A 104,323-nucleotide genomic window follows, 5' to 3' on the forward strand; every position below is an offset into this window, starting at 1 on the left:
TTCGCGGTGTTCGCGGCTCAGTGTCAGGAAGCGGAAGCCCACCCAGGCCTGGCCGGGCGCATGGGTCTGTTCGCTCCACAGCAGGTGCGCGCCCACATCGAGCACGCGCGGCTGGCCGTGCGGCCCGGGAATGGCGAACTGCAGCTGGTACAGGGCATCCTCGTGCATCGGCACGGAGGCCAGCATCAGCATGCCGGTTTCGGAGACGTTGCCGAGGCGGCCGATAATGGTCTCGGCCATGCAGTCGGTGACCGGCACCAGCTCGGCCACCTGGCGGCGGGGCGCGCGTCGCGTGTCGGGGGTATTCATGCCGATGCCTCCGGAGTGCCGGCGCCTGCCAGCGAGCGCAGGGTGCGCAGGGTGGCCTGCCAGGCGCGGTCGATAAGCCGGCCCTTGTCTTCGGTGACGATGCGCGCCTGGCCGTGCGCCATCAGGCGGGCAAGGGCGTCGAGCGAGTGCTCGCCGGCCTTCTGCCCACGCGGCGTGACGAACAATGCGTTGTCGGTGACCAGGCTGTACCAGGACAGGCGCTGGCGGCGCACGTCACCTTGCTGGTTGGTGGTGAACTCGAACCAGGTGCCGAACGGCAGCGTGCGCAGCTGGCGGTAGCAGTCTTCCTCGGCCGTGCTGCGCGCCAGCGGTGCGACCTTGCGCGGGTCGGCGCTGTCGGCCTGTTCGCCGAGGCGGGTGCGCGCTTTCAGGCGCGCGGTCAGTTCGGTCCGCGACGTGCTGTCGTCCTCGCCACCGGGCGTGGACAGCCGACGGGCGATCGCGGCGGCCTCGTCCTGGTGGTACCCCACCTGCAGCAGCGCGGCTTCGACCTGCTCACCCAGCGCGGTGTCGCTGTCCGCAGCGCCCGGCGGCTGGCAGGTGATGGCGGCGATGCGGGCTGTTTCCTCCTGGCGCTGCTGCCACTGTGGCGACTCCTCGCCGTGGCGCAGCAGGGTCAGGGTCAGGGTGTCCGACCAGGCCTGCTTGAGCAGGGACTGCACGAAGCGCGGCGGCGCGGCCTGCGCGCACAGCTGCTCGATGCTGGCGCTGGCCTGCTGCTTGGCCGATTCCAGGCGCTCTTTGCCGCGTGCCGCCTCCACGTGCCGGCGTTCGGCCAGTTCGGCCTTGTGCGCCAGTGCGCGGAAATGCTGCTGGATGTCGTCGTTGGCAGCGTCGAATACCGCCGTATCGCCCTTGTAGTTCTGTACCACCTGGTCGACGGCGTGGCTGAGCTTGGCCACCAGCTGCGGATCGACATCCTCCTCGCCCAGCCAGGTGGCCCCTGCTTCGGCCACGGCATTGAGCAGTTCGCGGGCCGGGTGCTGGTCGCGCACGAAGAAGGCGGGGTCGGACAGCGCTGCGCGCGCCACCGGCACCTGCAGACGGGTCAGCAGGTCGGCGGCGGCCGCGTCATGGCGGACTTCGCGCTGGATCTGCCCGTAGAGCATGTCCAGCAGGTCGAAGGTGTCGTTGTCCTTGATGGTCAGCGCCGCCTGCGGCCCGTGGTCGGCGCGTACCTGGGCCAGCAGCGCGTTGTGCAGGTCGGCCATGCTGCGGCGGGTGCCCGCCGCGTGTGCGGTCTGGCCCTGCAGGCGTGCCAGGGTGGCCTGCAGGGCCTCGTCCGGAATCGGAACGGCGGTGCTGGCTGGCGCCGGTTGCGCGGGAAGCTGGGAGGCGGAACCGGGCGCACCCGCCGTGGCCGGTCCGCCCGGCGTCGCGGCACCGCCGCCGTCCGCAGGTGCTGCCCCGGCGTTGGCCTGGCGCGCGGCGCCCAGCAACTGGTGCAGGGCCGCCATCGCCGGTGCCGTGAGATCCGGACCGGCCGCACCGGTGCCAGCGGATGCCGGTACCGCCGCACCGGCCCCCGCGGCGGTCATCGGTGCGAGCGTGGCGTTCTGCAGCGAACGTGGCAGGGCCGCCATCGCTTCGCTGGTCATGGCCGCCCAGGCACCGGCGGGCGTGGCACCGCCCCAGCCGGTCAGCGGCCGCGCGCCGGTGCCGCCGGCACGGGCGGGCGATCCACGCTCGGCGCCGGTGACGATGCGGCGGGTGGTCGCCGAACGGGCCAGATACGGGGTATAGACCAGGCCGGGGAGCACGCCTTCGTGGCCGAGCAGGATGTTGGCGCGCTCCAGCAGCTCGCCGAGACGCTCGATCAGCTGGCGGTCGAACACACGGAACAACGCCAGCTGGGTCTCCAGCCCCAGCGAGAACTGTTCGCCCAGCTCGCGCGCGATCCGGCACAGCACGTACGGGCCGAAGGGCAGATCTTCCACGTCGAACGCCGGGCCGGCCGCGAGGACGCCGAAGCGCTGGCCCAGCAGCTGCAGCGCGCTGGCCGACCGCAGGGCTTCGCGCCGGGTGATGTCGGCCAGCACGATATCGCGGTCGATGTCGGTATCGGTGACCAGGGTGAGGGTATTGGCCGACACCGGCGTGGCGGCGGCCACCGGGCGGTGTGCCTGTCGCGGCTGGCGCAGCTGCGCCAGCGCGTCGGCCAGGGCGGCCAGGAAGCGCGGCGCGAACAGGGCGTTCACCTCGTGCAGCTGCCGCGCCTGGGCGTAGATGTCGGCCTGGATCTGGCTGTTGCGTGCGCGTTCCGCATCGCGGAACAACTCACGCTCCAGCTCGACGATGGTCAGCTTGAGCGGGTTGCTCAGCGTCTGTACCGCCTGCGCGTGCAGGGCGGCCAGCAGCCGGCGCACGCGCGGCGGCGCATCGACGCTGGCAAAGCGCGCGCTGTCGGCCTGAAACGATGAAGGTGCGGACGCAGACATCCGTGGTGGTTCCGGCTCCCCTGAGTACCCGGAATCTAACGGTTTCCCCGGTTTGCCGCCACATGGTGCGTGAAGGCGCCCCGGCCGCGGGCCGCCACGGAGCCGGGTGCTGCCCGGCTGCGTTCCGTGTGGTCCATGCCACCTGCAACAAACCGGGAAGAACCCGGCGTCAGGGGAGGAACAGTTCGACGACGTCGTTGGTGAAGCGCCGGCCCAGTTCGGTGGGCTGCGCATGGTCGCCTGTCATGGTCATCCACCCGCGCGCTACTGCAGTCTGCAACGGTGCGGCTATCTGTGCCCGCGCCAACCCGGTGCGCGATTCGAAATCGCGCAGGCCAAACCCTTCGTGCAGGCGCAACAGGTTGAGCATGTATTCGAAGGGCAGGCGGTCGGCATCGATGATGTCGTCGCCGCCGATCGATGCGGCCGTGCCGGCGGTCTCCATGAACGTCTGCGGATGCTTGTGCTTCCAGCGGCGCAGCACGTTCTGCCCGGCGCCGCTGCTGATCTTGCCGTGCGCGCCGGCGCCGATGCCCAGGTAATCGCCGAAACGCCAGTAGTTCAGGTTGTGCGCACTCTGCCGTCCCGGCCGCGCATAGGCGCTGACCTCGTAATGCGCATAGCCGGCGTCGGCCAGCAGACGCTGACAGTGCTCCTGGATGTCCCACGCCGAATCCTCGTCCGGGATGCCCTGCGGCGGCCGGGCGAAGAACACCGTATTGGGCTCCAGGGTGAGCTGGTAATGCGACAGATGCGTGGGCTGCAGCGCGAACGCGCGTTCCAGGTCGTGCTCGGCCTGGCCCAGAGTCTGCTGCGGCAACGCGTACATCAGGTCGATGTTGAAGTTGTCGTAGCCGGCGTCCTGCGCCAGCTTGACCGCGCGCTCGGCCTCGCCGCTGTCGTGGATGCGGCCCAGGCGCTTGAGCGCCTCGTCGTTGAAGGTCTGGATGCCGAAGCTGATGCGGTTCACGCCGGCCGCGCGGTAGCGGTCGAAACGGCCGTGCTCGGCGGTGCCCGGATTGGTTTCCAGGGTGACTTCCAGATTCGGTGCGAAGCGCAGCCGCGCAGCCGCTGCCTGCAGGAAGCGGTCGATCGCGTCCGGTGGAAACAGGCTGGGCGTGCCGCCACCGAAGAACACGCTGTTGACCACCCGGCCCCAGACCAGTGGCAGGTCCTGGTCCAGGTCGCGGATCAGCGCATCGATATAGGCGTCGAACGGCAGTTCGCCCTTGGCCGCATGCGAGTTGAAATCGCAGTACGGACATTTGCGCACGCACCAGGGCAGGTGCACGTACAGCGACAGCGGCGGCGGGACCAGCCGCGCCTCATGATCGTGATCGTGGTCGTGGTCGGTGCAGGCTTCGCCGGGGAGGTGATTGCAGGGGGTGTTCATGGACGTTGCCGTGCGGCGTGGCTCGGGGAGAGGGCGCCGTTGTCAGGCGCCAGTTCGCGGGGAAGGGAGAGCTCGGGCTGGGCGGCGTGCACCGCAGCGGCGATGGCGCGGAACAGTGCCAGCGCACCCCCGTCGGCCACGTGCGTGTTCATCACCCGCACATGCTGCCACTGCCGGTGTGGAGCGGGGCGCAGGGCCACGCCCAGTTCGCTGACCACCGACTGGGTGCTGTGTTGCCAGTTGCCATAGTGCAGCGCGGCCACCTCACGGACATGGAAGCGCCGCGTGCGGAAGCCATTGAGCACGCTTTTGACCTCGATATGGCCATCGGTCCCGATGACCACGCGTTGCCGGCTCATTACCGCGAACAGGACGCCGAGCAGGAGCCACATGCTGCCGACCAGGCCGAACAGGAAGCCCCACGGGGTCCGATGCGCCGGGTCGCTGCTGTCCGATCCGAGCAGGGACGTACCGCCCATCACGACCAGGACGCCCAGCATCAGCAGGGCGAGCAGCACCTGGAAGCTGCGTCCGTTCGCATGGAACTCGCGGCGCGCCCCGTCGCTCATGCGCTGGCGAGGAATCCGCGCAGCCTGGCCAGTGCGATGGCCCGATGGCTGATGGCGTTCTTCTGTGCCGGGTCCATCTCCGCCGCGGTCAGGCCGCGGACCGGGTCCAGGAACACCGGGTTGTAACCAAACCCGTTGCTGCCGCGTGGCGCATCGATGATGGTTCCTTCCCAGCTGCCTTCGCAGATCACGGGTTGCGGGTCGTTGGCGTGGCGCAGCAGTACGATCACCGCGTAGAAGCGCGCGGTACGGCGTTCGGCCGGTACATCGCGCATCGCCTCGAGCAGCTTGGCGTTGTTGGCGGCATCGTTGGTCGGGCTGCCGGCATAGCGCGCGCTGTACAGGCCGGGCGCGCCATCCAGCGCGTCCACGATCAGGCCGGAGTCGTCGGCCAGGGCCGGCAGGCCGGTGCTGGCGCACGCATGGCGGGCCTTGATCAGCGCGTTCTCGACGAAGGTCAGGCCGGTTTCGGGCACATCCTCCACGCCCAGCTCGCCCTGCGCCACGATCTGCAGCGGCAGGTCGCCGAGCATGGCCTGCAGTTCCTTCAGCTTGCCGGCGTTGCCGCTGGCCAGTACCAGTGTCTTCATTTCGGCTCCAGCAGGTCCCAGGTGTTGCCGTACAGGTCGGCGAACACCGCGACGGTGGCGTAGGCCTCTTCGCGCGGGGGTTCGAGGAACACCACGCCCTGCGCGGTCATGGCGGCATGATCGCGGTGGAAGTCATCGGTGTTCAGGAAGAAACCGACGCGGCCCCCGGTCTGGTTGCCGATGCGTGCGCGCTGCTCGTCATTGCTGGCGCGGGCCAGCAGCAGGGCGGCGGCGCTGCCGTCGGTCGGGCCGACCACCACCCAGCGCTTGTCGCCCTGGTCGATGTCGTCGATCAGGGTGAAGCCGAGCTTGCCGGTGTACCAGGCAATGGCCTCATCGTAATCGGCCACCACCAGCGTGGTCAGGGCGATGCGCCGGTTCATGCCGACGCCAGGGCGGCCTGCTGTGCCGCGAACAGCGCCTGGATGCCCGTCTCGGCCAGTGCCAGCAGCGCGTCCAGTTCGTCGCGGCGGAAGGCATGGCCTTCGGCGGTGCCCTGCAGCTCGATGAAGCCGCCACCGTCGTTCATCACCACGTTCATGTCGGTATCGCAGTCACTGTCCTCGGCGTAGTCCAGGTCCAGCACCGGGGTGCCGCGGTAGACGCCGACGGAGACCGCCGCGACCGCGCCGACGATCGGGTTGCGCTTGATGTCGCCGCGCTTGAGCAGGAAGTTCACCGCGTCCACCAGGGCCACGTAGGCGCCGGTGATGGCCGCGGTACGGGTGCCGCCGTCGGCCTGCAGCACGTCGCAGTCCAGGGTGATGGTGCGTTCGCCGAGCGCGCCGCGGTCGATGCAGGCGCGCAGGGTGCGGCCGATCAGGCGCTGGATCTCCAGCGTGCGGCCGCCCTGCTTGCCACGGGCGGCTTCGCGGTCGTTACGGGTGTGGGTCGAACGCGGCAGCATGCCGTACTCGGCCGTCACCCAGCCCTCGCCCTTGCCGCGCAGGAAACCCGGCACGCGGTTTTCCACGCTGGCGGTGCACAGCACGCGGGTCTCACCGAAGCTGACCAGCACCGAGCCTTCGGCATGGCGGGTGAAGGCGCGCTCGATGCGCACTTCGCGCAGCTGGTCGGCCTGGCGGCCACTGGGACGGGGATCGGACATGCTTGGCTTCCGGGTAGGACGGGGGATGCGGAACCGCGCCCGGGCCGGAGACCGGCGGGCGAGGAGGCCGTGAGAAGACCGCTAGGGTACCATTTGCACTTTGAGAGCACCGGAAACCCGCATGATTCGAAGCATGACCGCCTATGCCGGCGGCGAGCGCGCCACCCGCTGGGGCACGCTGGCCTGTGAGCTGCGCTCGGTCAACCACCGGTTCCTGGAGGTGGGCGTGCGCCTGCCTGAAGAACTGCGTGCGTTGGAACCGCAGCTGCGCGAGCGCGTCGCTTCCCGTTGCAGCCGCGGCAAGATCGACCTGGTGGTGCGCCTGCGTGCCCCGGAGGTCACCGGTGCGCTGGTGGTCAACGACGCGCTGCTGGCCCAGCTGGGCGAGCTGTCCCGGCGCCTGGCGCCCGGGTTCCCCAGCCTGCAGGTCAGCTTCACCGAACTGCTGCAGGTGCCGGGCGTGATGCAGGGCGAAGCGGTCGATGCCGCGGCCCTGCAGGCCGAGGCGCTGGCGCTGCTGGATACCGCGCTGGACGGCTTCGTGGCCGCGCGTGAGCGTGAAGGCGACAAGCTGGCCACGGCCATCCAGGAGCGCGTGGACGGCGTGGAGCGCATCGCCGCCGAGGTCACCACGCTGATTCCGCTGATCCGCGAGGGCCAGCGCGCCAAGCTGTCGGCCCGCCTGGCCGATCTGCCGCATCCGGTCGATCCTGGTCGCGCCGAGCAGGAACTGGTGCTGTGGCTGCAGAAGCTGGACGTGGACGAGGAGCTGGACCGCCTCGGCAGCCATATCGTGGAGATCCGCCGCGTGCTGACGCAGCGCGAGCCGGTCGGCCGCCGCCTGGACTTCCTGCTGCAGGAGTTCAACCGCGAAGCCAATACGCTGGGCTCCAAGTCCGTGGACAGCCGCACGTCCAACGCGGCTGTCGAACTGAAGGTGCTGATCGACCAGATCCGCGAACAGGTGCAGAACATCGAATGAGCAGCCAGCCCACGCAGACCGCCGAGCCCGCACGCGGCACCCTGTACATCGTGGCCGCGCCCTCCGGGGCCGGCAAGAGCAGCATCGTCAATGCCACCCTGGCGCGCGACCCGCAGATCGCCCTGTCGATCTCGTTCACCTCGCGTGCGACCCGCCCCGGCGAGATCAACGGCGAGCACTACCACTTTGTCAGTGCCGCGGAGTTCGAGCGCATGATCGCCGCCGGCGATTTCTTCGAACATGCCTGGGTGCACGGCGACTGGAAGGGCACTGCCCGGCAGTCGGTGGAACCGCAGCTGGCCGCCGGCCAGGACGTGCTGCTGGAGATCGACTGGCAGGGCGCCCAGCAGGTGCGCCAGCTGGTGCCCGGTACGGTCACGGTATTCATCCTGCCGCCGTCCCGGCAGGCCCTGGAAGACCGCATGCGCAAGCGTGGGCAGGACAGCGAGGCGGTGATCGCCCAGCGCCTGGCGGCCGCACGCGAGGAAATGCTGCATTTCAATGACTTCGACTACGTGATCGTCAACGAGGTGTTCGAGACCGCCGTGGACGAGCTGTGTGCCATCTTCACCGCCAGCCGGCTGCGGCGGGAGGCCCAGAAGGTCCGCCATGCGGGCCTGATTCAGGCCCTCCTGACCCAGGATGCGGCCACAACTGACTGATTCACAAGGGGCGGGTAGCGGGTTGGCTTGATTTTGTCCAGCCCCCGCCGGTACAATCCGTCCCCTTTCCCTCATTCGATTGAGCAGCCCTCGCCGGCTGCCGGGAGCCCGCATGGCCCGCATCACCGTAGAAGATTGTCTGGAAGTCGTGAACAACCGTTTCGAGCTGGTCATGATGGCGTCCAAGCGCGCCCGTCAGCTGGCCAATGGCGTCCAGGCCACCCTGGACAACAGCGAAACCGACGACAAGCCGACCGTGCTGGCGCTGCGCGAGATTGCCGCCCGCAAGATCGACAACGCCCTGATCGACGAAGTCGAGAAGGCCGAGCGCGAGCGTGCCGAGCGTGAAGCACTGGAATGGGCTGCTGCCGAAGTCGTTGCCGACGAAGACATGTCCAAGAACGACGACTGATCGCCCGCGCGATGCATCGTTGTTGCCCCAGACAGCCCGCCCTTGGCGGGCTGTCTGCATGTGAGGGGCAGGGTTCGGCCATGACGCAATAATTTGCCGTTATCACGTGGCTGGAATAGTCTTCTGACCATGAATCCAGGCCCCACTGCCAAGGTCGCCTCGCCCCCCGGCGCGGCCGTACCCGACTATGTCCTCCAGCTCGAACGCGCGGCGCACTACCTGCCGCCGGAGCAGTTGCCGTTGCTGCGCCGCGCCTGGGAAGTGGGGGCCTCGGCGCACGCCGGCCAGACCCGTAAATCCGGTGAGCCCTACATCACCCATCCGGTGGCGGTGGCGCAGGTGCTGGCCGAGCTGGGCCTGGACGTGGAAGCGCTGATCGCCGCGATCCTGCATGACACCATCGAAGATACCCCGCTGACCCGCGAGGAACTGGCCGCCGAATTCGGCGAGGCCGTGGCCGAACTGGTGGATGGTGTCACCAAGCTGGACAAGCTGAAGTTCCGCGACCGCCAGGAAGCGGCCGCCGAGAGCTTCCGCAAGATGCTGCTGGCGATGTCGCGCGACCTGCGCGTGATCATGATCAAGCTGGCCGACCGCCTGCACAACATGCGCACGCTGGGCGCGCAGAGCCGCGAAGCGCGTGGCCGCATCGCGCGCGAGACACTGGAGATCTACGCCCCGATCGCACAGCGCCTGGGCATGAGCCTGGTCAAGAGCGAGCTGCAGAACCTGGGTTTCAAGGCGCTGTATCCGTGGCGCCATGCCATCCTGGAAAAGCACATCCGCAGCCAGCCGGTGGTCCGCCGCGAGGCGATGGCGCAGGTGGAAGTGCAGCTGAGCCAGCGCCTGGCCAAGGAAGGGCTGGAGCACCGCCTGGTCAGCCGCATCAAGACCCCGTGGAGCATCTACAACAAGATGCGCGACGAGAACAAATCCTTCGACCAGGTGATGGACGTGTTCGGCTTCCGCCTGGTGGTGCGCGGCGTGCCGCAGTGCTATCACGCGCTGGGCGCGGTGCACGCCACCTTCAAACCGCTGGACGGGCGCTTCCGCGACTTCATCGCGATCCCCAAGGCCAACGGCTATCAGTCGCTGCACACGGTGCTGTTCGGGCCGTATGGTTCGCCGATCGAGGTGCAGATCCGCACCGAGGAAATGGATCTGATCGCCGAGCGCGGCGTGGCCGCGCACTGGACCTACAAGTTCGGCGGTGACTCGCCCAACAGCGCGCAGAGCCGTGCGCATGCATGGATCGTGGAGCTGATCGATTCGCAGCGTGCCGCCGGTTCCTCGCTGGAGTTCCTCGACAACGTGAAGGTGGACCTGTTCCCGGACGAGGTGTACCTGTTCACCCCGAAGGGCAAGATCCTGGCCTTGCCGCGCAACTCCACCGCCCTCGATTTCGCCTATGCCGTGCACACCGACGTGGGCAACATGGCGGTGGCCTCGCGCGTGGACAAGAAGCTGGTTCCCCTGCGCACCAAGCTGGTCAGCGGCCAGACCGTGGAGGTGATCACCGCACGTTCGGCCACGCCCAAGCCGCAGTGGCTGGAGTTCGTGGTCAGTTCCAAGGCGCGTACCGCGATCCGCCACCAGCTCAAACAGCTCGAACACGAAGACGCCGTGCAGCTGGGCCATCGCATGCTGGACCGCGCACTGGAGGCGATGGACAGCTCGCTGGAGCGGCTGCCCAAGGGCCGCCTCGATGCCTTCCTGGCCGAGCACCGCTATCCGCGCCTGGAGGCATTGCTGGCCGAAGTGGCGCTGGGCAACTGGATGCCCAACCAGGCCGCGCAGGCGCTGATGGCCTATGCCGAGCTGCGCGGCGGCGCGCATTCCCGGCATTCGCAGGAGAAGATCCTGATCAACGGCAGCGAGCGCGGTGTGGTCACCTTCGCCAACTGCTGCCAGCCGATCCCGGGCGACGACATCATGGGCTACCACACCGCCGGCAAGGGCATCGTGGTCCACCGCATGGACTGTCCGAACCTGGCCGAGCTGCGCAAGTCGCCCGAACGCTGGGTGCCGATCGGCTGGGACACCACGGTGTCCGGCGACTACGACACCTCGCTGGTGGTCGAGGTCGAGAACGGGACCGGCGTGCTGGCGCAGCTGGCCGCCGCGATCGCCCAGAGCCATTCCAACATCGAGCGGGTGGACTACCTGGACCGCGACTTCAACGCGGCCGTGCTGTGCTTCAACGTGCAGGTGCGCGACCGCAACCACCTGGCCGAAGTGATGCGGCGCCTGCGCCGCCTGTCGGTCGTGCAGTCGGTGCGCCGCCAGTAACGCGAACCCGGGGTCGGATGCCTCTCCAACGGAGAGGGCTCTGACCCCCGCGACATCACGCGACGTGTTTGCGCCAGTAGGCATGCAGCGCGCCGATATCCCCAGCGGTCAGCAACGGCATCGCCGCCTTGATCTGCGCCAGCGGCCACTCCCACCAGGCCATTTCCAGCAACCGCGCGATGTCCTCCGCTTCGAACCGGCTGCGCAGCACCTTGGCCGGGTTGCCACCCACGATGGCGTAGGGCGCTACGTCACGGGTCACCAGTGCCCGGCTACCGATCACGGCACCATCGCCAATGCGCAGTCCCGGCAGGATCATCGCCTCGGCGCCGATCCACACATCGTTGCCGATCACGGTGTCACCGGCCGGCCTGAAGGCGTCATTGGCCGCGGCAAAGGCCGACTCTTCCTGCATGTAGAAGAACGGAAACGTCGATGCCCAATCGTGCCGGTGGCCTTGGTTGCCAGCCATGATGAAGCTGACGCCACTTCCGATCGAGCAGAAGCTGCCGATGATCAGCTTGTCCACGTCGTCGCGATCAGGCAGCAGGTAGCGCGCGCAGTCGTCGAAGCCGTGCCCGTGGTAATAGCCGGAGTAGTAGCTGTAGCGGCCGACGAGGATGTTGGGGTTGGTGACCATTTCGGTCAGCAGCTTGCCCTTGAAGGGGGAGTCGAACACGTTTGCCATGGCTTGGTCCCACAGGAATCAGCAGCCAGTCTACGGATGCGCCCGGCCCGGAGGCCATGAGTGGATGGTGCACCGGTAGCGCCGGGCCATGCCCGGCGAGCGCGCAGCGCGGCATGAACCAAACGTCGCCGGGCATGGCCCGGCGCTACCGGGTTGGTACAATCACCGCTCTGTTTTCCCAAGTACCGGAGCGACCATGTCCCGCCAGATCATCAACACCGAAAAGGCGCCTGCCGCCATCGGCCCTTACTCGCAGGCCGTGCGCGCCGGCAACACCGTGTACTTCTCCGGCCAGATCCCGCTGGATCCGGCGACCGGCGACATCGTCGGTGCCGGTGATGTCGAAGCCCAGGCGCGCCGCGCGTTCGACAACCTCAAGGCCGTGGCGGAAGCTGCCGGCGGCTCGCTGGACCAGGTCGTGCGCCTTGGCCTGTACCTGACCGACCTGGGCGAGTTCGCCAAGGTCAACGCTGTCATGCAGGACTACTTCCAGGCCCCGTTCCCGGCCCGTTCCACCATCGAAGTGTCCGGCCTGCCGAAGGGCGCCAACTTCGAGGTCGACGCGGTGATGGTCATCGACTGACCCCCACGTGGCACGCAAGTCGGCGGTCACCCCGGCCCTGACGCCTTCCGGCGACGCCTCCCTGGCGATGCTGGCCGGTGTCGGCCCGGCCGTGGCCGCCAAGCTGGCGGCGCGCGGCCTGTCCTCGCTGCAGGACCTGTGGCTGCATCTGCCGCTGCGCTATGAAGACCGCACCCGGCTGACCACCATCGCCCAGCTCCAGCCCGGCATGGCCGCGCAGGTGGAGGGCCGGGTCAGCGCGGTGGAGCGCGGGTTCCGCGGGCGACCGATGCTGAAGGTGGCCATCGAGGACGACTCGTACGGCACGCTGCTGCTGCGCTTTTTCCACTTCCGCGCCCAGCAGGTGGCGCAGTTCGCGGTGGGCGCGCGGGTGCGCTGCTATGGCACGGCCAAACCGGGCCAGCTTGGCCTGGAGATCGTGCATCCCAGTTACCGCGTGCTGGGCAGCCACGAGGATGACGAACTGGGTGACCGCCTCGACCCGGTCTATCCGGCCGTCGAGGGCGTCGGGCCGGCCACGATGCGCCGGTTCATCGGGCTGGCACTGGATCGCCTGCCCGACGAGGCCGCGCTGGAACTGCTCCCGCCCGACTGGTTGTCCGGGCTGGGGCTGCCGTCACTGCGCGCCGCGCTGCTGACCGTGCACCGTCCCCCGCCGGATGCGGACCTGGCTGCGTTGGCCGCCGGCCGCCACCCGGCGCAACGTCGACTGGCCATCGAGGAACTGCTGGCGCACCACCTCAGTCTGCGCCGCCAGCGCATGGCGCTGCAGGCGCACCACGCCCCCTCGCTGCGCGGGCAGGGTGCCCTGGTCGAGCGGCTGCGCGAGAGCCTGCCGTTCCGGCTGACCGGTGCGCAGCAGCGCGTGTACGAGCAGATCCGCAAGGACCTGGCCAAGGCGCATCCGATGCTGCGGCTGGTGCAGGGCGACGTCGGCTCGGGCAAGACCGTGGTCGCGGCGATGGCGGCGATGCTGGCGGTGGAGCGGGGCAAGCAGGTGGCGCTGGCTGCGCCGACCGAACTGCTCGCCGAGCAGCATCTGAACAACCTGCGCGGCTGGCTCGACCCCCTGGGCGTGCGCACGGCCTGGCTGGCCGGCAAGGTCACGGGCAAGGCGCGCGCCAAGGTGCTGGCCGAAGTGGCCTCGGGCGAGGCGCAGGTCGTGGTCGGCACCCATGCGCTGATGCAGGACAGCGTGGTGTTCAAGGATCTGGCGCTGGCCATCGTCGACGAGCAGCACCGCTTCGGCGTGCATCAGCGGCTGGCACTGCGCGACAAGGGCGCCGACGGGCGCAGCGTGCCGCATCAGCTGGTGATGACCGCCACGCCGATTCCGCGCACGCTGGCGATGTCCGAGTACGCGGACCTGGATGTCTCGGCGATCGACGAGCTGCCGCCGGGGCGAACGCCGGTGCAGACCGTCGCGCTCAACAACGACCGGCGCCCGGACCTGATCCAGCGCATCGCGGTGGCCTGTGCCGAAGGGCAGCAGGTGTACTGGGTGTGCACGCTGATCGAAGAGAGCGAGGAGCTCGATGCCACGCCTGCACAGGCCACGTTCGAATCGCTGCAGGCGCTGCTGCCGGGCGTGCGCGTGGGGCTGGTGCACGGGCGGCTGAAGGCCAGCGAAAAACTGGCCACGATGGTTGCGTTCAAGGCCGGTGAGATCGACCTGCTGGTGGCCACCACGGTCATCGAGGTCGGCGTGGACGTTCCCAATGCATCGTTGATGATCATCGAAAACGCCGAGCGGCTCGGCCTGGCGCAGCTGCACCAGCTGCGCGGGCGGGTCGGGCGCGGATCGGCAGTGTCGCGTTGCGTGCTGCTGTACCAGGCGCCGCTGTCGAACATGGCGCGTGCGCGGCTGGAGACCATGCGCCAGACCAACGATGGCTTCCTGATCGCCGAGAAGGACCTGGAGCTGCGCGGCCCCGGTGAACTGCTCGGCACCCGGCAGACCGGTCTGGCCGCGTTCCGCATGGCCGACCTGGCGCGAGACGCCGACCTGCTGCCCGGCGTGCACGCACTGGCCGAGCGCCTGCTCGCCGAAGCGCCTGCGGTGGCCGACACCGTGGTGCGGCGCTGGATCGGCTCGGCGGTGCGCTACGCGGCGGCCTGACAGGGCATCAGCCCCCGCCTTGTATTTGTCATGACAGGGTGCGAAAGTCCCTTGCCGATTATCAAGACGGCAAAGATGACCAAGAAGATTCCGCTGCTGATCGACACCGATCCGGGTGTCGACGACGCCCTGGCCCTGTTGATGGCCTTCGCCGATGAACGCCACGCGATCGTTGGCCTGACCATCGCCGCCGGCAATGTCGGCCTGGACCACACGGTCCGCAATGCCCTGAAACTGTGCGAAGTGGCTGGCCGCGACGATGTGCCGGTGTTCGCCGGTTGCGCCGACCCGCTGCTGCACCCCTCGGTGGATGCCGCCCACGTGCATGGCGCCGATGGCTTCGGCGACGTCAACCTGCCGCCCGCTGCCCGCACCGCCGAGGCCGAGCATGCCGCGCTGGCGATCCTGCGTCTGTCGCACCAGTACGCCGGTGAGCTGTTCCTGGTCGCGCTGGGCCCGCTGACCAACGTGGCGCTGGCGCTGAAGCTCGACCCCACCTTGCCGCAGCGCGTGAAGCGCTTCCTGGTGATGGGCGGGGCGGTGACCTGCCACGGCAACATCACCCCGGCTGCCGAGTTCAACATCGCCTTCGATCCGGAAGCGGCGCACGTGGTGTTCACCGGCTTCCCGCAGATCGAAGTGGCGGACTGGGAAGCCACCGTGGCCCACGGCCTGCTGCACAAGGACGTCGAGCAATGGCTGGCCGCCGACAGCGACAAGGCGCGCTTCTACGAACTGATCTCGCGCCAGACCCGCCTGTGGTCCGAAGACAGCCGCGGCGAGCGCTGGTTTGCGGCCGACGCCCTGGCGATGGCCTGGGCGCTGCAGCCGGAGGGGGCGATCCGGGTTGAATCGCGTCCGTTGAACGTGGAACTGGCCGGTGTCCACAGTCGGGGTGCTACCATTGTCGACTGGAACCGCCAGACGGGGCAGCCGGACAATACCCAGCTGCTGATGGCCTACGACCAGGGGCGCTTTGAAGCCCAGGTCCGGGCCGCCCTCGGGGTCCGGTAAGGCCGCCACGGCAGGCCTGTTCATGTAGCGGAGGTCCCGGCTTGCCCTGGAAGGGCGCCGGGACTATAATGCCGCGCTTACGTTTTTCATATTCTCTACGGTGTGTCCATGAAGGCCGATATCCATCCGAACTACCGTGACGTCGTTTTTCAGGACGTTACCTCTGATTTCAAGATCCTGACCCGCTCCACCATGGCGACGAAAGAAACCGTGCAGTGGGAAGACGGCAAGGAGTACCCGCTCGTCAAGATCGAAATCTCGTCCGCTTCGCACCCGTTCTACACGGGCAAGCACAAGGTGATCGACACCAGCGGCCGTATCGACAAGTTCCAGAAGCGTTTCGGCAAGCCGGCTCCGGCTGCTGCTGCCGAATAAGCGGTCCACGCTGCTGCATGAAAACAACGGTCGCCAGGCGGCCGTTGTTTTTTTTTGCCTGTTTGAACCCTGCTGGCGAATGAACGGCAGTTCATAAATTGTTGCTGCAGCAGCAACGCAGTGTCCATGCCGGTCGGCCCGGCAGCCGCGAATGCCTGCTGGAGCGGGGCGCGCACGCCCTGCGTCTACGACTTCCGTCCTAGGGCGTGGCAAATGGTGCTGTGCGATAATGACGTGATCCACAGCAGAGGCTGTGGACTTCCTTCACGTGCCTGCCCCATGCGCTTGGGTGGGCGCCTTCCCCTGAGGAGCGCACACAGTGTCCGATCTTGATCAGGTCACGCTCAACGCCGGCGATACGTCGGTTGTTCTGCCGGTCATCAAACCCACGCTTGGCAACGATTGCGTCGATATCTCCAAGCTGACCAAGGAAACCGGTCTCTTCACCTACGACTCCGGCTACACCGCCACCGCCAGCTGCAAGTCCGCCATCACCTACATTGACGGCGACAAGGGCGTGCTGCTGTATCGCGGCTACCCCATCGAGCAGCTCTCGGAAAAGTCCAGCTACGTCGAAGTGGTCTACCTGCTGATCAACGGCGAGCGTCCGGACGCCGCGCAGCTGAAGGCCTTCACCGATGAGCTGGCCGCCGAGGCCAACGTCGATGCGTCGATCAACACGCTGATCGCCAGCTTCGCCAAGGATGCCCACCCGATGGCCATCCTGGCGGCCGCAATCGCGCAGCTGTCGGGCATCTACCACGCGTCGCTGGACCTGTCCGACGCGGCACAGCGCCGCCAGGCCGCCGTGCGCCTGATCGCCAAGGTGCCGACGCTGTCCGCGCTGATCTACCGCCACGGCAAGGGCCTGCCGGCCAACACGCCGGACACCTCGCTGGATTACGTCAGCCGCTTCCTGAAGCAGACCTTCGAGTCCGCCGATGGCCAGTACGACCTGAACCCGGACGTGGTCAAGGCGCTGGACCTGCTGGTCATCCTGCATGCCGACCACGTGCAGAACGCCTCGACCTCGACCGTGCGCCTGGTCGGTTCGACCGGTGCCAACCCGTACGCTTCGGTAGCTGCCGGCGTCACCGCGCTGTGGGGTCCGGCCCACGGCGGTGCCAACGAAGCCGTGCTGAAGATGCTGGAAGAGATCGGCTCGGCCGACAACGTCGAAAGCGCTGTGCTCAAGGCCAAGGACAAGACCTCCGGCTTCCGCCTGATGGGCTTCGGCCACCGCGTGTACAAGAACTTCGACCCGCGCGCCAAGGTCATCGGTGAAATGACCGGCAAGGTGCTCAAGCAGCTTGGCGTGCAGGACCCGCTGCTCGACGTGGCCGTCAAGCTGGAGCAGGCCGCGCTGCAGGACGACTACTTCGTCGCCCGCAAGCTGTACCCGAACGTCGACTTCTACAGCGGCATCATCTACAAGGCGCTGCAGATCCCGACCGAAATGTTCACCGTCATGTTCGCCCTCGGCCGCACCTCCGGCTGGGTTGCGCATTGGCTGGAGCAGCAGGTTGATCCGGAAATGAAGATCGGCCGTCCGCGCCAGGTCTACACCGGCCACGACGTGCGCGACTACCAGGGCTGATCGCCCCGACGTTGCAACGCAGAAAACGCCTCCGCAAGGAGGCGTTTTTTTTTGCGCGTCGCGCGCTGGGCTGCGATGCCCGTGCCGACGCATGCTCCGCGCGTCGGCCTGCGGCCGTCACCTCCGCCTTCGTTTCCATCCACACGGGCATCGCGATTTACGTGTCGAGACCCCTGGCGTTTCACCGCTCCGTCCCGTTGATGTCGGGTGTCGACGTGCATTCGCGTCGCCAAGGGTCGCATGCGTCCCGACATTATCGTCGTGCGTCGTGGCAGAGAACATCGAACGCCCAGGTCATGGCGGATTCCGCCTGCGCAGGTGGGGCAATCGCGCCTGCGCGATGTCGTGTTCGACAGTCTGGAAAAACAGGCTTTTTTGCGTAGGAATGATAGTCGTGCATGACGACGCTGTGGTGAAAACCCCGCGTAGGAATTGGCGTGATTCGCGCGTCGCGTGCGCGCTGTCGCAGATGCACGGATTATCCATTCGTTTTAAGAATCGTTGCATGTCCAAATCACATTTCATTGACTAACGTGACCGCGCTGCTGGTACGCCCCGTTCGTACCGCAGTGCTTCCACTACGGAGGCTCCTTAAACCATCAGAGAGAGAAACCATGTCGCATATCTTCAAGAAGGCCGCGCTGGCCGTGGCACTCGTCGGCGCTTCGCTGTCGGCAAACGCTGCAGTGGAAGCCAACATCACCGTGTGGGCCAACGTCGATCCGACTCTGTCCCTGCTCAAGGCCGATGGCACCGCGCTGCCCGACGCGGTGCAGCTGGTCTACCGCGCCGGTGGTGCTGGCCTGGCCCCGTGGAGCGAGGATGTGCGCATCTTCAGCAACGACACCGAGAAGGACGTCACCGTGCGTCTGGCCGCCGACGCGGTACTGCGTCCCGATCTGGCGGCCCCCGGTGCCCAGAATGTCGACCTGGCGGTGAGCCTCAACGGTCGCGAGCTGGATACCACCGCCATCGACTTCGCCGCCGCCGACCTGTTCGAGAGCGCGATTCCGGGCGCTTCGATCGCCATGCCGCTGCGCGTGCAGCAGAAGACCTCCGGTGAAATCAGCCACGCCGGTCTGTACAGCGGCACCGTGGCACTCGTCGTCGCCCAGAGCGCCGGCACCCTGTAACTCCTCCTACCGTGCCGGCCCGTGCGCGGGCCGGCCGGCTATCGGTTGCACCTACCCTCATGTCGATATCTGCACCCGCCCTGACCCGGCTGGCGATCGCGCTCGCCCTGACGCTGGCCGTACCGGCCGTGCAGGCGCGGCCAGTGCCGGCCGGCTTTGAAGATCTCGCCACCGGCCAGGCCGAGCGCGTCGAGGTACGCCTGTTCGGGCGCTCGGCCGGCCTGTGGTCGGCATGGGTCACGCTGGACACCGTGCAACTGGACCAGCCAGTGCAGGTGCTCAATGCACTGGGCCTGGCGGCCGACGCGCAGGAAGCGCTGCGGGCCGCGCTGGCGGCCCCCTTGCCGCGCAACAGCCACCTGGCCTGCCCGTACGGCCAGCCCAATCCGGGCTGCGGCTGGATCGACAGCCCCGGCGACCCCGCGCAGGTGCGCGCCATTTTCGATGAAGGCGAGGGCGTGCTGATGCTCTTCCCGGCACGCCAGTGGCTGCCGCAGCAGACGGCCGCGCCGTCGCCGTTCCACCAGGTCAGCGAGCAGGCGCAGAACGCACTGCTGCACCAGCAGACCATCAACCTCAGCGGTGGCGACGGCTACCAGGCGCTGAACATGCAGGGCAGCGGCGCGCTTGGCGTGCTGCGCAACGGACATATCGGCGGCAGTTGGAACTCCAGCCGCCAGGCGCGCCAGGGTGCCGATACGCACGACCGCTTCCACCTGGACGATCTCTACTACCGCCACGACCTGGCGCAGCGTCATTACCTGCAGCTGGGACGCATGGACCGGCGCAACCTGTCCAGCCAGCAGGGCGGCACCTTCAGCTTCGGCATGCTGCCGCTGGACCGTTTCGAAGGCCTGCGCGTGGGCACCACACAGGCCTATGTGGATGCCGACGCCAGCATCGCGTCCACGCCGCTGACCGTGCTGCTCGGTCGCGACGCGCGCGTGGATGCGTTCGACGGCGACCGCCTGCTGCAGACCTTCTATCTCCAGGCCGGCGTCAACGACCTGGACACCCGCCGCTTTCCCGCCGGCACCTACATCGTCACCCTGCGGATCTACGAAGACGGCCGTTTCGTGCGTAGCGAAGAGGCGCCGTTCAGCCGCGGTGGCGACTGGTCCGACCGCAGCGTGCAGTGGTTCGTACAGGGCGGACGGCGGCGGGCGCACAGCGCGCGCGAGCGCGACGCCGCGCCCTCGGATACCGCCCTGCAGGCGGGGCTGCGCGTGCCGTTCACGCGCAACTACGGCATGACGCTCGGCGTCGCCCGCGTGGCCGATACCGGCTACGGCGAACTTCGCCTGGAAGGCCGCCAGCGGCTGGGCGATCATGATCTGCAGGCGATGGTCAGCGCGATCAGCGGTGGCGACGGAAGTCACGGCATGCAGCAGCAGCTGAGCTATCGCCACGTCGCCTCGTGGAACCTCTACCGCCAGCGCCTGCGCGGCGGTGCCTGCGGCGGCAGTACCCCACTGCAGCGCGATCGTTTCGGCTGCACCGATTCGCTCAGCGCCTCGGTATCGATACCCTTGTTCGGCGGCAGCCTGTATCTGGGCCACACGCGACGCCGCAGCCACTCCCCGGAGTGGACGCTGCCCGACGGCAGCGACGAGGCCTGGAACGGTCTGCCGCCCGGGCTGCTGCCGCCGCCCGTGCCCACGCTGCGCCCGGCGCAGACGGCGCGCAGCGTACAGGCCAGCTACAGCCACACCCGGCAGTGGCGCGGCCTGGCCTTGGGCAGCCGCCTGGGCGTGTGGCAGCAGGACAACGATACCGGCAACGGGCTTGGCGCCCACCGCGATCGAGGTGTGTATCTGAACCTGACCGTGGCGCGGCTGCGGCGGATCGAGAACGGCAGTCTGCAGCAGCGCGTGGCGCTGGACATGCGGCGGCCGGCACACGGCGAGACGGACCACCGCCTGGGTCTGTCGCAGTCGCTGCGCCAGGAGCATGACGGCGTCGCACGCGAGCTGAGCGGTGAACTGAGCGGACGCACTGAGGACCGCTACAACGCGCTGGTGAGCGCACGCCTCGACAACGCGATGGGGCAGACCGGCGCCGCCGTGTCGTACTACCGGCAACCCGGCGGCGGCGAGATGTCCTACAGCGTCAATCATTCCTCCGGCGTGGCGCTGTCCGCCCAGGGCTTGTTCTGGGGCGGTGCGTACGGTGCCGATGCCGGCGTGGCGGTCAGCGTGGACAACGCGCTGGACCTGGATCTGCGCGGCGCTGCTGCCGAGGTACGTGCCGGCAACAATCGCCGCCAGACCCTCGGCTTCGGCCAGCGCCGCCTGCTGCCGCTGGGCGGCTACCAGCGCCACCGTGTGGATGTGCAGGACCTCAGTGCGCACGACAGTGAGGTTGCCGTGCGCGTGGCACGGCTGGGCGCGGCGCAGCATGCGTTCCTGCCGCCGGGCAAGGTGATCGCCCTGCCGATCGGGCTGGAGGTGACCTATACCTTCATCGGCAACGCGCGCGACATCGCCGGCGCGCCGCTGGACGGCGCCCGCATTCTCAACGCGCCGGTGCCGTCGCTGGGCAGCGATGGCGGCTTCATCGCCGAGTTCCCGCAGCGCGAACCGGTGCTCTACCTGCTGCAGGCCGAGCGCCTGCTGCAGTGCCCGCTGACCGTGCGCGAACGCCGCAGCGTGGTGCTGCTGGTTGGCGACGTGCAGTGCGAGCCGCTGGCGCTGGAGCGCCTGCCGGCGCCGATCCGCTACCAGGCCCGCGTGCAGCGGCTGTTGAACGAACTGGCCCCGGTGGCACGCCGGACCGACGGCAATGCGATGGGAGAGGTGCGATGAGAACGTGGCTGCTGGCGACGGCATTGGTGTGGGGTCTGTTGGCCAGCGCGGCGGTGCATGCGCAGCGCCCGCCACTGACTACCCCGGCAACCGGCGTGATCACCACCGAGGTGGCGCGCAGCTTCGACCGGTCGGCGCCGGAGGCGCTGGAACTCTGGGCGCCGCGCACGGTACTGGGATACGGCGAAGTGGATCTGAACTACGGAAAGATCCATCTCACATGTGGGTCGGATCCTGCGCTCGGGCGGTGTCCCACGCGGGATACGGGTGAGCCGTCGTCCAGAAGCACGATTCCCGTTCAGTTCCGCGATCAACGCAGCGGTCAGCGCATCGACGTCAACGTCACCGGCTGGCTGGAGCGTGTGGAGTGGCAACGCTATTGCAGCGTCGACTATTGGGATCACCAGGAGTATCCGCTCTGGACTTCATTCAACAGCGACTGCCTGATACCGCCCGGCGGCACCGCAGCAGCACTGGTTGTGCAGGCGGAGGACCTGCACAACCTGGTCGCAGGTCGCTGGCTCGCTGAGCTTCATCTTGACCTTCGCATCGATCCGGACGGTCCGGTCATTGCCACCCACGTCTTCAAGTTCGATCTGACCATCACCGACCGCGACCGGGTCATGATCTACCTGCCCGAGTTCGGTCTGGCCCCGCCGCTGGTCGGCCTCCAGCTCGACTATCGCCCGGTGCCGTACCCGGCCACGATCGGCGGTACCACGGTGCTGGACATGTGCCTGTACGACGGCATGGGTTCGCAGAGCGAATACCTGGGCATCACCGCACGCGACATGGGCCCGGCCGCCCCCGGCCGCCCGGACACGCAGTACTCGGTCTGGCACCGCGACGGCGGCCGTGACCCGCACGATCGCGTGGACTACCAGCTCACGCTCGCCCACAACGGGCAGCGCATCGCGCTGCGCAACAACGATGAAGTGCTGCTGCGCGGTATCGACACCGCCGAACTGCGCCTGGTGATGCTGCCCGACATGAACCAGTGGGTGTACTGCGTGCCCACCCCGCTGACCCTCGACACGCCCCGGGTACCCGCCGCCGACAAGCGCGAAGGCTACTACGAGGGCCGGCTCACGCTCGAGATGCGCCTGCCCACCACCCGCCTGTGATACCCCGACTGGAACCCCGTCCGATGACCAAGACCTGCCTTGCCGGCGTGCTTCTGCTCGCCCTGCTGCCCGCCACCCCGGCGCTGGCCAACCTCAACGTCCACCCGATGCGCGTGCATGCCGAAGCCGGCAAGACCGCCACCGTGCGCGTGCATTCGCAATCGCCGCAGCCGCAGTACGTGCAGGCCACGGTGAAACGCATCCTGCATCCGGCGACCGAAGACGAGCAGGAAGTCGACGAAGCCATCGGCAGCGCCACGGTGATGGCGGTCACCCCGGGCAAGTTCGGCCTCGCCGGCGGCGGCAACCGCCTGGTGCGGATCATTCCGCTGCAGCCGGTCCAGGAGGAAACCGCGTTCCGCGTGTATTTCGAAGGCGTGCGCGGTTCCTACGACAGCGAGCCGGCAGTGCAGGTCCAGGGCACTGGCGCCACCTTGGGTGTGAGCCTGGTCTGGGGAGTGCTGGTCAACGTGCTGCCTGCAGATGGGCGCGTGGAGATGCAGCTGGAAGGCGACCGCCTGGTCAACCGCGGCACGTTGCGACTGGGCGTCAATCATGTCCAGGACTGCGATGCCAGCGGCGTCTGCACGTCCCACGAGGTCAAACGCAGCCTCTACCCGGGCGCGGCAATGACCCTGCCGTTCGTGCCGCGCCCCGGTGGGCGCGTGGAGATCGACTACCGGCTCAGCCATGCCGGCTACCGCGACCACCACCAGACCCTGTTGCCCTGAGCGCCGCGGCATCGCGCCGCGCCGCCTGCATCCCGTTTTCCAACCACGGAGTCTTTGATGAACCGTATCTACCGTTTGATCTGGAACACAACGCTGCGATGCTGGGCGGTGGCCAGCGAGCACACCCGCTCGCGCGGCAAGCCGGCCTCGGCCACGCGCGTGCTGGGCGCAGCCCTGTGCGTGGCACTGGCCGGGCCGGCACTGGCTGCCGACGCGGTGCCAGATCCGGACACCCCGCCAGCGGCTGTGGAGGAGGAGGCGCAGCCGCCGTCGCCGACCGGTGCCGGTGCGCAGCTGCCGATGGCGCGCGGTGCCACTGATACAGGCCCTGCAATGGCGCGCGGCGCCGGGGCGACCAGCTACCAGAATGTGCTGATCGGGGGTGGCACGACGACCAACAGCACCAAGGGCGTGGCCATCGGCGTCGGTTCCGCCACCAACTTCGATGGCGTGGGCATCGGTCTGAATGCCAGGGGCAATGCCGGCGGCGTGGCGATCGGTATCGACGCGGCGACGTCATCCGGGTCGGGTGGCACGGCGATCGGTCGCAATGCGCGCTCGGCGGCCGGCGGCGGCACCGGTGCGGTGGCCATCGGCATGAACAGCTACGTGGGCGCGTATGGAAACAGCGCCATCGCCATCGGCAACAGCGCCCGTGCGGAGGGCAACAATGCCACCGCGTTGGGCAATGGAGCACAGGCGTCGGGGGGCACGTCGATTGCCGTGGGCAACAATGCCAAGGCACCGGCCAACGGTGCGATCGTGATCGGTGACGGCGGCAACCTGGCCAATGCCAATGCGCACCACGCCATTGTCATCGGCACCGGTGCGCGGTCGGGTGGCTACGACGCAGGCATCGCGATCGGCCAGAACGCGGTGACCGATGGGCGCGGCAAGGCAGTGGCGCTGGGCGCCAACGCCAATGCCAGTCACGGCAATTCGGTGGCGTTGGGTGCGGGATCGGTCACCACCGCAAATCACCAGATCTCGGTGGGCGATGCCACCACCCAGCGAAAGATCGTCAACGTGGCCGATGCCACATTGGGCACCACCAGTACCGACGCGGTGACGGGCAAGCAGCTGCACGCCACCAACCAGAACGTCACCACGGCGACCAACACCGCCAACAGCGCGCGTACCACCGCCAACGATGCACTGGCCAAGGCCAATGCGGCCAGCGGCCTGATCAGCCAGACCGCCGCCAACGGCAACCTCCGCCTCGGTGGCAGCAACACCGGCACCGCGCTGGACGTGCGCAACCAGTCCAATGCCAACCGGCGCATCACCGGCGTAGCCGATGGCGCCTTGAGCACCGGCAGTACCGAAGCGGTAACGGGCAGGCAGCTGTACGCCACCAACCAGAACGTCACCACGGCGACCAACACCGCCAACAGCGCGCGTACCACCGCCAACGACGCACTGGCCAAGGCCAATGCGGCCAGCGGCCTGATCAGCCAGACCGCTGCCAACGGCAACGTCCGCCTCGGCGGCAACAACACCGGCAGCGCACTCGATGTGCGCAACCAGTCCAATGCCAACCGCCGCATCACCGGCGTGGCCGATGGCGCCCTGAGCACCAGCAGTACCGACGCGGTAACGGGCAGGCAGCTGCACGCCACCAACCAGAGTGTGGCCGGTGTTGCCACCACGGCCAACGCTGCCAAGACCCAGGCCGATGCGCTCGCGGTCAGCCTGGCAGCGGCGACCCTCAAGCTCGGCATCGATGCGGCTGCCAGTGGCGATGGGGCCGTGGCGCTGGGCAGGCAGGCGCGATCCGAAGGCGGCGTCGGCAACCTCGCTGTCGGCAACGGCGCGCAGAGCTTCAATACCGGCAGCGTGGCACTGGGTGACGATGCACGCGCCGGGGTCGACGCCAACGGCGCACGCGTGTCCACCTTCAATGGTGGCGTGGCCATCGGCTCGAAGGCGCGCAGTGGCAACGGCGCCGTCGCCAGCGGTCTGCGCGCCGCAGCGGTCGGCGACCGCGCGATCGCGATCGGCAATGACGCCGTGGCGGACAGCACCCACGCGTCGGCACTGGGCTTTGGCGCACAGGCAACGGCAGCCCAATCGACGGCACTCGGGCGGGGGAGCGTCGCCAGCGCGCAATTGACAACGGCCGTTGGCAATCTCTCGACCGCATCGGCCAGAAGCGCTACCGCGATCGGCGACCGCGCTGCCGCCAATCATGAAGGGTCGGTGGCGCTCGGCAACGGTTCAACCACCCAGGACGCGAATCAGGTGTCGGTCGGCAACGCGTCGCTCCAGCGCCGCATCGTCAACGTGGGCGACGGTACCTTGAGCACCACCAGCAGCGAAGCGGTCACCGGCCGGCAGCTGCATGCCACCAATCAGAGTGTGAGCGCGGTGACGACCCTGGCCAACACTGCGCACAGCATCGCCAACGACGCACAGACCAAGGCCAACGCGCTGGGGGGGCTGCTCAGCCAGAGCGCCGGCAATGGCGATGTCCGCGTGGGTGCCAGCAACACCGGCGGTGCGGTGGACATGCGCAACCAATCCAACGCCAGTCGGCGGGTGACCGGCGTGGCCGATGCGGCACTCGGCACCGGCAGCACCGATGCCGTCAGCGGCCGGCAGCTGCATGCCACCAACCAGAATGTCGCCACAGTGACGGCCACGGCCGCCACGCTCGGTGGGCTGGTCGGCCAGGCCGCGGCCAACGGCAATGTACGCCTGGGCGCGCAGAACACCGGCACCACGCTGGACGTGCGCAACCAGGCCAACGCCAACCGGCGCATCAGTGGTTTGGCCGATGGTGTGGTGAGTGCCAGCAGTGCCGACGCGGTAAGCGGGCGTCAGCTCAACACCACCAACCAGAATGTGACGGCGGCAACCACGCTGGCCAATACCGCGCACACCGTCGCCAACAGCGCGCAGACCACGGCCAATGACGCGCAGTCCAAGGCCAATGTGCTGGGCGGCCTGCTCAGCCAGGCAGCCGCCGATGGCGATATGCGTCTGGGAGCCGGCAACAGCGGCGGCGTGCTGGATGCGCGCAACCAGAACAACCAGGCACGCCGCATCCGTGGCGTGGCCGAGGGTGTGCTGAACGCCACCAGCGACGAGGCCGTCAGCGGCCGCCAGCTGTTCGCCAGCAACGCGCAGATCGCGCGCAACCGCGAGGATATCGACAGTCTGCGCAGCGATTTCGCCGACTTCGATCCGGATCTCAGCGATGTCGTGCGCTTCGACGAGGAGGGCAATGTGAGTCTCGACGGCGGACGTCTGATCGCGCTTGCCGAAGGCGACCTGAGTGCCGGCAGCCGTGAGGCCGTCACGGGCGGACAGTTGTTCGTGACCAATGAGCGGGTGTCGGTGCTGGAGGAGGCCAACAAGTACGCGGTGGTGGGGTACGACGAATGGAGCGAGGCCGCACAGGCCGGGCTTCTGGCTACGGCGATGGGCAGTGACACAAAAGCGATGGCAGAAGGCGCCACTGCGATTGGCAGCTTTGCGCAGGCAAGAGCCAAGAACTCGGTTTCCCTCGGGCGTGCCGCATTGGTACATGAAGGCGCCGATGATGGGTTTGCACTGGGGGCGCGTTCCCAGGTCCACGTGCGCAATGGCGTTGCGCTTGGCGGTTCAAGTCAGGTCCTGCCTGGTGCTGACAACAGTGTCGCGTTGGGGCATGGATCGCTCGCAGACGGTGCCAATCAGGTGTCACTTGGCCATGTGAACCTCAAACGTCGCGTCACCAACGCAGCCAACGGTATCCAAGGCAGTGACCTCACCACCGTCAACCAGCTCGCTGGCGTGGTCAACGCGCTCGGCGGCGGCGCCCGATTTGCTGCAGACGGCAGCGTGATCGCCCCGTCGTACAGCGTGCAGGGCGTGGCGCACGGCACTGTCGGTGAAGCGCTGGGCGCGCTGGATGCCGAGGTGACCGGCACGCAGCACGGCCTCGATGCGGTGGGCGAACGCCTGCACGCGCTGGACCAGGCCCGTGCGTCAGCCGATGCCACCGCCGTCCGCTTCGACGCCGACCGCAGTGCGGTCGATTTTGGCGGCGCCCGTCTGGTCAATGTGGGGGACGGCGATATCAGCTTCGCAGGAAGCCGCGAAGCGGTGACCGGCGGTCAGTTGTTTGTGACCAATGAGCGGATTTCCGGATTGGAGGAAAACAACCGGTATGTCGTGGTTGGGTACGATGAGCTCAGCAATCCAGCTCAAGCGGGTCTTCTGGCCATTGCAATGGGAAGCGATACCCTCGCAGTGGCTGAGGGTGCCACTGCAATCGGTAGCTTCGCCCAAGCGTGGGGCAAGAATTCCGTATCGCTGGGACGTGCTGCATGGGTCCACGAGGGTGCGGAGAATGGCTTTGCCCTAGGTGCGCGTTCGCAAGTCCAGGTCCTCGAAGGCGTCGCACTTGGAGCATCCGCAGTGGTTGAAGCGGGGGCAAGCAATGGTGTTGCGCTCGGTGCGTGGTCGGTTGCAAAGGGGGCCAATGAGGTCTCGTTGGGTCATGGCACACTCAAAAGGCGTAACCAATGCCGCCAACGGCCGCGATGCCAGCGACCTCACCACCGTCTCCCAGCTCCGCAGCGCCTTCGCGGCCTTCGACGGCGACATGCGCATGGATGCCGAGGGCAACATCATCGCGCCGGAGTTCCACGTGCAGGGCCAGCGGCAGGCCACGGTCGGCGATGCGCTGAAGTCGCTCGACGGCGCGGTGGTCGACACGCGCCGGGATCTGGCCAGCATCGATGCGCGCTTCGAGCGCCTGTTCGACGACGGCGGCCTCCGCAGTGACGGAAGCGGCCAGCTGCGGCTGGCCGGGGAACACGGCAGGGTGCTGGGCAACGTGGCCAACGGCATGATCGCGCCGGGCAGCCGTGATGCGGTCAACGGCGGGCAGCTGCATGCGGTGCAGGAGCAGATCAACGGCCGCATCGACGGCCTGCAGTCGCAGATCGACGGTCCGACGGCGGCTGACAACCGGCAGGCGTCGGTGGACGACACCGCGACGGGCGAGGCACCGGCCGATCCGCAGGTACCGCAGACGCCGGCCAAGGATGCGCCGGCCGTGGCCTCGGCCGACGTGCCCAAGCCGGGCCCGAAGGCCGATGATCCGCTGCCGGCGGTGGACTCGCGTGCGGTGGATGAGGCAGTCAACCAGGCCAACGCGTATACCGATCAGGCGATGGCCGGCGTGGATCGCAAGCTGGACCGCATGGACAAGCGCCTGAACCGGATGGCCGCGATGGGCAGCGCGCAGGCGGCGATGGCGATGAACACCGCCGGCCTGCAGACCTACAACCGCCTGGGTGCAGGTGTGGGCCATGCCGAAGGCGAGTCGGCGCTGGCAGTGGGTTACCAGCGCGTGCTCAACGAGCGCGGCTCGGCCACCTTCAGCCTCAACGGTGCGTTCACCAACAGCGGTGAACGCACACTTGGCGTGGGCTTCGGCGTGGGTTGGTAAGTCCTGCAGCAGGGGCGGCGCCGTCCGGCCGCCCGGTTGATCAACGCCCCGTGCGGTTCGCCGCACGGGGCGTTTTCGTTTGCGCGTCACCGGTCTCGGCGGGCGCTCAGGCGCCGCCGAGGTAACTGTCGATCTCGTCCTGGCTGAGCAGATCGCGCAGCTGGGCCTGCGAGGCGCGGCGCATCGGCTTCTCGTCGATGGCCGACAGCGGCGGCTGCCGCAGCGCGTCGTAGGGCAGCACCGCGATGTCGAAGGTCAGGTCTTCGGCGCTGAACACCCACACCGGCACGTCGAGGCTGCGCTCGCGGTCCAGCCGCAGCCGTCGCATGCGCGATTCGGCCGGGATGCCGTGTTCCTCCAGAAAGCGTTGCACCGCGTCGGCATCGTCGCTGTGGACCTGCACCTGCACGGGGCTGTTGGTGTCGGCGGTGCCATCCAACACCGGGCCGCACAGACGCGGCGCGAACGCGTGCAGGAAGTCCATCGCGCGCAACGCGGCTTCGCGGCGCTGGCGCAGCTGGGTGCCGTGGTCGGCCCCGGCGAACAGGCGCTGGTATTGGCGCAGCGCATCCTCGATCTCGGCGTTGCGTGGCAACGACGCGTCGTCGTGGATGTCCAGCCGTGCGGCGGCCTTGAGCTTGGCCTGATGGTAGTCGCGGATGCCGCCCTCGGCCATCAGGCGGGCGGCTTCATGGGCAAGCCGGTGGCGGCGCTCGCGGGTCTGGGTGGCTGCATGCTGACGGGCTCGATGCATGACCGTGCTCCTGGGCGACCTGCACGCGACTGTACACCCGCGATGTGACAACGGGGTAGGCAGCGGCAACAGGGACTCCCGGGGCCTGCTGCGGCCCCGGGCATCGCGGTGGATCAGAAGATGTCGAACGCGGCGTCGTCGGCCTGCGGTGCATGGGTGTCGAAGCTGTATTCCTCGATCTTGTCCATGTCCTCGACCTTGACCCACTCGGTGGCGCCGTTGAGCGTGGCCTGGACCATGCCGGACGGCGGCTCGTTCTGTGCGATCGGGGTGTCCTTCAGCGCGGCGCGCATGTACTCGATCCAGATCGGCAGGGCGGCGCGGCCACCGTACTCGCGGTAGCCCAGCGAGCGGAAGTCATCGCGGCCCACCCACACGGTGGTCGCATACGGGCCGCCGAAACCGGAGAACCACGCATCGCGGTGATCATTGGTGGATCCGGTCTTGCCACCGACATCCTCCCGGCCCAGTACCTTGGCCGCCGTGCCGGTGCCGCGCTGGACCACGTCACGCATCATCGAGACCAGCTGGTAAGCGGTCCGCGCATCGATGGCGCGCGGGGCAACCTTGGCATCCGGGTTGGCCGGGCGCGGTGCCTCGGCCACGGCCTGCTGCGGCTTGGCCGGGGCGGCGTTCGGGGCCGGCGCGGCGCCGAAGTTGAAGCCGTCCACGATCTGGCTGGCCGGCGCACCGCCGCTGGTGCCGGCGCAGTCGCGGCAGGCCAGGGCGGGGTTTTCCTTGAACACCACGTTGCCGTCGCGGTCGGTGACCTGGTCGATCAGCCAGGTGTCCACGCGCGAGCCGCCGTTGGCGAACACGGCATAGCCGCGGGCCACCGACAGCGGGGTCAGCGAGGCGGTACCCAGCGACATCGACAGGTTCGGCGGCAGCTCGGCTTCGGCAAAGCCGAACTCGCTGATGTACTTGCGCGCGTAATCCACCCCCATGCCGTCGAGCAGGCGTACCGAGACCAGGTTGCGCGACTGCACCAGCGCTTCGCGCAGGCGCATCGGGCCACGGAAGCCGCCGCCGTCGTTCTGCGGCGACCAGGTCTTGCCGCGGCGGTCACGGAACACGACCGGCGCGTCGAGCACGATCGAGGCCGGGTTGAAGCCCTTGTCGAACGCGGCGGCATAGATGAAGGGCTTGAAGCTGGACCCGGGCTGGCGACGGGCCTGGGTGGCGCGGTTGAAGCTGTTGCCGGAGAAGCTGAATCCGCCGACCAGTGCCTTCAGCGCACCACTTTCGGCATCCAGCGAGACCAGCGCGGACTGGCCGCGGGGGACCTGGTCCAGCAGCCACTCGCCGTCCTTCGCCCCAGGCCGCACGCGCACGATGTCGCCGCGCTGGACCAGCTTGGCCGGCGTTTTGCCGGTCCACTTGGCGGCCGAGGCCGGCAGCACGATCTCGCGGCGGTTGGCCAGCACCACCGTGGCGCTGCCATCGGCGGCCGTGCCGGCCACGATGGCCGGCAGCAGGACCGACTGCACCGGGATCCTGCGCACGTGTTCGGCCAGGGCTGCGGCATCGTCGCCGGCACCGAGCTCGATATGCTTCTCCGGCGCACGCCAGCCGTGACGGTGGTCGTAGGCGAACAGCCCATCGCGCACCGAGATGTTGGCGGCGGTCTGCAGGTCGGAATTGATCGTGGTGGTGACGTGGTAGCCCTTGTTGACCGCGTCGCCGCCGAAGCGGGCGATCATTTCCTGGCGCACCAGTTCGGCGACATAGGGGGCCTCGACCTGCACCGGCGGCTCGTGCGCGCTGGCGTGCATCGGCACCGCCTTGGCGGCATCGGCCTCGGCCTGGGTGATGAAGCCCAGCGTGGCCATGCGCTGCAGCACGTAATAGTCGCGACGCTCACGGGCGCGCTCGGGGTTGCTCAGCGGGTTGCCGCTGGAGGGGAACTTGGGGATGCCGGCCAGCGAGGCCATTTCATCCAGGTCCAGTTCGGCCAGCGTCTTGCCGTAATAGAACTCGGCCGCAGCGGCCACGCCGTAGGCGCGGTTGCCGAAGAAACTCTTGTTCAGGTACAGCTCGAAGATCTCGTCCTTGCTCAGCTCCTGCTCGATCTTGCGCGCCAGCAGGATCTCCGAGATCTTGCGGGTGTAGCTGTACTCCGAGCTGAGGAAGAACTGGCGGGCGACCTGCTGGGTGATGGTGGACCCGCCGGGCACGCGCTTGTCGTTGGTGGTGGCCAGCAGCCACACCGCGCGGGCGATGCCCTTGTAGTCCACGCCGCCATGCTCGTAGAAGCGGGCGTCCTCGGTGGCCAGGAAGGCCTGCTTCAAGCGTAGCGGGACGTCCTTCATCTCGACGGGGCGGCGGCGGGTCTCGCCGAACACGGCCATCAGTTTGCCATCGCTGGCATACACATACATGGGTTCCTGGAGCTCGATGTCGCGCAGGGTCTGCACGTCGGGGAGCTTGGAGGACACGGCGTAGTAGAGGCCGCCGGCAACCGCCGCGCCAATCAATGCCAGAACCAGGAACGCCACCAGCATCCAGCGCAGCCAACGGCGTAAGCGTGTCATCAGGACAGATTCCGATTGCGAATTTCGTGGTCGCAGAGTATAGATTACGCAAGGGAACGGCTGGGGTTGTTCCCGGGGAGCGCAATTCGTTCACCGTCTGGGGATGCGTGAAACGTGCCGTAGTGCTCGTTTCACAGCGTGGCGGTTGCGGTTTGCAAAAAAAACGTTATTAATGCGCGGGCGCAGGTTATGCGTCCAAGTGCCCGTCGGCAGGGGAGAAACCGTGGGGCTTATCCCAAAGAGCCAGTCGCCGCTTATTGGCGTCGACATCAGTTCGACTGCGGTAAAGCTGTTGCAGCTTTCACGCAGTGGCAATCGTTTTCGCGTGGAACATTACGCCGTGGAACCACTTCCGCCGAATGCGGTGGTGGAAAAGAACATCGTCGAGGTCGAAGCGGTCGGGGAGGCCATTCGACGCGCGGTGAACCGATCGGGGACCAAGGCCCGGCATGCCGCCGCCGCCGTGGCGGGCTCGGCGGTGATCACCAAGCTGATTCCGATGCCGGCCGACCTGGATGAGAACGACATGGAAGCCCAGGTCGAGCTCGAGGCGGTCAACTACATCCCGTACCCGATCGAGGAAGTGAATCTCGATTTCGAAGTGCTGGGCCCGATTCCCAACAACCCGGAAATGGTCCAGGTGCTGTTGGCGGCGTCGCGGTCGGAAAACGTCGAGCTGCGCCAGTCGGCGCTGGAGCTGGGCGGGCTGACCGCGCGGGTGATGGACGTGGAGGCCTTCGCGGTCGAGAACGCCTTCGCCCTGGTCGCCAGCGAGCTGCCGGTGGCCAGTGACGGCGTCGTGGCGCTGGTGGACATCGGTGCCACCATGACCACGCTCAACGTCCTGCGCGGCGGGCGCAGCCTGTACAGCCGCGAACAGGTGTTCGGCGGCAAGCAGCTCACCGACGAAGTGATGCGCCGCTACGGCCTCACCTACGAGGAAGCCGGCCTGGCCAAGCGTCAGGGCGGGTTGCCGGAAAGCTACGAGATGGAAGTGCTGGAGCCGTTCAAGGAAGCCACGGTCCAGCAGATCAGCCGCCTGCTGCAGTTCTTCTATGCCGGCAGCGAGTTCAACCGCGTCGACCACATCGTGCTGGCCGGCGGATGCGCGGCGCTGGCTGGTCTGCCGGAGATGGTGGAAGAACAGCTGGGCGTGGCCACCATCGTGGCCAACCCGCTGGCACAGATGACGCTGGGCCCGAAGGTGCAGGCGCACGCGCTTGCCCAGGATGCCCCGGCGCTGATGATCGCCACGGGTCTGGCCCTGAGGAGCTTCGACTGATGGCACGCATCAATCTATTGCCCTGGCGCGCCGAACGGCGCAAGCAACGCCAGCGCGACTTCTACACCATGCTGGGTTTTGCCGCCATTGGCGGCATGCTGCTGTCGTTGCTGATCTGGTTCTACTACGACCGTCAGGTCAGCGGGCAGGGGGATCGCAATACTTTCCTGCAGGCCGAGATCGAGAAGGTCAAGGAACAGAACAAGGAGATCGAGCGCCTGGATCGCCAGAAGGACCGCCTGCTGGCGCGGAAGAAGGTGATCGAGGAGCTGCAGGCCAAGCGCTCGCAGATGGTGCACCTGTTCGATGCGCTGGTCCGGACCATCCCCGACGGCGTGGTGCTCACCGCGCTGAAGCAGGAAGGCGACATCCTCACCCTGGAAGGCCGCACGCAGTCCAATGCGCGTGTCAGCGCCTACATGCGCAATCTGGAAAGCTCGGGCTGGATGACCAATCCGGAGCTGTCGATCATCGAGGCCAAGGCGCCGGACAAGGAAAAGGAAGGCGCACCGTCCGTCGGCCCGGTTGCGGACATCAAGGCATTGCCCTACATGTTCGTGGTCAAGGTCACGCTGCCGGCGCAGACCGATCCGAACGCGGCGGTGCCTGCGGTCCCGGGCGCCCCTGACCCGGCGGTCGATCCGGCCGCGCCGCCCGTTGCGCCGCTGTCGCCGGCCCCGACGCCTGCTGCCGGCACGCCGGCGGCTGCACCGGCGGGCGCGCCTGCTGCCGCGCCGGCAGCGCCTGCGTCGACCCCGGCCGATGCCGCGACCCCGGCCAAGCCGTCCGGCAGCCGCATCGCGCCGCCCGCCCCACACGCACAACCGGCTGCGCCGTCCCCGGCACAGAAGGGGGCCGCATGAGCCAGAAAGTCAATCTGAAAGAGCTGGACTTCAACAACATCGGCAATTGGCCGCAGAAGGCCAAGGTGGTGTTCTGCGCGCTGCTGGCGCTGTTCATCGTGATCATGGCGTGGTTCGTCCTGATCAGCGGCAAGCGCGAGGAACTGGGAACGCTGGAGCAGCGCGAGTCCGAGCTGCGTGCCGAGTTCGAGAAGGAGCAGGGCCGCGCGGTGAACCTGGAGCCGCTCAAGCAGCAGCTGACCCAGATGGAGCAGGTGCTGCAGCAGATGCTGCGCCAGTTGCCGAGCAAGACCGAGATGCCGGACCTGATCATCGACATCTCGCAGACCGCGCTGTCCAGCGGCCTGTCCAACGAGCTGTTCCAGCCCGGAGCGGAGGCACCCAAGGAGTTCTACGCCGAGAAGCCGATCGCACTGCGCATGGTGGGCAGCTACCACCAGTTCGGCGCCTTCGTCAGCGGCGTGGCCTCGTTGCCGCGCGTGGTCATCCTGACCATGCACGACATCAACCTGAAGCCCAAGGACCCCAAGACCGGCATCACCGCCCGCAGCGGTGCGCTGGAGCTGTCCGGTACGGTCAAGACTTACCGTTACCTGGATGACGTGGAGATGGAAGCCCAGGAAAAGGCCGCCACCGAAAAAGACAAGGCAGCCAAGGCCGGAGGCAAGCGATGAGCCTGGGGACGACCGCACGGGTCTGCGTGGTATTGCTGGCGGTGTTGCTGGGGGGCTGCGCACGCGGCGTGACCAGCACGCCGGGCGATGCGCCGAACCTGGAAAAGTGGGTGGCCGATGTGCGCGCCCGGCCGGCACCGCCGCTGGAGCCGCTGCCGGTGATGCAGCAGTTTGAAACGTTCGAGTACTCCGCGCAGGGGATGCGCGATCCGTTCACCGATGCCTGGACCAATCCACAGGGCGGATCGGGCCTGCGTCCGGATCCGAACCGCCGCAAGGAGCCGCTGGAAGCGTTCCCGCTGGACAGCCTGGACATGGTCGGTTCGATCGGTCGCGATGGCGGGCTCGTCGCGCTGGTGATGGCCCCGGACAAGGTCACCTATCGGGTGCGTCCGGGCGTGTATCTGGGGCAGAGCGACGGACGGGTGACCGGGGTCTACGAGGACCGGATCGAACTGATTGAACTTGTGCCCGATGGTGCAGGCGGCTGGCTGGAACGGCCGGCAACGCTCGCACTTGAAGATCAATGATTGCTTACGGGGATAGCACGATGACCTTTTCCAATGCCATGCGGCTGCGTCCGGTCCGGCGCCAGAAGCGTATCCACCTGTGCGCGCTGGGAGTCGCGCTCATGGTGGCCAATGGCACGCTGATGGCGGCCACGCCAGCCGGCACCACGGCCCCGGTCGCAGCGGCAACACCCGCAGCGGCCACCGCACCGGCGTCGCTGTCGGTATCCAAGATCGATTTCAAGCGCGGCGACGATGGCGCCGGCCGCCTGATCCTGCAGTTCGACGGGCAGGGAGCGAATCCGGACCTGCGCAGCCAGGGCAACAGCGTCGTGATCGACGTTGGCAACGCACGCCTGCCTGAGAACCTGCAGAAGCCGATCAATGTGACCGACTTCGCCACGCCGGTGCAGCGCATCGATGCCAAACCCTACGGTGGCGGCACCCAGCTGGTGCTCAACACCAACACCGCCTTCGAGTCGCTGGCGTACCAGAGCGGCAACGAGTACGTGGTCGAGATCAGCCCGCGCCAGGCACTGCCGGCCACCGGTGCGATCACTGCCACCACGGTGACCCAGGCCGCCGCGGCCGTGGGCCAGCGCGGGTACAGTGGCAAGCCGGTGACCTTCAACTTCCAGGACGTGCCGGTACGCACCGTGCTGCAGTTGATCGCCGAGGAGTCCAACCTCAATGTGGTTGCCTCCGACAGCGTCGAAGGCAACGTCACCCTGCGCCTGATCAACGTGCCGTGGGACCAGGCGCTGGACATCGTGCTGCGTGCCAAGGGGCTGGACAAGCGCCGTGATGGCGGGGTGATCTGGGTCGCGCCGCAGCCGGAGCTGGCCAAGTTCGAGCAGGACAAGGAAGACGCGCGGATCGCGATCGAGAACCGCGAAGACCTGATCACCGATTACATCCAGATCAACTACCACAACGCCGCCCAGATCTTCAAAGCACTGACCGAAGCCAAGGGCATCGGCGGCGGTGGTGGCAGTGGTAGTGGTAGTGGCAGCGGCACCAGCGGTCAGGAAGACAGCGGTTTCCTGTCCTCGCGCGGCCGTATCGTGGCCGACGAGCGCACCAATACGCTGATGATCAGCGACATTCCGAAGAAGGTCGCGCGCATGCGCGAGCTCATCAATGTCATCGATCGCCCGGTGGACCAGGTGTTGATCGAAAGCCGCATCGTGATCGCCACCGACACCTTCGCGCGCGAGCTGGGCGCCAAGTTCGGCATCACCGGCAACCGCGACAACGTGTTCTTCGGCGGCCAGACCGAGACCAATCACGAGAACATCACCAATCAGGCCACCAACAACTACGACTACAACAAGGCGGTCAACGAGTGGATCGCCGGCGGCCGGACCGGTGCCGTGCCGGTGCGTGCCCCGGACAAGATCAGCACCGGGCTGCTGAACTGGAACTCGGCCGTGGCCGCGGCCAGCAACCCCGGTTCGCTGGCGCTGTCCATCCTCAATGCGGGCTACCTGCTGGACGTCGAACTGTCGGCGATGCAGCAGGAAGAGCGCGGCGAAGTGATCTCCAACCCCCGCGTGGTCACCACCAACCAGCGCGAGGCGCTGATCAAGCAGGGCAAGGAAATCGGCTACGTGACCATCAGCGGTGGTGGCATCGGTGGTGCGGCCCAGGCCAACGTGCAGTTCAAGGAAGTGGTGCTTGAGCTGAAGGTCACCCCGACCATCACCAACGACAACCGCGTGTTCCTGAACATGGCCGTCAAGAAGGACGAAGTCGAGCGCTACATCCGCCTGGAAGGCTACGGCGAAGTGCCGACCATCAACCGTCGCGAGGTCAACACTGCGGTGCTGGTGGAGGACGGCCAGACCGTGGTGATCGGTGGTGTGTACGAGTTCACCGACCGCAACAGCATCAACAAGGTGCCGTTCCTGGGCGATGTGCCGTTCCTGGGCAACCTGTTCAAGAAGCGTAGCCGCAACAAGGACAAGGCCGAACTGCTGGTGTTCGTGACCCCCAAGGTCCTGCGCGTGGCCAAGACCAACTGAGGTCTGCCGCACGTCCGGTGAAGAGGGCCGCCCCGCGCGGCCCTTTTTGCGTTCAGCCAATCTTGATGCGTTGGCACCGCCTGGCCTGCCATCATGGCAAGGGAACCTGACGCCTCTTGCGTGGGTCATACGGATGCCATGAATCTGCCCCCTCCCATGCCCGAGTTCGACACCCTTCCTTCCCCGCCCGATGCAGACGGTGATCGCCTGCATGCGGCATTCACCGCGTTGCGCGATGCGCTGTCGGCCGAGATCGTCGGCCAGCGTGCGCTGGTCGAGCGGCTGCTGGTCGCCCTGCTGGCCGATGGCCACCTGCTGGTCGAAGGCGCCCCGGGGCTGGCCAAGACCACCGCGATCCGTGCCCTGGCATCGCGGCTGGAGGCCGGTTTCTCGCGGGTGCAGTTCACCCCGGACCTGCTGCCGGCGGATCTGACCGGCACCGAGATCTGGCGCCCGCAGGAAGGGCGCTTCGAGTTCGTCCCGGGGCCGATCTTCCATCCGATCCTCCTGGCCGACGAGATCAACCGCGCGCCGGCGAAGGTGCAGTCCGCCCTGCTCGAGGCGATGGGCGAACGCCAGGTGACGGTGGGCCGCCACACGTACCCGCTGCCGTCGTTGTTCCTGGTGATGGCCACGCAGAATCCGATCGAACAGGAGGGCACCTTCCCGTTGCCCGAAGCGCAGCTGGACCGCTTCCTGATGCACGTGCGGATCGGCTACCCGGACTCCGACGCGGAGGCCGAGATCCTGCGCCTGGCCCGCGAGCGCGCCCGCGAAGCGCTCACCGTCCCGGCGGCAGCTCCCTCGCGGATGCCGCTGGAGGATGTATTCGCCGCACGCCGGGCGGTGCTGTCGCTGCACATGGCGCCGGCGCTGGAGCGCTACCTGATCGAACTGGTGCTGGCCTCCCGCGACGCGGCCCGCTACGACCCGGCGCTGGCCCGGCGCATCGCCTGGGGAGCCAGTCCGCGCGGCTCGATCGCCCTGGAGCGCTGCGCGCGCGCGCGCGCCTGGCTGGCAGGCCGCGATTTCGTCACCCCCGAGGACGTGCGCAGTGTGGCCCCGGATGTGCTGCGCCACCGCGTGCTGCCCAGTTACGAGGCAACGGCCGAAGGCTGGGATGGCGATCGTCTGGTCGCCGAGCTGCTGGCCCGCGTGCCGGCACCGTGAGCCGATGAAGGACGCCGCCGTGGACACCCTGGCCCCGGTCCTGGACGGGGACGGCGTGAAGCCGACCTTGCCCGAACTGGTGGCCCTGCGTCGCAGCGCCCATCGTCTGCGTCCGCCGCGACGCGGTCTCCTGGGTCATGCCGGGCAGGCACCGTCGCCCGCACGCGGGCGTGGTATGGAGTACGCCGAATCGCGCGAGTATGTGCCGGGCGATGACGCCCGCCACATCGACTGGCGGGTGACCGCGCGCAGTGGCCGGGCCCACACCAAGCTGTTCCAGGCCGAGCGCGAGCGCTTGACCCTGCTGGTGGCCGATACCGACCCGGTGCTTTATTTCGGGACGCGGGTCCGCTTCAAGTCGGTGCAGGCCGCACGCGTCGGTGCGGTGGCGGCGTGGTTCGCGCAGCGCCAGGGAGACCGCCTGGCCGCCGTGCGCGGCAGCCTGCGCGAAGCGCCCATCGCCCCGGCCGGCGGTACGCGCGGGGTACTGCGTGTGCTGGATGCCTTGACCCGCTGGTACGCGCAGCCGCCCGCCGACGATGCCGGCCTGGACCGCGCGCTGGAACAGGCGAGCCGCCTGCTGCGCCCCGGTGCGCGGGTGGTGGTGCTGGCCGATCCGGGCCGGGCCGCCCGGATCGGCGTGTCGCGCTGGACGGCGCTGTCGCTGCATCACGAGGTGGTGCTGGTTCTGCTCGTCGACCCGCTGGAGCTCGCCCCGCCGCCGTCACCGCTGTCCTTCGTTGCCGGCGGGCAGCGGGTGGCGCTGGACCTGGGCAGTGACGCGGTGCGAGCACGCTGGCTGGCGCAGTTCGTGGCGCCCCTGGATGCCCTGCGCGAGGCCTTGTCGGCGCGGCGCATCCAGGTGCATGTGGTGGCCACCGACGATCCCAGCGACAGCTGGCTCGGTGTGGTGCCGTCGGCGGTGGTGGCATGAGCACGGGCGGTGCGCTGCCGCTGCGCGATGTGCATCTGCCGCCGTTCCCGCCGCTATGGCCGCTGCCGCTCGGCTGGTGGCTGGTACTGGGGACGGTGGCCGTGGTCCTGGCCGGATGCTGGGCGTGGCGCGCGCAGCGGCGTCGGCGCCGCCAGCGGTGGCTGACCCTGTTCGACACGCGGCTGGCCGACGCCGATGGCCCGGCTGCCGAGGTCGCCGCCATCGCCGAACTGCTGCGCCGTGCCGCCCGCCATCGCCAGCCCGGGGCCGAGCTGCTGGACGGTGCGGCGTGGCTGGCGTTTCTCGACCCGCCCGGCAGCCGCGCCTTCTCCGGCGCAGCCGGAACACTGCTGCTGGACGGTATGTACCGTGCGCAGGTCGACCCGACCGAGGTGGCGACGTTGCGCGCGCTGGCGCGCGAGCGTTTCCTGGATCTGATGGTGGGCGGGCGATGATCGCCACCGCCGCTCTGCCCACGTGGCTGTCCTGGTTGTCGTGGACCGACCTGCTGGCCTGGCCCTGGCTGCTGCTCGCCCTGCCATTGCCACTGTTGATGCGGTGGTGGCCGATGCGCGCGCAGGACGGTGCCGCGCTGCGCGTGCCGTATGCCGTCGATACGTTGCAGGCGCTTGCCGGCACGGCCGGCGGACACCGTCCCGGCGTGGGGCGGGTGCTGCTGTGGCTGGCATGGGCGTGCCTGTGCGTGGCCGCCGCGCGGCCGCAGCAACTGGGTGAGGCGTTTACACCGCCGCACCAGGGACGGCAGATGATGCTCGCAGTGGATGTCTCCGGCAGCATGGGCGAGCCGGATATGCGACTGGGCAGCCAGGTCGTGCCGCGCCTGACCGCGGCCAAGGCGGTGCTGGCCGACTTCCTCGACCGTCGTGTCGGCGACCGGGTGGGGCTGCTGATCTTCGGCGATCGTGCCTTTACGCTCACCCCGCTGACCACCGACCTGACCAGCGTGCGCGAACAGCTCGATGGCAGTGTGGTCGGCCTGGCCGGGCGCGAAACCGCGATCGGCGATGCCATCGCCCTGTCGGTCAAACGCTTGCGCGAACAGCCGCAGGGACAGCGCGTGCTGATCCTGCTGACCGATGGCGTGAGCAATGCCGGTGTGCTGCAGCCGCTGCGGGCAGCCGAACTGGCCCAGGCCGAGGGGGTGCGGGTATACACCGTGGCCTTCGGCGGCGATGGCGGGCTGAGGGTGTTTGGCATGCAGATCGCCACCGGCGACGATCCGGTCGACGAAGCGACCCTGCAGAAGATCGCCGCGCTCACCGGGGGCCGTTCATTCCGTGCGCGCAACACCGATGAACTGGCCGGCATCTACGCCGAGCTGGAGCGCCTGGAGCCGGTCACTTCCGCAGGTCCGGCCGTGCGTCCGCGCATCGAACGGTATGCCTGGCCGCTGGCGCTGGCGTTGCTGCTGGCCGGGCTGGCCTGGTTGCTGCCAAGGCGGTGGGCATGACCATGATCGACTGGAACGCGCTGCACTTTCTGCGCCCCGCTGTGCTGTGGGCGCTGTTGGCGCTGCCGGTGATCGCCGCACTGTGGGCGTGGCGCCGGCGGCGGCGCAGCGGCTGGCAGCAGGCGGTCGACGCACACCTGCTGCCGCACCTGCTGGTGGCGGGGGGGCGGGGAGGGCGCGCCGGCCTGATACTGCTGCTGTGTGGCGTGGTCCTGGCGGTGCTGGCGCTGGCGGGGCCCTCATGGCGGCAGGTGTCGCAGCCACTGTGGCAGAGCCCGTCACCGCTGGTGCTGGCGCTGGACCTGTCCTCGCGCATCACCGCCACCGATCTGCCGCCGTCGCGGCTGCTGCAGGCGCGCGCCAAACTGGCCACGCTCCTGCGCGAGCGGCAGGGAGGCGAGGTGGCGTTGCTGGCGTACGCCGATGATGCCTTCACCGTGGCGCCGTTGACCGCAGACATGGCCAATATCGCGCTGTACCTCGATGCGCTGGGCCCGGACGTGATGCCTCGCGATGGGCAGCGCGCCGATCGCGCGATCGAGGCGGCGGTCAAGCTGCTGCAGCAGTCCGGTGCGCGCGGCGGTGACATTCTTCTGCTCACCGACCAGGCCGACGCGGACGCGATGCGTGCGGCGGCCTCGGCGTCGGCACAGGGCATCCATGTGTCGGTGCTGGGCCTGGGAACCGCCGCGGGGGCGGCCTACCGTGCCGACAACGGGCAGATCGCCCAAGCGCGCCTGGATGCCGCCTCGCTGCGCGCGGTGGCCGGGGCGGGCGGCGGTGCGTACGCGGCCGTTGCCAGCGACGATGGCGACCTGCGATCGCTGCGCGTGCTGACTCCGCGCGCCGGTGCCGGCGACAGCCGCGAAGGTCAGGGGCGTGCCTGGCGCGACGAAGGCTTCTGGCTGCTGCCGCCGTTGCTGCTGATCGCGCTGCTGGCGTTCCGCCGCCGCGCCCTGCTGGGCCTGGTGCTGGTCTGCGCCAGCCTGCCGATGGCACTGCCGTCCACCGCGCACGCGGCCGAGGGGCGGGGCACGCTGTGGAAGCGCCCCGACCAGGTGCAGCAGGCACAGATCGCCGCCGGCGTGGACGCCTACCGGCGGGGCGACTTCAGTGCCGCCCAGGCGCAGTTCGAGGGCGTGGACACCGACGCAGGCTGGTACAACCTCGGCAATGCGCTCGCCCGCCAGGGGCAGTACGACGCAGCGATCGACGCTTACGACCGCGCACTGGCCAAGCATCCCGGCATGCCCGATGCGGTGGCCAACCGTGCCGCGGTGGATGCCGCGCGCAAGCGCAGGCCACCGCCGTCCTCGTCGTCGGACCCGGGCAAACCGCAGCCCGGACAAGGCAAGCCCTCGCCCGGCCAGGGGCAGCCGCAGGAGGCGGACGGGAAACCCGGCAAGCCGGATCCCGGCGCGCGCTCCCAGGCGGGCAAGGCAAACACATCGGCCGATCCTCGCAATGCCGATCCGGCGGCGCAGCAGCAGGCCGATGCGGCTCAGCGCGAGCGCATGCGCCAGGCGCTGCAGCGCCAGCCGCCGCCCGGCGACGGCCCACAGGGCGATGCCCGCGCAGGTGCCCAGACGGCTGAACAGCGCGAGCAGCGGCAGGCCGTGGAGGCGTGGATGCGGCGCGTGCCGGACGACCCGGGCGCATTGCTGCGTGCCAAGTTCCAGCTGGAAAACGAACGCAGGAAACAGGAAGGACGATGAGAGCCGATTCCCCCACGCACCGCGCGCTGCGCACGGTCCTGGCCCTGCTGCTGTGCATCGGTTTCGGCGCGCAGGCGCAGCAGCCCCGGGCCTGGCTGGACCGCGACCGCATCGACGAGGGCGGCACGGTCACGCTCAACATCCAGTCCGACCAGGCCGGTGCGGTGCCCGACTACGCGCCGTTGCGTGCCGACTTCGACCTCGGCAGCCAGACCAGCAGCCGCCAGGTGCAGTGGAGCAACGGCGACATGACCTCGCGGACGCTGCATGGCATCGCGCTGACGCCCCGCCGTGCCGGCACTCTGACCCTTCCGCCGCTGCGGGTCGGCAGCGGGCTCACACCGCCGCTGACCCTGCAGGTCGCCGCGGTTGCCGGTGCCACCGATCCAGGCGCGGCGCGCGGCAACGCGGCGGTGTTCCTGGAAACCGAGGTCGATGACACCACGCCCTACGTCCAGCAGAGTGTCGGGGTGGTGGTGCGGCTGTACTACGCCTCGCAGCTGGTGTCCGGCGAGCTGGTCCTCGATACCCCCGAAGGCGCCTCGCTGCAGCGCGTTGGCGAGGACCGCAGCCTGGTGCGCGACGTCAACGGCCGTCGCTACAACCTGGTCGAGCGCCGCTTTCTGCTGATCCCCGAGCGCAGCGGGCCGCTGGCGCTGGCCGGTGCGCGTTTCGACGGGCGCAGTGCAGGGGGCTTCTTCGACGACATGTTCGGCGGCGACGGGCGTCTGCGGGCGCGGGCGCCGGACCGCACCCTCCAGGTGCAGGCACAGCCGGACGCGGCGCCGCAGCCGTGGCTGCCGCTGCACGACCTGCGCCTGCGCTACACCGCCGCCCCGGAAGCCGGGCGGGCCGGTGAAGCGGCCACGGTGGTGGTCGAGGCGACCGCGCTGGGTGCTACCCGCGCACAGTTCCCCGAGCTGCCGGTCCCCGATGTGGGCCCCACCGCCCAGGTCTTCGCCGAGCCGCCGCAGTACGACGAAACGTTCAGCGGCACCACGCCGCAGCTGAAGCTGACGCGGCGCTACGCGATCGTGCCCCGCCAGCCGGGCGCGCTGACGGTGCCTGGCCTGAAAATGGCCTGGTGGGATGTGAAGGCCGGGCAGGCGCGTACCGCAACCGTGCCCGACCTGACCCTGCAGGTCGGCGCAGGGAGCGGCGCGGCCGCCGCACCGGCCCCGATCGCGCTGGACACCCTGTCGCCGCTGCCCGGCACCCCCGCCGGCGCGTCCACCGCCGTGCCGATCCAGCCGGTGCAGGCGGCGGGCAGGCCGTGGGGCTGGATCGCCGCGGCCGCCGGCTTTGCCGCACTGTGGCTGGTCACGCTGGCCATCGCGCTCGGCCTGGGCTGGCGCCGGCGCCGGGGTGCACCGGTGGCTCCCCGCCACCTGGCCGGGTCGCCCGAGGTCGCCAGGCCGTCGTTGGCCGCGCTGCGCCAGGCAATGGATGTGCAGGGCCTGGACGAGGTCGTGGCGGTGCTGGCCGGCATGGCCGGCGTGCAGACCCTGGAGCAGGTGCTGGAGCAGCTGGAAAGCCCCGATCAACGCGCCGCCCTCGTCCAGATGCAGCGTGCGCGCTGGGGGGGGCAGGGCGGCGATGTGGCCGCAGCCCGCCAGGCCCTGCGCCGCGTGTTCCATGACGGACCGCACTGGCGACCGGTGGATGCGCCGGAAAACAATGGCCTGGCACCGCTCTACCCGTCGGCGCGGTGAGGCATCCCGATGCCGGCCGGGCCGGCTTTGCTAAGCTGATTCACTATTTTCAGAGGAAAGCCGTTCGATGACTGAGGCCGCAAAGACCAGGCAGACGCTGCCATTGCACTGGAAAATGGGCATTGGCTTCGGCATCGGCCTGGTGCTGGGCCTGATCGTGCACGCCCTGGCGCCGGTCGTTCCGGGCATGGGTGACGTGGCGAGGGTGGTGATGGCCTGGGTCACCACGCCCCTGTCCAGCCTGTTCCTCAACCTGATCTTCATGCTGATCGTGCCGCTGATCTTCTCGGCGCTGATCATGGGCGTGTCGGAGATGGGCGATATCCGCGCGCTGGGCCGGATCGGCTGGAAAACGCTGGCCTATACGGTGGTGCTGTCGGGCATCGCGGTGGGCATCGGCCTGGTGCTGGTCAACGTGCTCAAGCCCGGCGCCGGCGTGGACCCGCAGGTCGCCGCGCAGATGCTGTCGGAGAACGCCGAGCGCAGCAGGGAGATCGTCGCCGGCATCCATGAAACGCCCAAGGGCATGGACATGCTGCTGTCGATCGTGCCGAGCAATGTGCTCCAGGCCGCCTCCGACAACGGTGCCATCCTGTCGCTGATGTTCTTCGCGCTGATGTTCGGCATCGGCATGGTTCTCAGCGACGACGACAAGGTTGCCCCGCTGCGCCGCGCCATCGAAGGCGTGTTTGAAGTCTCGATGACGCTGATCAACCTGGTCATCCGCTTGGCGCCCTACGCAGTGGCCTGTTTCATGTTCAACCTGGCCACGTTGTTCGGGCTGGAGTTGATCGTGCGCCTCGGTGCCTACGTGGGCGTGGTGGTGCTGGCGCTGGGTCTGCACATGGTCGTGACGTACGGGACGGCGGTGTGGCTGTCGGGCCGCTCGCCGCTGTCGTTCTTCCGCGATACGCAGGAAGCGACGGTGATGGCCTTCTCCACGGCCTCCAGCAATGCCACTCTGCCGACCGCGCTGCGCGTGGCCGACCAGATGGGCCTGCCGCAGCGGGTATCGCGCTTCGTGCTGACCGTTGGCGCCACGGCCAACCAGAACGGCACCGCGCTGTTCGAAGGCGTGACGGTGATCTTCCTGGCCCAGTTCTTCGGCGTGGACCTGACCATCGGCCAGCAGATCATGGTCATGGCGGTGTGCATCCTGGGCGGTATCGGGACCGCCGGCGTCCCGTCGGGCTCGCTGCCGGTGGTGGCGATGATCTGCGCGATGGTGGGGGTCAATCCGCTGGGCATCGGCCTGATCCTCGGCGTGAACCACTTCCTGGACATGTGCCGCACCGCGCTGAACGTCACCGGCGATCTGGCCTTGACCACGCTGGTGGCCAAGGGCGAGACCGAGGAACCGCCGCCGGCGACGGCGGGACGCGTCACCGGCGATTGAACCGCCGCCAGTCACGATGGGATACTCCACCGGCGCATGGAAGGCGCCGGGATCGGCGCCGTGCGGAAAGGAGCCGAAATGAGGATTTCGCATCTGCTGGCCACTGGCCTGGCCCTGCTGGCGTTCGACGCCAGGGCTGACACCCGGACCTGTGAGACCCACGCCAGTACCACCGGCAGTTTTGCTGCCGGTCGCCAGTTCTTCACCTGGGACGTGGTGCCCGACGTTGCGCCGGCCGAAGCCCTGCGGCGGATCCAGGCCGAGGGCCTCAAGTCCGGCCTGAAGGTGGGCCGGCTGGACCCCGAGCTGGGCTCGGTGACCCTGGAACAGACCGCCCCGCTGGCCGACCGCCAGGTGACCCTGCCGGTGAACGTGCTGGTGGAAGGCGAGGGGGACGGCGCCCGCATCACCGTCAGCAAGACCCTGCCCGCCGGTTATGCCACGCGCGAGGACCTGCAGCGCAGGGCCATGTGCGCGTTCATCGACGCCGCGCGTGGCTGAGGGCGCAGTCCGGGCGTGACCCGGACTGACCCCACCGGTCGTCTGTGGGACAATGGGCAGCCCGCAGCTCCGCGGGAGCCTCCTGATCCCACAGAACCATGACGCAGCCTACCCGCCGCCAGTTGGCCAACGCCATCCGCTTCCTTGCCGCTGATGCGGTCGAAACCGCCAAGTCCGGCCATCCCGGCATGCCGATGGGCATGGCCGATATCGCCGAAGTGCTCTGGAACGATTATCTCCGTCACAACCCGAACAACCCCAAGTGGTTCAACCGCGACCGCTTCGTGTTGTCCAACGGCCACGGCTCGATGCTGCAGTACGCGCTGCTGCACCTGAGCGGCTACGACCTGCCGATCGAGCAGCTCAAGCAGTTCCGCCAGCTCGGCAGCAAGACCGCCGGCCACCCGGAACGCCACGAAACCCCCGGCGTGGAGACCACCACCGGTCCGCTCGGCCAGGGTCTGGCCAACGCGGTGGGCTTCGCGCTCGCAGAGAAGCTGCTGGCACAGCGCTACAACCGTCCCGAACACGAGATCGTCGACCACCGCACCTGGGTGTTCCTGGGCGATGGCTGCCTGATGGAAGGTGTGTCCCACGAAGCCGCCTCGCTGGCCGGTACCTGGGGCCTGGGCAAGCTGGTCTGCTTCTGGGATGACAACCACATCTCCATCGATGGCAACACCGAAGGCTGGTTCACCGACAACACCCCCGAGCGTTTCGAGGCCTATGGCTGGAACGTGGTGCGCGGCGTCGATGGCCACGATCCGGACAGCATCAAGTCGGCCATTGACGAGGCCCTGTCGCAGTTCGACAAGCCGACCCTGATCTGCTGCCGCACCACCATCGGGTTTGGCTCGCCGGGCAAGGCGGGCAAGGAATCCAGCCACGGCGCGCCGCTGGGCAAGGACGAGCTGGAAGCCACCCGCAAGCAGCTGGGCTGGAACTACGGTCCGTTCGAGATTCCGGAAGAGATCTACGCCGGCTGGCGTGCCGGCGGTACCGGCACCCTGCGCCAGGCCGAGTGGGAACTGCAGTTCGACAAGTACGCCGCGCAGTTCCCGGCCGAAGCCGAGGAGCTGATCCGTCGCTCGCACGGTGAACTGCCGGCCGATTTCATCGCCAAGGCCGACGCCTACATCGCCCAGGTCCAGGCCGACGGTCAGACCATCGCTTCGCGCAAGGCTTCGCAGCTGGCGATCGAAGCGTTCGCGCCGCTGCTGCCGGAACTGGTCGGCGGTTCGGCCGATCTGGCCCACTCCAACCTGACCCTGTGGAAGGCGAGCAAGTCGGTCGCCACCGACGACCCGAACGCCAACTATGTGTATTACGGCGTGCGCGAGTTCGGCATGACCGCCATCGCCAATGGTCTGGCCCTGCATGGCGGGTTCATTCCGTTCGATGCCACCTTCCTGGTGTTCAGCGACTACGCCCGCAACGGCGTGCGCATGAGCGCGCTGATCCCGGCGCACGCGATCCACGTGTACACGCATGATTCGATCGGCCTCGGCGAAGATGGCCCGACCCACCAGCCGGTGGAGCACCTGGCCTCGCTGCGCTACATCCCGAACAACGATGTGTGGCGTCCGTGCGATGCGGTCGAGTCGGCGGTCAGCTGGAAGTCGGCGATCACCCGTACCGACGGTCCGAGCTGCCTGGTGTTCAGCCGCCAGAACCTGCCGCACCAGCCGCGCAGCGACGCGCAGGTTGCGCAGATCGCGCGCGGTGGTTACGTGCTGGCCGACGCCGAAGGCGGCGTGCCGGACGTGATCCTGATCGGTACCGGTTCGGAAGTGGGCCTGGCCGTGGCGGCCAAGGCGGAACTGGATGCCGCCGGCATCAAGACCCGCGTGGTGTCGATGCCGTCCACCGACGTGTTCGAGCGCCAGGATGCCGCCTACCGCGAATCCGTGCTGCCCAACGCCGTGCGCAAGCGCGTGGCGGTGGAGGCCGGCGTCACCGGTTTCTGGCGCCAGTACGTGGGCCTGGACGGTGCGGTGATCGGTATCGACACCTTTGGTGCCTCGGCCCCGGCCGATGCGCTGTACAAGCACTTCGGCATCACCACCGAGGCGGTGGTGGCCGCGGCCAAGGCGCAGCTGGCCAACTGATCGCCGTCGGGTGATCCCGTGAACGCCGAGCCCTGCTCGGCGGCTGCAAACGGAAGGCCGGGCATTGCCCGGCCTTCTGCGTTTCTCCCGGCGTACCGGGCAGGTGAGCAGCGCCTACGCGGTACGCGCCAGTCCCAACCGCACCAACCGTGCTTCGATCCGTTCGCCGATGTCCTTCGGCGCCTCCAGCCCCATGCGCTGCAGATACACCGCGTCGCCGTCACCGGCCGGCTGCATGATCGCCGCCAGGACCGTGCGAAGCTTGGCCGCGCGCGTCTGCGTGTTCTGTTTCAGCCAGCCCAGCGCCTTGACCAGGTGCTGCTCGACCTCGGTGAAGTCGCTGCCCAGCGGGTAGTCCGGCAGCAGTCCGGACTGGCGGAACGGCGCCAGTGCCGCGCTGACCGCCGTGGCGGAATTGCGCTGCCAGGCCGGCGGTGCGGCAAATCCCGCAGCCAGCTTCTTCGCGGCTTTGGCCTGGTCCAGCAGTGCCGCCTGGAAGCGTGCATCGGTGATGCCCGCCATCGCGATCACGCAGTCCTCGTCGGTCATGTTGCGCAGGTCGGCAATGCCGTACTCATTGATGTAGAGGTCGCGCAGATGCCGCGGGATAGTGGTGTGGCCGTAGTTCCAGCGCACGTTCGACTGCAGCACGCCCTTGTCCTCGCGCGTGGCCCGGAAGATCAGCGCACTGCGCGCGCCGGGCAGGGCATGGGCCATCGCCACGAAGTTGTACTGCCCGCCCACGCCGGAGACCACGCGTCCGTCTTCCAGCGCATCGGAGACGGCCGCGCCCAATGCGGTGGCCATCATGCAGGAGTTGAAGAAGCGCGCATCGCGGCGTTGCATCCGCTCCAGCGTCTCATCGCCGCCGTAGAGCTGGTTGATCTCGCTGATCCGACGCATGCCGATCGCACGACGTTCGTCATCGGGCAGGTCGCGCAGCCACTCGTAGAACTCCGGCGAGCCCAGGTAGAAGGCGCCGTGCAGGTACTCGCCTTCGGCGTCGAGAGTGGCGTAATCGGTGGTCCAGGCGGTGCCATTCTCGATCCGCTGCAGCAGGGCCAGATCGTCGTGCACCTTGCGCCGGATCACCCCGGTCTGGACCAGCCGGCGGAAGCCTTCGTTGAGCATCTCACTGCAGCCGTACAGGCCGATCTCGAACGGCTCCAGCCCGCCGGAGGCGAGCACGCTCGGGTGCGTGGCCAGGTCGGGATCGAGCGCCTGCAGGATCTGCCGATAGCGCGCGTTGTCGGTGTGCCGCAGTACCAGCGCGTGGCTCAGCGCATCGGCCAGGGTCCCGATGCCGATCTGCAGGGTGCCACCGTCGCGCACCAGTGCACTGGCATACAGGCCGATGGCGTAGTCGGCATCGCCGACCGGTTGACGCGGCAGGCCGAACAGATCCGGATATGGCCCGGGCGGCGTGATCACCAGATCGAAGAACGACACATCCACCGTGGCCGAGCCGGCCAGGTAGGGCAGTTGCGGATCGATCTCGGCGATCATCAGCGGGCGCGGCAGCCCGCGCGCGACCATTGCATCCAGGGTGTCCTGGGTGATGTCGTTGTTGCACGACAGCGACAGGCGCCGGTCGTTCGCACGCATCGCCACCTTCTGCACGATCGCATGCGGCGCGCGCTGCGCCACCGCATCGGCGGCGTGGGTGTAGTTGAGGCTGGTGTAGCTGCGCTGCGCCTGCGACGAGCCCAGCATCGCGCCTGACTGCATGTAGAACTCCTCCACCTGCACATGGTCGGGCAGGCGGTCGCGCGCCATCGCATCGGCATAGGCCAGGCGCGGGAAACCGGCGCCGAAGTGGCGCTCGGCAAACGGTCCCATGAAGCGCGCTTCCAGCCCGGCACCGCCGCGTGGCGGGTTCAACGACAGTGCGGTGTACAACTGCAGCGGCCGCGAGGCATCGTTCTCCACGCGCGCATACAGGGCATTGAGCAGGCGGTGCGGCTTGCCCAGCGCCAGCGGGGCACCCACGCGAAGGGGGCCGTCGACCCGCTGCAGCAGCCAGTCGACGGCGGCGTCCAGGTCGGTCAGGTGTTCGGTCATGCGGCGCGTTCCTGCGAAATCATGCGGGCCATTACAGCATTTCGGGGTTGAACAGACGGCGACGGGAGACCTCGGCGCCGGAGACCATGAACTGCCCATCGCCGCGGTAGTGCACGGTGCGCGGCAGTTTCGGCGAGCGCGCGACGTGCGCCTTGACCACCTCCCAGATGAAGAGGCCATGCCGGCTGATCTGGCTGCGGTCGACCAGCCGGCACTCGAAGCTGGCGTGGCATTGCGCGATCAGCGGGGCGGCCACCACGCTGCCGGGCACGGCATCCAGGCCGAAGTGCGCGAACTTGTCGATGTCCGCGCCGCTGCTGTTGCCGATTCCCACGACCGTATCGAGCAGTGCGGCAGTGGGCACATTGATGACGCATTCGCCGCTGCGGCGGATCAGCCCGAAGCTGTGGTTGCCGCTGGAGATCATGGTCGCCAGCCGTGACGGGGTGAATTCCAGAACCATGTGCCAGCCCATCGTCATGATGTCGCGCTGGCCTTTCCACGCCGAACTGACCAGCACCACCGGCCCGGGTTCGAGGAAGCGCCGCACCTCGGCGACGGGGAAGTCCACTTTCCGATAGCGTCTCATCGGCGGCTCCACGGGGAATCGCCCGATGCTGGCAGCGTGCGCATGAACCGGTTGTCGAAGGGCTTGACACCGGATTCGATTACGGGCGTAATCGGTTTGTCGATTACGGATGTAAATGATGAGCCAGATCAGCGAAGCCGAAGCCGTGGTAATGGACGTGTTGTGGCGCAACCATCCGCTGGGCGCCGACGAGGTGGTGGCCGCCCTGGCCGATCGCGACTGGGCCGAGCCCACCATCAAGACGCTGCTCAATCGCCTGCTGACCAAGGGGGCCATCAGTGCCAGCCGCGACGGCCGCCGCTATCGCTACTCGCCCGTGCTGCAGCGGCAGGCGTGGGTGGCCGAGCAGAGCGAGGGCTTTCTCGGGCGTGTGTTCGACGGGCGCGTGGCGCCGCTGGTGGCGCACTTCAGCCAGCGTGGCGAGCTGAGCGCGCAGGACATCGCCGACCTCAGGAAGCTGATCCAGGAGCTGGACCATGACTGAGCTGCTCAACGCACTGTTGCAGGCCAGCGTGTGGCTGTCGGTGGCCGTGCTGGTGCTGGCCGCGATACGGCCGGTGCTGCTGAGGCTGGGCGGCGCGGCGCTGGCGTACCGCGGCTGGTGGCTGCTGCCGATGCTGCTGGTGGTGCCGTACCTGCCGTTGCCGAACCTCCCGATCACCGGGTCCGCGCCGGTGAAGGGGGTGGCGGCCGCGCTGCGCGCACCGGATATGTCCGCCGATACGCCGGTGTGGCCATTGCTGCTGTTTGCCGCGTGGCTGGCCGGTGCGCTGGCGATGGCCACGGCCAGCTGGCGTGCGCAGCGCCGCTTCGAACGGGCGCTCGGCCGCCTGCAGCCGCGTGTCGATGGCAGCTGGCAGGCGCAGGGCGATCCCGGTCTGCCGGCGCTGGTGGGCCTGTGGCGGCCGCGCGTGGTGGTCGGCCCGGATTTCGAACAGCGCTTCAGCCCTGCCGAACAGGACCTGATCCTGCGCCACGAACACAGCCACCGGCGGCATGGCGATCCGTGGGCCAATGCGGCGCTGGCGGTACTGCGCTGCGTGTTCTGGTTCCATCCGCTGCTGCCGTGGACCGTGCGCCGCCTGCTGCGCGACCAGGAACTGGCCTGCGACGCGCGCACGGTCGATCCGCATCCGGCCCTGCGCCGTCTTTATGCCAACGCGCTGTTGAAGGCGCAGTTGGCCCACCCGGTTGCGCCGATGGCATGCCACTGGCGCAGCCAACCCATGTTGAAGGAGCGTATTGCCATGCTGAAGCAGCACAAACGGAAGGCGTTGCCGTGGTTGTCCGGGCAGGTACTGGTGGTGGGGTTGTGCGTGGGGCTTGGCGGGATCGCATGGGCCGGGCAGGGTACCGGTGCCGCACCAGTGCAGGTGAATGCCAAGCCGAAGGAGATGGCAGCGCCGCAGTATCCGCGCAGCGCATTCGAACAGGGCGTGTCGGGCGAGGTGCTGCTGCGCGTGGAAGTGGATGCGCAGGGCAGAACCGGCGACATCCGGGTGTTGACGTCGACGCCGGCCGGCGTGTTCGATGCGGCCTCCATCGCCGCGGCGAAGCAGTGGACCTTCGAACCGGCGCTCCGGGACGGCAAGGCGGTTGCCACGGCGCTGAAGATACCGATGTCGTTCAAGCTCGACGACACCGGCCCTGGCCAATGAGGCATGCCCTGGCACCGCTGCTGGTGTCGGTGCTGGTGACCGGCGGCTGCGCCGGTCACGACCAGCTCACCACCGTCGATACCCGCAGGGAAAACGTGGATCATCAGCGGCTGAACGTGGACGGCGCCGACGGGGGTGCCGGGCAGGTGCAGCCGTACACGCTGAAGGCAAGCGAAGGCTACCGCATGCCGCAGCTCTATGCCGCGCCCGATCCGGTGGTCGGCGACCGCGATCCGCGCCGCGCACTCGCGCCGACCACGATCTGCCTGCAGGTGGTGGTGGATGCCGAGGGCCGGGTGGAACGCAGCCTGCCGCTGACCGATCGCGAGTCGTGCAATGCCGCCACCGCGGCAGAGAACACGCCCCTGCTGGACGCCGCGCAGGCGGCGGTGGCGCAGTGGCGCTACTCGCCCGCAGCGGTGTGCCACTATCCCGCCGGCCAGGTGCCGAGTGATCGGGGCGATTGCACAGGGGCCGAGCGCATCGAGCCGGTGCCGGTCAGCCTGCTCTACGCGTTCACCTTCGAGATCGTGAACGGACAGCACACGGTTCGCCGCCAGCGTCGTTGAGCGCCGGTGGCGGCAGGGCTCAGGTGGCGCGTTGCGGGCCGCCCTGCAGGTTCGCCTTCACTGACGGATGCATCAGCTTCGGCTCGGCCAGCGTCGCATCGCGGGCCTGTCGTGTGGCGACGAACTCGGCCAGGCTGACATTGTCACGCAGGTGGATGTTGCGCGCGCGCTGGTCGCCGATGGTGGTTTCATTGGCGACCTCGCGCCCACCCGGGCCGTAGTCGTGGCAGATGAACACGCGGGTGGCATCGGGCAGGGCGAGCAGCCGCTGGATGGAACAGTACAACTGGGCGGCGTCGCCGCCCGGGAAATCACAGCGTGCCGTGCCGCCATCGGGCATGAACAGCGAATCGCCGGTGAACAGCGCATCGCCGATGCGGTAGGCCACGCTGTCGCTGGTATGGCCCGGCACCGCGATGACCTCGGCGGCGATGTCACCGAGCGCGAAGCGCTCGCCATCGGCGAACAGATGGTCGAACTGCGAGCCGTCGGTCGGCACGTCCAGTGCATAGCGTGGGGCGAACGTTCGCTGCACCTGCACGATGCCCTGGCCCATCGCCAGCGTGGCCTGTGGCCAATGCGGTTTGAGCCAGCGGCCGGCGCTGATGTGGTCGGCATGGGCGTGGGTTTCCAACAGCCAGCGCACCTGCAGGCCGTGCTCGCGCACATGTGCAAGCAGCGGCTGCAGCGGCCCGGCACCGAGCGCGTCGGTGTCCGGATCGTAATCCAGCACCGGATCGATCACGGCGGCCTGCCGCGTCGCCGGGTCGTGCACCACGTAGCTGAAGGTGTGGCTGTCCGGATGGAAGAAGCTGGCGACGTGCGGTGTCATGGGGGTGCCTCAGCGTTTGCCCAACGTGTCATTGAGCAGCACGGCCAGGCGCTCGCCGGCCAGGCGCAGCTCACGCTCGGCGACCGGGCGGTAGGTCGCGGCATACGACGTGGGAAGCGTACGCCTGTCCGGGTAAACGCCGGGTGCAATGGCGATGCGGCAGCTGGCTTGGGCCCATTGCACGGCGTCGCGGTCGATCTTCGAGCGCTTGTCCACCTTCGGCGCGGGCAGTGCCATCAGGCGCGCCAGATACTGGTCATCGTCCAGCTTCAGCGCATTGAGCATGCCGCTGTCCCACAGCGAGTGCAGGTTGGTACCACGGTTGTTGAACTGCACCTGGAAGTCGTTGCCGCCCTTGTCGTGCCCGTAGCCGGCATGCATCGGCTGATGGATGTCGCCGGCGAAATGCACAACGAATTTCAGCGCCTGCGCGCGCTCGGCATCGGGACGGGTGCGGTCGGCAAGGATGGCGGTCTGCGCCTTCAGTGCCTCGACCACGCAGTTGCCGCCCTTGCAGTGCTTCTGCACGGCGTAGCGGCAATCGTCTTCACCGATGTTGACGTAGTGCCAGCGCGCCGAACGGCGGCCCAGGCCGGGGTCTTTGGCGCGCAGTTCATCGGCCCAGGGGGCGATGGCGTGCAGGGTCGGGTCGGGCTCGCCGGCCAGCAGACGGTCGACCTGCGCCTTGGCCTGCGGGGTGAGGCGGACTTCGGCGACGCGGGCGACAAGGCGATGGCCTTGTGCGCCCCAGGCGAGGGCATCGGTGGAAACGGCGGTGAGGGCCAGCGCGAGGGCGGCGGCCGGAAGCAGGGAGGCGATGTTCATCGGCTGCATTCTAGCGGGCGCGTCCACCGCCGGGTTTGCCCGGATCTGGCCGGCCGGCCGTCAGGGCGGGTAGGCTGGGCGCTGGCCAACCACGGGAGCGGCAGCGGTGCAGAAGGTCCTGGGCTTGATCGGTGGCATGAGCTGGGAAAGCTCGGCGCACTACTACCGGATGATCAACGAGCAGGTGCGCGACGCCCAGGGCGGAATGCATTCGGCGCGCCTGCTGATGTGGTCGTTCGATTTTGCCGACATCGAGGCGCTGCAGCGGGCCGGTGACTGGGCCGCGGCGACCCGCGCGATGGTCGACGTGGCGCGTCGTCTGGAAGCGGCAGGTGCGACCGCCATCGTGATCTGCACCAACACCATGCACCTCATGGCCGATGCGGTACAGGCGGCCATCGGCGTGCCGCTGCTGCATATCGCCGATCCGGTGGGCGCGCTGATCCAGGCGGCGGGCCTGCAGCGGGTTGGGCTGCTCGGCACCGCGTTCACGATGGAGCAGGACTTCTATCGCGTACGGCTGGCCGAACGCTTCGGTCTGGAGGTGCTTGTGCCCGAGGCGGACGACCGCGCCGTGGTCCACCGGATCATTTACGACGAGCTGGTACAGGGCCGGGTCCTGCCGGCATCGCGCGACGCCTATCGTGGGGTGATGCAGCGGCTGGTGGAGCGGGGCGCGCAGGCCATCATCCTGGGCTGTACCGAAATCATGCTGCTGGTCACCGACGAGGACGCCACGGTGCCACTGTTCGACACCGCCGCGCTGCACGCGCAGGCGGCAGGGCGTCACCTGCTGGACTGACGGGGGCTGCGGGGCTGCCGCGCTGGACGGCAGCCGGGTAGAACCCGGCTCTACGGGGCTGCGGCGACGGGGGAACCCGGCAGATAAAAAAATCCCCGGCCGGAGCCGGGGAAAGCGCTTTGCTGCGAGGGGTGTTGCGCGGTGGGGTTCCGATCCGCCGATCAGAACTTGAATACGTAGGACACGCCGTAGGCCAGCGGGTCGATGTTGACGGTGCCGATCTTCTCGCCATCGAGCTTGACCCCGGTGTCGATGTCGATCCAGCGCACATCCACACGCAGCGAGCCCTTGTCGCTGACCGCGAAGTCCACGCCGGCGTGCGCGGCCAGGCCCCAGGAGTCGTCCAGCTTCAGCGAGCTGCCGGCCAGCGCGCCGCCGGTTTCCTCGCTGAAGAAGGTGGTGTAGTTCAGGCCGGCGCCGACGAACGGCGAGACCTTGCCCTTGCTGTTGAAGTGGTACTGCAGCGAGACCACCGGCGGCAGGTGCTTGGTGCTGCCCACGCGGCCCAGGCCGGCGATGTTGATGTCGTGCTTGAACGGCAGCGCGGCCAGCACCTCGATGCCCAGGTTGTCGGCGATGAAGTATTCGCCGGTGATGGTCGGCTTGATGTCGTTGTCGACGTCGACCTTCAGCGTTCCGCCGGCCAGTGCGCCGTTGTTCGACTTCGGGGCGACCTGGTGCACGCCGGCACCGATCGTCCAGTCGCCCTTGGACTGGGCCATTGCGGGGGCGGCGGCCAGCGCCAGGGCGGCGGCCAGGCTGGACAGCAGGAGGGGGGCGGTCTTGCGCATGAGGGTGTCTCGTTGCGGGGTGGAATGGAGTGGGGCCAGTGTTCCCCTCCGTGCCCGCCGGCGCCTTGATTCTGATCAATCCCCGGTTCGCGGTGTGTAACCGTTTACCTCCGGCCGGGGCCGGAAACGGGCCGGTCCGGCCCTGCTAGAATGACGGCCCCTTACCATCGGCGCCGCACCGTCGCGGCTGCAGGAGCTTGTGAACATGGCAATCAAGGTTGGCATCAATGGTTTCGGTCGCATCGGGCGCAACGTGCTGCGCTCGGCCGTGCTGAACTTCGGCAATGACATCGAAATCGTCGCCATCAACGATCTGCTCGAGCCGGACTACCTGGCTTACATGCTGAAATACGACTCCGTGCATGGCCGCTTCAAGGCCGACGTGGCCGTGTCCGGCGGCGACCTGCTGGTCAACGGCAAGAAGATCCGCCTGACCCAGGAACGCGACCCGTCCAACCTGAAGTGGGACGAGGTGGGCGTGGACGTGGTCATCGAATCGACCGGCCTGTTCCTGACCAAGGACACCGCGCAGAAGCACATCGATGCCGGCGCGAAGAAGGTGATCATGTCGGCGCCGTCGAAGGACGACACCCCGATGTTCGTGTTCGGCGTCAACGACAAGACCTACGCCGGCCAGGCCATCGTCTCCAATGCTTCGTGCACCACCAACTGCCTGGCCCCGCTGGCCAAGGTGATCAACGACAAGTGGGGCATCAAGCGCGGCCTGATGACCACCGTGCATGCGGCCACCGCCACCCAGAAGACCGTCGACGGCCCGTCCAACAAGGACTGGCGCGGCGGCCGCGGCATCCTGGAGAACATCATTCCGTCCTCCACCGGTGCAGCCAAGGCCGTGGGCGTGGTGATTCCCGAGCTGAACAAGAAGCTCACCGGCATGAGCTTCCGCGTGCCGACCTCGGACGTGTCGGTGGTTGACCTGACCGTCGAGCTGGAAAAGGAAGCCACCTACGCCGAGATCTGCGCCGAAGTGAAGGCACAGAGCGAAGGCGCGCTGAAGGGCGTGCTGGGCTACACCGAAGACAAGGTCGTGGCGACCGACTTCCGCGGCGAGACCCACACCTCGGTGTTCGACGCCGACGCCGGCATCGCGCTGGACGGCACCTTCGTCAAGCTGGTGTCCTGGTACGACAACGAGTGGGGCTACTCCAACAAGTGCCTGGAAATGGCCAAGGTCGTGGCCGCGAAGTAATCGCGCCGCGCCTTCCCGCTGTACCCACGAACCCCGGCACTGCCGGGGTTCGTGCGTTTGGGAACCGCATCGCGCTGCCCGCCGCCGCGATCCATTAGCATGGCCGCGTACCGTGGATGCGCGTCCAGGCGCGCGGCCGCGGCTTTGCCGATAAGGATCTGATGGAATGGAAGCTCTGATTGTCCTGCTGGGACTGGCGGTGCTGCTGGTGCCCGTGCTGCTGGTGGTCGCGCTGGTGATGATCGCCGGGCTGCGCCGGCGCGTGGCCGCGCTGGAAGCCGCTCAGGCCGATGCCCAGGCACGTTCTGCAGCGCCGGAGATTGCCGTGCCGGCGCCCGTTGCGGCGCCCGTTGCCCCGCCGCGTGGGGTCGAACCGGTGCGGGTCGAGCGGCCGTCGGCCGTCGCAGCCCCGCCACCGCCGCAGGTCGCCGCGCCGCCGCCGTTGCCGCAGGCGGCGGCCCCGGTGTCCACGCCATCCCCCGTCCGCCCGGTCGAGCCGGAGCCCCACGAGCATCGGCCGGACCTGGCCGAACGTGCGCTGGCGGCGGTCAAACGCTGGTTCACCGAAGGCAACGTGCCGGTCAAGATCGGCATGCTGGTGCTGCTGGCCGGCGTGGCCGCGCTGCTCAAGTACGTCAGCGACCAGGGCTGGCTGGATCCGCCGATCGAGATGCGCCTGGCCGGCATCGCCGTCGGCGCACTCGCCGGCCTGGTGTTCGGCTGGCTGCAGCGCGACCGTCGGCGGCTGTTCGCGCTGGCCCTGCAGGGCGGGGCGATCGGCATCCTGCTGCTGACGATCTTCGCCGCGTTCAAACGCTACGACCTGATCGATCCGCTGCCGGCGTTCGTCATGAGCGTGCTGCTGATCGCCGGCATGGGTGTGCTGGCGGTGGTGCAGAACTCGCGCACATTGGCGGTCCTGGGCATCCTGGCCGGGTTCATGGCGCCGATCTGGCTGTCCACCGGCAGCGGCAACCACGTTGCGCTGTTCTCCTACTATGCCGTGCTCAACACGGCCATCCTGGCGATCGCCTGGTGGCGGCCGTGGCGCGCGCTGAACCTGCTTGGCTTCGCGTTCACCTTCGGCATCGGGACCGCCTGGGGCGTGCTGCAGTACGCGCCGGACAAGTTCGTCAGCACCGAGCCGTTCCTGCTGCTGTTCTTCGCGTTCTACCTGGCCATCCCGATCCTGTATGCCCGCCGGCAACCGGCGGAGAAGCGTGATCTGGTCGATGGCAGCCTGGTGTTCGGCACGCCGCTGATCGCCTTCTCGCTGCAGGCCGGCATGCTGCACGACAACCGTCTGGCCTTGGCGCTGTGCGCGCTCGGGCTGGCGGCCGTCTATGCGGGCCTGGCGTGGGCGTTGATCCGGCGCCCGCGCTACGCCGCGCTCGGCCAGTCGCATGCGGTGCTGGCGGTGGGCTTTGCCACCCTGGCGGTGCCGCTGGCCCTGTCCGCACGCGCCACGGCCAGCGTTTTCGCGCTGGAGGGCGCCGCGCTGGCGTGGCTGGGCCTGCGCCAGCAGCGCTGGTTGCCGCAGATTGCCGGGGCACTGCTGCAGCTCGGCGCCGCGTTCGGCTTCGTGGTCGGCGCCGATTACTGGCACCTCGACGCCACCGCGATCGCCAATCCCACCTTCATGAGCGGCCTGCTGCTGGCGCTGGCCGGGTTCGCGTCTGCCTTCAGCTACCGGCGCGCCGGCCACGATGCGCCGGCCATCGTCTATTACCTGTGGGGCCTGCTGTGGTGGCTCGGCAGTGCGAGCCACGAGATCGTCCGCTTCGTTGCCCATGACAGCCGTCCGGACGCGCTGCTGGTTGCCGTTGCGGTGACCGCATGGGGGGCCGCCGAGGCGCACCGGCGCGGGCCGGCACGTGCGCTGGTGCTGACCACGCTGGCGATGCTGCTGGCCGCCTTCCCGCTGGCGCTGTGGCAGGCGGCGGTGCACGACCAGCCGTTCGCCGGCCACGGTGCCTGGGCCTGGGCGGCGTTCGCGCTGCTCGGCGTACGCGGGCTGTGGTGCCTGCGTGGCGCGCAGGACCGCACTGCGCTGGCCGCCCAGTTCGTGTGGTGGATGCTGTGGCCCAGCGTGCTGACCCTGCTGGCCGGCTGGCTGGCCGACCGCTTCGCCCTGGCTCCGGGCTGGACTGCCGCACTGGCGATGCTGCCCTGGCTGGTGGTGGTGGCCATGTCGTTGCAGCGCTGGCGCTGGCTGTCGCTGCCACTGGGCGAGCGCTTCGACGTTGCGCGTCCGGCGTTGCAGGGCACCTGGTTCGGTGTGTTGGCGCTGGGATGGGGGGTGAGCGTGTGGCTGGCTGGCGACCCGCGTCCGCTGCCGTGGCTGCCGCTGCTCAATCCGATGGAGCTGGCTCAGATGGCCGTGCTGGTGCTGCTGGCGCGCTGGGTGTGGTCACCGGCCGCCCCGGCGGGCGCTGCCGGCTGGCGCGTGCCGCTGCTGGCGATCGCCGGCTTCATCCTGCTGACCAGCACGACGCTGCACACCGTCCATCACTGGGGCGCGGTGCCGTGGAACCGGGCGCTGTGGTCGTCGACCCTGGCCCAGACCAGCCTGACCGTGGTCTGGAGCGTGCTCGGTGTCATCAGCTGGGTCTGGGGGTCGCGGCGCGGCCAGCGCCTGCTGTGGCTGGTGGGCGCGGTGCTGATGGGCGTGGTGCTGGCCAAGCTGGTCCTGATCGATCGCCAGCACCTGGGCAACCTGCTTGGCATCGCCTCGTTCATCGCCTACGGCCTGCTGTGCACGGTCGTGGGTTACCTGGCACCGGCGCCGCCGCGTGCGCCGGAATCCACCGTGGAGCCGCAGCCGTGAACCTCGTCGCCCGTCTGATTGCCGCATTCTCCGTTGCCCTGGCCGCGCCGGCTGTTTCGGCGGCCGATGCCCGCCAGGACTACCGCGAGCAGTGGCCACTGCAGCTGTCCTCGCCGCAGGCCGGTGCCTACCGGCTGATGCTGGGCGAGGCGCAGTACCGCAGCGCGGTCTCGCCGCGGCTGGCCGACGTGCAGGTGTTCAACGCGCAGGGACAGGCGCTGCCCTCGGCGCTGCTGTCGGCCGACCAGCCGCTGGCGCAGGCCGCGCAATGGCAGTCCCTGCCGTGGTTCCCGCTGCCGGCCCGTGCCGGCGGTGCGGGCGACGACCTGCAACTGCTCACCGAGCGCAACACCGACGGCAGTGTGCGCCGGGTCGAGGCACGGCTGGGCCGCAGTGTCGGCACCGCCGATCCCGGCGGCTGGCTGGTCGACGCCAGCGCGCTGCGCAGCAGCGTGCAGGCGCTGCGGCTGGACTGGCAGGCATCGGCGGCGCTGCAGGTGCGCGTGCGCGTGGACGCCAGTGACGATCTGCGTGACTGGCAGCGGGTGGCCGATGAGGTGCCGCTGGTCGACCTGCAGCATGATGGCCGTCGCCTGCAGCAACGCCGGATCGAAATCGGCCGCCAGGCGAAGTATTTCCGCATTCTGCCGGTAGCCGGCGATGCGCTTCCCGCGCTGTCGGCAGTGCAGGCCGAGCGCGTGCCGCCCGCACAGGCGATCCAGTGGCAGTGGCGTTCGCTGACCGGCACTGCCGGCACGCGGGGCGAGTTCGAGTACACGCTGGACGGCCGCTTCCCGGTTGCCCAGGCCGACATCGCCACCGCCGACAACAGCGTGGTGCAGTGGACGCTGCTCAGCCGCGATGATCCGGGTCAGCCGTGGCAGGTGCGTGCCGGCCCGTGGGTGGCCTACCAGTTGCAGGACACCGCCGCGCGCCGGCAATCGCAGGCCCAGTCGCTGGCGGTTGCCACGCGCGACCGTTACTGGAAGCTGGCGGCATCGCAGGGCCAGGGGGGCGTCGCCCCGACGCTGAAGCTGGGCTACCAGCCCGAGGCGCTGGTCTTCCTCAGCCAGGGCGAGCCGCCGTTCAGCGTTGCCGCCGGCAGCGTGCGTGCCGCGCGCATCGATGCACCTGTCGGCACGGTGATCGCGCAGCTGCGCGAGCAGCAGGGCGCCCAGTGGCAGCCCGCGCTGGCGACGGTGCAGGGGCCGGCGCAGCCGCTTGGCGGTGATGCAGCGGTGCAGCCGGTGCGTGACTGGAAGCGCTGGCTGCTGTGGGGCCTGCTGGTGCTCGGTGTGCTGGTGGTGGGTGGGTTTGCGGTGAGCCTGTTGCGGCAGACGCCGCGGTAGGTGACGACCCCTCGTCGTCACCTGCCGGCCATGTGCCGAAGCGGGTCATCTACAATGGGCGTCTGCGTCGTACGCGGCGCCCTTTCCCTTTCCGCCAAAGAGTTGCCCATGTCCATCGTTCGCATGACCGACCTCGACCTTTCCGGCAAGCGCGTGCTGATCCGCCAGGACCTCAACGTACCGATCGAAAACGGCCGCATCACGTCCGAGCAGCGCATCAGCGCATCGCTGCCGACGTTGAAGCTGGCCCTGGAGAAGGGCGCGGCGGTGATGGTGACCTCGCATCTGGGGCGCCCCACCGAAGGCGTGTGGAGCGACGCCGATTCGCTGGCACCGGTGGCGCTGCGTCTGTCGCAGCTGCTGGGCCGCGAGGTGCCGCTGGTGCGCGACTGGGTCGACGGTGTCGACGTTGCGCCAGGCTCGATCGTGCTGCTGGAAAACTGCCGCATGAATGTCGGCGAAGGCAAGGACGATGAAGCGCTGTCGCGCAAGTACGCAGCGCTGTGCGACGTGTTCGTTATGGATGCGTTCGGCACCGCGCACCGTGCGCAGGCCTCCACCCACGGCGTGATCCGCTTTGCCCCGGTGGCCGCCGGTGGCCCGCTGCTGATGGCCGAACTGGACGCGCTGGCCAAAGCGCTGCTCGCGCCGGCCCAGCCGCTGCTGGCGATCGTGGCCGGCAGCAAGGTCAGCACCAAGCTGGAACTGCTGGCCAACCTGGTCGGCAAGGTCGACCAGCTGATCGTGGGCGGCGGCATCGCCAACACCTTCATCGCCGCCGCCGGCCATGCCGTGGGCAAGTCGCTGTACGAGCCGGACCTGCTCGACACCGCCCGCAGGATCGTGGCCGATGCCAAGGCGCGCGGTGCCGAGATCCCGCTGCCTACCGACGTGGTGGTGGCCAAGCAGTTCCTGCCGGACGCCGAAGCGACGGTCAAGGCGGTCACCGACGTGGCCGAGGACGATCTGATCCTGGACATCGGCCCGGACACCGCCCAGCACTACGCCGGGCTGATCGCCAAGGCGGGCACCGTGGTCTGGAACGGCCCGGTCGGCGTGTTCGAGTTCGAGGCGTTCAGCCACGGTACGCAGGCGCTGGCGCAGGCGATCGCCGCATCGTCGGCGTTCTCCATTGCCGGTGGTGGCGATACGCTGGCCGCGGTCGACAAGTACGACATCGCTGACCAGGTGAGCTACATCTCCACCGGTGGCGGCGCGTTCCTGGAGTTCCTGGAAGGCAAGACCCTGCCGGCGGTGGCCGCGCTCGAGGCCCGCGGCCAGTGATCGACCACGATCGGGGCGTGACCACCGTGGGCCGTCCCGCCGTTGAAGCACGTGCAACGCTCTTCTTCGACCTAGACGGTACGTTGATCGACTCGGCCGTGGGCATCACCCGTTGCGTGGCGCATGCGCTCACCGCGTTGGACCGGCCGGTGCCGCCGGAGGAGGAACTCCGGCGCTGGATCGGACCGTCGCTGCGCACCAGCTTCGCGCCGCTGTTCGATGATCCGGCACAGGTGGAGCAGGCGGTGGCGTTCTATCGCGAGCGCTTCGAGGTGCTCGGCTGGGAAGAACACGTGGTCTACCCGCAGATCGGCCAGGTCGTGCAGGCACTGCACGAGCGGGGCCACCGGCTGGCGATCGTCACCGCCAAGAACGAGCCGCATGCACGCCGCATCATCGAGCACCTGCCATTTGGGGGCTGCTTCGAGGATGTGATCGGCGCGACCCTGGACGGCAGCCGCAGCGAGAAGCCGCAGCTGGTGGCCGAGGCGCTCCGGCGTCTGTCACGGGTGCCGGAGCAGTGCTGGATGATCGGCGACCGGCGCATGGATATCGCCGGCGCGCGTCATCACGCGATGCGCAATATCGGTGTGTTGTGGGGATTCGGCGGTGCCGATGAGCTGCGCGATGCAGGCGCGCAGCACATCGCGGCCTCGCCGGAGGCCCTGTTGTCGTTGATCGATTGAGGGCGGCGGCGGCGTTCCGTACGCCGCCGCATGTCGAGCGAAGAGTCAACAGGGTCAGGCGTTGGCGTCCTGCTGACGCGGCGGGATGTCCGCCCTGTCATCCTGCGCTGTCTGCAGGACATCGGACAAAGCCAGCTACGACAAGGCTGTAAACGTATTCATGGGACGTGAAGGGTGTGCTAATTTCGACCCTTTCCCGGGAGCCCATTTACCATGATTGAGCGTCAGCGCCGCACCAAGATCCTTGCCACCCTCGGACCGGCGACCGACCCGCCGGGCGTGCTGGAGGATCTCTTCCGCGCCGGCGTGAACGTGGTCCGCCTCAACTTCAGTCACGGCGACCCGTCCGGCCAGGCCAAGCGCGCCGCCGACGTGCGCGCCGCCGCGCAGCGGGTGGGCGTGGAAGTGGGCATTCTGGCCGACCTGCCGGGCCCGAAGATCCGCATCGAGCGTTTCGCTGAAGGCAAGATCCATCTCAAAGCGGGCGACCGCTTCGACCTGGTCGCCTCGCCGAACGCACCGGCCGGCGACAGCACCCAGGTGGGCGTGAGCTACCTCGGCCTGCCGCAGGACGTGGTGGCCGGTGACGTGCTGCTGCTCGACGATGGTCTGATGCAGCTGCAGGTGCTGGAAGTGCAGGGCGAGCGCATCATCAACACGGTCCTCAATGACGGCGTGCTCTCCGACCGCAAGGGCCTGAACAAGCAGGGCGGTGGCCTGTCGCTGGGCGCGCTGACCGAGCGCGACAAGGAACTGATCGGCATCGTGGCCAAGATCGGCGTGGACTTCATCGCGGTGTCGTTCTGCCGCAATGCGCAGGACATGAACGATGCGCGCGCGATCGCCGAATCGCACGGCTGCTACGCCGCACTGGTGTCCAAGATCGAGCGCACCGAAGCCATCGAGAACCTGGAAGAGATTGTCGACGCCAGCGACGTGGTGATGGTGGCGCGTGGCGATCTTGGCGTGGAAATCGGCGACGCCGAACTGCCGGGCCTGCAGAAGAAGATCATCAAGGCCTCGCTGGCGCAGAACAAGGTGGTGATCACCGCCACCCAGATGCTGCAGTCGATGGTGGAAAGCCCGATCCCCACCCGCGCCGAAGTGCTGGACGTGGCCAACTCGGTCATCGACGGTACCGATGCGGTGATGCTGTCGGCTGAAACCGCCGCCGGTGCGTACCCGGTGAAGGCCGTGGAAGCGATGGCGCGCATCTGCCTCGGTGCCGAACGCCAGTTCCAGACCGAGACCGACTTCGGCGCCTCGCCGCGCAACCTGGAACGTGCCGATCAGGCCATCGCAATGGCGACGATGTTCCTGTCCCAGCACGTCGGCGTGCGCGCGATCGTGGCGATGACCGAATCCGGCGGCACTGCCCGCTACCTGTCGCGCTTCCGTGCCTCGGCACCGGTGTTCGCGGTGACCCGCCATGATGGCGCCCGTCGCCAGATGGCGCTGATGCGCGATGTGTTCCCGATCAACTTTGACAGCCGCGGCTTCACCCCGCGCGAAGCGGCGCGCGGCAGCATCCGCCTGCTGGTGGAAGCCAACCTGCTGCAGGCCGGCGACCGCGTGGTGTTCACCAGTGGTGAGCACATGGAAACCCACGGTGCGACCAACACCCTGCGCCTGCTGGAAGTGGGCGAAGACGGCCGCGCGAGCGGCCTCGGCGACCTGTAACGGGTCCGCGCCTGCGCGCTGGTGCACCCCGGTCTGCACGGCAGACCGGGGGCCCGGCGGCCGCACGCGTCCGCCGCCACGCGGCCACCCCCGACGCCCGGACGCGTCCCGGCCACATCACGCCGCATCGGGGCCTGCGCGTCTGAAAGCGTTTCCAGATTCCGTGGACGGCCAGTTCACGGAAGGCGGGGGCTATAATTGCGGTTTTCCCGCACCCGCCACAGGAAATACATGAGCATCGAACAGCTGGCCGAAACCGCCCAGGCCATGGTCGCCCCGGGCAAGGGCATCATCGCGATCGACGAATCCACCGGTACCATCGCCAAGCGCTTCGCCAGCGTGGGCATCGAGAACACCGAGGAGAACCGTCGCGCCTACCGCGAGCTGCTGCTCACCACGCCGAAGCTCAACGAGCATATTTCCGGCGCGATCCTGTACGACGAAACCATCCGCCAGTCCACCAAGGACGGCGTGCCGTTCGCCAAGTACATGGCCGACCACGGCATGATTCCGGGCATCAAGGTCGACAAGGGTGCCCACCCGCTGGCCGGCTGCCCGGGTGAGATGGTCACCGAAGGCCTGGACGGCCTGCGTGAGCGTCTGCAGGAGTACTACAAGCTGGGCGCGCGCTTCGCCAAGTGGCGTGCAGTGATCAACATCGGCGAGAGCATTCCGTCGGGCACCTGCATCGAGTCCAATGCGCACGCGCTGGCCCGTTATGCAGCCCTGTGCCAGGAATGCGGCCTGGTGCCGATGGTGGAGCCGGAAGTGATCATGGACGGCGACCACGACATCGAAACCTGCTACGAAGTCACCGAAGCCACGCTGCGTTCGCTGTTCGACGCGCTGTACCAGCAGAACGTGCTGCTGGAAGGCACCATTCTGAAGGCGTCGATGGTCATCTCGGGCAAGGGCTGCGATGAGCAGGCCGACGTCGAGGAAGTGGCCGAGTCGACCGTGATGTGCCTCAAGAGCACCGTGCCGGCGATCCTGCCGGGCGTGGTGTTCCTGTCCGGTGGCCAGAGCGACGAGCAGTCGACCGCGCATCTGAATGCGATGAACCAGATGGGCAACCTGCCGTGGCCGCTGAGCTTCTCCTACGGTCGTGCCATGCAGCAGGCCGCGCTGAAGCTGTGGGCCAAGGACACCAAGGCCAACGTCGCCAAGGCGCAGCAGACGGTCTACGACCGCGCCAAGGAAAACGGCCAGGCCGCGTTGGGCAAGTGGAACGGCTGATCCGTTCGACGCCCTGCGTGCGCTGAACAACGCCGGCCTCTGGGCCGGCGTTTTTTTTCCTGCCGCCCTCCGCGCGGCCCGCGACCGTCCGTGCGTTCCGCAGTGCGACGCACATCGCAGGGCCGACTGCGGGTCGGCCGACGGAGCGCATGTTCTGGCAGGATGTCGCTTCTTTTTCCGCACAGGGATGTCTGCCGGTGATGCAACGTTGCGCTGGTCTGCTGGGACTGTGGTGGCTGTTGTCCGTTCCGGCAGCATGGGCATCACCGGTACGGGGATTCGATGTGCTGCATTACGCGGTGGCGTTGGACCCGGACATCGCCGGTGGGCGCATCCACGGCAACGAGGTGGTGCGGCTGCGCGCGCTGCGTGCCGGGCTCGCGGAGATCACCCTGGATGCCGGTGCGTTGACCATCACGTCGGTACGGCAGGGCGGCACGCCATTGACGTTCGTGCGGGAGCAGGGGCAGGTGCGGATCGCCCTGGCGCGGCCGCTGCGGGCCGGGCGCAAGGTGGACCTGGAGATCGCCTATCACGGCGCGCCAGCCTTCGGGCTGGAGTTCGCGCCGGCACGCGAGGAGGTGTACACGATCTTCTCCACCAGCCAGTGGATGCCGTCGGTGGACGCGCCGGACGAGCGCGCGACGCTGTCGCTGTCGCTGACCCTGCCGGCAGGACTGCTGGCGACCGGCACCGGACGCGCGCTCGCGCCGCGCACGCTGGCCGATGGCCGCGTGCAGCACCGCTGGGCGTTGGAAACGCCGATGCCCGGCTACGTGTACGGCTTCGCAGCCGGGCGGTACCGCGAGGTGGTGCAGCCGGGCAGGGTGGCGCTGCGCTATCTGTCGGCGGAGCGCTCGCCGGACGAGCTGCGCCGGGTGTTCGCGCCCACGGCGGACATGCTGGCCTTCTTTGCCGAGCGTGCCGGCCTGCCGTATCGGGGCGACTACCAGCAGGCGCTGGTGGCGCGCACGATCGGGCAGGAACTGGCCGGGGTGTCGCTGCTGTCCGAGGCGTACGGCGCCGAGGTGCTGGAGGCACCGGAGAAGACCGCGCTGATGGTGCATGAGGCCGCGCACCAGTGGTGGGGCAACCGGGTCACCTGCGCGAGCTGGGAACACTTCTGGCTCAACGAAGGCATGGCCAATTTCATGACTGCGGCCTGGCTGCAGCATGCGCAGGGCGAGGCCGCCTACCAACGGCAGGTGGCGGGCTGGCGGGCGCGGCTGGACCGTCTGCGCGCCAAGGGCACCGATCACGCACTGGTCTACGCCGCGTGGGATGCGCCCAGCGCCGACGACCGTGCAGTGGTCTACCAGAAGGGCGCCTACGTGCTGCACCTGCTGCGCGAGGAACTGGGCGAGGCGGTGTTCTGGCAGGGGCTGCGCAGCTACACCCGGGATCACGACGGGCGGGCGGTGGTGACGGCCGACTTCCAGCGCGCGATGGAGCAGGCCGCAGGCCGTCCGCTCGACGACTTCTTCCAGGCCTGGGTGTACGGCACGGCCGGCGTATTGCCGACCGTGCCGGTCTCGGCCGGCGGTTAGAGTGCCGCGGCCGGCGGCAGACCGAGATCCAGGTCCAGGCCGGTGCGCCCCGGCGATGCGGGGGTGCCTGCGAGTACCGGGCTTTCCACTGGCTGGCCCTGCGCGGCCAATGCCTGCTGGTAGACCTTGAAGGTGGCGGCGTTGTAGGCCACCAGGATGATGCGGCGCGGCTGGCGGTGTGAGCGCTGCCAGGTCAGGGTCTCGGTGGCGGCGATCTGTGCGGCCTGGTGCAGCGGGTAACCGAACACGCCGCAGCTGATGGCCGGGAAGGCGATTGACTGCAGGTCCAGCTTTTCCGCCAGCTGCAGCGATTTCCAGTAGCAGTTGGCGAGCAGCGCCGGTTCATCGCGCTGTCCGTCCTGCCAGACCGGGCCCACGGTGTGGAACACATAGCGCGCCGGCAGGTCGTAGGCATCGGTGGCGCGGACCTCGCCGGTCGGGCAGCGCATGCCCGGGCGGATCTCCGGTAGTGCCCGGCAGGCCTCGAGCAGGGCCGGGCCGGCCGCGCGATGGATCGCGCCGTCCACGCCGCCGCCGCCGAGCAGGGATTCGTTGGCCGCATTGACGATCGCATCCACCGCCAGGGTCGTGATGTCGCCCTGCCACACTTCGATCTTCATGCGTACCGCTCCTTACTGAGTCCGGGTCCAACCAACGGGATGACATCCTTTCCTGCACAGTAACGGGCAGGGCATCTAGGCTGCGTCATCGTCGTCTCAGGCAGTGCGACCCGGTGTTGCGCTGCCCGATGCCGACACCATGCGGTGCGCCGGCTTCACGGCAGATGAAGGCGCCGCAGGTGCGATGAATACGACGACGCCCACCGTGGGGTGGGCGTCGGGTGGCTACCGGGACAACGTGGGGATCAAGGCAGACCGGCCAGCCAGTCGTCGTCGGAGCCTTCGTTGATGTCGGCGAACAGCGGGGTGGAGAAGTAGCGTTCGCCGGTATCGGGCAGCATCGCCAGGATCACGCTGCCCGGTTCGGCGCGTGCGGCGATGTCCAGCGCGCTGGCCACCGTGGCGCCGGCGGAGATGCCGACGAAGAGGCCTTCCTCGGCCGCCAGGCGGCGCGCGGTCTCGATGGCGCGGGCATCGTCGACGGTCAGCAGCTCGTCGTAGACGCTGCGGTTGAGCACCTCCGGCACGAAATCCGGGGTCCAGCCCTGGATCTTGTGCGGCTTCCACTCGTCGCCCTTGAGCAGGGCCGCACCCTGCGGCTCGGTGGCGATGATGCGGGTGTCCGGGCGTGCCACTTTGAGCACTTCACCCACGCCGGTCAGGGTGCCGCCCGTGCCCCAGCCGGTGACGAAGTAGTCCAGCCGCCTGCCGGCGAAGTCACGCAGGATCTCCGGCGCGGTGGTGTTGCGGTGGTAGGCCGGGTTGGCCGGATTGGCGAACTGGCTGGCCAGGAACCAGCCGTGTTCCTCGGCCAGTTCCTTCGCGCGGCGGACCATGCCCGAGCCGCGTTCGGCGGCCGGGGTCAGGATCACCTTGGCGCCGTAGGCACGCATCAGCTTGCGGCGTTCGATCGAGAAGGTTTCCACCATCGTCGCCACGAACTTGTAGCCGCGCGCGGCGGCCACCATCGCCAGGGCCACGCCCGTGTTGCCCGACGTGGCCTCGACGATGGTGTCCCCGGGCTTGAGCAGGCCCCGCGCCTCGGCATCCAGCACGATCGCCAGCGCCAGCCGGTCCTTGACCGAGCCACCGGGGTTGAATGCCTCGACCTTGGCGTACAGGGTCACGTGGTCGGGGGCCAGGCGATGCAGACGCACCACCGGGGTGTTGCCGATGGTGTCCAGAATGGAGTTGTACAGCGTCATGGGAAGCTCCAGAGCGGTTCGGTGCCGCCCGGTGGCCGTGCGGCGGGGGAGTCGGGCGCCGGATCGCGGTGGCGCCGGCCCGGCGCGGCCGCAGGGGCGTCTCCGGGTGTACCGGCAGACCGTAGCGCCGGCATATGACGCCGGGAAATGACCTGATACCCTTCTTAAACAACGTTTGGTTATAAGCTGGTGATGGCAATTGCCCTACAGTCGGATTGCCTCCTTTCCGCCAGCGGCACCGCACGCCCATGACGCTCACCCAACTCCGTTACCTGGTGGCCATCGCCGACGCCGAGCTGAACATCACGCTGGCGGCCTCGCGCGTGCACGCCACCCAGCCCGGCCTGTCCAAGCAGCTCAAACAGCTGGAGGACGAGCTTGGCTTCCTGCTCTTCGTGCGCAAGGGCCGCAGCCTGGAAGCGGTGACGCCGGCCGGCGTCGAGGTGATCGGCCGCGCCCGGGCGGTGCTGTCCGAGGCCAACAACATCCGCACCTATGCGGCCAACCAGCGCCGCGAGAGCCAGGGCCAGCTGATCCTCACCACCACCCACACCCAGGCGCGTTTCGTGCTGCCGCCGGCGGTGGCGCGGATCAAACAGGCCTACCCGCAGGTCAGCGTGCATCTGCAGCAGGCCGCCGAAAGCGATGCGCTGGACCTGCTGAGCCAGGGCGATGCGGACATCGCGATCATTTCCACGGCCGGGGCCGAGCCCAGTGCCGGCATCGCCATTCCGCTGTACCGCTGGCGTCGGCTGGTGCTGGTGCCGCGCGGGCACGCGCTTGACCGTCCCGGCGCCGCGCCGGACCTGCAGGCGCTCGCCACCCATCCGCTGATCAGCTACGAATCGTCCACCCGGGGCAGCTCGTCCCTGCAGCGGGCCTTCGCCAGCGCCGGGCTGACCCCGGACATCGCCTTGACCGCGCTCGACGCGGATCTGATCAAGACCTACGTCCGCACCGGCCTGGGCGTGGGCCTGCTGGCGGAGATGGCGGTCAATGCCAGTGATGAGGACCTGCGCGCCTGGCCCGCCCCGGCGCCGATCGACGAGTGCATCGCCTGGGCCGTCCTGCCGCGCGACCGTGTGCTGCGCGACTACGCGCTGGAGCTGGTGCACGTGCTCGCTCCGCAGATCGATACCCGCGACCTGCGCCGTGTGATCGACGGCAACCAGGAGGCCAACTGGCCGCTGCCGCCCACCTGGGAGTCGCTGACCCAGACCATCACCGTGTGATCGGTGAGGGCCGACCCGGGCGTCGGCACGAGTGCCTGCGACGGTTCGTCGCACGGCCAACCCTGGAGCGCGGTCTACACTGATGCGGTGAACCGTCGTCGCCGCCCGTACGCCTTCTTTCTGCAGCTCGCTTTCGTGGCGACCCTGCTGATGGCGCTGGCGCCGCTGGTGAGCCGCTGGCAGCAGGCCCATGCCGATGCGCCGGTGATGGCGATGCCGATGGGCATGGCCCATCCGCTGCCGATCGCTGCCGCCGTCGATCCCCATGCCGGCCACGCAATGGCCGGCCACGCGATGCCCGGCCACGACATGGCTACCCACGCCCCGCACGGCGACGCCCATGCCACCCCGGCCACGCCGGTTGTGCCACCGCTGGGCGAACACGCCGGGCATGGCGAGGCGTGCGAGTACTGCATGATGGCCTCACGGCTGATGCCGTGGCTGGCGGTGCTGGTGCTGTTGCTGCCGGCACTGCCGGTCATCGCGCCGCGTGTCCTGCGTGCGGTCGCCGCCCCGCGGAGCCTGCGCTGGCCCGCGCATGCGGCCCGCGGCCCGCCGTTGAACGCCTGAGATCCATCCTCTCTCTCTTCCTGCTGCGCGACGCCGTGATGGCGCCGCGCGCCTGTGCGTTTTCCGGAGTTCCACCATGATCGCTTCCTCCCGCAGCGCGGGCGCATCGACGCGCCTGTCTGTTTCCCTGTCCCTTGCGCTGGCCGCACTGCCACTGCACGCCGCCGAGCGCGATACCGCCCGTACCCTGGACACCCTGGTGGTCACCGCCAGTGCGCCGTCCTCGCCGCTGCACTGGGTCACCGACCCCCGGCTGCCACGCCAGCCGGTGCCGGCCAGCGACGGTGCCGACTACCTCAAGACCGTTCCCGGCTTCTCGGCCATCCGCAACGGCGGTACCAACGGCGACCCGGTGCTGCGCGGCATGTTCGGTTCGCGCCTGAACATCGTCAGCAACGAGGGCAACCTGATCGGTGCGTGCCCGTCGCGGATGGACAATCCGCTGTCCTACATCGCGCCGGAAACCTTCGACCGGCTGACCATCATCAAGGGCCCGCAGAGTGTGCGTTGGGGCGCCGGGGCATCGGCCGGCACGGTGCGCTTCGAGCGCGACACGCCGCGCTTCGATACGCCGGGGATCGATGTGGATGCCAGCGCGCTGGTCGGCTCGCGCAATCGCAATGACCAGGTGCTTGATCTCACCGCCGGCGCCAGCGCGGGCTATGTGCGGGTCAACGGCAACCGCTCCGAAGCGGACGACTACACCGATGGCGACGGCAACGTGGTGCCGTCGAAGTGGCGCAAATGGAACAGCGACGTCGCCATCGGCTGGACGCCCGATGCCGACACCGTGCTCGAACTGTCGGCCGGCACCGGCGACGCGATCGCGCGGTACGCCGGGCGCGGCATGGACGGGGCGGCGTTCAAACGCACCAGCTACGCGGCCCGCTTCGAGAAGGACAACCTGCCCGGCGCGTGGGACAGGCTGCAGGCCAACGTCTACTACAACGACGCCGACCACGTGATGGACAACTACACGCTGCGCACGCCGAACCCGGACAGCAGCATGCCGATGCCGATGGGCTCCAACGTCGACCGGCGCACTACCGGTGGCCGCATCGCCTCGGAATGGCGCTGGCAGGACATCGCCATCGTTGCCGGCATCGATGCGCAGGACAGCCGCCATCGCAGCCGCAACGCGATGGGCCGCAACACCTACCGACTGCAGCCTTGGCGCACCGATGCACGCCTGGATACGCGCGGCGCGTTCACCGAGATTACCCTCGGCGAAGGCACCACGCAGCGCTGGCTTGGCGGCCTGCGCATCGACCGGGCGGAGGTCACCGACAAACGCGCCACCACCGGCATGATGGGCATGCCCAATCCCACCGCCGGGCAGACCCGCCGCGAGGACCTGGGCAGCGGCTTCCTGCGCATCGAGCGCGACATCGCGCCGGCGCTGACCTGGTACGCCGGCATCGGCCACAGCGAGCGCATGCCGGACTACTGGGAACTGTTCTCGCCGGACATGGGGCCGATGCACGCGCCGAACGCGTTCGCCGGCATCCAGCCGGAGAAGACCACCCAGCTCGACCTCGGCCTGCAGTACCGCAGCGAGCGCCTGGAGGCGTGGGTGTCGGCATATGCGGGCCGGGTGCAGGACTACATCCTGTTCACCTACCACGAGGGCGGCATGATGGGCAGCATGGCCCAGGCCGGCAACATCGATGCGCGCATCGCCGGTGCCGAAGCCGGTGCGGACGTGCGGCTGGGTGAACGCTGGAAGCTCGGCGGCACGCTGGCCTACGCCTGGGGCGAGAACCGCACCAACGGCGGCGCACTGCCGCAGATGCCGCCGCTGGAAGCCCGGCTCAGCGCCAACTGGGAAGGCGAGCGCTGGAGCGTTGGCGCGCTGGGCCGGGCGGTGACCCGCCAGCACCGTGTGGCGGTGGGGCAGGGCAATGTGGTCGCCCGCGACCTCGGCCCCAGCGCGGGCTTCGCCACGCTGGCGCTCAACGCCGGCTACCGGCTCAGCGATGCACTGCGGCTCAGCGCCGGCATCGACAACCTGTTCGACCGTGCCTACAGCGAGCACCTGAATCTGGCCGGCAGTGCCGACTTCGGCTTCCCGGCCGATCCGGTCCGCATCAATGAGCCGGGCCGCACCGCCTGGATGAAGGTGAACTACCGCTACTGAGTACGTGAAGGAGGGGGGCGCTGAGCGCCCCCCTTCCGGAGGGTCCAGCGACGCAAATCGACACGCGCTGACACACGCCGTTACATGCGTGGCAAGCCCCAGCACGAAAGGCGTTGCGCCTGTCATCGACCGATGTGAAGCCCGTGGTAAACGCTTGGCACATATGTCTTGACACAGCCCGTGGCTACACTTGCCGGTCGTGGAACATCCGGGATTTTTCTTCATGTTGGGACGCATCACCGCGCGCATCGCCGTTGGCCTCGGGCTGGCCTTCCTGGCCGGCTGTGGCAGCAAAGACGAGGCCGCACGCCGGCAGGCCGACGCCGTGCCGGTGACGGCCCAGGTGGTGCAGCCCTCGGCATGGAGCGACACGCTGCAGGCGCTGGGCACCGCCAAGGCGCGCGAGTCGGTGACGATCACCGCCAAAGTCAGCGAGATCATCGAAACGGTGCACTTCGAGAGCGGGCAGCAGGTCAACGCCGGCGCACCGCTGGTGACCCTGCGCGGCCAGGCCCAGGAAGCGGCCCTGCTGCAGGCGCAGGCGACCTTCGCCGAAGCCGACCAGCTGTACAGGCGCCAGCGCGAACTGGCTGCCCAGCAACTGGTGGCCAGCGCGACGCTGGATACCCAGCGCGCCATCCGCGATGCCGCCGAGGCACGTGTGCGTGAAATGCAGTCGGACATCGGCGACCGCCGGGTGCGTGCGCCCTTCGCCGGCGTGCTCGGCATCCGCCAGGTCAGCGCCGGCTCACTGGTGACGCCGTCCACCACCATCGCCACGCTGGATGACATCGAGCGGATGCACGTGGACTTCCAGGTGCCGGAGGCCGAACTGGCCTCGCTGACCACCGGCGACAAGGTCAGCGCCACCAGCGTGGCCTATCCCGGCCGCACGTTCGACGGCGAGGTGGCCACCATCGACACCCGTGTCGATCCGGGCACCCGTGCGGTCACCGTGCGCGCGGACTTCATCAATGCCGATCATGCGCTGCGTCCCGGCATGCTGCTGGACGTGCGCATGTTCAGACCGGAACGCCAGGCCCTGGTGATTCCGGAAATCGCCGTGGTCCAGGTCGGCCGCGACGCCTTCGTGTACCGGGTCAAGGCCGACCAGAGCGTGGAGCGTACCGATGTGACCACCGGCGCCCGCCGCGCCGGCGTGGTCGAGATCCGCAGCGGCATCCAGGCCGGCGACCGCATCGTGGTGGACGGCACCGGCAAGCTTCGCCCCGGCCTTAAGGTGCAGGCGCACGACGCCGCGCCGGCCACCGCTCCCGCCCCGGTGGCGGCACCGGTACCGGCCGCACGGACGGGCGCCGGCGGATGAAACTCTCCGACGTCTCCATCCAGCGCCCGGTATTTGCCGTGGTGATGAGCCTGCTGCTCGTCGTGCTGGGCATCATGTCGTTCACCCGCCTGACGCTGCGCGAGCTGCCGGCCATCGATCCGCCGATCGTGTCGGTGTCGGTGGACTACACCGGCGCCTCCGCGGCGGTGATCGAAAGCCGCATCACCCAGGTGCTGGAAGACGCACTCGCCGGTATCGAGGGCATCGACACCATCAACGCGCGCAGTTCCAACGGCCGCGCGCAGGTCAGCATCGAGTTCACCTCCAACCGCGACATCGAAGCGGCCGCCAATGACGTCCGCGACGCGGTCAGCCGGGTCGCCGACCGCATGCCCGAAGAGGCGCGGCCACCGGAGATCGCGAAGGTCGAAAGCGACGCCGACCCCATCATCTGGCTCAACATGAGCTCGACCACGATGGACACGCTGGAACTGAGCGACTATGCCGACCGCTACGTGGTTGACCGCTTCTCCAGCCTGGACGGCGTGGCGCAGGTGCGTATCGGCGGCCGCCAGCGCTATGCGATGCGGATCTGGCTGGACCGCGACCAGCTCGCCGCGCGCGGCCTGACCGTGGGCGATGTCGAAACCGCGCTGCGCAACGAGAACGTGGAGCTGCCGGCGGGGCGGATTGAATCGGCTGACCGCGATTTCACCCTGCGCGTGGAACGCAACTACGTCAAACCCGAGGACTTTGCCGGCATTCCGCTGGGCAAGGGCGCCGACGGTTACGTGGTACGCATGGGCGATGTGGCCAGGATCGAGCTGGCCTCGTCCGAACGCCGCGCCTATTACCGCAGCAATGGCGAGCCCAACATCGGCCTGGGCATCGTCAAGACCTCCACCGCCAATGCGCTGGACGTGGCGCGCGAGGCCCGCGAGGAAGCCGAACGCATCGGCAGCACGCTGCCGCAGGGTACGCGGATCTTCGTCGCCTTCGACAACACCACCTTCATCGAAGCGGCGGTGGACCGCGTGTACGCCACGCTGGTCGAGGCGATGCTGCTGGTGCTGGCGGTGATCTGGCTGTTCCTCGGCAGCTTCCGCGCCGCACTGATTCCCGCCGTGACGGTGCCGGTGTGCCTGGTGGCCGCCTTCATCGCGCTGTACGCCTTCGGCTTCTCGATCAACCTGCTCACCCTGCTGGCGCTGGTGCTGTGTATCGGCCTGGTGGTGGATGACGCCATCGTGGTGGTGGAGAACGTCCAGCGCCGCATCGATCTCGGCGAACCGCCCCTGGTCGCCTCCAAACGCGGTACCGCGCAGGTCGCCTTCGCGGTGATCGCCACCACGGCGGTGCTGGTAGCCGTGTTCCTGCCGGTCGGCTTCCTCGAAGGCAACACCGGCCGCCTGTTCCGCGAACTGGCCGTGGCGCTCGCGGCGGCCGTGGCGTTGTCCGCGTTCGTGTCGCTGACGCTGACCCCGATGATGGCCTCCAAGCTGCTCAAGCCGCATGCCGGCCAGCCGCCGCGCGGCCTGCATGGGGTGATCAACCGCAACCTGGACCGCCTGTCGGCCGCGTACGGCCGGGTGCTTGACGCCCATGTCGGGCGCACCTGGATCTACATCGTGGTGATGGTGCTGTCGCTGCTGGCCAGCGCGGCGCTGCTGAAGCTGCTGCCATCCGAGCTGGCGCCGGCCGAAGACCGCGGCTCGTTCCAGATCATGATCGATGGCCCCGAAGGTGCCGGCTTCGACTACACGGTCGGCCAGGTCCAGCAGGTGGAGAAGATCGTGTCCGGCTTCGTCGGCGAGGACAAGCCGATCGTGCGCGCCAATCCGCGCGTCCCCGGTGGCTTCGGTGCCAGCGAGGAAATGCATACCGGCCGCATCAGCGTGTTCCTGCAGCCGTGGCGCCAGCGCGATGTGTCCACCCCGGATGTGGCGGCCGATCTGCAGACCCACCTCAACGACCTGCGCGGCGTGCGCGTGCGCACCCAGGTCGGCGGCGGTCTGGTGCGCAGCCAGGGCCAGCCGTTCCAGATCGTCCTCGGCGGCCCCGAGTATGCCGAGATCGCCCAGTGGCGGGACCGCATGCTGCTGCGCATGGCCGACAACCCCGGTCTGGTCGGCGCCGATTCGGACTACAAGGAAACCCGCCCGCAGATGCGGGTCAACATCAACCGCCAGCGTGCGGCCGACCTGGGCGTGTCGGTCACCGCGATCGGCAGCGCGCTGGAGACGATGATGGGGTCGCGTCGCGTCACCACCTTCGTCGACAACGGCGAAGAGTACGACGTGCTGGTCCAGGCCGGCCGCGACGGTCGTGCTTCGCCGGACGACCTGGCCGCGATCCGGGTGCGGGCCGCCAACGGTGCGCTGATCCCGCTGTCCAACCTGGTCACGCTCAGCGAAGTGGCCGAGGCCGGCAACCTCAACCGGTTCAACCGGCTGCGCTCGATCACCATCAGCGCCGGCCTGGCGCCGGGCTATCCGCTGGGCGAGGCCATCGCCTGGGCCCAGCAGACCGCCCGCGAGGAACTGCCGCAGCATGCGCAGATCGACTGGAAGGGCGAGTCGCGCGAGTACCAGAACGCCGGCAGCGCGGTGCTGCTGACCTTCGCGATGGCGCTGCTGGTGGTGTACCTGGTGCTGGCCGCCCAGTTCGAGAGCTTCATCCACCCGCTGGTGATCATGCTGACTGTGCCGCTGGGCGTGCTCGGCGCGCTGCTGGGGCTGTACGTCAGCGGCGGCACGATCAATCTGTTCAGTCAGATCGGCATCGTGATGCTGGTCGGCCTGGCCGCCAAGAACGGCATCCTGATCGTGGAGTTCGCCAACCAGCTCCGTGACGAGGGCCGCGACGTGCACCAGGCCATCGTCGAATCGGCGATGGTGCGCCTGCGCCCGATCCTGATGACCTCCATCGCCACCGTGGTCGGCGCGATCCCGCTGGTGGTCGCCGGCGGGCCCGGTTCGGCCAGCCGCGGCACCATCGGCATCGTGGTGATCTTCGGCGTCACCGTCTCCACCTTCCTGTCCCTGTTCGTGGTGCCCGCGTTCTACTCGCTGCTGGCCCCCTACACGCGTTCACCCGAAGCGGTGGCGCGCGAGCTGGCCAGGCAGGAGGCGGACACCCCGTCGGTGGGCGGGCACGCCTGAGGCAGCGGCGCGGCCTGCTGGCCGCGCCCACCGCCCATTCATCGAAATTGCCACTACGCAGGCCGGCGCGGATCGTGGAGAATCAACCCGGTCCTCCCAGCCGACGGGGACGTTCCTTTTTTCCGCCGACTGGAGAGAGCGCGTGGAAGCAGCTGTACATTTCATCAATGGCATCATCTGGAGCAAGGCACTGATCTTCGTGTGCCTGGCCGCTGGCCTGTTCTTCAGTGTCCGCACCCGGTTCATGCAGATCCGCGGGTTCTTCGAGATGTGTCGCCTGACCGTCCGGGGCGAGAAGTCCGACGCAGGCGTGTCGTCGTTCCAGGCGCTGGCCATGTCGATGGCCGGGCGCATGGGCATCGGCAACATCGCCGGCGTGGCCACCGCGATCGCCTTCGGTGGCCCCGGCGCGATCTTCTGGATGTGGGTGATGGGCTTCCTTGGTGCATCGACCTCCTACGTCGAGTGCACCCTGGCGCAGATCTACAAGACCAAGGATGCCGAAGGCCGCTACCGCGGCGGTCCGGCCTATTACATCGAAAAAGCGATGGGCCTGAAGTGGTACGCGCTGGCCTTCGCCGGCGCCACGATCATCGCTGCCGGCTTCCTGATGCCGGGCGTGCAGGCCAATGCGATCGCCGACAGCATCATCAATGCCTGCCGCGGCGGTGCGCTGTGCGGGCCGCTGGACGGCCAGGTGATGGGCATGGAATCGGCGCAGGCGCTGAAGCTTGGCATCGGTATCGTGGTGTCGCTGCTGCTGGGCGTGGTGATCTTCGGCGGCGTCAAGCGCATCGCCAACTTCGCCGAAGTGGTGGTGCCGTTCATGGCCGCCGGGTTCATCCTGATGGCCATCGCCATCATGATCATCAACTACGACCGCGTGCCGGACATGTTCGGCATCATCTTCAACAGCGCCTTCGGTACCCATGCCGCGTTCGGCGCGATGATGGGCCTGGCGGTGGAGTGGGGCATCAAGCGCGGCATCTATGCCAACGAGGCGGGCCAGGGTTCCGGGCCGCATGCCGCCGCGGCCTCGGAGGTCTCGCACCCCGCCAAGCAGGGGTACGTGCAGGCCTTCGCGATCTACTTCGACACCATGATGGTGTGCACGGCCACTGCGTTCCTGATCCTGGCCAGCGGCACCTACAACGTGTACTCCCCGGTGGCCGGTGCCGAGCCGATCTTCCAGGGCCTGGCCGGTATCCCGGAAGGTGCCGGGTATGCGCAGGCGGGCGTGGAAGCGGTGCTGCCGGGGTGGGGGGCGTCGTTCGTGTCGGTGGCGATCTTCTTCTTCGCCTTCACCACGATCATGGCCTATTACTACATGGCCGAGACCAACCTCAGCTACATCAACCACAACCGCAAGCGCCCGGCCACCGTGCTGCTGCTGCGTCTGGGCATCATCGGCATGGTGGTGTTCGGTGCGTTCCACAACGCCACGCTGGCGTGGGCGCTGGGCGACATCGGCGTGGGCCTGATGGCCTGGTTGAACATCATTGCCATCCTGATCGTGCAGAAGCCGGCCATGCTGGCCCTGCGCGATTACGAACGACAGAAGAAGCTCGGCCTCGACCCGATCTTCGACCCCGATGCCCTGGGCATCAAGAACGCCGACTTCTGGCGTCAACGCAAGCTGGAGCAGTCCCGTAGTGAATGATCCCTGGAAAAATGCCCGCCGCCCGTCGGCGCGACCGCCGCGGGCCACCCCGCTGCCGCCGCGCGAGCAGGGCGGCAGCCCGCCGCCGCCGGGCCGTGGCAATGACGAACTGCGTCTGTACGGCTGGAACGCCGTGCAGGCGCTGTTCGAGCGCCGCCCACAGGCGCTGCGCAAGCTGTACCTGGCCGAGTCGCTGATTCCGCGCCTGCAGCCGATGCTGAAGTGGTGCGTGGCCAACCGCGTCGGCTACCGCGTGGTGGAGGAGGGCGATCTCAACAAGCTCGCCGCGACCACCCACCACGAAGGCGTCGTCGCCGATGTGGTGCGTGCGCCGATGCTGTCCCTGGCCGAGTGGCTGGACACGCTGCCGACGAGCGGCCCGGTGCTGGCACTGTGGCTGGACGGGGTGGGCAACCCACACAACTTCGGCGCGATTCTGCGCTCGGCCGCGCACTTTGGCGTGGCCGGCCTGCTGTTGCCGCCGGGTGCGACGCTGGCGCTGTCCGGTGCCGCCGCACGCGTGGCCGAAGGCGGCGCCGAAGCGGTGCCGCTGGTACGCCTGCCGGAGCTGCCGCAGGCGATGTCGCAGCTGCGTGCTGCCAGCTTCGGGCTGGCGGCGACGCTGGTGGACGGTGGCGACAACCTGTTCGCGGCCGCGCTGCCCGAGCGCCTGGTGTATGTCATGGGGGCCGAAGGCGAGGGCATGGACCGCGACCTCGCGCAGGACTGCGATCTGCAGGTCTCCATTCCCGGCAGTGGCGCCGTGGAAAGCCTCAACGTGGCCTCGGCCACGGCGGTGCTGCTGTCGCATTGGTACGGCCGCAAGGGGTGATCGCGGCACCTGTTTTACGGGTAGCGCACACGAGCGCGCCGCTCCATGTTGTGATCGGTTCCACCGAACTGGCTGTGACTACATTCGATTCGGACTTTTCGCATGGTGAAGTGGATTCCATTCCACGCACAGTGTGACGGCGGTGCTGCGTTGCGTAGGTGAGGAGAGACACCCACCCAGCGCGGCGATCCGCTTGTCCGGACGTACGTAAGACTGCGGCATTCACCGCGTGGGGTGTGATGCAATCCCGGTAGCCCGACCGTTCGCGGTCGGGCTTTTTTTTTGAGGTGCGGCGAGCATGGGCCGCCGCACCGGGCCGTCACTCGTTCGGCGGCGTGGTCGGCTTGGCTTCGCTGCCGAAACTGCCGTCGGCCTCGGCCGCGAGGTAGGCAAAGACGGTATAGGCGGCTACGTTCTGCGCCAGCGCGGCCGGGTCGATCTTGTCCAGCGTGTCGTCGGCGGTGTGATGCAGGTGGAAGTAGTCGCTGCCGTCCTGCGCCAGCCAGGCCCATGCACCGCCCTTGGCGGCCAGCGGACCGACGTCCGGGCCCGGGCCGCCCTTGTCCGGCGCATACTCGATGCCCAGCGGCTTGAGCACCTCGGCGATCTGCCGGGTCGCCTCACGCGACTCGGCCGGGTTCGGTGAGCCGGTGTTGAACGCGTAGATGCGGCCGGCGCCGAAATCGCTTTCGGCGGCGAGCTGGTGCCGGACCACGTCCTTGGCGTGCGCCTCCGCATAGGCCTTGCCGCCGTACAGACCCTGTTCCTCGTTGGCGAAGGCCACCACGCGGATGGTGCGCTTCGGTGCCTGCTTGAGCTGGCCGATCAGGTGGCCGGCGGCCATCGTGATGCCCACGCCGGCGCCATCATCGACCGCGCCGGTGCCCAGGTCCCAGGAATCGAGGTGGCCACCGATCACCACCACTTCCTTGGGCAGGCTGCGACCGGTGATCTCGCCGATCACGTTGTATGAGGTGGCCTTGCCATCCCAGCCGCAGTCCAAGCTGATCTTGAGCGTGGTCGGGCCAAGCGCGAGCAGGCGCGCCAGCTGGTTGGCGTCGGGCACCGACAAGGCGGCCGCCGGTACCGGCGTCAGGCCGTCGTCGAAGCGGGTGATGCCGGTATGCGGCACGCGGTGTGAATCAGTGCCCGCCGAGCGCATCACAAAGCCGATCGCTCCCTTGCGGATCGCCTCGGAGGGCCCCTTGCTGCGCACTGCGCCGCCATTGCCGTAGTCGCGGCCATCGCGGTACGCGGTCATCTGGTAATCAACGAAGGCGATCTTGCCGGTGAGCGAGCCGGCCGGTGCCGCCTGAAGGGCGGCCAGGTCGGCGAAGCGCACCACCTCGGCCTCGACCGTGCCGCCCGGGCTGCCGCCCAGTGCGGTGATGGTCAGCGGCTGGGCGTGCGTACCGGTCACTTCGGCGTGCTCGCTGCGGCGCTCCCACTTGGGGAAGGTGACCGGCTCGGTCCACACCTTGTCAAAGCCCAACGCCTTGAATTTGGCCACCGCCCAGGCCACCGCGCGCGCGTCGGCCTCGCTGCCGGCGATGCGCGGCCCGATCTCGGTAGTGAGCGACTCCACGACCTTCCAGCCGGTGTCGTCCTTCAGCGCCTGCTCGCGCAGCTCGGCGGCGGTGGCCAGCGACGCGGGCGGCAAAGTCGTCGGCGCGGCGAAGGCGGGCCCTGCCAGCAGGGCAAGGGTGGATGCGATGGCAAGAACGCGGCGACGCATGGACGAACTCCGGAAACGGGGCGGAAGCATCCGAGCTTAGCAGCCTGCCGGCCCGGCACATGGGCGGGAGGTCATGGTCCGGCGGACGCTGCTTGCCCTACGCGAAAGCCCCGCCGGAGCGGGGCTTTCGGATGCCGGTCGGTACCAGCCGTTGGCCGGCGTGCGGCTTACTTTTTCAGGGTGTCGCGGATCTCGCGCAGCAGCAGCACTTCTTCGGCCGGCGCGGCCGGGGCGGCTTCCTTCTTGCGGGCCAGGCGATTGATCACCTTCACCACCAGGAAGATCGCAAAGGCCACGATCACGAACTGCACCAGCGTGTTGAGGAAATCGCCGTAGCCGATCACCACTGCAGGAATTTCCTTGCCGTCCGCTCCCGGTCGTGCCGGGGCCAAGGTCCAGGCCAACTGCGAGAAATCCACCCGCCCGATCAGCCAGCCCAGCGGCGGCATGATGATCTTGTCCACCAGTGCGGTGACGATCTTGCCGAACGCGGCACCGATGACGACACCGACCGCCAGGTCGATGACGTTGCCACGCATGGCGAATTCCTTGAACTCGGTAATCATTCCCATCGGGTTCTCCTGTCGCGGGGGGATCAAAGGACGCCGCAGCGTAACGCAGCGGTTGTCATCCGGCGATGACGCCGTGGCGTTCGGCGACATTCTCCAGGCGCGCGCTGAAACGATCGCCCGGGTGCAGCGCGGCCACACCCGCAGGCGTGCCCATGAACACCAGATCGCCCGCACGCAGCGCCCACAGTTTGGACAGCTCGTGCAGGATTTCCGGCACGTTCCAGATCATCTGGTCCAGCAGCGACTGCTGGCGCACCTCACCGTTGATTTCCAGCGACAGATTGAGCGCGGCAAGATCGCCCACTTCACCGGCCGGCACCAGTTCGCTCACCGGGGCGGAGTGATCGAAGCCCTTGGCGCTGTCCCAGGGGTGGCCCTTGGCCTTGGCGGCCGCCTGCAGGTCGCGACGGGTCAGGTCCAGGCCGACGCCATAGCCGAACACCAGCGCCTCGGCCTGTTCCACCGGCAGCACGCCTGCCGGCGCATCGCGGCCGATGGCCACAACCAGTTCCACCTCGTGGTGCAGGTCGCTGGTGGCCGGCGGGTAGGGGATCACATCGTCGTGGCCGACCACGATCGCGTCGGCCGGCTTGCTGAAGAACATCGGGCGGCCGCGGTCGTCGGCGGCCGGCACGGCTGCCCCCATCTCACGCGCATGGTCGGCGAAATTGCGGCCCACACAGTAGATGCGACGCACCGGGAACGTTCCGCCGCCGGCAACCGGAATGCGCGGCGGCACGGGCGTGGGGATTACATCGGTCATGCTCGCGTCCTGTCATGGAAGGGTCGCGGCAGTCTAGATCGTGCGTGCACGACGTGCCATGCCAAGCGTGGCACGTCGACAGCGTCAGGGCAGGGCAGGCCCGCAGGTGCGGGCCGTGCAGCGGATCAGCGCGACAGCGGCAGGGCCGGCTTGCGCACCACGCGATACTCACCGTCCATCACCTGCGACGGGGCCGGGCGAGCGCTCTTGCGCTGGGCAAGCAGCTTCCACGCCACGCCGGCGATGATCATCGCCGCACCGACGAACACGCCCACGAACACCAATGCGGCCAGGATCGCCAGGCCCAGCAGGCCGACCGCAACGCGCACCAACGGGTGACGCGGCTTGCGCGGGGCAAACAGGGAGCGGAACTGGTTGAACTGGAAGAAGCGGCTGTACATGGCGGTTTTCTTGGCTGAAGTCAGCGAGTGCTGAGTATCTGCGGTGGCCACTGTCATTGAGTGAAAAAGTCGTTAAGCGTAGCGTTCAACTGTTTCAGATCAATGACTTGGGTTCATGCAGGAGCCAGCGACATGACGACGTGAGACACTGGCCGCCTTTCGTGGTCACGATCCGACATGCCTGAACTGCATTCCCCCGACACCGCCCTGATTGCCCTGGACGCCATTGCCGACGCCGGCTTCGCCGAAGTGGAGGCCTGCATCGACGGCGACGCCGAATCGGTGGTGCTGTACCGCGACGGCGCGCAGGTGCGCGGCTGGCTGAACATCTGCCCGCACGCGGGTCGTCGGCTCGACTGGGCGCCGGGACAGTTCCTCAGGAGCCGCGAGGGGCATCTGGTGTGCGCCGCGCACGGGGCTTCGTTCTCGCTGGACACCGGCGACTGCGTGGCCGGCCCCTGTCGTGGCGATCACCTGCGCGCGGTGCCGTTGCAGGTGCGCGACGGCCAGGTGTGGCTGGCCTGATCAGAACATCAGGTTGATCATCACCACCACCACGATGGTATAGATCAACGACAGCGGCGCGCCCACCCGCCACAGCTCGCGCGGTGTGTAGTTGGCCGGGCCGGTGATCATCGAAATCACCGGATTGGAGGCGGTCATCAGGTTGTTGGACGCCGACAATGCCACGATCAGTGCGAATGCGGTGGGGTTGCCGCCGGCGGCCAACGCGAGGTTGACCGCGATCGGCACCATCACGATGGTCGCCCCGACATGGCTGATCACCAGCGAGAACACCGTGGTCAGCAGCGCCAGCGCGATCTCCAGCACCCACACCGGGATGCCGGTGGGCAGGCGGTCGATGGTATGTCCGGCGACCCACGCGGCCGCACCACTGCTGTCCATCGCCCAGCCGAGCGGAATCAGCCCGGCCATCATGAACACGGTTTTCCAGTTGATCGCAGCGTAGGCCTCGTCCATGCGCAGCACGCCGGTGAGCAGCATGCCGGCCACGCCCGTCATCAGGGTCAGCGCCACCGGCAGCTTGGAAGTCAGCGCGATGAGGATGGTGAGGGCGAAGATCGCCATCGCCATCTTGAACTTGTGCGGGCGCTGCTCGCCCTTGGGATAGTCGGTGACCACCACGAAGTCGCGGCTCTTGGCGGCCTGCGCCAGGTCGGTCCAGATGCTGTGGAACACCAGCATGTCGCCGGCCCGCAATGCGACGTTGCGGACGTCCTCGCGGATCACCTGCTTGTCGCGGTTGATCGCCAGCAGGCTGATGCCGCGCTGCTTGCGCAGGCGCAGGTCCGAGGCGCTCTTGCCGATCACATCCGAGGTGGGCGGCACCACCGCTTCGGAGATGCCGGCGCGGCTGGGATTGAACAGATCGCCCAGGTGCTTGAGGCGCGAGGACATGCGCAGGAACTGGTTCTGCGCGAAATCGCTGACCTGCTGGCGGGCGCCCATCACCCCGAGGACGCTTCCCACCCAGATGCGCATCTCCGCCGGCGGGGCCAGGCGGGTGTCGTTGCCCGTCTTCAGAGCCAGCAGCAGCGGGGCGTCGTGCACGTTCTCCGCTTCGCCCAGAGTCATGCCGACCAGCGGGCTTTCGGCGGTGACCACCAGCTCGAACACGTCGCCTTCGATGCCGTAGGTCTTGGCGAAGTAGCTGTCCGTGCGCGCCGGGGTCACGCCGTCGTTGGCCAGCGATTCCTCTTCGACCAGCTTGCGGTCGCCGTAATAGCGGAAGTACAGCAGCGAGGCGATCAGCAGCGCCACGCCGATCGGCAGCGGCGCGAACATGCGCAGCGGTTCGATGGTGGCCAGGCCGGAGGGCAGGTTGTTGTTGGCCGAAGCCAGCAGATCGTTGAGCAGGATCAGCGGCGAGTTGCCGACCATCGTCAGCGCGCCGCCCATCACGATTGCCGCCGAGATCGGCAGCAGCAGCCGCTGCAGGGTCAGCCCGGTGCGTGCGGCCAGGCGCGAGGCCACCGGCAGGTACAGCGCCATCACCGAGGGGTTCTGCATGAACGAGGAGTTCAACCCGGCGATCGCGGTGGTCATCATCAGCAGACGCTGCTCGACGCCGTGGCCGCGGCGCAGCAGCCAGGCGGCCAGCCGGTTCAGTGCGCCGGTCCGGTCCAGGCCCGCGCCCAGGATGGTGGTGGCGATGATGCTCATCACCGCGTTGCCGGAGAAGCCGCCGAAGATCTCCTCCGGCGCGATCAGGCCGGTCACGCCCAGCACCACCAGCACCACCAGTGCCACCACGTCGGCGCGGATGCGCTCGAACAGGAACATCGCCATCGTGAAGCCGACCAGCCCGAGTACGAGCTTCATGTCCGTGGTCAGCGTCAGCGCGGTATCCATGAGGTGGCGCGGTTCCTTGGGCTCGGGTCAGGTACGGTCGTACAGCAGGTCCCACACCCCGTGGCCGAGCTTCTGGCCGCGGGTCTCGAAGTGGGTCTGCGGGCGCCATTCGGGACGGTCGACCTGGCCGCGCGGACCGGCCCGGTTGCTCAGCCCGGCCGTGGCGTCGAGCACGTCCCACATCTGCTCGGCGTAGTCTTCCCAGTCGGTGGCGCAGTGCAGGCGGCCGCCGACGCGCAGCTTGCGCACCAGCAGGTCGGCGAACGCCGGCTGGATCAGCCGGCGCTTGTTGTGGCGCTTCTTGTGCCACGGGTCGGGGAAATAGATGCGCACTTCATCCAGCGCGCCATCGGCGATTTCCTTCTCCAGCACTTCCACCGCATCGTGGTGGTACAGGCGCACGTGGTCGGCGTTGTCGTCGGCCAGCGCATTGAGCAGGCGGCCCACACCCGGCGCGTGCACTTCCAGCCCGATGTAGTCGCGGCTCGGGTCCTGCTGGGCGGCAAAGCGCAGCGCGGCGCCGTTGCCGAAGCCGATCTCCAGCACCTTGGGTGCATCGCGCCCGAAGGTGGCGTCCAGATCGCGGGGCTCACCGGTGAAGTCCAGCCCGAAGCGCGGCCAGCGGTCGTCGAACGCGCGCTGCTGGGCCGGCGTGAACCGGCCCTGGCGAAGCACGAAGCTGCGCACCTCGCGGCGGCCTTCGGTGACGGTGAAGGGCTTGGGCGGCGCCTTGGCGCCGGCGCTGTCAAAGGGATTGGTCATCAGGCGATCAACCCATCCACCGGCGAGGACGCGCTCGCGTAACGCCTGCGCGGGATGCGCCCGGCCAGGAACGCCTCGCGGCCGGCCTCGACCGCCTTGCGCATCGCGCTGGCCATCAGCACCGGGTTGCGTGCGCCGGCAATGGCGGTGTTCATCAGCACGCCGTCGCAGCCCAGTTCCATCGCGATCGCCGCGTCGGAGGCGGTGCCCACGCCGGCATCGACAATGATCGGCACCTTGGCGTTCTCGATGATTTCCAGCAGGTTGTACTTGTTCTGGATGCCCAGCCCCGAGCCGATCGGCGCGGCCAGCGGCATCACCGCAGCGCAGCCGATCTCTTCCAGGCGCTTGGCCAGGAGCGGGTCGTCGGAGGTGTAGACCATCACCTCGAAGCCGTCCTTGACCAGTTGTTCGGCGGCCTTGAGGGTCTGTACCACGTCCGGGTACAGGGTCTTCTGGTCGCCCAGCACTTCCAGCTTGGTCAGGTTGTGGCCGTCCAGCAGCTCGCGCGCCAGACGGCAGGTGCGCACCGCGTCGTCGGCGGTGTAGCAGCCGGCAGTGTTGGGCAGGAGGGTGAAGCGGTCCGGCGGCAGCACGTTGAGCAGGTTCGGCTCGCCCGGGTTCTGCCCGATGTTGGTGCGGCGGATCGCCACGGTCACGATCTGCGCGCCCGCGGCCTCGGTGGCTGCACGGGTCTGGTCCAGATCCCTGAACTTTCCGGTGCCGGTCAGCAGGCGGGAGGCATAGGTCTTGCCGGCGATGACCAGCGAGTCGGAGGGGGCATGTACGTTCATCGCCGAATTATCGCCTATCGCGCGTGACCCTGCTGGCCCGGCGTGCGGCCGCTGCACAGCGTGCTCAGCCGCCGCCCAGCGCGTGCACGATCTCGACCACGTCGCCGTCCTGCAGCACGTGCCCGGCATGGCGGCTGCGGGTGATGATCTGGCCATTGACCTCTACCGCCACGCGGCGCTCGGCCAGGTGTTCGGTCTGAAGCAGGTCCAGGACGGTGGCAGTGTGCGGAAGCTGGCGGGATTCGCCGTTGAGCTGGATGTTCATGTCGTTATTGTCCCCCAATGAGGGGCAAGTGCGTACCCTTGCCGGCCCTGTGCGCGGTGCCGGGATGCAGGCCCCTCAAGGGTATGCGGCCGGCGCGCGGGACTTCATGCGGCGGCGCAGCGTGAAGTCGCCGAAGCGCAGTGAAACCATTGTCACCGTGCGCTGGCGTATGCCGCCGGCCTCCCACCTCTCAAGGAGCTTTACATGCTGATCAGCAAGCGCCCCCTGCGTTCCCTGATGGCAGTCGCCATCGCGCTGGCCGCCGTGCCTGCAATGGCGCAGTCCCCGTACTCCCGCACCGTGTTCATCGGCGACAGCCTGACCGATGCCGGCTACTTCCGTCCGCTGCTGCCCGCCAGCGTGCAGCCGGTCACCGGCCAGTTCACCACCAACCCGGGCTGGACCTACGCCCAGTACGTGTCCAACTACTACGGCACCAATGGCGCGGCACACGGCAACGGCCAGGGCGGCGACAACTACGCCATCGGCGGCGCGCGCGTCGGTGTGGATGTCAGCCAGAGCCTGGCACCGGGGACCCCGGCCATTCCGGTCTACTCGCTGAAGACCCAGACCGCGCAGTACCTGGCCGCCAACGGCGGCAAGGCCGACGCCAATGCCCTGTACACCGTGTGGGGCGGCGCCAACGACATCTTCGCGATCCAGGGCGGTGCACCGCTGCAGGCCACCCTGGGTGCGGCAGTCACCGACCAGGTCGGCATCGTCGCCACCCTGAAGGGCGCCGGCGCGCAGTACATTGTGGTCCCGACCCTGCCGGACATCGGCCTGACCCCGGCCGCCCGTGCCGGCGGCGCCGTCGGCATGGCGCAGGGCACCGCTCTGGCCAAGGCCTACAACGATGCGCTGTTCGGTGGCCTGAAGGCCGCCGGCCTGCAGGTGATCCCGGTCGACACCTTCCACATCCTGCAGGAAATCGTCGCCAGCCCGGCCGCCTACGGTTTCATCAACGTGACCAGCCCGGCGTGCACCACGGCCTCGTCGCTGACCTGCAACCCGACCTCGTACGCCAACCCGGACGCAGCCAACAACTACGTGTTCGCCGACGGCGTGCATCCGACCTCGGCCACCCACGCCATGCTGGGCGCCTACACGCTGTCCATCCTGGAAGCGCCGCGCCTGCAGCAGATCCTGACCCACTCGGCACAGACCGTGGGCCGTTCGCGCGCCGACCAGGTCAGCATGCACCTCGGCGGCCGCCCGGCCGACGGCCTGAGCTGGTGGGGCAACCTGCGCGGTGACATGCAGCGCTACGCCCATGCCGACCTGTACGACGGCATGGCCCCGGCCGGCCTGTTCGGTGTGGATTGGGCGCGTGATGGCATGGTTGCCGGCGGCTTCGCCGGTTACGGCCGCATGGATGCCGACTTCGGCAACAGCCAGGGCGACTTCACCCAGTCCGACACCACCGTGGGTCTGTTCGCCGGCTGGTACGGCGAGCGCGCTTGGGTCAACGGCCAGGTCAGCTACAGCTGGCTGGACTACGACGTCACCCGCAAGCTGCACCTCGGCCCGGCCACCCGCGAGCACAAGGGGTCGCCGGAAGGCAGCAACCTGACCGCCGCGCTGAATGCCGGTTACGAGTTCGGCAACGAAGGTGGCTTCCGCCACGGCCCGGTGGCCGCGGTGATCTGGCAGAAGGTCAAGCTGGACGGCTACACCGAAAGCAACGTCAGCGCCTCGGCGCTGGGCTACGGCGACCAGGACCTGGATTCCACCGTCGGCCGCGTTGGCTGGCAGGCACGCTTCGACGGCGGCAACGTCAAGCCGTACCTGCAGGTCACCTACGACCACGAGTTCGAGGACGGCAAGCAGGCCAGCGCCTGGCTGCAGACGATGCCGGACGTGGGCATGTACAAGGTGCCGGGTCTGGAGTTCGACAAGGACTACGCCACCGCAGTGATGGGCGCCCGCATGACCCTGTTCGGCTTGAACAGCAATGTCGGCATCAGCACCACCACGCTGCAGAAGCGCGCCCGCGACGCGACCGTTTTCGCCAGCTTCAGCGGCAGCTTCTGATCCACCTCCGTTGTCCACGCGCCGCCGAGTCGCGTGGACAACGGCAGCGCAACGGGCGGCCCAGTGCCGCCCGTTGCCTTTTTACCGGTCCGGCGCATAAACTTGCCGGACATCCTGCGGGTGTAGCTCAATGGTAGAGCTGTAGCTTCCCAAGCTACTGACGAGGGTTCGATTCCCTTCACCCGCTCCAGATGTCCGCCTCGGCCCGCAATGGGCCGGCGGTGCAGGCCGCAGCGGCGTTGAACGTGCGCCGTGCCGCCAAGCTGCTCTGTCCTGTCCGTCCAGCCCGTCCAGGCGTCACTGCAGCGCAGCGATACATGCGTCGATGCCGGCCATTGCGGTTGGTCGCCCCGACCGCCGCCGTCATACTGTCTGCCCGATCTGAAAAGGACTGTTCATGATCCGTCGGAGCGTCGTCCGCGTCTCGTCCCGCCTGGTGTATCTGCCGGCGCTGTTGTTCACCGTCATGCTTGCACCGGCATGGGCGGTGCTGCCGGCGGCGGATCAGTTCCCGGCCGAACCCGGCATGCTCGCGACGGTGACGGTGCGGACCACGTTGCCCGATGGCACGCGACGCGTGGAAGGAAGCGTGCCGCGGTACAACACCTACCGCGTCGAGGCCGATTGCGGGCGCGGCACCGTCGCGATGTACCGGAGGGAGGAAAACGGACAGTGGGACCAGCGTTATGCCGCACGGCGACGTGCGGACGGCTGGGAGCGCACCACGATCGAGGGACCGGCGGCGCGCATTCCCGCAGGGTCCAACCTCGACTGGCTGGCCAGCGCGCAGCATGACGCAGTCTGCAGGCCGAACACCGGTCTGGCCGCGCCGCGTGACGTACAGGGCTGACGCCGGCCGCCCGTCATCGCGCCGTATCGCCTGCGCGCTATGCTTCGCGCTTTCCTCCCTGCGCACCACCATGAAGCTGGCCATCCTTTCCCGCAACAGCAAGCTGTACTCGACCCGCCGTCTGGTCGAAGCGGCGCGTGCCCGTGGTCATACCGTGCGGGTGCTCGATCCGCTGCGCTGCTACATGCGCATCGCGGCGGACGGTTTCAGCATGCATTACAAGGGGCGGGCGATCACCGGCGTGGATGCGGTGATTCCGCGCATCGGTGCGTCGGTAACCCGCTATGGCACCGCCGTGCTGCGCCAGTTCGAGATGATGGGCGCGCGTACGCCCAACCCGTCCGATGCCATCCTGCGCGCGCGTGACAAACTGCGTGCGCACCAGATACTGGCGTCCAAGGGCATCGACATGCCAGTGACGGTGTTCGGCGACAACCCCGACGACACCGTGGACCTGCTGTCCATGCTCGGCCCGCCGCCGCACGTGGTGAAGCTCAACGAGGGCACCCAGGGGCGGGGCGTGATCCTGACCGAGAAGGCCAGCGCGTCGCGCGGCATCGTCGAGGCGCTGCGCGGCTTGTATGCCAACTTCCTGATGCAGGAGTTCATCGGCGAGGCCCAGGGCGCCGACCTGCGCTGCCTGGTGGTAGGCGACCAGGTGGTGGGCGCGATGCAGCGCCAGGCGCCGGACGGTGACTTCCGCTCCAACCTGCATGCGGGCGGCAGTGCCCGTGCGGCCAAGGCGACACGGGCCGAACAGCAGGTGGCCGTACGCTCGGCCAAGGCGCTCGGCCTGAGCGTGGCCGGCGTGGATCTGATCCGCTCCAGCCGCGGCCCGCTGGTGCTGGAGGTCAACTCCACCCCGGGGCTGGAAGGGATCGAAGCCATCTGCCAGACCGACCTGGCCGGACGCATCATCGACCACGTTGCGTCGATGAAAAAGCCTTCCGCTTCAAAGGCTTGAACATTAATGCGGGCCTCGGTGACGCTTTTAACACGGGTTTAATCGACCCCGGCGTAGGCTCTGTCGAACCGCAGCTCTGCCCTCCTCAGCAGGATTCGGTAATCGGGAAACACCTTCAGGCCCAGGCGGCTTCCGCCTGGGCCTTTTTATGCCCTGTCGTTGCGCACTTGCTGGCGTGAAGGCGAGGGGGCTACAGTCGGCGCTCACTCCAAGCAAGGAATGGCTGGGCATGAAAGGTATGACGAGGGTCGCGGCAACGGCCGTACTGCTGATGTGCATGGGCGCCACCGCCCATGCGGCGCCGAAGAAAGAGGTGTTCGAGCCGGGCAAGCCGTTGTCTGAACAGATCACCAAGATCGAGATCGACTTGAACGACGGCGAGACCTACGCCGAACTGGCCCTGCCCGAGCGCAGCCGGGTCCGCGAAGCCTTGACGCGTATGCGCGCCGTGGTCGAACAGTACCCCGAGCAGAAGGCGCTGCCGGAGAGCGCGCGGATGGCGCTGTTCAACGATCAGCAGGTAGTAAACACCGTTTTGACACAAGCGCGCGAAGATAGCCGTCTAATATGTAAGCGTGAAAAGGCGATCGGCTCCAACATGCCGGTCACCCAATGCATGACCGTTGCCCAGCGCGAGCGCATCAAGGCCCAGGCCCAAGGTCGCATGGATAAGACGCAACGGGTCGGCAACTATTCTTATTAGAGGTCACAGTGCGAATTCTTGTAATTGAAGACAACAGCGACATCGCCGCCAACCTGGGCGACTACCTCGAAGACCGCGGGCATACCGTGGACTTCGCCGCCGATGGCGTGACCGGCCTGCACCTGGCGGTCGTCCATGAGTTCGATGCGATCGTGCTGGATCTCAATCTGCCGGGGATGGACGGCATCGAGGTCTGCCGCAAACTGCGCAACGAAGCGCGCAAGCAGACACCGGTACTGATGCTCACCGCACGGGATTCGCTGGACAACAAGCTGGCCGGGTTCGATTCCGGTGCGGACGACTACCTGATCAAGCCGTTTGCGCTGCAGGAAGTCGAGGTCCGTCTGAACGCTCTGTCGCGTCGCGGCAAGGGCGTGCAGACCCGCGTGCTGGAAACCGGCGATCTGGAATACAACCTGGATACGCTGGAAGTCCGCCGACAGGGCAAGCTGCTGCAGCTCAACCCGACGGCGCTGAAGATCCTGCAGGCGCTGATGGAAGCGGCGCCGGCCGTGGTCACCCGCCAGGAACTGGAAACCCGCGTGTGGGGCGAGGAGCTGCCGGATTCGGACTCGCTGCGCGTGCACATCCACGGCCTGCGCGCCGTGGTGGACAAGCCGTTCGAGGTGCCGCTGATCCAGACCCGCCACGGCATCGGGTACCGCATCGCCGCCCCGGAAGCCTGATCGGGTGAGCGCCAAGGGGGGCCGCCGCCGCGCACCGTACCGGCGGCGGCTGCGCAGTCGCATCATCGTTTCGTTCGCGTTGTTGGGCTTCTGCCTGACGACGCTGTTCGCGTTCGCCACCAACTGGGCCCGCAGCCGCGTGGAAAACCAGCTGGTCGAGGACGTGATGAACCGCAACGTCGACGAGTACGCACGACGGTTCTATTCCGATCCCAGCCGCAGCCCGGACCTGCCGGTCGAACAGATGCTGGCGTACGTGTTTCCCAAGGACAAGTTCGACCGTGTCCGCCAGGAGCGCCCGGAGTGGACGCGGCTGCCCAATGGCAACCACAACATCACCGGCATCGACGACCAGGGCAAGCCGTTTGCCTACAAACTGGCCGTGCGCAAGACCGACAGCGAGTGGTTCTTCCTGCTCTACGACATGACCCAGGCCCAGCGCGGCGAGATGCAGCTCAAACGGGCGCTGCTGATTTCCGTGCTGGTGTTCAGCCTGTTGTCGGTGGTGCTGGGCTGGTGGTCGGCGTCGAAGGTCATGAAGCCCGTGTCGGACCTGGCCGCCCGGCTGCGGTCCTACCGTGGCGGCACGATCGAGCCGGAGCCATTGGCACCGCGCTTCCCCGACGACGAGGTGGGCCAGTTGGCGCAGGCCCTGGATGACTATTCCTCGCGTCTGACCGAAGTGGTGCAGCGCGACCGGGAGTTCAACGCCGACGTCAGCCACGAGCTGCGTACGCCGCTGGCGGTGATCCGTGGCGCCACCGAGCTGCTGCTGGCCCGTCCCGGGCTGGACGACAAGGTGCTGCAGCGCCTGCAGCGCATCCAGCGTGCCGAACAGCAGTGCACCGACCTGATCGGCTCGCTGCTGCTGCTGTCGCGCAACGAGCGCGGGCAGGGCACCAGCAATGTGGCGCGTGTCGCCGAGCAGCTGCTCGACGCGCACCGTGCCCAGCTCGGCGGCAAGCCGCTGGAGCTGATCCTCGAAGGCGGCCACGAGCTGGTGGTGGACGCGCCTGAAGCGGCCCTGTCGGTTGCGCTGGGCAACCTGATCGGGAACGCGGTGAAGTACTCGCAGGAAGGGGCCGTGCGCGTGCGCATCCTGGCCAACAGCGTGGAGGTCATCGACAGTGGCCCGGGGCTGAGCCGGGAAGATGCCGAGCGCCTGTTCCAGCGAGGCTACCGTGGCACCCATGCGGGGCATTCGCAGGGCGGGGGCATCGGCCTGTCGATCGTCAGCCGCCTGTGCGACCTCTACGGGTGGCAGGTCAGCGTGCGCCCGGGCGAAGAGCGTGGCGTGATCGCGACCCTGACCTTCTCGCCGGCCACCCACGCCTGAGGGGACCGCGGCTGCCGGGCGGCCGCATCAGTCGTGGCGTTCGGCCAATGTCCGGTACTGGCGGTCCAGCCGTTCCACATGCGACTGCAGGTGGTCCGGATGGCCATCATTGGTCACCACGTCGTCGGCCAGCGCCAGGCGCGCGTCACGGCTGGCCTGGGCGGCGATCATGCGGTCGGCCAGGTCGGCGGTGATGCCGTCGCGCTGCATCAGCCGCGCGTGCTGCACCGCCGCCGGCACATCCACGACCAGGATGCGGTCCAGCCACGGATAGTGCTGGCGGCCGCCGGCTTCGGCCAGCAGCGGGATGGCCGCGATCGCGTAGGGACCGGGCGCCTGTGCGCAGATGTCGCGCAGCCGCTGGCGGATGGCCGGGTGGGTGATCGCCTCCAGCGCCTGGCGCGCCGGGGGGGAGGCGAAGATGCGCTCGCGCAGGGCGGCGCGGTCGAGCTGACCGTCCGCCAACAGGATGTCCGCACCGAAATGAGCCGCAATGCGGGCCAGGCCTTCGCTGCCGGGGGCGACCACCTCGCGGGCGGCCAGGTCGGCATCGGCCACGGTCACACCCAGCGCCTCGAAGCGGCGGCTGACCTCGCTCTTGCCGGCGGCAATGCCGCCGGTCAGGCCCACCACGAAGCGACTCATCGGCCGGCCCTCAACGCAGGCCGGCGTAGCTCAGGTAGCCGTTGATCAACGGCTCGCCCCAGAAGAACACGATCCAGCCGGCGATGGCCAGGTACGGCCCGAACGGAATCGGGCTGGCGCGGTCGCGGCCACGCGAATACAGCCAGATCGACCCGATGATCGCCCCGACCACCGACGACAGCAGGATGATCGGCAGGATGCCCTTGAGTCCGCACCACGCGCCCAGCGCAGCCAGCAGTTTGAAATCGCCGTGTCCCATGCCTTCCTTGCCGGTGAGCTGTTTGAACAGCCACCACACCGACCACAGCGACAGGTAGCCGGCCAGCGCGCCGAGCAGGGCCGGCTTGGCCGGCATGTACAGGTTGTCGCTGGCCGCGATCAGGCCCAGCCACATCAGCGGCAGGGTCAACTGGTCCGGCAGCAGCTGGGTGCGCAGGTCGATGCCCGACAGGGTGATCAGGAAGCAGGTCAGCACGATCGCGCCGAAGCCCTGCCAGCCGAAGCCGAACTGCCAGACGCTGGCAACCACCAGCAGCGCGGTCAGCGCCTCCACCAGCGGGTACTGGATCGAGATCGGCGCGTGGCAATGGCGGCACTTGCCGCGCTGGACCAGCCAGCTGAACAGCGGAATGTTTTCGTACCAGGCCAGCTTGTGCTTGCAGTGCGGGCAGTGCGACGGCTCCACCACGATTCCTGGCGGTGGCGGTTCGTAGATGTCCGGCTCTTCCAGCACTTCGCGGGCGTCGCGCTTCCACTGCCAGTCCAGCCGCTTGGGCAGGCGCAGGATCACTACATTGAGGAAGCTGCCCAGAAGCAGCCCCAGACCGGCCGCGGCGGGAAAGCCGAGACCGGGATGCTGGTCAAGAAATGCCATGTATCACTTATCCGACAACCGCGCCGAGTTTGAAGATGGGCAGGTACATACCGATCACCATGCCACCGACGATGGTACCAATGAATACCATGATCATCGGCTCCAGCAGGCTGCTCAGGGCATCCACGGCGTTGTTGACCTCCTGCTCATAGTACTCGGCGACCTTGAACAGCATGGTATCCAGCGCGCCGGCCTCCTCGCCGATGGCGGTCATCTGGATGACCATGTGGGGGAAGACATTGACCTGCTTCATCGCCATGTTGACCGGGTAGCCCACCGAGACGTCGTCGCGCATGCGCAGCACGGCCTCTTCGTAGACCTTGTTGCCGGTGGCGCCGGCCACGATGCCCAGTGCCTCGACCAGCGGCACGCCGGCCTTGAAGGTGACCGCCGTGGTCCGCGAGAAGCGAGCGATCGCGCTGTTGTTCATGATTTCGCCGATCACAGGCACTTTCAGGATCAGTCGATCCATTGTGTGCTGCATGGACGGGGAGCGCCGGTAGGCAAACAGGAAGCCGAAGGCGCTACCGCCGGCAATCAACGCCAGCAGCCACCACCACGAGACCATGAATCGCGAACACATCACGATCATCTGGGTAAAGGCCGGCAGGTCCGCGCCAAAGCTCTTGAACACGTCCTCGAACATCGGCACGACCCAGATCAGCAGGATCGAGCTGACGATGATCGCCACGGCAACAACCATGGCCGGGTAGAACATGGCCTTCTTGATCTTGCCCTTGAGGGTCTCGATGTTCTCTTTATAGGTAGCAACCGTATCCAGCACGGTTTCCAGCACACCGGCGCCTTCACCGGCGCGTACCAGGTTGCGGTACAGCTCGTCGAACTGGACCGGGTGCTTGCTGATCGCCTCGTGCAGCGAGGAGCCGCCCTCGATATCAGCGCGTATCGTGTCAACCAGCTTCTTCATCCGCGGGTTCTTGTGCCCGCTGGCGATGATCTCCAACGCGCTCACGATCGGCACGCCCGACTTCATCATCGTCGCCATTTGGCGGCTGAAGAAGGCGATGTCCTTGGGCGTGACGGGGCTGCCCGCCGCACCGAACAGTGGCTTTGGCTTGACCTTCACCACCCCGGGCGTGATGCCTTGGCGGCGCAGCTCGGCGCGCAGCATGTTTGCGTTCTTGGCGATCTGCTCGCCCTTCATCTTGATGCCCCGCTTGTCGGTCCCCTCCCAGACAAACGGTTGCAGCTCCATGGTGCTTCGCGCCACGGGCTCTTTCTTGATCGCGCTACGGCTCACAGACATTTTGGGCTCCCCAGCCACACCTTCCCCAGGCGGGCTATCTCGCCGCATGGTAGCCGTTTCCGAATGCCGTTGGCATCCCTTGACAGCCGACGGCGGCGGGCCGGTTGGGCCGGTCACTTCTGTCAGAAGGTGACGCAGCACGTCACATTGCCGGGTCCGTCGCAGATTTCTGTGAGGGGGGTTCCAATCCTGAAGATTGCTGCCATCATTGCGCCGGGGAATGCTGGGGAGCATTGCTGGCACCGTTGGCACGCAACCTGCTTCGATCCACCCGCACAGGGCGCCCGCCCCGCTCAACCGGCTTGCCGGCCCGGCGACGGCCCAGTGCCCTACCAACTATCTACCTCTTGGGGATGTAAACATGAAGAATCAGAAGGGCTTCACCCTGATCGAACTGATGATCGTCGTCGCGATCATTGCCATCCTGGCCGCCATCGCGCTGCCGGCCTACCAGGATTACCTGGTCAAGTCGCGCGTGTCCGAAGTGATGCTGGCTGCTTCTTCGGCCCGTACCACCGTGTCGGAAGCTGCTGCTGCTGACACCGCGAACCCGACCGACATGCCGGCTACGGTTGCCATCGAATCCCAGGCGTCCAAGTACGTTTCCGGCGTCACCTACTCCGAGGGCGTGATCACCGCGACGGGCCAGGATCTGGGTGGCAGCACCCCGACCGGCACCATCACTCTGACTGGCCAGAAGTCCGCAAATGGCCAGGTTGACTGGACCTGCTCGGGCACCATCGCCGCCAAGTATCGTCCGGCTACCTGCCAGTAATCATTGGCTGATGCTGGTCCAAGATCGGGAGGCGAAAGCCTCCCGATTGCGTTTCCGGGCCTGCGGTACATCGCGGCCTGAGGCGTCCGGATGTCCCGTCCGACCTCAGCGATGCGTCGTTCGATATCCGCGTTTTTGCAGTATCTTCTGCTCATGTTGAATGAAGGGCACAGGCCATGTCGGTAGCAATCACCGCCAATCTCGTCGGCATCACCGGCATCGCACGTCGCCTGGTCCAGGACGGCGCGCTGGACGAGGTGGCCGCGCGCGACGCGATGGCCAAGGCCGCGGCCGCCAAGCAGCCGCTGCCGCAGTGGTTCGCCGAGCACAAGCTGGTCTCGGCCGGGCAGCTGGCTGCGGCCAATGCGCTGGAGTTCGGCATGCCGCTGCTGGACGTGTCGGTGTTCGACAGCAGCCAGAACGCGATCAGCCTGGTCAGCGAGGAGCTGCTGCGCAAGCACCGCGTGCTGCCGCTGTTCAAGCGCGGCGGCAAGCTGTTTGTGGGGACCAGCGACCCGACCCATTCGCTGGACGAGATCAAGTTCCACACCAATCTGGTGGTGGAGCCGATCCTGGTCGACGAGGAGCAGATCAAGCGCACTCTGGAGCAGTGGCAGTCCAAGCATGACACCCTGGGCTCGGCGCTCGGCGGCGGCGACGACGACATGAGCGACCTGGACGTCTCCAGCGGCGACGAGGAGGGGGGCAGCCCGGATGCCGGCGTGGACGCCAAGGGCGACGACACCCCGGTGGTGAAGTTCGTCAACAAGGTGCTGGTCGATGCGATCCGCAAGGGTGCCTCGGACATCCACTTCGAGCCTTACGAAGACGATTACCGGGTGCGCTTCCGCATCGACGGCCTGCTCAAGAATGTGGCCAAGGCGCCGGTCAAGCTCAACCAGCGCATCGCCGCACGCCTGAAGGTGATGTCGCAGCTGGACATCGCCGAGAAGCGCGTGCCGCAGGATGGGCGCATCAAGCTCAACCTGTCCAAGACCAAGCAGATCGACTTCCGCGTCAGCACGCTGCCGACGCTGTTCGGCGAGAAGATCGTGCTGCGTATCCTGGACGGCAGTGCCGCCAAGCTGGGCATCGACAAGCTCGGCTACGAGCCGAACCAGCAGAAGCTGTTCCTGGAAGCCATCCACAAGCCCTACGGCATGGTGCTGGTGACCGGTCCGACCGGCTCGGGCAAGACGGTGTCGCTGTACACGGCGCTGGGCATTCTCAACGACGAGACGCGCAATATCTCCACCGCTGAAGATCCGGTGGAAATCCGCCTGCCGGGCGTGAACCAGGTGCAGCAGAACAACAAGCGCGGCATGACCTTTGCTGCCGCGCTGCGCTCGTTCCTGCGCCAGGACCCGGACATCATCATGGTCGGCGAAATCCGCGACCTGGAAACGGCCGAGATCGCGATCAAGGCGGCGCAGACCGGCCACATGGTGCTGTCCACCCTGCATACCAACGATGCGCCGCAGACCATCGCGCGCCTGATGAACATGGGCATCGCCCCGTTCAACATCACCAGTTCGGTGACCCTGGTGATCGCCCAGCGCCTGGCGCGGCGGTTGTGCGGCAACTGCAAGCGGCCGATCGAGCTGCCCGCGCACGCGCTGCTGGCCGAAGGCTTCACCCAGGAGCAGATCGATGCCGGAATCCGGCTGTACGAGCCGGTCGGCTGCGAGGAATGCACCGAAGGCTACAAGGGGCGTACCGGCATCTACCAGGTGATGCCGATGAGCGAGGAAATTTCGGTGATCGTGCTGGCCGGTGGCAACGCCATCCAGATTGCCGAAGCGGCGCAGCGCGCCGGGGTCAACGACCTGCGCCAGTCGGCGCTGGTCAAGGCTGCGGCCGGCGTGACCAGCCTGGCCGAGATCAACCGCGTCACCAAGGACTGACGGGCGCCGGGCGGCGCCCGGCCCTCAATCCATGCCCAGCTTCTTGAGCTTGTAGCGCAGCGCACGGAAGGTGATGCCCAGTTGCGCGGCAGTGCGGGTCTTGTTCCAGCGGTTCTCTTCCAGCGCGCGCTGGATCGCGGTGCGCTCCATCTGCTCGATGTACGAGGGCAGGGCGCCATTGCCGGCCGGCAGATCAACCACCGCTTCTTCCTGGTGCGTCGCGGCGGACCCCCCGGCCACGCGGTGGCCGCCCGGGGCGGGCAGGCGCAGGTCGCTGGCCCCGATGCTGTCACCTTCGGCCAGCGCCAGGGCACGCTCGAGGATGTTCTCCAGTTCGCGCACGTTGCCGGGGAAGTGGTACTGCGCCAGCGCGTCCAGCGCCGACGGCGCCAGCAGCGGGGTGGGGCGTTCATGGGTGCGCGCCAGCCGCGCCAGAATCGAGGCAGCCAGCTGCGGCAGGTCGCTGCGGCGTTCGCGCAGCGGCGGCACGCGCAGTTCGATCACGTTGATGCGGTAGTACAGGTCGTGGCGGAAGCGGCCGTCCTCGACCAGCTCGCCGAGGTCCTTGTGGGTGGCCGAGAGGATGCGCACGTCGACGGCGACCTCGGTGGCCGCACCGACCGGGCGGATCGACTTTTCCTGGATGGCGCGCAGCAGCTTGACCTGCATCTGCAGCGGCAGCTCGGCCACTTCGTCCAGGAACAGGGTGCCGCCGTGTGCGGCCTGGAACAGGCCGGGCTTGTCGGCATGGGCGCCGCTGAAGCTGCCCTTCTTGTGGCCGAAGAACTCGCTCTCCATCAGCTCGGAGGGAATTGCGCCGCAGTTGACCGGCACGAACGGGCCGGCCGCGCGCGCGCTCTGGTCATGGATGGTGCGCGCGACCAGTTCCTTGCCCACGCCGGATTCGCCGAGGATGTAGACAGGCGCCTGGCTGCGCGCGACCTTGGCGATGGTGGCACGCAGGCCGTCCATCGCAGGCGACTCGCCGAGCAGGCGCGCAGCCTGTTCCGGGGCCAGCGTGGCGGGCGCGGCGCGCTCGCTGTTGTTGAGTTCCAGCGCATGCTTGACCAGCCCGCGCAGCACGGCGATGTCCACCGGCTTGCTGACGAAGTCGAAGGCGCCGGCCTTGAGCGCCTCCACGGCCAGGTCCATGCTGCCGAAGGCGGTGATCATCGCCACTGGCGTGCGCGGGTAGTGCTGGGCGATTTCGGTGACCAGCTCGATGCCGTTGCCGTCGGGCAGGCGCATATCGGTGATGCACAGATCGTAGGGATTGCTGGCCAGCAGCTCCCGTGCCTCGGCGAGATTGGCCGCCGTGCTGATGCGCAGGCCCATGCGGCCCAGCGTCAGTACCAGCAGTTCGCGGATGTCGCGCTCGTCGTCGACGACGAGGGCGCTGCGGTTGTCGTTCATGAGGAGGGAAGATAGCCGAGGGGGGTCATTGGCGACAAATGTTTGACGCGGGGTGGGCGGATGTGCGGCGGTCCGCGGTCATTCGTGCAGCATCGTGTGCGGGCCGGGCAGGATCAACCGGAAACAGGCGCCGCCCGCCGGGACGGACACGTACTCGAGCCGGGCCTGGTTGGCGCGGCAGAGCTCCCGGGCAATGTACAGGCCCAGGCCGGTGCCGTGCTCGGAGGTCGTATAGAACGGGCGGAACAGCTGGCTGGCCACGCTCTCGGGAATGCCCGGGCCGCGGTCCATCACATCGATCACCGCGGCGCGCTCCTGGCGCGCCACGCGCAGCCGCACGCGCGCCGGGTCCTGGCCGATGCGACCGTACTTGAGCGCGTTGTGCACCAGCACGGTGAGGATCTGGTGCAGGTGGCGCGGGTCCATCAGCGCGTGCACGGAGGTCTCGCTGATGATCGGCTCGACGCTGTCCGTCTCCAGGGTGATGCCCTGTTTGTACTCGATCACGAAGCGCCGCACGAACGCAGCCAGATCCAGGTTCTCCGGATTGGCGCGTTCGCGGCGGGCCAGGCCGAGCACGCTTTCGACGATGCCGTTGGTGCGCTGGCACTGCTGGTGGATGATCTGCAGCAGGCGGCGGTCGGTCTCGCCGATCGCGGTGGATTCCTCCAGCAGTTGGGCGGCGTAGTTGATGGCCGCCAGCGGATTGCGGATTTCATGGGCCAGGCTGGCCGAGAAGCGGCCCATCGCCGAGAGGGTGAGCGATTCGGCACGGCGCGAGACCACGCTGGAGTCGTCCAGGAACACCAGAGTCAGGTCGCTGCCCGCGAGCAGCCGGGCGAAGCGGGGCTGCACTTCCGGCTGGTCGGGCGAGAGCTGGATGGGCAGCTCATCGTTGGTCCAGCCGTTGCGCCAGCGCTGCAGGCGCCGCGCCAGTTCTGGCGCGGCGCTGGCCAGCTCCAGGCGTCCACTGCCGCTGTTGCCGTCGGCGTCGCCGATCAGCGTAGAGGCCGCCTCGTTGGCGAGGGTGATGCGGTTGGCGCCGTCCACCACCAGCACGCCGGTACGCATGCGGCGGATGATCAGTTCGTTGATCTCGAACAGGTTGGCCACTTCGGCGCCACGCTGGTTGGCCAGCTGCTGGTTGCGGCGCGCGCGGTTGCCCACCTGGTAGCTGACGAAGGCCAGGGCGAGATAGCTGGTGATGAACATCGCCAGCTCGGCCAGGGTACGGGTCGGATCGCCGCCTTCCAGCAGCTTCCACACGTATTCCCCGGCGGTGGCGGCACTGGCGGTGACGGCGATGCCCAGCCCCCACGACAGCGGCAGCAGGGTCGCCGCGGCGGCGATGTTGAACAGCAGCGACATCGAGATGCCGGCGCTGGCGCCGGGCAGGGCGTGCGCGAGCAGGACCGCGGCGATGATGTCCACCGCCACGCCGCCGACCACGATCGGGCGCAGCCAGCGCTCGTTGCGGCCGATGAACAGCAGCAGGGCGGACAGCAGCAGATAGGCGGTGCCGACGATCCGCGCCAGGTACGGGTGGTCGGCTTCGCCCACCATCGAGCTGAGCGGGCTGAACAGCAGGGCGATGATCACCGAGGCGATCAGCAGCCGGTACAACGCGAAAAAATACAGTTCCCGCCTCGGAATGGATTCGATGCGGTCGATCAGTGAAGCGCTGGGTGACACGCCGGAACTCCCCTTCAGGCATTGCGGGGAGTGTAGAGGGTGTGGCCGCGCATGGGGGCGTGTCCCGGGACGGCGCCGGGACAGGGCGCTCCCCGGTTTGCGCGCCGCACCGGCCCGTTCCGGCGGCCGGGCGCCTGGGGAGTGGCGCAACTGCCTGAAAATCGGTCGAAAAACCCGTCGGGCCAGCGAGCGGAGGGCGCTGTCTTTGCGCCTGCGCGCCGGCTCGTCCACAATAGAGGGCCCGCCGCGGTCCGGACCGGCGCCCTGTGAGGGGGCCTTGGAGATGCGTGCGGTCGTTCCTATTCCCACGGTGACGCATGAATTTCCACGAATACCAGTCAAAACAACTGCTTGCCGAGTACGGCATCCCCGTTCCGGCCGGCAAGGTCGCGGCGACCCCGGACGAAGCCGTTGACGCTGCCAATTCCCTGGGCCAGGGCCCCTGGATGGTCAAGGCGCAGATCCATGCGGGCGGTCGCGGCAAGGCTGGCGGCGTCAAGTTCTGCAAGACCACCGACGATGTGAAGGCCGCTGCGGCCAAGATGCTCGGCACCAAGATGGCCACCTACCAGACCGCCGGCGTCGAGCTGCCGGTCAACCTGGTGCTGGTGACCACCGCCGGCGAGATCGTCAAGGAACTGTACCTGTCGGTGCTGGTTGACCGTGGCACCAAGACCATCACCTACATCGCCTCGTCGGAAGGCGGCGTGGAGATCGAGCAGGTCGCCGCCGAAACCCCGGAGCTGATCCACTCGCTCAACGTCGACTTCGTTGAAGGCGTGCAGGGCTACCACGGCCGTGATTTCGGCTTCAAGCTGGGCCTGACCGCCAAG

Annotated in this window: 88 protein-coding genes and 1 tRNA gene (1 of these 89 only partly in view); 59 read left to right on the forward strand and 30 right to left on the reverse strand. The window is 68.2% G+C overall.

Going from position 1 to position 104,323, the window contains the following annotated elements; translation table 11 throughout:
* From ACPEH8_RS08060 to rph, 7 genes are all read right to left on the reverse strand, one after another.
* A protein-coding gene (locus ACPEH8_RS08060) for a PilZ domain-containing protein (protein WP_153164723.1) crosses the window boundary here: on the reverse strand, positions 1-309 show its 5' portion. The gene continues 42 nt to the left of window position 1, outside the view; only the first 309 of its 351 coding nucleotides appear in the window; the start codon lies at positions 307-309; its stop codon lies off the left edge, out of view.
* Positions 306-2,768, reverse strand: coding sequence for a DUF1631 domain-containing protein (locus ACPEH8_RS08065; RefSeq protein WP_423666470.1), 2,463 nt, complete (start codon positions 2,766-2,768; stop codon positions 306-308). Before ACPEH8_RS08065 ends, ACPEH8_RS08060 begins: the two co-directional genes overlap by 4 nt.
* A 169-nt stretch (positions 2,769-2,937) precedes the next feature.
* Positions 2,938-4,161: a radical SAM family heme chaperone HemW gene (gene hemW / locus ACPEH8_RS08070; RefSeq protein WP_423666472.1), complete on the reverse strand. Its 1,224-nt coding sequence runs from the start codon at positions 4,159-4,161 to the stop codon at positions 2,938-2,940.
* A complete protein-coding gene (locus ACPEH8_RS08075; RefSeq protein ID WP_153164722.1) occupies positions 4,158-4,730 on the reverse strand; it encodes a hypothetical protein in 573 nt (190 codons plus the stop codon). Before ACPEH8_RS08075 ends, hemW begins: the two co-directional genes overlap by 4 nt.
* Positions 4,727-5,320 carry an RdgB/HAM1 family non-canonical purine NTP pyrophosphatase gene (rdgB, locus tag ACPEH8_RS08080; RefSeq protein ID WP_165699781.1) on the reverse strand — a complete coding sequence of 198 codons (594 nt, stop codon included), beginning with the start codon at positions 5,318-5,320 and terminating at the stop codon, positions 4,727-4,729. Before rdgB ends, ACPEH8_RS08075 begins: the two co-directional genes overlap by 4 nt.
* A complete protein-coding gene (locus tag ACPEH8_RS08085) occupies positions 5,317-5,703 on the reverse strand; it encodes a VOC family protein (RefSeq protein WP_017357241.1) in 387 nt (128 codons plus the stop codon). The genes rdgB and ACPEH8_RS08085 overlap by 4 nt, the downstream gene beginning before the upstream one ends.
* A complete protein-coding gene (rph, locus tag ACPEH8_RS08090; protein WP_017357240.1) occupies positions 5,700-6,428 on the reverse strand; it encodes a ribonuclease PH in 729 nt (242 codons plus the stop codon). The genes ACPEH8_RS08085 and rph overlap by 4 nt, the downstream gene beginning before the upstream one ends.
* 121 nt (positions 6,429-6,549) lie before the next feature.
* On the opposite strand from rph, the gene ACPEH8_RS08095 reads away from it, so the two are divergent.
* The 4 genes from ACPEH8_RS08095 to ACPEH8_RS08110 all read left to right on the forward strand — a co-directional run bounded on the left by ACPEH8_RS08095 (position 6,550) and on the right by ACPEH8_RS08110 (position 10,773).
* The gene (locus ACPEH8_RS08095) at positions 6,550-7,410 is read left to right on the forward strand and encodes a YicC/YloC family endoribonuclease (protein ID WP_017357257.1); all 861 of its coding nucleotides are present in this window, start codon (positions 6,550-6,552) and stop codon (positions 7,408-7,410) included.
* Positions 7,407-8,072 (forward strand): guanylate kinase, encoded by a 666-nt coding sequence (gmk, locus tag ACPEH8_RS08100; protein WP_153164720.1) that lies wholly within the window; start codon positions 7,407-7,409, stop codon positions 8,070-8,072. Before ACPEH8_RS08095 ends, gmk begins: the two co-directional genes overlap by 4 nt.
* Before the next feature lie 112 nt (positions 8,073-8,184).
* Positions 8,185-8,484 carry a DNA-directed RNA polymerase subunit omega gene (gene rpoZ / locus ACPEH8_RS08105; RefSeq protein ID WP_017357259.1) on the forward strand — a complete coding sequence of 100 codons (300 nt, stop codon included), beginning with the start codon at positions 8,185-8,187 and terminating at the stop codon, positions 8,482-8,484.
* A 129-nt stretch (positions 8,485-8,613) separates the two neighbouring features.
* Complete coding sequence (locus ACPEH8_RS08110) at positions 8,614-10,773, forward strand: RelA/SpoT family protein (RefSeq protein ID WP_017357260.1); 2,160 nt, start codon at positions 8,614-8,616, stop codon at positions 10,771-10,773.
* 55 nt (positions 10,774-10,828) lie between these two features.
* Here the strand turns inward: ACPEH8_RS08110 and catB are convergent, their stop codons facing one another.
* Positions 10,829-11,461, reverse strand: coding sequence for a type B chloramphenicol O-acetyltransferase (gene catB, locus ACPEH8_RS08115; protein WP_136002972.1), 633 nt, complete (start codon positions 11,459-11,461; stop codon positions 10,829-10,831).
* Between the two features lie 196 nt (positions 11,462-11,657).
* Between catB and ACPEH8_RS08120 the strand changes: the two genes are divergently transcribed.
* The 11 genes from ACPEH8_RS08120 (at position 11,658) to ACPEH8_RS08170 (ending at position 28,384) form a co-directional block, all read left to right on the forward strand.
* Positions 11,658-12,044 carry a RidA family protein gene (locus ACPEH8_RS08120; RefSeq protein WP_053519454.1) on the forward strand — a complete coding sequence of 129 codons (387 nt, stop codon included), beginning with the start codon at positions 11,658-11,660 and terminating at the stop codon, positions 12,042-12,044.
* Positions 12,045-12,051: 7 nt separating this feature from the next.
* Positions 12,052-14,163, forward strand: a complete 2,112-nt coding sequence (gene recG, locus ACPEH8_RS08125; RefSeq protein ID WP_136002974.1) for an ATP-dependent DNA helicase RecG — start codon at positions 12,052-12,054, stop codon at positions 14,161-14,163.
* 75 nt (positions 14,164-14,238) lie between these two features.
* Complete coding sequence (locus ACPEH8_RS08130; RefSeq protein WP_017356717.1) at positions 14,239-15,177, forward strand: nucleoside hydrolase; 939 nt, start codon at positions 14,239-14,241, stop codon at positions 15,175-15,177.
* 108 nt (positions 15,178-15,285) lie between these two features.
* The gene (locus ACPEH8_RS08135; protein WP_017356718.1) at positions 15,286-15,552 is read left to right on the forward strand and encodes a type B 50S ribosomal protein L31; all 267 of its coding nucleotides are present in this window, start codon (positions 15,286-15,288) and stop codon (positions 15,550-15,552) included.
* A gap of 319 nt (positions 15,553-15,871) precedes the next feature.
* Positions 15,872-17,149 carry a citrate synthase gene (locus ACPEH8_RS08140; protein WP_423666474.1) on the forward strand — a complete coding sequence of 426 codons (1,278 nt, stop codon included), beginning with the start codon at positions 15,872-15,874 and terminating at the stop codon, positions 17,147-17,149.
* 614 nt (positions 17,150-17,763) lie between these two features.
* Positions 17,764-18,282 carry a fimbrial protein gene (locus ACPEH8_RS08145; protein ID WP_262071782.1) on the forward strand — a complete coding sequence of 173 codons (519 nt, stop codon included), beginning with the start codon at positions 17,764-17,766 and terminating at the stop codon, positions 18,280-18,282.
* Between the two features lie 59 nt (positions 18,283-18,341).
* Positions 18,342-21,086, forward strand: a complete 2,745-nt coding sequence (locus ACPEH8_RS08150) for a TcfC E-set like domain-containing protein (protein WP_423666476.1) — start codon at positions 18,342-18,344, stop codon at positions 21,084-21,086.
* A complete protein-coding gene (locus tag ACPEH8_RS08155) occupies positions 21,083-22,210 on the forward strand; it encodes a CfaE/CblD family pilus tip adhesin (RefSeq protein WP_166473397.1) in 1,128 nt (375 codons plus the stop codon). The genes ACPEH8_RS08150 and ACPEH8_RS08155 overlap by 4 nt, the downstream gene beginning before the upstream one ends.
* 23 nt (positions 22,211-22,233) lie before the next feature.
* On the forward strand, positions 22,234-22,941 hold the full coding sequence (locus ACPEH8_RS08160) for a pilus assembly protein (protein ID WP_313218823.1): 708 nt from the start codon (positions 22,234-22,236) through the stop codon (positions 22,939-22,941).
* Positions 22,942-22,998: 57 nt separating this feature from the next.
* The gene (locus tag ACPEH8_RS08165; protein WP_423666478.1) at positions 22,999-27,714 is read left to right on the forward strand and encodes an ESPR-type extended signal peptide-containing protein; all 4,716 of its coding nucleotides are present in this window, start codon (positions 22,999-23,001) and stop codon (positions 27,712-27,714) included.
* Between the two features lie 64 nt (positions 27,715-27,778).
* A complete protein-coding gene (locus tag ACPEH8_RS08170) occupies positions 27,779-28,384 on the forward strand; it encodes a YadA-like family protein (protein ID WP_423666501.1) in 606 nt (201 codons plus the stop codon).
* Between the two features lie 106 nt (positions 28,385-28,490).
* Here ACPEH8_RS08170 and ACPEH8_RS08175 read toward each other — a convergent pair whose 3' ends face one another.
* Together ACPEH8_RS08175 and ACPEH8_RS08180 are read right to left on the reverse strand one after the other, a co-directional pair.
* Positions 28,491-29,138 carry a hypothetical protein gene (locus ACPEH8_RS08175; protein ID WP_017356725.1) on the reverse strand — a complete coding sequence of 216 codons (648 nt, stop codon included), beginning with the start codon at positions 29,136-29,138 and terminating at the stop codon, positions 28,491-28,493.
* Between the two features lie 113 nt (positions 29,139-29,251).
* Positions 29,252-31,672, reverse strand: a complete 2,421-nt coding sequence (locus ACPEH8_RS08180; RefSeq protein WP_153164717.1) for a penicillin-binding protein 1A — start codon at positions 31,670-31,672, stop codon at positions 29,252-29,254.
* Positions 31,673-31,895: 223 nt separating this feature from the next.
* On the opposite strand from ACPEH8_RS08180, the gene ACPEH8_RS08185 reads away from it, so the two are divergent.
* From ACPEH8_RS08185 to tkt, 14 genes are all read left to right on the forward strand, one after another.
* Positions 31,896-32,954 carry a pilus assembly protein PilM gene (locus ACPEH8_RS08185; RefSeq protein WP_017356727.1) on the forward strand — a complete coding sequence of 353 codons (1,059 nt, stop codon included), beginning with the start codon at positions 31,896-31,898 and terminating at the stop codon, positions 32,952-32,954.
* On the forward strand, positions 32,954-33,817 hold the full coding sequence (locus ACPEH8_RS08190) for a PilN domain-containing protein (RefSeq protein WP_136002981.1): 864 nt from the start codon (positions 32,954-32,956) through the stop codon (positions 33,815-33,817). Before ACPEH8_RS08185 ends, ACPEH8_RS08190 begins: the two co-directional genes overlap by 1 nt.
* Positions 33,814-34,491, forward strand: coding sequence for a type 4a pilus biogenesis protein PilO (locus ACPEH8_RS08195; RefSeq protein WP_136002982.1), 678 nt, complete (start codon positions 33,814-33,816; stop codon positions 34,489-34,491). The genes ACPEH8_RS08190 and ACPEH8_RS08195 overlap by 4 nt, the downstream gene beginning before the upstream one ends.
* Positions 34,488-35,021, forward strand: a complete 534-nt coding sequence (locus ACPEH8_RS08200) for a pilus assembly protein PilP (RefSeq protein ID WP_037591971.1) — start codon at positions 34,488-34,490, stop codon at positions 35,019-35,021. The genes ACPEH8_RS08195 and ACPEH8_RS08200 overlap by 4 nt, the downstream gene beginning before the upstream one ends.
* A gap of 20 nt (positions 35,022-35,041) precedes the next feature.
* Positions 35,042-37,024, forward strand: a complete 1,983-nt coding sequence (locus ACPEH8_RS08205; protein WP_017357630.1) for a type IV pilus secretin PilQ — start codon at positions 35,042-35,044, stop codon at positions 37,022-37,024.
* A 138-nt stretch (positions 37,025-37,162) separates the two neighbouring features.
* On the forward strand, positions 37,163-38,194 hold the full coding sequence (locus ACPEH8_RS08210; protein WP_017357631.1) for an AAA family ATPase: 1,032 nt from the start codon (positions 37,163-37,165) through the stop codon (positions 38,192-38,194).
* Positions 38,145-39,128, forward strand: coding sequence for a DUF58 domain-containing protein (locus ACPEH8_RS08215; RefSeq protein ID WP_423666480.1), 984 nt, complete (start codon positions 38,145-38,147; stop codon positions 39,126-39,128). Before ACPEH8_RS08210 ends, ACPEH8_RS08215 begins: the two co-directional genes overlap by 50 nt.
* On the forward strand, positions 39,125-39,583 hold the full coding sequence (locus ACPEH8_RS08220; protein WP_262071788.1) for a DUF4381 domain-containing protein: 459 nt from the start codon (positions 39,125-39,127) through the stop codon (positions 39,581-39,583). The genes ACPEH8_RS08215 and ACPEH8_RS08220 overlap by 4 nt, the downstream gene beginning before the upstream one ends.
* Complete coding sequence (locus tag ACPEH8_RS08225; protein WP_423666482.1) at positions 39,580-40,599, forward strand: vWA domain-containing protein; 1,020 nt, start codon at positions 39,580-39,582, stop codon at positions 40,597-40,599. The genes ACPEH8_RS08220 and ACPEH8_RS08225 overlap by 4 nt, the downstream gene beginning before the upstream one ends.
* On the forward strand, positions 40,596-42,314 hold the full coding sequence (locus ACPEH8_RS08230; RefSeq protein WP_423666484.1) for a vWA domain-containing protein: 1,719 nt from the start codon (positions 40,596-40,598) through the stop codon (positions 42,312-42,314). Before ACPEH8_RS08225 ends, ACPEH8_RS08230 begins: the two co-directional genes overlap by 4 nt.
* Positions 42,311-44,026, forward strand: coding sequence for a BatD family protein (locus tag ACPEH8_RS08235; protein ID WP_136002988.1), 1,716 nt, complete (start codon positions 42,311-42,313; stop codon positions 44,024-44,026). The genes ACPEH8_RS08230 and ACPEH8_RS08235 overlap by 4 nt, the downstream gene beginning before the upstream one ends.
* A 67-nt stretch (positions 44,027-44,093) precedes the next feature.
* Positions 44,094-45,422: a dicarboxylate/amino acid:cation symporter gene (locus ACPEH8_RS08240; protein ID WP_136002989.1), complete on the forward strand. Its 1,329-nt coding sequence runs from the start codon at positions 44,094-44,096 to the stop codon at positions 45,420-45,422.
* 78 nt (positions 45,423-45,500) lie between these two features.
* Complete coding sequence (locus ACPEH8_RS08245; protein WP_037591313.1) at positions 45,501-45,923, forward strand: hypothetical protein; 423 nt, start codon at positions 45,501-45,503, stop codon at positions 45,921-45,923.
* Positions 45,924-46,021: 98 nt separating this feature from the next.
* Positions 46,022-48,031 (forward strand): transketolase, encoded by a 2,010-nt coding sequence (tkt, locus tag ACPEH8_RS08250; protein ID WP_017356319.1) that lies wholly within the window; start codon positions 46,022-46,024, stop codon positions 48,029-48,031.
* Between the two features lie 114 nt (positions 48,032-48,145).
* Here the strand turns inward: tkt and ACPEH8_RS08255 are convergent, their stop codons facing one another.
* The gene (locus ACPEH8_RS08255) at positions 48,146-50,092 is read right to left on the reverse strand and encodes an acetyl-CoA hydrolase/transferase C-terminal domain-containing protein (protein WP_166473389.1); all 1,947 of its coding nucleotides are present in this window, start codon (positions 50,090-50,092) and stop codon (positions 48,146-48,148) included.
* A 31-nt stretch (positions 50,093-50,123) separates the two neighbouring features.
* A complete protein-coding gene (locus ACPEH8_RS08260) occupies positions 50,124-50,681 on the reverse strand; it encodes a flavin reductase family protein (RefSeq protein WP_017356321.1) in 558 nt (185 codons plus the stop codon).
* Positions 50,682-50,799: 118 nt separating this feature from the next.
* Here ACPEH8_RS08260 and ACPEH8_RS08265 point away from each other — a divergent pair, with 118 nt between their 5' ends.
* The 3 genes from ACPEH8_RS08265 to ACPEH8_RS08275 are packed head-to-tail and all read left to right on the forward strand — an operon-like array spanning position 50,800 to position 52,908.
* On the forward strand, positions 50,800-51,165 hold the full coding sequence (locus ACPEH8_RS08265; RefSeq protein ID WP_136002991.1) for a BlaI/MecI/CopY family transcriptional regulator: 366 nt from the start codon (positions 50,800-50,802) through the stop codon (positions 51,163-51,165).
* Complete coding sequence (locus ACPEH8_RS08270; protein ID WP_153164710.1) at positions 51,158-52,339, forward strand: TonB family protein; 1,182 nt, start codon at positions 51,158-51,160, stop codon at positions 52,337-52,339. The genes ACPEH8_RS08265 and ACPEH8_RS08270 overlap by 8 nt, the downstream gene beginning before the upstream one ends.
* Positions 52,336-52,908 carry a hypothetical protein gene (locus ACPEH8_RS08275; RefSeq protein ID WP_153164709.1) on the forward strand — a complete coding sequence of 191 codons (573 nt, stop codon included), beginning with the start codon at positions 52,336-52,338 and terminating at the stop codon, positions 52,906-52,908. Before ACPEH8_RS08270 ends, ACPEH8_RS08275 begins: the two co-directional genes overlap by 4 nt.
* A 19-nt stretch (positions 52,909-52,927) precedes the next feature.
* On the opposite strand, the gene ACPEH8_RS08280 is transcribed toward ACPEH8_RS08275, so the two are convergent.
* Positions 52,928-53,740, reverse strand: a complete 813-nt coding sequence (locus ACPEH8_RS08280; RefSeq protein WP_423666486.1) for an MBL fold metallo-hydrolase — start codon at positions 53,738-53,740, stop codon at positions 52,928-52,930.
* Between the two features lie 9 nt (positions 53,741-53,749).
* Positions 53,750-54,574, reverse strand: coding sequence for a S1/P1 nuclease (locus ACPEH8_RS08285; protein WP_017356073.1), 825 nt, complete (start codon positions 54,572-54,574; stop codon positions 53,750-53,752).
* Between the two features lie 97 nt (positions 54,575-54,671).
* Between ACPEH8_RS08285 and ACPEH8_RS08290 the strand changes: the two genes are divergently transcribed.
* Positions 54,672-55,367, forward strand: a complete 696-nt coding sequence (locus ACPEH8_RS08290) for an aspartate/glutamate racemase family protein (protein WP_136002996.1) — start codon at positions 54,672-54,674, stop codon at positions 55,365-55,367.
* Positions 55,368-55,528: 161 nt separating this feature from the next.
* Here ACPEH8_RS08290 and ACPEH8_RS08295 read toward each other — a convergent pair whose 3' ends face one another.
* Positions 55,529-56,158 (reverse strand): OmpW/AlkL family protein, encoded by a 630-nt coding sequence (locus tag ACPEH8_RS08295; protein ID WP_017356071.1) that lies wholly within the window; start codon positions 56,156-56,158, stop codon positions 55,529-55,531.
* A gap of 205 nt (positions 56,159-56,363) precedes the next feature.
* Between ACPEH8_RS08295 and gap the strand changes: the two genes are divergently transcribed.
* The 8 genes from gap (at position 56,364) to ACPEH8_RS08335 (ending at position 67,977) form a co-directional block, all read left to right on the forward strand.
* Positions 56,364-57,368, forward strand: coding sequence for a type I glyceraldehyde-3-phosphate dehydrogenase (gene gap, locus ACPEH8_RS08300; protein ID WP_017356070.1), 1,005 nt, complete (start codon positions 56,364-56,366; stop codon positions 57,366-57,368).
* A 166-nt stretch (positions 57,369-57,534) separates the two neighbouring features.
* Positions 57,535-60,195 carry a DUF2339 domain-containing protein gene (locus ACPEH8_RS08305; RefSeq protein ID WP_423666487.1) on the forward strand — a complete coding sequence of 887 codons (2,661 nt, stop codon included), beginning with the start codon at positions 57,535-57,537 and terminating at the stop codon, positions 60,193-60,195.
* Positions 60,192-61,544: a DUF3999 domain-containing protein gene (locus ACPEH8_RS08310; protein ID WP_166473383.1), complete on the forward strand. Its 1,353-nt coding sequence runs from the start codon at positions 60,192-60,194 to the stop codon at positions 61,542-61,544. Before ACPEH8_RS08305 ends, ACPEH8_RS08310 begins: the two co-directional genes overlap by 4 nt.
* 108 nt (positions 61,545-61,652) lie before the next feature.
* Entirely contained in the window at positions 61,653-62,828 is a 1,176-nt protein-coding gene (locus ACPEH8_RS08315; RefSeq protein WP_017356580.1) for a phosphoglycerate kinase, read from the forward strand.
* A 17-nt stretch (positions 62,829-62,845) separates the two neighbouring features.
* Positions 62,846-63,514, forward strand: coding sequence for an HAD hydrolase-like protein (locus ACPEH8_RS08320; RefSeq protein WP_229296481.1), 669 nt, complete (start codon positions 62,846-62,848; stop codon positions 63,512-63,514).
* A gap of 213 nt (positions 63,515-63,727) precedes the next feature.
* Positions 63,728-65,194, forward strand: coding sequence for a pyruvate kinase (pyk, locus tag ACPEH8_RS08325; RefSeq protein ID WP_017356578.1), 1,467 nt, complete (start codon positions 63,728-63,730; stop codon positions 65,192-65,194).
* Positions 65,195-65,425: 231 nt separating this feature from the next.
* Positions 65,426-66,430, forward strand: coding sequence for a class I fructose-bisphosphate aldolase (locus tag ACPEH8_RS08330; RefSeq protein WP_017356577.1), 1,005 nt, complete (start codon positions 65,426-65,428; stop codon positions 66,428-66,430).
* A 200-nt stretch (positions 66,431-66,630) separates the two neighbouring features.
* Complete coding sequence (locus ACPEH8_RS08335) at positions 66,631-67,977, forward strand: M1 family metallopeptidase (protein ID WP_423666489.1); 1,347 nt, start codon at positions 66,631-66,633, stop codon at positions 67,975-67,977.
* Here ACPEH8_RS08335 and ACPEH8_RS08340 read toward each other — a convergent pair.
* A complete protein-coding gene (locus ACPEH8_RS08340; protein WP_017356575.1) occupies positions 67,974-68,597 on the reverse strand; it encodes an O-acetyl-ADP-ribose deacetylase in 624 nt (207 codons plus the stop codon). The genes ACPEH8_RS08335 and ACPEH8_RS08340 overlap by 4 nt on opposite strands.
* A 245-nt stretch (positions 68,598-68,842) precedes the next feature.
* A complete protein-coding gene (cysK, locus tag ACPEH8_RS08345) occupies positions 68,843-69,802 on the reverse strand; it encodes a cysteine synthase A (protein ID WP_136002998.1) in 960 nt (319 codons plus the stop codon).
* 248 nt (positions 69,803-70,050) lie between these two features.
* Between cysK and ACPEH8_RS08350 the strand changes: the two genes are divergently transcribed.
* From ACPEH8_RS08350 to ACPEH8_RS08380, 7 genes are all read left to right on the forward strand, one after another.
* Positions 70,051-71,034, forward strand: a complete 984-nt coding sequence (locus tag ACPEH8_RS08350) for a LysR family transcriptional regulator (protein ID WP_017356573.1) — start codon at positions 70,051-70,053, stop codon at positions 71,032-71,034.
* An 87-nt stretch (positions 71,035-71,121) separates the two neighbouring features.
* Positions 71,122-71,604, forward strand: a complete 483-nt coding sequence (locus tag ACPEH8_RS08355; RefSeq protein ID WP_423666491.1) for a hypothetical protein — start codon at positions 71,122-71,124, stop codon at positions 71,602-71,604.
* A 76-nt stretch (positions 71,605-71,680) separates the two neighbouring features.
* Positions 71,681-73,741 (forward strand): TonB-dependent copper receptor, encoded by a 2,061-nt coding sequence (locus ACPEH8_RS08360; RefSeq protein WP_153164704.1) that lies wholly within the window; start codon positions 71,681-71,683, stop codon positions 73,739-73,741.
* A gap of 223 nt (positions 73,742-73,964) precedes the next feature.
* Entirely contained in the window at positions 73,965-75,068 is a 1,104-nt protein-coding gene (locus tag ACPEH8_RS08365; RefSeq protein ID WP_136003002.1) for an efflux RND transporter periplasmic adaptor subunit, read from the forward strand.
* Positions 75,065-78,190 carry an efflux RND transporter permease subunit gene (locus tag ACPEH8_RS08370; RefSeq protein WP_026071006.1) on the forward strand — a complete coding sequence of 1,042 codons (3,126 nt, stop codon included), beginning with the start codon at positions 75,065-75,067 and terminating at the stop codon, positions 78,188-78,190. Before ACPEH8_RS08365 ends, ACPEH8_RS08370 begins: the two co-directional genes overlap by 4 nt.
* 142 nt (positions 78,191-78,332) lie before the next feature.
* Positions 78,333-79,850 (forward strand): alanine/glycine:cation symporter family protein, encoded by a 1,518-nt coding sequence (locus ACPEH8_RS08375; RefSeq protein WP_136003004.1) that lies wholly within the window; start codon positions 78,333-78,335, stop codon positions 79,848-79,850.
* Positions 79,843-80,682, forward strand: a complete 840-nt coding sequence (locus ACPEH8_RS08380) for a TrmH family RNA methyltransferase (RefSeq protein WP_423666493.1) — start codon at positions 79,843-79,845, stop codon at positions 80,680-80,682. Before ACPEH8_RS08375 ends, ACPEH8_RS08380 begins: the two co-directional genes overlap by 8 nt.
* A gap of 319 nt (positions 80,683-81,001) precedes the next feature.
* Here the strand turns inward: ACPEH8_RS08380 and ACPEH8_RS08385 are convergent, their stop codons facing one another.
* From ACPEH8_RS08385 to ACPEH8_RS08400, 4 genes are all read right to left on the reverse strand, one after another.
* Entirely contained in the window at positions 81,002-82,417 is a 1,416-nt protein-coding gene (locus ACPEH8_RS08385) for a M28 family peptidase (protein ID WP_136003006.1), read from the reverse strand.
* Positions 82,418-82,584: 167 nt separating this feature from the next.
* Positions 82,585-82,989 carry a large-conductance mechanosensitive channel protein MscL gene (gene mscL, locus ACPEH8_RS08390; protein ID WP_017356191.1) on the reverse strand — a complete coding sequence of 135 codons (405 nt, stop codon included), beginning with the start codon at positions 82,987-82,989 and terminating at the stop codon, positions 82,585-82,587.
* A 55-nt stretch (positions 82,990-83,044) separates the two neighbouring features.
* Entirely contained in the window at positions 83,045-83,752 is a 708-nt protein-coding gene (locus ACPEH8_RS08395; protein ID WP_136003007.1) for a fumarylacetoacetate hydrolase family protein, read from the reverse strand.
* Between the two features lie 125 nt (positions 83,753-83,877).
* Positions 83,878-84,153 carry a hypothetical protein gene (locus ACPEH8_RS08400; RefSeq protein WP_017356189.1) on the reverse strand — a complete coding sequence of 92 codons (276 nt, stop codon included), beginning with the start codon at positions 84,151-84,153 and terminating at the stop codon, positions 83,878-83,880.
* A gap of 177 nt (positions 84,154-84,330) precedes the next feature.
* Between ACPEH8_RS08400 and ACPEH8_RS08405 the strand changes: the two genes are divergently transcribed.
* Positions 84,331-84,678 (forward strand): Rieske (2Fe-2S) protein, encoded by a 348-nt coding sequence (locus ACPEH8_RS08405; protein ID WP_017356188.1) that lies wholly within the window; start codon positions 84,331-84,333, stop codon positions 84,676-84,678.
* Here ACPEH8_RS08405 and ACPEH8_RS08410 read toward each other — a convergent pair whose 3' ends face one another.
* The 4 genes from ACPEH8_RS08410 to thiS all read right to left on the reverse strand — a co-directional run bounded on the left by ACPEH8_RS08410 (position 84,679) and on the right by thiS (position 88,347).
* Positions 84,679-86,526, reverse strand: coding sequence for an SLC13 family permease (locus ACPEH8_RS08410; RefSeq protein WP_017356187.1), 1,848 nt, complete (start codon positions 86,524-86,526; stop codon positions 84,679-84,681).
* A gap of 27 nt (positions 86,527-86,553) precedes the next feature.
* A complete protein-coding gene (gene trmB, locus ACPEH8_RS08415) occupies positions 86,554-87,288 on the reverse strand; it encodes a tRNA (guanosine(46)-N7)-methyltransferase TrmB (RefSeq protein ID WP_017356186.1) in 735 nt (244 codons plus the stop codon).
* Positions 87,288-88,082, reverse strand: coding sequence for a thiazole synthase (locus ACPEH8_RS08420; RefSeq protein ID WP_423666495.1), 795 nt, complete (start codon positions 88,080-88,082; stop codon positions 87,288-87,290). The genes trmB and ACPEH8_RS08420 overlap by 1 nt, the downstream gene beginning before the upstream one ends.
* Positions 88,083-88,146: 64 nt before the next feature.
* Positions 88,147-88,347, reverse strand: coding sequence for a sulfur carrier protein ThiS (thiS, locus tag ACPEH8_RS08425; RefSeq protein WP_017356184.1), 201 nt, complete (start codon positions 88,345-88,347; stop codon positions 88,147-88,149).
* 204 nt (positions 88,348-88,551) lie between these two features.
* Between thiS and ACPEH8_RS08430 the strand changes: the two genes are divergently transcribed.
* The 7 genes from ACPEH8_RS08430 (at position 88,552) to ACPEH8_RS08460 (ending at position 94,920) form a co-directional block, all read left to right on the forward strand.
* A complete protein-coding gene (locus ACPEH8_RS08430) occupies positions 88,552-90,381 on the forward strand; it encodes an autotransporter domain-containing esterase (protein ID WP_017356183.1) in 1,830 nt (609 codons plus the stop codon).
* A gap of 116 nt (positions 90,382-90,497) precedes the next feature.
* Positions 90,498-90,571: transfer RNA gene (locus ACPEH8_RS08435), tRNA-Gly, on the forward strand.
* Between the two features lie 207 nt (positions 90,572-90,778).
* On the forward strand, positions 90,779-91,231 hold the full coding sequence (locus tag ACPEH8_RS08440) for a hypothetical protein (RefSeq protein ID WP_136003008.1): 453 nt from the start codon (positions 90,779-90,781) through the stop codon (positions 91,229-91,231).
* A 70-nt stretch (positions 91,232-91,301) separates the two neighbouring features.
* Positions 91,302-92,195 carry a 30S ribosomal protein S6--L-glutamate ligase gene (rimK, locus tag ACPEH8_RS08445; protein WP_017356181.1) on the forward strand — a complete coding sequence of 298 codons (894 nt, stop codon included), beginning with the start codon at positions 91,302-91,304 and terminating at the stop codon, positions 92,193-92,195.
* 229 nt (positions 92,196-92,424) lie between these two features.
* The gene (locus ACPEH8_RS08450; protein WP_229296480.1) at positions 92,425-92,898 is read left to right on the forward strand and encodes a hypothetical protein; all 474 of its coding nucleotides are present in this window, start codon (positions 92,425-92,427) and stop codon (positions 92,896-92,898) included.
* A gap of 8 nt (positions 92,899-92,906) precedes the next feature.
* Positions 92,907-93,584 carry a response regulator transcription factor gene (locus ACPEH8_RS08455; RefSeq protein WP_017356179.1) on the forward strand — a complete coding sequence of 226 codons (678 nt, stop codon included), beginning with the start codon at positions 92,907-92,909 and terminating at the stop codon, positions 93,582-93,584.
* Positions 93,585-93,588: 4 nt separating this feature from the next.
* The gene (locus ACPEH8_RS08460; protein WP_017356178.1) at positions 93,589-94,920 is read left to right on the forward strand and encodes a sensor histidine kinase; all 1,332 of its coding nucleotides are present in this window, start codon (positions 93,589-93,591) and stop codon (positions 94,918-94,920) included.
* A 27-nt stretch (positions 94,921-94,947) separates the two neighbouring features.
* Here ACPEH8_RS08460 and coaE read toward each other — a convergent pair whose 3' ends face one another.
* The 3 genes from coaE to ACPEH8_RS08475 are packed head-to-tail and all read right to left on the reverse strand — an operon-like array spanning position 94,948 to position 97,706.
* A complete protein-coding gene (coaE, locus tag ACPEH8_RS08465) occupies positions 94,948-95,565 on the reverse strand; it encodes a dephospho-CoA kinase (RefSeq protein WP_313160861.1) in 618 nt (205 codons plus the stop codon).
* A 10-nt stretch (positions 95,566-95,575) separates the two neighbouring features.
* Positions 95,576-96,439, reverse strand: a complete 864-nt coding sequence (locus ACPEH8_RS08470) for a prepilin peptidase (RefSeq protein ID WP_017356176.1) — start codon at positions 96,437-96,439, stop codon at positions 95,576-95,578.
* Positions 96,440-96,446: 7 nt separating this feature from the next.
* A complete protein-coding gene (locus tag ACPEH8_RS08475) occupies positions 96,447-97,706 on the reverse strand; it encodes a type II secretion system F family protein (protein WP_136003187.1) in 1,260 nt (419 codons plus the stop codon).
* Between the two features lie 361 nt (positions 97,707-98,067).
* Here ACPEH8_RS08475 and ACPEH8_RS08480 point away from each other — a divergent pair, with 361 nt between their 5' ends.
* A complete protein-coding gene (locus ACPEH8_RS08480; protein WP_017356174.1) occupies positions 98,068-98,481 on the forward strand; it encodes a pilin in 414 nt (137 codons plus the stop codon).
* A 176-nt stretch (positions 98,482-98,657) separates the two neighbouring features.
* Entirely contained in the window at positions 98,658-100,385 is a 1,728-nt protein-coding gene (pilB, locus tag ACPEH8_RS08485; protein ID WP_017356173.1) for a type IV-A pilus assembly ATPase PilB, read from the forward strand.
* A gap of 24 nt (positions 100,386-100,409) precedes the next feature.
* On the opposite strand, the gene ACPEH8_RS08490 is transcribed toward pilB, so the two are convergent.
* Both ACPEH8_RS08490 and ACPEH8_RS08495 read right to left on the reverse strand, forming a co-directional pair.
* Complete coding sequence (locus ACPEH8_RS08490) at positions 100,410-101,798, reverse strand: sigma-54-dependent transcriptional regulator (RefSeq protein ID WP_017356172.1); 1,389 nt, start codon at positions 101,796-101,798, stop codon at positions 100,410-100,412.
* A gap of 78 nt (positions 101,799-101,876) precedes the next feature.
* On the reverse strand, positions 101,877-103,490 hold the full coding sequence (locus ACPEH8_RS08495) for a sensor histidine kinase (protein WP_017356171.1): 1,614 nt from the start codon (positions 103,488-103,490) through the stop codon (positions 101,877-101,879).
* Between the two features lie 317 nt (positions 103,491-103,807).
* Here ACPEH8_RS08495 and ACPEH8_RS08500 point away from each other — a divergent pair.
* Positions 103,808-104,323, forward strand: a 516-nt coding sequence (locus ACPEH8_RS08500; protein WP_423666497.1) for an ATP-grasp domain-containing protein, incomplete at its 3' end; no start/stop codon positions are given.

This window comes from Stenotrophomonas sp. NPDC077461 (genome assembly GCF_049545475.1).
Classification (GTDB): domain Bacteria; phylum Pseudomonadota; class Gammaproteobacteria; order Xanthomonadales; family Xanthomonadaceae; genus Stenotrophomonas; species Stenotrophomonas nematodicola.

What these genes read in the sequence shown, in the direction of transcription:
- ACPEH8_RS08065 (WP_423666470.1), bottom strand. Translation starts at nt 2,768, where the DNA reads ATGTCTGCGTCCGCACCTTCATCGTTTCAGGCCGACAGCGCGCGCTTT.
- hemW (WP_423666472.1), bottom strand. Translation starts at nt 4,161, where the DNA reads ATGAACACCCCCTGCAATCACCTCCCCGGCGAAGCCTGCACCGACCAC.
- ACPEH8_RS08075 (WP_153164722.1), bottom strand. Translation starts at nt 4,730, where the DNA reads ATGAGCGACGGGGCGCGCCGCGAGTTCCATGCGAACGGACGCAGCTTC.
- rdgB (WP_165699781.1), bottom strand. Translation starts at nt 5,320, where the DNA reads ATGAAGACACTGGTACTGGCCAGCGGCAACGCCGGCAAGCTGAAGGAA.
- ACPEH8_RS08085 (WP_017357241.1), bottom strand. Translation starts at nt 5,703, where the DNA reads ATGAACCGGCGCATCGCCCTGACCACGCTGGTGGTGGCCGATTACGAT.
- rph (WP_017357240.1), bottom strand. Translation starts at nt 6,428, where the DNA reads ATGTCCGATCCCCGTCCCAGTGGCCGCCAGGCCGACCAGCTGCGCGAA.
- ACPEH8_RS08095 (WP_017357257.1), top strand. Translation starts at nt 6,550, where the DNA reads ATGATTCGAAGCATGACCGCCTATGCCGGCGGCGAGCGCGCCACCCGC.
- gmk (WP_153164720.1), top strand. Translation starts at nt 7,407, where the DNA reads ATGAGCAGCCAGCCCACGCAGACCGCCGAGCCCGCACGCGGCACCCTG.
- rpoZ (WP_017357259.1), top strand. Translation starts at nt 8,185, where the DNA reads ATGGCCCGCATCACCGTAGAAGATTGTCTGGAAGTCGTGAACAACCGT.
- ACPEH8_RS08110 (WP_017357260.1), top strand. Translation starts at nt 8,614, where the DNA reads ATGAATCCAGGCCCCACTGCCAAGGTCGCCTCGCCCCCCGGCGCGGCC.
- catB (WP_136002972.1), bottom strand. Translation starts at nt 11,461, where the DNA reads ATGGCAAACGTGTTCGACTCCCCCTTCAAGGGCAAGCTGCTGACCGAA.
- ACPEH8_RS08120 (WP_053519454.1), top strand. Translation starts at nt 11,658, where the DNA reads ATGTCCCGCCAGATCATCAACACCGAAAAGGCGCCTGCCGCCATCGGC.
- ACPEH8_RS08130 (WP_017356717.1), top strand. Translation starts at nt 14,239, where the DNA reads ATGACCAAGAAGATTCCGCTGCTGATCGACACCGATCCGGGTGTCGAC.
- ACPEH8_RS08135 (WP_017356718.1), top strand. Translation starts at nt 15,286, where the DNA reads ATGAAGGCCGATATCCATCCGAACTACCGTGACGTCGTTTTTCAGGAC.
- ACPEH8_RS08145 (WP_262071782.1), top strand. Translation starts at nt 17,764, where the DNA reads ATGTCGCATATCTTCAAGAAGGCCGCGCTGGCCGTGGCACTCGTCGGC.
- ACPEH8_RS08150 (WP_423666476.1), top strand. Translation starts at nt 18,342, where the DNA reads ATGTCGATATCTGCACCCGCCCTGACCCGGCTGGCGATCGCGCTCGCC.
- ACPEH8_RS08155 (WP_166473397.1), top strand. Translation starts at nt 21,083, where the DNA reads ATGAGAACGTGGCTGCTGGCGACGGCATTGGTGTGGGGTCTGTTGGCC.
- ACPEH8_RS08160 (WP_313218823.1), top strand. Translation starts at nt 22,234, where the DNA reads ATGACCAAGACCTGCCTTGCCGGCGTGCTTCTGCTCGCCCTGCTGCCC.
- ACPEH8_RS08165 (WP_423666478.1), top strand. Translation starts at nt 22,999, where the DNA reads ATGAACCGTATCTACCGTTTGATCTGGAACACAACGCTGCGATGCTGG.
- ACPEH8_RS08170 (WP_423666501.1), top strand. Translation starts at nt 27,779, where the DNA reads ATGATCGCGCCGGGCAGCCGTGATGCGGTCAACGGCGGGCAGCTGCAT.
- ACPEH8_RS08175 (WP_017356725.1), bottom strand. Translation starts at nt 29,138, where the DNA reads ATGCATCGAGCCCGTCAGCATGCAGCCACCCAGACCCGCGAGCGCCGC.
- ACPEH8_RS08180 (WP_153164717.1), bottom strand. Translation starts at nt 31,672, where the DNA reads ATGACACGCTTACGCCGTTGGCTGCGCTGGATGCTGGTGGCGTTCCTG.
- ACPEH8_RS08190 (WP_136002981.1), top strand. Translation starts at nt 32,954, where the DNA reads ATGGCACGCATCAATCTATTGCCCTGGCGCGCCGAACGGCGCAAGCAA.
- ACPEH8_RS08195 (WP_136002982.1), top strand. Translation starts at nt 33,814, where the DNA reads ATGAGCCAGAAAGTCAATCTGAAAGAGCTGGACTTCAACAACATCGGC.
- ACPEH8_RS08200 (WP_037591971.1), top strand. Translation starts at nt 34,488, where the DNA reads ATGAGCCTGGGGACGACCGCACGGGTCTGCGTGGTATTGCTGGCGGTG.
- ACPEH8_RS08205 (WP_017357630.1), top strand. Translation starts at nt 35,042, where the DNA reads ATGACCTTTTCCAATGCCATGCGGCTGCGTCCGGTCCGGCGCCAGAAG.
- ACPEH8_RS08210 (WP_017357631.1), top strand. Translation starts at nt 37,163, where the DNA reads ATGAATCTGCCCCCTCCCATGCCCGAGTTCGACACCCTTCCTTCCCCG.
- ACPEH8_RS08215 (WP_423666480.1), top strand. Translation starts at nt 38,145, where the DNA reads ATGGCGATCGTCTGGTCGCCGAGCTGCTGGCCCGCGTGCCGGCACCGT.
- ACPEH8_RS08220 (WP_262071788.1), top strand. Translation starts at nt 39,125, where the DNA reads ATGAGCACGGGCGGTGCGCTGCCGCTGCGCGATGTGCATCTGCCGCCG.
- ACPEH8_RS08225 (WP_423666482.1), top strand. Translation starts at nt 39,580, where the DNA reads ATGATCGCCACCGCCGCTCTGCCCACGTGGCTGTCCTGGTTGTCGTGG.
- ACPEH8_RS08230 (WP_423666484.1), top strand. Translation starts at nt 40,596, where the DNA reads ATGACCATGATCGACTGGAACGCGCTGCACTTTCTGCGCCCCGCTGTG.
- ACPEH8_RS08235 (WP_136002988.1), top strand. Translation starts at nt 42,311, where the DNA reads ATGAGAGCCGATTCCCCCACGCACCGCGCGCTGCGCACGGTCCTGGCC.
- ACPEH8_RS08240 (WP_136002989.1), top strand. Translation starts at nt 44,094, where the DNA reads ATGACTGAGGCCGCAAAGACCAGGCAGACGCTGCCATTGCACTGGAAA.
- ACPEH8_RS08245 (WP_037591313.1), top strand. Translation starts at nt 45,501, where the DNA reads ATGAGGATTTCGCATCTGCTGGCCACTGGCCTGGCCCTGCTGGCGTTC.
- tkt (WP_017356319.1), top strand. Translation starts at nt 46,022, where the DNA reads ATGACGCAGCCTACCCGCCGCCAGTTGGCCAACGCCATCCGCTTCCTT.
- ACPEH8_RS08255 (WP_166473389.1), bottom strand. Translation starts at nt 50,092, where the DNA reads ATGACCGAACACCTGACCGACCTGGACGCCGCCGTCGACTGGCTGCTG.
- ACPEH8_RS08260 (WP_017356321.1), bottom strand. Translation starts at nt 50,681, where the DNA reads ATGAGACGCTATCGGAAAGTGGACTTCCCCGTCGCCGAGGTGCGGCGC.
- ACPEH8_RS08265 (WP_136002991.1), top strand. Translation starts at nt 50,800, where the DNA reads ATGAGCCAGATCAGCGAAGCCGAAGCCGTGGTAATGGACGTGTTGTGG.
- ACPEH8_RS08270 (WP_153164710.1), top strand. Translation starts at nt 51,158, where the DNA reads ATGACTGAGCTGCTCAACGCACTGTTGCAGGCCAGCGTGTGGCTGTCG.
- ACPEH8_RS08275 (WP_153164709.1), top strand. Translation starts at nt 52,336, where the DNA reads ATGAGGCATGCCCTGGCACCGCTGCTGGTGTCGGTGCTGGTGACCGGC.
- ACPEH8_RS08280 (WP_423666486.1), bottom strand. Translation starts at nt 53,740, where the DNA reads ATGACACCGCACGTCGCCAGCTTCTTCCATCCGGACAGCCACACCTTC.
- ACPEH8_RS08285 (WP_017356073.1), bottom strand. Translation starts at nt 54,574, where the DNA reads ATGCAGCCGATGAACATCGCCTCCCTGCTTCCGGCCGCCGCCCTCGCG.
- ACPEH8_RS08295 (WP_017356071.1), bottom strand. Translation starts at nt 56,158, where the DNA reads ATGCGCAAGACCGCCCCCCTCCTGCTGTCCAGCCTGGCCGCCGCCCTG.
- gap (WP_017356070.1), top strand. Translation starts at nt 56,364, where the DNA reads ATGGCAATCAAGGTTGGCATCAATGGTTTCGGTCGCATCGGGCGCAAC.
- ACPEH8_RS08305 (WP_423666487.1), top strand. Translation starts at nt 57,535, where the DNA reads ATGGAAGCTCTGATTGTCCTGCTGGGACTGGCGGTGCTGCTGGTGCCC.
- ACPEH8_RS08315 (WP_017356580.1), top strand. Translation starts at nt 61,653, where the DNA reads ATGTCCATCGTTCGCATGACCGACCTCGACCTTTCCGGCAAGCGCGTG.
- pyk (WP_017356578.1), top strand. Translation starts at nt 63,728, where the DNA reads ATGATTGAGCGTCAGCGCCGCACCAAGATCCTTGCCACCCTCGGACCG.
- ACPEH8_RS08330 (WP_017356577.1), top strand. Translation starts at nt 65,426, where the DNA reads ATGAGCATCGAACAGCTGGCCGAAACCGCCCAGGCCATGGTCGCCCCG.
- ACPEH8_RS08335 (WP_423666489.1), top strand. Translation starts at nt 66,631, where the DNA reads ATGCAACGTTGCGCTGGTCTGCTGGGACTGTGGTGGCTGTTGTCCGTT.
- ACPEH8_RS08340 (WP_017356575.1), bottom strand. Translation starts at nt 68,597, where the DNA reads ATGAAGATCGAAGTGTGGCAGGGCGACATCACGACCCTGGCGGTGGAT.
- cysK (WP_136002998.1), bottom strand. Translation starts at nt 69,802, where the DNA reads ATGACGCTGTACAACTCCATTCTGGACACCATCGGCAACACCCCGGTG.
- ACPEH8_RS08350 (WP_017356573.1), top strand. Translation starts at nt 70,051, where the DNA reads ATGACGCTCACCCAACTCCGTTACCTGGTGGCCATCGCCGACGCCGAG.
- ACPEH8_RS08360 (WP_153164704.1), top strand. Translation starts at nt 71,681, where the DNA reads ATGATCGCTTCCTCCCGCAGCGCGGGCGCATCGACGCGCCTGTCTGTT.
- ACPEH8_RS08365 (WP_136003002.1), top strand. Translation starts at nt 73,965, where the DNA reads ATGTTGGGACGCATCACCGCGCGCATCGCCGTTGGCCTCGGGCTGGCC.
- ACPEH8_RS08370 (WP_026071006.1), top strand. Translation starts at nt 75,065, where the DNA reads ATGAAACTCTCCGACGTCTCCATCCAGCGCCCGGTATTTGCCGTGGTG.
- ACPEH8_RS08385 (WP_136003006.1), bottom strand. Translation starts at nt 82,417, where the DNA reads ATGCGTCGCCGCGTTCTTGCCATCGCATCCACCCTTGCCCTGCTGGCA.
- mscL (WP_017356191.1), bottom strand. Translation starts at nt 82,989, where the DNA reads ATGGGAATGATTACCGAGTTCAAGGAATTCGCCATGCGTGGCAACGTC.
- ACPEH8_RS08395 (WP_136003007.1), bottom strand. Translation starts at nt 83,752, where the DNA reads ATGACCGATGTAATCCCCACGCCCGTGCCGCCGCGCATTCCGGTTGCC.
- ACPEH8_RS08400 (WP_017356189.1), bottom strand. Translation starts at nt 84,153, where the DNA reads ATGTACAGCCGCTTCTTCCAGTTCAACCAGTTCCGCTCCCTGTTTGCC.
- ACPEH8_RS08405 (WP_017356188.1), top strand. Translation starts at nt 84,331, where the DNA reads ATGCCTGAACTGCATTCCCCCGACACCGCCCTGATTGCCCTGGACGCC.
- ACPEH8_RS08410 (WP_017356187.1), bottom strand. Translation starts at nt 86,526, where the DNA reads ATGGATACCGCGCTGACGCTGACCACGGACATGAAGCTCGTACTCGGG.
- trmB (WP_017356186.1), bottom strand. Translation starts at nt 87,288, where the DNA reads ATGACCAATCCCTTTGACAGCGCCGGCGCCAAGGCGCCGCCCAAGCCC.
- ACPEH8_RS08420 (WP_423666495.1), bottom strand. Translation starts at nt 88,082, where the DNA reads ATGAACGTACATGCCCCCTCCGACTCGCTGGTCATCGCCGGCAAGACC.
- thiS (WP_017356184.1), bottom strand. Translation starts at nt 88,347, where the DNA reads ATGAACATCCAGCTCAACGGCGAATCCCGCCAGCTTCCGCACACTGCC.
- ACPEH8_RS08430 (WP_017356183.1), top strand. Translation starts at nt 88,552, where the DNA reads ATGCTGATCAGCAAGCGCCCCCTGCGTTCCCTGATGGCAGTCGCCATC.
- ACPEH8_RS08440 (WP_136003008.1), top strand. Translation starts at nt 90,779, where the DNA reads ATGATCCGTCGGAGCGTCGTCCGCGTCTCGTCCCGCCTGGTGTATCTG.
- rimK (WP_017356181.1), top strand. Translation starts at nt 91,302, where the DNA reads ATGAAGCTGGCCATCCTTTCCCGCAACAGCAAGCTGTACTCGACCCGC.
- ACPEH8_RS08450 (WP_229296480.1), top strand. Translation starts at nt 92,425, where the DNA reads ATGAAAGGTATGACGAGGGTCGCGGCAACGGCCGTACTGCTGATGTGC.
- coaE (WP_313160861.1), bottom strand. Translation starts at nt 95,565, where the DNA reads ATGAGTCGCTTCGTGGTGGGCCTGACCGGCGGCATTGCCGCCGGCAAG.
- ACPEH8_RS08470 (WP_017356176.1), bottom strand. Translation starts at nt 96,439, where the DNA reads ATGGCATTTCTTGACCAGCATCCCGGTCTCGGCTTTCCCGCCGCGGCC.
- ACPEH8_RS08475 (WP_136003187.1), bottom strand. Translation starts at nt 97,706, where the DNA reads ATGTCTGTGAGCCGTAGCGCGATCAAGAAAGAGCCCGTGGCGCGAAGC.
- ACPEH8_RS08480 (WP_017356174.1), top strand. Translation starts at nt 98,068, where the DNA reads ATGAAGAATCAGAAGGGCTTCACCCTGATCGAACTGATGATCGTCGTC.
- pilB (WP_017356173.1), top strand. Translation starts at nt 98,658, where the DNA reads ATGTCGGTAGCAATCACCGCCAATCTCGTCGGCATCACCGGCATCGCA.
- ACPEH8_RS08490 (WP_017356172.1), bottom strand. Translation starts at nt 101,798, where the DNA reads ATGAACGACAACCGCAGCGCCCTCGTCGTCGACGACGAGCGCGACATC.